The organism is Butyrivibrio sp. MB2005 (genome assembly GCF_000424285.1).
Lineage (GTDB): Bacteria > Bacillota > Clostridia > Lachnospirales > Lachnospiraceae > Butyrivibrio.
The window spans coordinates 1-115343 of sequence record NZ_AUJP01000018.1 but is presented as its reverse complement, the minus strand read 5'-3'; the positions used below and the strand labels follow the sequence as shown (position 1 = coordinate 115343).

The 115343-nt window shown below is 42.4% G+C and carries 97 protein-coding genes and 1 tRNA gene (1 of these 98 running past the window's edge); 80 read left to right on the top strand and 18 right to left on the bottom strand.

Going from position 1 to position 115343, the window contains the following annotated elements:
- Positions 1-2572 carry the 3' portion of a pyruvate:ferredoxin (flavodoxin) oxidoreductase gene (gene nifJ / locus G610_RS0111050; protein WP_026524849.1) on the top strand. 956 nt of this gene lie to the left of the window's left edge, so only the last 2572 of its 3528 coding nucleotides appear in the window; the start codon falls outside the window, past its left edge; the stop codon is at positions 2570-2572.
- Between the two features lie 103 nt (positions 2573-2675).
- On the opposite strand, the gene G610_RS0111045 is transcribed toward nifJ, so the two are convergent.
- A complete protein-coding gene (locus G610_RS0111045; RefSeq protein ID WP_026524848.1) occupies positions 2676-3422 on the bottom strand; it encodes an adaptor protein MecA in 747 nt (248 codons plus the stop codon).
- 667 nt (positions 3423-4089) lie between these two features.
- Here G610_RS0111045 and G610_RS0111040 point away from each other — a divergent pair.
- From G610_RS0111040 to G610_RS0111020, 5 genes are all read left to right on the top strand, one after another.
- Positions 4090-5859 carry a glycosyl hydrolase family 18 protein gene (locus G610_RS0111040; RefSeq protein WP_026524847.1) on the top strand — a complete coding sequence of 590 codons (1770 nt, stop codon included), beginning with the start codon at positions 4090-4092 and terminating at the stop codon, positions 5857-5859.
- A 20-nt stretch (positions 5860-5879) separates the two neighbouring features.
- Positions 5880-6938, top strand: a complete 1059-nt coding sequence (locus G610_RS0111035) for an L-threonylcarbamoyladenylate synthase (protein ID WP_026524846.1) — start codon at positions 5880-5882, stop codon at positions 6936-6938.
- Between the two features lie 67 nt (positions 6939-7005).
- On the top strand, positions 7006-7443 hold the full coding sequence (gene rpiB / locus G610_RS0111030; RefSeq protein ID WP_026524845.1) for a ribose 5-phosphate isomerase B: 438 nt from the start codon (positions 7006-7008) through the stop codon (positions 7441-7443).
- Position 7444: 1 nt separating this feature from the next.
- Positions 7445-7927, top strand: coding sequence for a deoxycytidylate deaminase (locus G610_RS0111025; protein ID WP_026524844.1), 483 nt, complete (start codon positions 7445-7447; stop codon positions 7925-7927).
- Between the two features lie 72 nt (positions 7928-7999).
- Positions 8000-9208, top strand: coding sequence for a cell wall hydrolase (locus tag G610_RS0111020; RefSeq protein ID WP_026524843.1), 1209 nt, complete (start codon positions 8000-8002; stop codon positions 9206-9208).
- Between the two features lie 2 nt (positions 9209-9210).
- Here G610_RS0111020 and G610_RS0111015 read toward each other — a convergent pair whose 3' ends face one another.
- Positions 9211-9699: a DUF402 domain-containing protein gene (locus G610_RS0111015; protein WP_026524842.1), complete on the bottom strand. Its 489-nt coding sequence runs from the start codon at positions 9697-9699 to the stop codon at positions 9211-9213.
- A 109-nt stretch (positions 9700-9808) separates the two neighbouring features.
- On the opposite strand from G610_RS0111015, the gene G610_RS0111010 reads away from it, so the two are divergent.
- Positions 9809-12367, top strand: coding sequence for a hypothetical protein (locus G610_RS0111010; RefSeq protein ID WP_026524841.1), 2559 nt, complete (start codon positions 9809-9811; stop codon positions 12365-12367).
- 113 nt (positions 12368-12480) lie between these two features.
- Here the strand turns inward: G610_RS0111010 and G610_RS0111005 are convergent, their stop codons facing one another.
- The 4 genes from G610_RS0111005 to murC form a co-directional block, all read right to left on the bottom strand.
- Positions 12481-13671, bottom strand: coding sequence for a ribose-phosphate pyrophosphokinase (locus tag G610_RS0111005; protein ID WP_026524840.1), 1191 nt, complete (start codon positions 13669-13671; stop codon positions 12481-12483).
- A gap of 12 nt (positions 13672-13683) precedes the next feature.
- Positions 13684-14658 carry an ATP-binding protein gene (locus G610_RS0111000; RefSeq protein ID WP_026524839.1) on the bottom strand — a complete coding sequence of 325 codons (975 nt, stop codon included), beginning with the start codon at positions 14656-14658 and terminating at the stop codon, positions 13684-13686.
- A 36-nt stretch (positions 14659-14694) separates the two neighbouring features.
- Positions 14695-15705 (bottom strand): DnaD domain protein, encoded by a 1011-nt coding sequence (locus G610_RS0110995; RefSeq protein WP_026524838.1) that lies wholly within the window; start codon positions 15703-15705, stop codon positions 14695-14697.
- A gap of 283 nt (positions 15706-15988) precedes the next feature.
- A complete protein-coding gene (gene murC, locus G610_RS0110990; protein ID WP_026524837.1) occupies positions 15989-17374 on the bottom strand; it encodes a UDP-N-acetylmuramate--L-alanine ligase in 1386 nt (461 codons plus the stop codon).
- Between the two features lie 186 nt (positions 17375-17560).
- On the opposite strand from murC, the gene G610_RS0110985 reads away from it, so the two are divergent.
- The 6 genes from G610_RS0110985 to G610_RS0110960 all read left to right on the top strand — a co-directional run bounded on the left by G610_RS0110985 (position 17561) and on the right by G610_RS0110960 (position 25623).
- On the top strand, positions 17561-18832 hold the full coding sequence (locus G610_RS0110985; RefSeq protein ID WP_026524836.1) for a glucose-1-phosphate adenylyltransferase: 1272 nt from the start codon (positions 17561-17563) through the stop codon (positions 18830-18832).
- Complete coding sequence (glgD, locus tag G610_RS0110980) at positions 18832-19950, top strand: glucose-1-phosphate adenylyltransferase subunit GlgD (protein ID WP_026524835.1); 1119 nt, start codon at positions 18832-18834, stop codon at positions 19948-19950. The genes G610_RS0110985 and glgD overlap by 1 nt, the downstream gene beginning before the upstream one ends.
- Before the next feature lie 26 nt (positions 19951-19976).
- Positions 19977-20294, top strand: coding sequence for a septation regulator SpoVG (gene spoVG / locus G610_RS0110975; RefSeq protein WP_026524834.1), 318 nt, complete (start codon positions 19977-19979; stop codon positions 20292-20294).
- A gap of 183 nt (positions 20295-20477) precedes the next feature.
- Positions 20478-21068 (top strand): aminoacyl-tRNA hydrolase, encoded by a 591-nt coding sequence (gene pth, locus G610_RS0110970; RefSeq protein WP_026524833.1) that lies wholly within the window; start codon positions 20478-20480, stop codon positions 21066-21068.
- Positions 21065-24634 (top strand): transcription-repair coupling factor, encoded by a 3570-nt coding sequence (gene mfd / locus G610_RS0110965; RefSeq protein WP_026524832.1) that lies wholly within the window; start codon positions 21065-21067, stop codon positions 24632-24634. Before pth ends, mfd begins: the two co-directional genes overlap by 4 nt.
- A 29-nt stretch (positions 24635-24663) precedes the next feature.
- The gene (locus G610_RS0110960; RefSeq protein WP_051197938.1) at positions 24664-25623 is read left to right on the top strand and encodes a prephenate dehydratase; all 960 of its coding nucleotides are present in this window, start codon (positions 24664-24666) and stop codon (positions 25621-25623) included.
- A gap of 101 nt (positions 25624-25724) precedes the next feature.
- Here the strand turns inward: G610_RS0110960 and G610_RS0110955 are convergent, their stop codons facing one another.
- On the bottom strand, positions 25725-26027 hold the full coding sequence (locus tag G610_RS0110955) for a hypothetical protein (protein ID WP_026524830.1): 303 nt from the start codon (positions 26025-26027) through the stop codon (positions 25725-25727).
- Positions 26028-26235: 208 nt separating this feature from the next.
- Between G610_RS0110955 and G610_RS0110950 the strand changes: the two genes are divergently transcribed.
- From G610_RS0110950 to thiI, 14 genes are all read left to right on the top strand, one after another.
- Positions 26236-27552, top strand: a complete 1317-nt coding sequence (locus G610_RS0110950; RefSeq protein WP_026524829.1) for a transglutaminase domain-containing protein — start codon at positions 26236-26238, stop codon at positions 27550-27552.
- Positions 27553-27705: 153 nt separating this feature from the next.
- Positions 27706-28542: an undecaprenyl-diphosphate phosphatase gene (locus G610_RS0110945; RefSeq protein ID WP_026524828.1), complete on the top strand. Its 837-nt coding sequence runs from the start codon at positions 27706-27708 to the stop codon at positions 28540-28542.
- A gap of 36 nt (positions 28543-28578) precedes the next feature.
- Positions 28579-29775: a pyridoxal phosphate-dependent aminotransferase gene (locus G610_RS0110940; RefSeq protein ID WP_026524827.1), complete on the top strand. Its 1197-nt coding sequence runs from the start codon at positions 28579-28581 to the stop codon at positions 29773-29775.
- A gap of 91 nt (positions 29776-29866) precedes the next feature.
- Positions 29867-30529: a DUF6465 family protein gene (locus G610_RS23325; RefSeq protein ID WP_051197937.1), complete on the top strand. Its 663-nt coding sequence runs from the start codon at positions 29867-29869 to the stop codon at positions 30527-30529.
- Between the two features lie 192 nt (positions 30530-30721).
- Positions 30722-31753: a heat-inducible transcriptional repressor HrcA gene (gene hrcA, locus G610_RS0110930; protein WP_026524826.1), complete on the top strand. Its 1032-nt coding sequence runs from the start codon at positions 30722-30724 to the stop codon at positions 31751-31753.
- A 32-nt stretch (positions 31754-31785) separates the two neighbouring features.
- Entirely contained in the window at positions 31786-32448 is a 663-nt protein-coding gene (gene grpE, locus G610_RS0110925; protein ID WP_026524825.1) for a nucleotide exchange factor GrpE, read from the top strand.
- A gap of 70 nt (positions 32449-32518) precedes the next feature.
- The gene (gene dnaK, locus G610_RS0110920; RefSeq protein ID WP_026524824.1) at positions 32519-34399 is read left to right on the top strand and encodes a molecular chaperone DnaK; all 1881 of its coding nucleotides are present in this window, start codon (positions 32519-32521) and stop codon (positions 34397-34399) included.
- A 169-nt stretch (positions 34400-34568) separates the two neighbouring features.
- Positions 34569-35750: a molecular chaperone DnaJ gene (gene dnaJ / locus G610_RS0110915; RefSeq protein WP_026524823.1), complete on the top strand. Its 1182-nt coding sequence runs from the start codon at positions 34569-34571 to the stop codon at positions 35748-35750.
- A gap of 237 nt (positions 35751-35987) precedes the next feature.
- Positions 35988-37640 carry a PD40 domain-containing protein gene (locus tag G610_RS23070; RefSeq protein WP_155831009.1) on the top strand — a complete coding sequence of 551 codons (1653 nt, stop codon included), beginning with the start codon at positions 35988-35990 and terminating at the stop codon, positions 37638-37640.
- Between the two features lie 98 nt (positions 37641-37738).
- Positions 37739-38911, top strand: coding sequence for a Gfo/Idh/MocA family protein (locus G610_RS20590; protein WP_207637773.1), 1173 nt, complete (start codon positions 37739-37741; stop codon positions 38909-38911).
- 249 nt (positions 38912-39160) lie between these two features.
- Positions 39161-40219 (top strand): 50S ribosomal protein L11 methyltransferase, encoded by a 1059-nt coding sequence (prmA, locus tag G610_RS0110900; protein ID WP_026524821.1) that lies wholly within the window; start codon positions 39161-39163, stop codon positions 40217-40219.
- 15 nt (positions 40220-40234) lie between these two features.
- A complete protein-coding gene (locus G610_RS0110895; protein ID WP_026524820.1) occupies positions 40235-41017 on the top strand; it encodes an RsmE family RNA methyltransferase in 783 nt (260 codons plus the stop codon).
- Between the two features lie 41 nt (positions 41018-41058).
- Positions 41059-42267 carry a cysteine desulfurase family protein gene (locus G610_RS0110890; RefSeq protein ID WP_026524819.1) on the top strand — a complete coding sequence of 403 codons (1209 nt, stop codon included), beginning with the start codon at positions 41059-41061 and terminating at the stop codon, positions 42265-42267.
- A gap of 93 nt (positions 42268-42360) precedes the next feature.
- Entirely contained in the window at positions 42361-43563 is a 1203-nt protein-coding gene (thiI, locus tag G610_RS0110885) for a tRNA uracil 4-sulfurtransferase ThiI (protein ID WP_026524818.1), read from the top strand.
- Positions 43564-43636: 73 nt separating this feature from the next.
- Here thiI and G610_RS0110880 read toward each other — a convergent pair whose 3' ends face one another.
- Positions 43637-43867, bottom strand: a complete 231-nt coding sequence (locus G610_RS0110880) for an HPr family phosphocarrier protein (RefSeq protein ID WP_026496052.1) — start codon at positions 43865-43867, stop codon at positions 43637-43639.
- Between the two features lie 89 nt (positions 43868-43956).
- Here G610_RS0110880 and mtaB point away from each other — a divergent pair, with 89 nt between their 5' ends.
- From mtaB to G610_RS0110820, 12 genes are all read left to right on the top strand, one after another.
- Positions 43957-45297 (top strand): tRNA (N(6)-L-threonylcarbamoyladenosine(37)-C(2))-methylthiotransferase MtaB, encoded by a 1341-nt coding sequence (gene mtaB / locus G610_RS0110875; protein WP_026524817.1) that lies wholly within the window; start codon positions 43957-43959, stop codon positions 45295-45297.
- A gap of 118 nt (positions 45298-45415) precedes the next feature.
- Positions 45416-45691, top strand: coding sequence for an IreB family regulatory phosphoprotein (locus tag G610_RS0110870; protein WP_026496050.1), 276 nt, complete (start codon positions 45416-45418; stop codon positions 45689-45691).
- On the top strand, positions 45691-46110 hold the full coding sequence (gene ruvX, locus G610_RS0110865) for a Holliday junction resolvase RuvX (RefSeq protein WP_026524816.1): 420 nt from the start codon (positions 45691-45693) through the stop codon (positions 46108-46110). Before G610_RS0110870 ends, ruvX begins: the two co-directional genes overlap by 1 nt.
- A gap of 18 nt (positions 46111-46128) precedes the next feature.
- Entirely contained in the window at positions 46129-46389 is a 261-nt protein-coding gene (locus G610_RS0110860) for a DUF1292 domain-containing protein (RefSeq protein ID WP_026524815.1), read from the top strand.
- A 27-nt stretch (positions 46390-46416) separates the two neighbouring features.
- Positions 46417-46902 (top strand): Fur family transcriptional regulator, encoded by a 486-nt coding sequence (locus tag G610_RS0110855; RefSeq protein WP_242829644.1) that lies wholly within the window; start codon positions 46417-46419, stop codon positions 46900-46902.
- Entirely contained in the window at positions 46895-48577 is a 1683-nt protein-coding gene (locus G610_RS0110850; protein ID WP_026524813.1) for a ribonuclease J, read from the top strand. Before G610_RS0110855 ends, G610_RS0110850 begins: the two co-directional genes overlap by 8 nt.
- An 11-nt stretch (positions 48578-48588) precedes the next feature.
- The gene (locus G610_RS0110845; RefSeq protein ID WP_026524812.1) at positions 48589-48987 is read left to right on the top strand and encodes an endolytic transglycosylase MltG; all 399 of its coding nucleotides are present in this window, start codon (positions 48589-48591) and stop codon (positions 48985-48987) included.
- Positions 48984-49625 (top strand): O-methyltransferase, encoded by a 642-nt coding sequence (locus G610_RS0110840; protein ID WP_026524811.1) that lies wholly within the window; start codon positions 48984-48986, stop codon positions 49623-49625. The genes G610_RS0110845 and G610_RS0110840 overlap by 4 nt, the downstream gene beginning before the upstream one ends.
- 43 nt (positions 49626-49668) lie before the next feature.
- Complete coding sequence (locus tag G610_RS0110835; RefSeq protein WP_026524810.1) at positions 49669-50916, top strand: peptidase U32 family protein; 1248 nt, start codon at positions 49669-49671, stop codon at positions 50914-50916.
- Positions 50917-50989: 73 nt separating this feature from the next.
- Positions 50990-53101, top strand: a complete 2112-nt coding sequence (locus G610_RS0110830) for a glutamine synthetase III family protein (protein WP_026524809.1) — start codon at positions 50990-50992, stop codon at positions 53099-53101.
- 195 nt (positions 53102-53296) lie between these two features.
- Positions 53297-53369: transfer RNA gene (locus G610_RS0110825), tRNA-Gln, on the top strand.
- A 40-nt stretch (positions 53370-53409) separates the two neighbouring features.
- On the top strand, positions 53410-54066 hold the full coding sequence (locus G610_RS0110820; protein ID WP_026524808.1) for a hypothetical protein: 657 nt from the start codon (positions 53410-53412) through the stop codon (positions 54064-54066).
- A gap of 102 nt (positions 54067-54168) precedes the next feature.
- Here the strand turns inward: G610_RS0110820 and G610_RS0110815 are convergent, their stop codons facing one another.
- Positions 54169-55851, bottom strand: coding sequence for an EAL domain-containing protein (locus G610_RS0110815; RefSeq protein WP_026524807.1), 1683 nt, complete (start codon positions 55849-55851; stop codon positions 54169-54171).
- A 3-nt stretch (positions 55852-55854) separates the two neighbouring features.
- Positions 55855-57003: an AI-2E family transporter gene (locus tag G610_RS20585; protein WP_196809838.1), complete on the bottom strand. Its 1149-nt coding sequence runs from the start codon at positions 57001-57003 to the stop codon at positions 55855-55857.
- A 143-nt stretch (positions 57004-57146) separates the two neighbouring features.
- On the opposite strand from G610_RS20585, the gene G610_RS0110805 reads away from it, so the two are divergent.
- Complete coding sequence (locus G610_RS0110805; RefSeq protein WP_242829643.1) at positions 57147-57584, top strand: sugar 3,4-ketoisomerase; 438 nt, start codon at positions 57147-57149, stop codon at positions 57582-57584.
- On the opposite strand, the gene G610_RS0110800 is transcribed toward G610_RS0110805, so the two are convergent.
- The gene (locus G610_RS0110800) at positions 57555-59150 is read right to left on the bottom strand and encodes a hypothetical protein (RefSeq protein ID WP_026524805.1); all 1596 of its coding nucleotides are present in this window, start codon (positions 59148-59150) and stop codon (positions 57555-57557) included. The two genes, G610_RS0110805 and G610_RS0110800, sit on opposite strands and share 30 nt — an antisense overlap.
- A 54-nt stretch (positions 59151-59204) precedes the next feature.
- Here G610_RS0110800 and G610_RS0110795 point away from each other — a divergent pair, with 54 nt between their 5' ends.
- From G610_RS0110795 to G610_RS0110785, 3 genes are read left to right on the top strand one after another with little or no spacing between them, the layout of a single operon-like run.
- Positions 59205-61010, top strand: a complete 1806-nt coding sequence (locus tag G610_RS0110795; RefSeq protein WP_026524804.1) for a DUF6020 family protein — start codon at positions 59205-59207, stop codon at positions 61008-61010.
- Between the two features lie 3 nt (positions 61011-61013).
- A complete protein-coding gene (locus tag G610_RS0110790; RefSeq protein ID WP_026524803.1) occupies positions 61014-61787 on the top strand; it encodes an acyl-[acyl-carrier-protein] thioesterase in 774 nt (257 codons plus the stop codon).
- Between the two features lie 20 nt (positions 61788-61807).
- Complete coding sequence (locus tag G610_RS0110785; protein ID WP_026524802.1) at positions 61808-62641, top strand: CvfB family protein; 834 nt, start codon at positions 61808-61810, stop codon at positions 62639-62641.
- Here the strand turns inward: G610_RS0110785 and G610_RS0110780 are convergent.
- Positions 62634-64319, bottom strand: a complete 1686-nt coding sequence (locus tag G610_RS0110780) for a hypothetical protein (RefSeq protein ID WP_026524801.1) — start codon at positions 64317-64319, stop codon at positions 62634-62636. The two genes, G610_RS0110785 and G610_RS0110780, sit on opposite strands and share 8 nt — an antisense overlap.
- Before the next feature lie 87 nt (positions 64320-64406).
- The gene (locus G610_RS0110775) at positions 64407-64598 is read right to left on the bottom strand and encodes a YjfB family protein (protein ID WP_026524800.1); all 192 of its coding nucleotides are present in this window, start codon (positions 64596-64598) and stop codon (positions 64407-64409) included.
- 224 nt (positions 64599-64822) lie between these two features.
- Here G610_RS0110775 and G610_RS0110770 point away from each other — a divergent pair, with 224 nt between their 5' ends.
- The 5 genes from G610_RS0110770 to G610_RS0110750 all read left to right on the top strand — a co-directional run bounded on the left by G610_RS0110770 (position 64823) and on the right by G610_RS0110750 (position 70133).
- Entirely contained in the window at positions 64823-65905 is a 1083-nt protein-coding gene (locus G610_RS0110770; protein ID WP_026524799.1) for a PucR family transcriptional regulator, read from the top strand.
- Positions 65906-66062: 157 nt separating this feature from the next.
- Entirely contained in the window at positions 66063-66752 is a 690-nt protein-coding gene (gene ftsE / locus G610_RS0110765; RefSeq protein WP_026524798.1) for a cell division ATP-binding protein FtsE, read from the top strand.
- Positions 66739-67635: a permease-like cell division protein FtsX gene (gene ftsX / locus G610_RS0110760; protein WP_026524797.1), complete on the top strand. Its 897-nt coding sequence runs from the start codon at positions 66739-66741 to the stop codon at positions 67633-67635. Before ftsE ends, ftsX begins: the two co-directional genes overlap by 14 nt.
- Entirely contained in the window at positions 67628-68860 is a 1233-nt protein-coding gene (locus G610_RS0110755) for a murein hydrolase activator EnvC family protein (protein WP_035797395.1), read from the top strand. Before ftsX ends, G610_RS0110755 begins: the two co-directional genes overlap by 8 nt.
- Before the next feature lie 13 nt (positions 68861-68873).
- Entirely contained in the window at positions 68874-70133 is a 1260-nt protein-coding gene (locus tag G610_RS0110750) for a S41 family peptidase (protein ID WP_026524795.1), read from the top strand.
- A gap of 115 nt (positions 70134-70248) precedes the next feature.
- On the opposite strand, the gene G610_RS0110745 is transcribed toward G610_RS0110750, so the two are convergent.
- A complete protein-coding gene (locus G610_RS0110745) occupies positions 70249-71817 on the bottom strand; it encodes a glycoside hydrolase family 43 protein (RefSeq protein ID WP_026524794.1) in 1569 nt (522 codons plus the stop codon).
- A gap of 199 nt (positions 71818-72016) precedes the next feature.
- Here G610_RS0110745 and G610_RS0110740 point away from each other — a divergent pair, with 199 nt between their 5' ends.
- From G610_RS0110740 to G610_RS0110725, 4 genes are all read left to right on the top strand, one after another.
- Positions 72017-72976, top strand: coding sequence for a hypothetical protein (locus G610_RS0110740; RefSeq protein WP_026524793.1), 960 nt, complete (start codon positions 72017-72019; stop codon positions 72974-72976).
- A gap of 34 nt (positions 72977-73010) precedes the next feature.
- Positions 73011-74795, top strand: a complete 1785-nt coding sequence (locus G610_RS0110735) for a glycoside hydrolase family 27 protein (RefSeq protein ID WP_035797393.1) — start codon at positions 73011-73013, stop codon at positions 74793-74795.
- Positions 74796-74814: 19 nt separating this feature from the next.
- Positions 74815-75426, top strand: coding sequence for a rhodanese-like domain-containing protein (locus tag G610_RS22205; RefSeq protein ID WP_051197934.1), 612 nt, complete (start codon positions 74815-74817; stop codon positions 75424-75426).
- Between the two features lie 69 nt (positions 75427-75495).
- Positions 75496-75678 carry a hypothetical protein gene (locus tag G610_RS0110725; RefSeq protein WP_026524791.1) on the top strand — a complete coding sequence of 61 codons (183 nt, stop codon included), beginning with the start codon at positions 75496-75498 and terminating at the stop codon, positions 75676-75678.
- On the opposite strand, the gene G610_RS20575 is transcribed toward G610_RS0110725, so the two are convergent.
- The gene (locus G610_RS20575; protein WP_051197933.1) at positions 75679-76452 is read right to left on the bottom strand and encodes a PHP domain-containing protein; all 774 of its coding nucleotides are present in this window, start codon (positions 76450-76452) and stop codon (positions 75679-75681) included. It abuts the gene before it with no gap.
- Positions 76453-76601: 149 nt separating this feature from the next.
- Here G610_RS20575 and G610_RS0110715 point away from each other — a divergent pair, with 149 nt between their 5' ends.
- A complete protein-coding gene (locus G610_RS0110715) occupies positions 76602-77909 on the top strand; it encodes a zinc ribbon domain-containing protein (protein WP_026524790.1) in 1308 nt (435 codons plus the stop codon).
- 19 nt (positions 77910-77928) lie between these two features.
- Complete coding sequence (locus G610_RS0110710; RefSeq protein ID WP_026524789.1) at positions 77929-79314, top strand: uracil-xanthine permease family protein; 1386 nt, start codon at positions 77929-77931, stop codon at positions 79312-79314.
- Between the two features lie 95 nt (positions 79315-79409).
- Here G610_RS0110710 and G610_RS22200 read toward each other — a convergent pair whose 3' ends face one another.
- A complete protein-coding gene (locus G610_RS22200; RefSeq protein ID WP_051197932.1) occupies positions 79410-80654 on the bottom strand; it encodes a helix-turn-helix domain-containing protein in 1245 nt (414 codons plus the stop codon).
- Positions 80655-80992: 338 nt separating this feature from the next.
- On the opposite strand from G610_RS22200, the gene G610_RS20565 reads away from it, so the two are divergent.
- The 19 genes from G610_RS20565 to G610_RS23065 all read left to right on the top strand — a co-directional run bounded on the left by G610_RS20565 (position 80993) and on the right by G610_RS23065 (position 107130).
- Positions 80993-82936 carry an ABC transporter substrate-binding protein gene (locus G610_RS20565; RefSeq protein WP_155831008.1) on the top strand — a complete coding sequence of 648 codons (1944 nt, stop codon included), beginning with the start codon at positions 80993-80995 and terminating at the stop codon, positions 82934-82936.
- A 148-nt stretch (positions 82937-83084) separates the two neighbouring features.
- A complete protein-coding gene (locus G610_RS0110695) occupies positions 83085-84089 on the top strand; it encodes an ABC transporter permease (RefSeq protein WP_026524788.1) in 1005 nt (334 codons plus the stop codon).
- A gap of 15 nt (positions 84090-84104) precedes the next feature.
- Positions 84105-85349: an ABC transporter permease gene (locus tag G610_RS0110690; protein WP_026524787.1), complete on the top strand. Its 1245-nt coding sequence runs from the start codon at positions 84105-84107 to the stop codon at positions 85347-85349.
- A gap of 73 nt (positions 85350-85422) precedes the next feature.
- Positions 85423-86466, top strand: a complete 1044-nt coding sequence (locus G610_RS0110685; protein WP_026524786.1) for an ABC transporter ATP-binding protein — start codon at positions 85423-85425, stop codon at positions 86464-86466.
- Positions 86423-87274, top strand: coding sequence for an ABC transporter ATP-binding protein (locus G610_RS20560; protein WP_051197931.1), 852 nt, complete (start codon positions 86423-86425; stop codon positions 87272-87274). Before G610_RS0110685 ends, G610_RS20560 begins: the two co-directional genes overlap by 44 nt.
- A gap of 106 nt (positions 87275-87380) precedes the next feature.
- Positions 87381-90002, top strand: a complete 2622-nt coding sequence (locus G610_RS0110675) for a beta-mannosidase (protein WP_026524785.1) — start codon at positions 87381-87383, stop codon at positions 90000-90002.
- A gap of 91 nt (positions 90003-90093) precedes the next feature.
- Positions 90094-91797, top strand: coding sequence for a sensor histidine kinase (locus G610_RS0110670; protein WP_155831007.1), 1704 nt, complete (start codon positions 90094-90096; stop codon positions 91795-91797).
- Positions 91798-91805: 8 nt separating this feature from the next.
- A complete protein-coding gene (locus G610_RS0110665) occupies positions 91806-92561 on the top strand; it encodes a response regulator transcription factor (protein ID WP_026524783.1) in 756 nt (251 codons plus the stop codon).
- Between the two features lie 137 nt (positions 92562-92698).
- Complete coding sequence (locus tag G610_RS0110660; RefSeq protein WP_026524782.1) at positions 92699-94165, top strand: extracellular solute-binding protein; 1467 nt, start codon at positions 92699-92701, stop codon at positions 94163-94165.
- A gap of 91 nt (positions 94166-94256) precedes the next feature.
- On the top strand, positions 94257-95144 hold the full coding sequence (locus G610_RS0110655) for a carbohydrate ABC transporter permease (RefSeq protein WP_026524781.1): 888 nt from the start codon (positions 94257-94259) through the stop codon (positions 95142-95144).
- A gap of 19 nt (positions 95145-95163) precedes the next feature.
- The gene (locus G610_RS0110650; RefSeq protein WP_051197930.1) at positions 95164-96006 is read left to right on the top strand and encodes a carbohydrate ABC transporter permease; all 843 of its coding nucleotides are present in this window, start codon (positions 95164-95166) and stop codon (positions 96004-96006) included.
- Positions 96007-96020: 14 nt separating this feature from the next.
- Entirely contained in the window at positions 96021-97280 is a 1260-nt protein-coding gene (locus tag G610_RS0110645) for an MGH1-like glycoside hydrolase domain-containing protein (protein ID WP_026524779.1), read from the top strand.
- Complete coding sequence (locus G610_RS0110640) at positions 97277-97954, top strand: aspartate/glutamate racemase family protein (protein WP_026524778.1); 678 nt, start codon at positions 97277-97279, stop codon at positions 97952-97954. Before G610_RS0110645 ends, G610_RS0110640 begins: the two co-directional genes overlap by 4 nt.
- On the top strand, positions 97947-98759 hold the full coding sequence (locus tag G610_RS0110635; RefSeq protein ID WP_026524777.1) for a 3-keto-5-aminohexanoate cleavage protein: 813 nt from the start codon (positions 97947-97949) through the stop codon (positions 98757-98759). The genes G610_RS0110640 and G610_RS0110635 overlap by 8 nt, the downstream gene beginning before the upstream one ends.
- 28 nt (positions 98760-98787) lie before the next feature.
- A complete protein-coding gene (locus G610_RS20555; protein WP_242829642.1) occupies positions 98788-100146 on the top strand; it encodes a four-carbon acid sugar kinase family protein in 1359 nt (452 codons plus the stop codon).
- A gap of 5 nt (positions 100147-100151) precedes the next feature.
- A complete protein-coding gene (locus tag G610_RS0110625; protein WP_026524776.1) occupies positions 100152-102131 on the top strand; it encodes a glycoside hydrolase family 127 protein in 1980 nt (659 codons plus the stop codon).
- 12 nt (positions 102132-102143) lie between these two features.
- Positions 102144-104816, top strand: a complete 2673-nt coding sequence (locus G610_RS20550) for an alpha-L-rhamnosidase (RefSeq protein ID WP_051197929.1) — start codon at positions 102144-102146, stop codon at positions 104814-104816.
- A gap of 101 nt (positions 104817-104917) precedes the next feature.
- Positions 104918-106588 (top strand): SulP family inorganic anion transporter, encoded by a 1671-nt coding sequence (locus G610_RS0110615; RefSeq protein ID WP_026524775.1) that lies wholly within the window; start codon positions 104918-104920, stop codon positions 106586-106588.
- 56 nt (positions 106589-106644) lie between these two features.
- Entirely contained in the window at positions 106645-107130 is a 486-nt protein-coding gene (locus G610_RS23065) for a zinc-ribbon domain-containing protein (RefSeq protein WP_155831006.1), read from the top strand.
- On the opposite strand, the gene G610_RS0110605 is transcribed toward G610_RS23065, so the two are convergent.
- On the bottom strand, positions 107127-107987 hold the full coding sequence (locus G610_RS0110605) for a YitT family protein (RefSeq protein WP_026524773.1): 861 nt from the start codon (positions 107985-107987) through the stop codon (positions 107127-107129). The genes G610_RS23065 and G610_RS0110605 overlap by 4 nt on opposite strands.
- 170 nt (positions 107988-108157) lie before the next feature.
- On the opposite strand from G610_RS0110605, the gene G610_RS0110600 reads away from it, so the two are divergent.
- The 7 genes from G610_RS0110600 to G610_RS23060 all read left to right on the top strand — a co-directional run bounded on the left by G610_RS0110600 (position 108158) and on the right by G610_RS23060 (position 114960).
- Complete coding sequence (locus tag G610_RS0110600) at positions 108158-108817, top strand: sugar transferase (RefSeq protein WP_026524772.1); 660 nt, start codon at positions 108158-108160, stop codon at positions 108815-108817.
- 14 nt (positions 108818-108831) lie between these two features.
- Positions 108832-109821 carry an ATP-grasp domain-containing protein gene (locus G610_RS0110595; protein ID WP_026524771.1) on the top strand — a complete coding sequence of 330 codons (990 nt, stop codon included), beginning with the start codon at positions 108832-108834 and terminating at the stop codon, positions 109819-109821.
- Positions 109818-110918, top strand: coding sequence for a glycosyltransferase family 4 protein (locus G610_RS0110590; protein ID WP_026524770.1), 1101 nt, complete (start codon positions 109818-109820; stop codon positions 110916-110918). The genes G610_RS0110595 and G610_RS0110590 overlap by 4 nt, the downstream gene beginning before the upstream one ends.
- Positions 110919-110998: 80 nt before the next feature.
- Positions 110999-112315 (top strand): nucleotide sugar dehydrogenase, encoded by a 1317-nt coding sequence (locus tag G610_RS0110585; RefSeq protein WP_026524769.1) that lies wholly within the window; start codon positions 110999-111001, stop codon positions 112313-112315.
- 46 nt (positions 112316-112361) lie between these two features.
- Positions 112362-113150, top strand: a complete 789-nt coding sequence (locus G610_RS0110580; protein ID WP_026524768.1) for a DUF2334 domain-containing protein — start codon at positions 112362-112364, stop codon at positions 113148-113150.
- Between the two features lie 2 nt (positions 113151-113152).
- Positions 113153-114421: a glycosyltransferase gene (locus tag G610_RS0110575; protein ID WP_026524767.1), complete on the top strand. Its 1269-nt coding sequence runs from the start codon at positions 113153-113155 to the stop codon at positions 114419-114421.
- Between the two features lie 191 nt (positions 114422-114612).
- A complete protein-coding gene (locus tag G610_RS23060; protein WP_026524766.1) occupies positions 114613-114960 on the top strand; it encodes a hypothetical protein in 348 nt (115 codons plus the stop codon).
- On the opposite strand, the gene tnpA is transcribed toward G610_RS23060, so the two are convergent.
- Entirely contained in the window at positions 114870-115139 is a 270-nt protein-coding gene (tnpA, locus tag G610_RS24010; RefSeq protein WP_081667376.1) for an IS200/IS605 family transposase, read from the bottom strand. The two genes, G610_RS23060 and tnpA, sit on opposite strands and share 91 nt — an antisense overlap.
- Positions 115140-115343: the final 204 nt, after the last annotated feature.

Below are 115343 nucleotides of genomic sequence, written 5' to 3'. Positions count from 1 at the left end.
AAGTGTTAAGAGAATCGCAGTTCTTGACAGAACAAAGGAGCCCGGTTCTTACCGTGAGCCTCTTGCTCTTGATGTTATTGCAGCTCTTAAGGGCACTAAGTTTGAGTCAGTTCCTGTTATGTGCGGACGTTATGGTCTTGGTTCTAAGGATACTACTCCTGAGCAGATCGTTGCTGTTTACAACAACACAGATAAGGAACAGTTCACAATCGGTATCAATGATGATGTAACACATCTTTCACTTGATGCAGGTGCTCCCCTTGTTACAACTCCCGAGGGAACAACAAACTGTAAGTTCTGGGGTCTTGGTGCTGACGGTACTGTTGGTGCTAACAAGAACTCAATCAAGATCATTGGTGATAACACAGACATGTATGCTCAGGCATACTTTGATTATGACTCTAAGAAGTCAGGCGGTGTTACAATGTCTCACCTTAGATTTGGTAAGACTCCTATCAAGTCAACTTACCTCATCAAGAAGGCTAACTTTGTAGCTTGCCACAATCCTTCATATATCCGCAAGCTCAACATGGTTCAGGAGCTTGTTGATGGAGGATCATTCCTTCTTAACTGCCCTTGGACAGTAGATCAGCTTGAGACAGAGATCCCCGGACAGGTTAAGAAGTTTATGTATGACCACAAGATCAACTTCTATATCATGAACGGTTCTAAGATCGGTGTTGAAGTAGGTATGGGTCCTACAAGAATTAACACAATCCTTCAGTCTGCATTCTTCAACATCACAAAGATCATTCCTGAAGAAGATGCGATCAAGTTCATGAAGGATGCTGCTCAGAAGACATACGGCCGTAAGGGTGAAGATGTCGTTAAGAAGAACTGGGATGCTATCGATGCCGGTGCTGATCCTAAGAACCTTATCAAGGTTGAAATTCCTGAAAGCTGGAAGGACGCTAAGGACGAAGGTCTTGAGTTCACAGAAGCTAAGGGCGATCGTAAGGACGTTGTTGATTTCGTTAACAACATTCAGTCAAAGGTTAACTCTCAGGAAGGTAACACTCTTAAGGTTTCTGACCTTCTTCCTTATGTTGACGGTTCTACACCTAGTGGATCTGCTGCATTCGAGAAGAGAGGTATTGCAGTTAACGTTCCGAAGTGGGATGCTACAAAGTGCGTAGAGTGTGGATTCTGCTCACTCGTTTGTCCTCACGCTGCAATCAGAACAGTTGCTCTTACAGATGAAGAAGTTGCAAATGCTCCTGAAGGACTTCAGACAAAGGATCTCAACGGAGTTCCCGGATACAAGTTCTCAGTTGTTATCTCTGCACTTGATTGTACAGGATGTGGCTCATGTGCTAATGTCTGCGTTGGTAACAAGGCCGGCGAGACACTTAAGATGGGTGCTATCGCTGATAATAAGGATGAGCAGAAGTACTTCGATTATGCTGTTAAGACTCCTGTTAAGACAGAAGTTGTTGAGAAGCTTAAAGAGACAACAATCAGAGGTTCACAGTTCAAGCAGCCTCTCCTTGAGTTCTCAGGCGCTTGCGCAGGTTGTGGTGAGACACCTTATGTTAAGCTTGTTACTCAGCTCTTTGGTGACAGAATGTACGTTGCTAACGCTACAGGATGTACATCAATCTGGGGTAACTCCTCACCTTCAACACCTTACACAGTAAATGCTAAGGGTCAGGGTCCTGCATGGGATAACTCACTGTTCGAGGATAATGCTGAGTTTGGTTTCGGTATGGTTCTTGCACAGAACGCTCTCCGTGATGCTATCAAGGAGAAGGTAGAAGAGATCGTTGCAGCAGGCGGTTCTGCTAAGGACGCAGCTCAGAAGTATCTCGATACATTTACAAACGGCGCAACAAACACAGCTGCTACAGAAGAGCTCGTAGCTGCACTTGCAGGCGACAGCTCAGATGCTGCTAAGTATGTTGTTAAGAATAAAGACTTTGCCGCTAAGAAGTCACAGTGGATCTTCGGTGGTGACGGATGGGCATTCGATATCGGATTCGGTGGTCTCGATCACGTACTTGCTTCCGGTAAGGATGTAAACGTTCTCGTTGTTAACACTGAGGTTTACTCAAATACAGGCGGACAGTCTTCAAAGGCTACACCTACAGGTGCTGTTGCACAGTTCGCTGCAGGCGGTAAGGAGATCAAGCAGAAGGATCTTGCTTCTATCGCAATGAGCTATGGTTATGTATATGTTGCTCAGATCGCTATGGGTGCTGATATGAACCAGACACTTAAGGCAATCGCAGAGGCAGAGGCATATCCGGGACCTTCACTCATCATCGCTTATGCTCCTTGTATCAACCAGGGTCTTAAGGCCGGCATGAACAAGGTTATGGACGAAGAGAAGAAGGCAGTTGCTACAGGTTACTGGCATATGTTCAGATTCAATCCTGCAGCAGAGAAGAAGTTCTCACTTGACAGCAAGGCTCCTACAGAGGAGTATCAGGACTTCCTTGACGGTGAGGTTAGATACCTTTCACTTAAGCTCAAGAATCCTGAGAGAGCACAGAAGCTCTATGCTAAGTCCAAGGAGAATGCTCAGGAGCGTCTTGCATACCTGAACAAGCTCGTTACTCTCTATGATAACTAATCTGACAAAAACAGATTGAGAGCAAAAAGAAGCTCCGGCGAGAAATCGCCGGAGCTTTTATAATGTCATAAATGAAATTGTTTAAATGCGATGAAGACAAGTATCAGATGCCTGCAAGCTTCTGTATAGCTTCATCCTTAATGATTATCTGATAGTGTTCATTAAAATACTGTTCGCTGATGGATGAAGATGTCTCTGGCTTACCATACTCGGAGAGAACTGTGCACAGCTTCTTAAGAGTAGTTGCAGATGCTCCGTCGGGATGGATGAGAAGGAAAAGCTTGCCATCCTTATCGCTCTTGTAAAGAGTATTGCGGACACTCACCTCTGCATTATTCATTGCTGAGAAATTCATCACATCATGCATGGATCCAAATGAGAATAAGAAGAAGGGATCTGCAGCAGCAGGTCTTCCTGCGGTTCTCATCTGATTAGGCGATCTCTTGGCAGTTCCTTCAGCAGGAGCTGAATCAGCATCTCTAAGCTTTTTAAAGAGATTCATGATATCTGTATCACCGTCCTCCTCTTCTTCAGTATATGAGCCTGAAACCTCGCTCTGAAGAGCAGGTGAGAAATTGGCGAATCTGGTATCAAGTTCTTCAGGATCTTCAACCTTTGTTATTATAAGAACGATGCACTCTGAATTTATCGGAACAGCCTCAATCATAAGAGGGATATCTTCTGCATCAAAGCCAAACTGGTAATTAGCCTGCTGCATCATATCGCGGAATAAGTCTTTTGCTTTATCTGTTCCATACGCAAGCTCGCTTATTTTGAGCTGTCTGCTTGCGAGATCATCTTTTGTAAGTGTGCATCGGATCTGATAATCATTAACGCGTTCGATTTTCATGCGATGCCCTCCCTAAATAACATAAATTATTAAGTAATTAGTAGAATATTAAAGGAAACGTTGATGTGTGTCAATAGATGTATCGGCATGTTTTAAAATTTCATATATAAGCCCAATTCTTAGAAAATAATTAAATTTTGATTAAGATGCTTGATTTTGTTATCGGCGTCGTGTATAGTACAAAACCGTGGTGCCTCTGCGACACAGTATCGGGGGAGGAGGCATGATAACTACAGATTGATTTTACAGCGTTTCACCGTATCTGGTGGAATGTCTTACAAGCTCATCCAACAATCGTTGGAGAGAAATCACCGAAATTTTTTTAATAATTCAAACACAAACTATCCGTTTTTATGGCGGAATATTAATTATTTTTATTTATTCGGTACTGCAGTGGCACCAGTTGTCAATTTAATAGAAGGTTTACAGGCGGGAATGTGTTTTGGCACAGTATTCAGACTTATGCCGGGTTTGGGAAATTATCACGTAAACTCCTTATGGAAAAGAAACCTGACCCCTTAGAAAATTCAGTCAACGCGTTATTTGCGGCAGGTCCCCACCCAAAGCGTTTTTGCGCGTAATTATGCGCCTGTAACCTCAATTAAATGGCTATTATATATTCATTTATGATATAATGTAGGGCGATTGGAAGGAGCTGGTTTTATTAATGAAAAAGAAAGTTATGCCGGTGATTATTATAATCGCCCTTATTTTAATTATTGGACTGATTTACGGAGCACAGATTGCAATTGAGAAATTTTCATATTCCAAGACTCAGGCAGATCTAAGTGAATATTATGGAATTTCAAGTGAGCAGGATGTGGCTATTATATATAACGATTCTGTTTTAGAGGATAAGGCAGTTAAAAAAGACGGTGTTTATTACCTCGATTATAATCTGGCAAAGAGCGTTCAGGGTAATAAGTTCTATTACGGCGAGGCAGATCAGACACTTTTCTATACTACTCCAAGTGCCACCTATACCACAAAAATTGGTGAGTCTTCCTGGACTTCCACAAATGGTGAGAGCGGAGATGCAGGCTATACTATTTCCTATGTGGATGGAGAAAAGCTCTACATCGCTCTTGGCTATTTAAAGGCCTTTACAGATTTGGACTATCAGGTATTTGCTTCGCCTGACAGAATAAGACTTTACGCAGGAAGCTATGAGCAGACTCTTGCTAAGGTAAAGAAAAAGACAGCTGTTCGCGTACTTGGCGGTATAAAGAGCGATGTTGTTTCTTATGTTGAAGGCGGAATGGCCGTTGTTACCAACCAGATGGATGAATGGTCTGAGATCATTACCTGGGATGCTCACAAGGGTTACGTTGAGAATAAGTATCTTGATTTTATGGGCACCGGCGAAGTTACCAAGGCTGCCATAGAGGCAGAGAATCCTGAAGGACTTGCGGAAAGCCCCATTGAGACAGCTGCAGGAAGCCTGCCTGCACCGGCTGATCTTAAAGACTATACTACTGTAAGACTTGATGGCAAGGTAAATATTGGATTCCATCCTATTGCAGGAGCTGCCGGTAATGCAACAATTGACGGAGCGATTGCGCCTACAAAATCTTTGAATGTACTTGCGCCTACATGGTTTACCATAAGTGATAACGAAGGTACAGTTGTAAGTTATGCCACAAGGGATTATGTATCTACAGCCCATGCTAACGGAATGCAGGTTTGGGGCGTTCTTGATAATTTTAATTCCGGTAACCAGATCGATACTGTGGCAATTTTGTCTCATGAAGCATCCAGAGCGAATGTGATTGCGCAGCTCATTGCTTATGCACAGGAATATGAGATTGATGGTATCAATGCGGACTTAGAGCAGATAAATGAAAGCTGCGGACCGGATTATCTGCAGTTTATGAGAGAACTTTCCGTAGCCTGCAGGCAGAACGGCCTTGTTTTCTCAATAGATGATTATGTACCTATGGATTTTAATGATCATTATGATCTTGTGGAGCAGGGCGAGATTGCCGATTACGTGGTGATCATGGGCTATGATGAGCACTACGGCGGATCTGATGAAGCCGGCTCAGTTGCTTCTATCGGCTATGTTCAGGGAGGCATCGAGAAGGCTCTTACAATGGTTCCTGCAGAAAAACTTGTAAATGCCATTCCTTTCTATACAAGAGTGTGGACTACATCAGGCGGAGAGGTTTCAAGTAAGGCTCTTCACATGGACGGTGCCACAAATATTATCAATCAGTATGGCATGGAGATGAACTGGGATGAAGAGACATGCCAGTATTACGGTGAAGTAACAGATTCAAACGGTGCACTTATTCAGCTGTGGAATGAGGAATCCCGTTCCATAGAGGTTAAGCTTAGTGTAATGCAGGCAGCAGGAATCGCCGGCGTTGCTGAGTGGGCCCTTGGTTTTGAGAATGCCGAAGTATGGGATGTAATTGCTGCTTATATGGCGCAGTGATCCTGTTAGAAAGAAGTACAATGGATACAATAGTTGAAGTAATTGACGAAGAAAATATAGATGAGGGTGCCCTTGAAGTTTTAAAAAAGGCAGGCAGTATTATTAAAGATGGCGGTCTTGTGGCTTTTCCCACAGAGACGGTTTACGGACTTGGAGGCGATGCACTTAATCCCCAGTCTTCAATGAAAATCTATGCTGCAAAGGGCAGACCTTCAGATAATCCGCTTATAGTTCATGTAGCGGATATGGAATCCATAAAAAAGATAGTAAAAGAGATTCCGGATGCGGGATATAAGCTGGCCGAGAAGTATTGGCCGGGGCCCCTTACAATGATAATGAATAAATCCGATGCGGTTCCCTATGAGACCACTGGCGGACTTGATACAGTTGCTATCAGAATGCCAAGCAATAAGATAGCAGCAGAGCTTATAAGATGCGCGGGTGGATATATTGCAGCACCAAGCGCCAATATATCAGGAAGACCCAGTCCCACGGAAGCTAAGTACTGCGTGGAGGATTTAAGCGGCAGGGTTGAGATGATAATAGACGGCGGAGCAGTGGGAATAGGACTTGAATCCACTATTATAGATCTTACCTCGGATGTGCCCATGATACTCAGACCCGGGTATATTACAAAAGAAAATCTTACTGAGCTTCTTGGAGATGTCAGTGTTGATAAGACAATCCTTGATGCCAATTCCAAGACGGCACCCAAGGCTCCGGGAATGAAATACAGACACTACGCACCAAAGGGAGACCTTACTATAGTTGAGGGCGATTCCCAGAAGGTAGCAGAGTATATAAACGGCGAGCTTAAAAAGGCTAAAGAGCAGGGATTAAAGACAGGAGTCATAGCAACCAGTGAGTCAGCTCCCCTGTATAATGCCGATATAGTAAAAATCGCCGGCAGCAGGGATGATGAAGAGGAGATAGCTCATAATCTTTTCAGTATTCTTAGGCAGTTCGATGATGAGGAAGTTAATCTGATGTTTTCAGAGAGCTTTGATGATACAGGTATCGGGCAGGCCATTATGAACAGACTTTTAAAGGCAGCAGGACACAAGGTTGTAAGAGTCTGAGCGATAAATGTAAAAGTGATGCGCAGGTTTAGATACGCCTGCCATAGCTAATAGAGGAGGATGAAAAATGATAGCACTTGGAAGTGATCACGGCGGATATGACTGCAAGCAGGTTGTAATCGCATATCTCGAGGAGAAGGGAATCGAATACAAGGATTTTGGTACCTATGATACTAATTCCTGCGATTATCCTATTTTTGGAAAAAAGGCAGCAGAGGCTGTTGCCAGTGGCGAGTGTGAAAAGGGTATCGTTATCTGTACCACCGGAATCGGCATTTCAATAGTTGCCAACAAGGTTAAGGGAATCAGATGCGCTCTTTGCAGCGAGCCTCATTCAGCAAGACTTACAAGAGAGCACAATGATGCAAATGTGCTTGCCATGGGCGGAGCACTTATAGGTCCTGATATGGTGGTTGATATCGTAGATACATTCTTAAATACACCTTTCTCAGGCCTTGAAAAGCATTCACGAAGGATATCAGAGATAACAGATATGGAGGAGTGATATGAAAAGGGAGGATTATATTTCCTGGGATGAGTATTTCATGGGAGTTGCCAAGCTTGCGGCTATGAGATCCAAGGATCCCAGCACACAGGTTGGGACCTGTATTGTCAGCGGCGACAATAAGATTTTGTCCATGGGCTACAATGGTTTTCCTGTTGGCTGTGATGATGACGATTTTCCTTGGGAGAGAGACGGAGAGGATGAGCTTTCAACCAAGTATCCTTTTGTAACTCACAGCGAATTAAACGCGATCCTTAATTACAGGGGAGGAAGCTTAGAGGGTGCTAAGCTTTATGTTTCTCTTTTCCCTTGCAATGAATGTGCCAAGGCTATTATTCAGGCAGGCATCCGCACTGTTGTATATGACAGCGACAAATACGCATCTTCAGCTGCAACAAGAGCATCTAAGAGAATGTTTGATGCAGCCGGTGTGAAATATTATCCCTACCAGAGATCCGGGAAGAATATCCATATAGAGATTTAAGTGTGAGACCATGCACGGTTGCGTCAGTTGCAGAAGTGCAGGTCGATACTATTTAGTAAAAGGGGAGACGTTGTGAAAAAGTTTCCGGTGAGAGTCTTAAGCTGTCTGCTTTTACTGGGGCTTCTTGGCGTATCTGCCAATTATTCAATAAATGTCAGAGCGACGGAGGCTACCAAAAAGGCGCTTGAGGAAGCGAAGCAGAAGCTTGAAGACACAAAAGGTCAGCTGAGTGATACCAAGGATCAGCTGGACGATAAAAAAGAAGATATCAGTAATCTTAATAAAGAAAAAAGTCAGCTGGAGAACAAGCTGGATGATCTGAACGAGCAGCTTACAGAGGTTAGTAATAACCTGACTGATCTTGAAAACAAGATTGATGATAAGGAAAATGAGATTGCCAATACCGAGGCGGAGCTTGAGGTTGCTATTGATACCAAGGACGCCCAGTATGCATCCATGAAAAAGAGAGTTCAGTTCATTTATGAGAATCAGGATGTTCTTCTTTATGATATGCTGCTTGGAAATGAGAGCTTTGGAGATTTCCTTAATCAGAAGGATCTAATTAAAGCTCTGTCTGCATATGACAGAAAAATGTTAGAGGAATATATGCAGACCTGCGAGGATATCTCGGATAAAAAGGATAAGCTCAATAACGAGAAGGCTGAGCTTGATGAATATAAAGTCCAGGTAGAAGCAGAGCAGAGCCGTGTTTCAGGACTTGTCAGTTACACAAGCGGAAATATCAAAAAGTACAAGCAGGATATTTCAACAGCTGAGGAAGAAGCTCAGTCCATAGAAAATAAAGCAAGAGAGTTTGAGGAGCTTGCAGAGTCACAAAGTGATGATGTTAAAAAGCTGGAAGCCAAGCTGGCAGAAGAAATCAGATTGTCAAAGCTGGCAAAGAGTTCCAAGTGGAGAAATATTTCTGAGGTCACATTTGCTGAGGGTGACAGATACCTTCTTGCAAATCTGATATATTGTGAGGCCGGCGCCGAGCCCTATGAGGGCAAGGTTGCAGTCGGCGCAGTTGTAATCAACAGAGTGCTCAGTTCCGTATATCCGGATACCGTGGTTGGCGTTATTTATCAGTCAAGCCAGTTTTCACCTGTGGGAAGCGGACGTCTTGCACTTGCGCTTGCAAACGGAAGCGCAACAGAGTCTTGCTATCAGGCAGCAGATGCCGCCATGAGCGGAGTCACAAACGTAGGTAACTGCGTTTATTTCAGAACTCCGATACCGGGACTTACCGGCATAAACATTGGCGGACATGTATTTTACTAAAATCAGGTATTCTGTGAAATGGCCTTGATTATGGGAGCTTCCAGGGCAGAGATGCTGTTTTCATAAATGGCATCCATAAGGTCCCCCAGAGAAGTCAGCGCTTTTTTCAAAAGGCGTTCATCGATAAGCTTTTGCTCAAAGGCTTCTGAGAGTTCATCAAGGTCCAGGATTCGGATTTTTCCATCGGGATAAATAACTACGTCTGCAAGAAGGTCAAAGGTCAGGATGGAGTTTTCCTCCGGGCCCTGCTGATAATCCACAATGTCGCAGTACCAGTACATAAGAGTGGAGTCAGCTCTGTAGAATTTGCTTATTTTATAGCCTCTTTTCAGGTAGTAGCATGAATATCCATGGGACAGATCAGAACGCGGATGGATTGCGTTCCAGGACGTGACGATAGTATTCTCGTCGCATTGCAGAATGTGATCATCCTTAAGCAGGATGCATTCGTTTGGAATAACACGTTTACGATAAAGTACTGGGTGGTCCATAATTCCCCCAATCTGCGCATTTGCGCTTTTTATTAAGAAACGGTTTTAGGTTAGAAAAATATTACCGCGATGACACGCATAAGTCAATTGATTTAGGGTGCTTATAGAAATGAAGAAAACAATAATCAAGATTTTTTATACGATTGCCGTCTTTGTGCTTTCGTTATTCATAATAGGACACTTCAGTAATAAAGAGACTGTGGACATGACCGCTCAGATGGGTGCTCCTACATTTCCCACAATTTCCTTTTTAGAAAGCGGAAAAGAGATCAATTTACTTCATGGATACTCCTCGGAGCTTGAAGTAAACCACGTAAGAGGCACAGTGCTTCCAATTGATGCCGGAAGAAACATTGCTTTTAATATGAATACCTACGGTACTTTCATTTCAGGGCTTCGCTTTGAGGTGAGACAGGTATCGGGAGATGGTCTTGTTGAGAATTCCGATATTACAAACATCACTCAGAAGGACGATATCATCACGGGATCATTCCAGCTTAAGGATCTGATTGATGCAAATCAGGAATACATGCTGGTTATGCTATGTAATGTAAATGATGAGCCGGTGCGCTATTACACGAGAATTATCTGGTCTGAAACAGGCGAAAAATATAATGTATCAGATGAGATTAAGTTTGTCACAGATTTCCACAACATGACCTTTGATAAGCAGGGTTCCACAGAGGAGCTTTCCAAGTATCTGGAATCTAACTCTGATGGAGATAACACCACCTTTAGTCATGTGACTATTCACAGCAGTTATGATCAGGTAACCTGGGGCGATCTTAATATCACATCCCATACAGAGCCGATTATTGAGGTGTCGGATATTCATTCTCAAACAGCGGTACTTAGGCTCTATTATCAGCTTATTCAGAAAACAAAAGCGGGAGAAGATAAGCTCTACAACGTCACAGAGAACTTCCGCGTAAGATATACCACAGACAGAATATACCTTCTTGGCTATGACAGGAAGATGAATTATGTATTTAACGGCGATAAGTCTGATTTTTCCGATAATGTTATAAATCTATGGATTTCAGACAGTAATCTCCCCTTTAAGGAGAGTGATGGCGGTAACGCTGTAGCTTTTGTCAGCGAGGACAGACTTTACGTCTATAACAGTACTGACAATAAGATGGCGCTGGCCTTTGGTTTTTATAATGATGAATACAATGATGAGCGCACAAGATGGCAGGCTAACAGAATCCATATCCTGAATGTGGATGAGACAGGAAATGTGCAGTTTGCAGTCTCGGGATACATGAATCGCGGCGACCACGAGGGAAAAGTGGGAATAGCGGTTTACGGATATGATTCTCAGTTGAACACCATTGAGGAGCAGGTCTTCATTCCAGTAAATTTCCATCAGGATATTTTGCAGGCTTATAACGATAAGATGCTCTATGCGGGAACAAGCGGTAATCTTTTCTTCATGCTTGAAGGAAATGTTTATATGGTTAATCTGTCCACCAGAGAGCAGAAGAAGCTTATCGAGAATATCTCAGATGACAGATATTGTATCTCTCAGTCAGGCAGCAGTATTGCATGGCAGGATGAGGACAGGAAAACAGTTAATATCATGGATCTCTCCACGCAGGCCCAGTCAGAGATCGAAGCTGAAGCGGGAGATTTCATCAGAGTTCTTGGCTTTATGGGAGAGGATCTGACCTATGGCCTTGTCCATGAATCCGATGTCCACAGCGATCAGATGGGTTCACTCATCTATGGAATGTACAAGATATGCATCGTTGACAGTGAGGGCAGTATTCTTGAGAACTATAATCCCGGCGAAGCCCTTGTTACCAATGTATCCATTGAAGATAACGTCATAAGGATAAACAGGGCAAATTGGAATCCTGAGACAGAGCTTTTTGAGAGTGTGATGGATGATCAGATAATGAGCACCATAAAAACAGAGAAGGGCAGCAATTATCTGACTGTGGCAGCGACAGAGGATTATAAGAATCTTCTTGAGATCATGCTTAAGAGCAACATGAATGTTAAGACACTGAGATCTGTTACACCGAATATGACTTTGTATGAGGGCAGCAGGGAAGTAATCGCAGCCAGCGACCGAAATATGGATGCAAGTCCTTATTACTATGTCTACAACATGGACGGAGCAATGAGCATCTGCGATAATCCTTCGGATGCCATAAATGATGCTTATAATAATCCCGGCGTAGTTGTTGATGATTATGGCAAATATGTTTGGTACAGAGGTAATCTCCTTAAAGCAAATCAGATCATGTATATTACGAATCTGGCAGAGGAGTGGGAGAATATGCCCGGGGATAATTCCACAGCAGTTTGCCTTGACCTTATTCTTCAGCACAAGGGTATAAGCGTAAATGTTCAGTCTATGCTGGATCAGGGGAAAACCACACTAGATATCTTAGGAGATAACCTGGTATCAGCCAGAATCCTTGATCTTGACGGATGTCCCATGGAGGCCATGCTTTACTATGTTAATCAGGATATTCCTGTAATGGCTACCATGAATGACGGAAGCAGTATGATGATCATAGGCTTTAACGATCTTAATACTGTGCTACTTGAGCCAACTAAGGGAGAAGTTTACAAGCTTGGAAGAAATGATACCGCCACACTTTTCCAGAATAACGGTAATCATTTCGTAACCTACATGCAGGTCCAGAACAATTGATTTATAAAGGTACTAAAAAAGAGGACCATATCACAGTTAAGTGATATGGTCCTCCGTTATTTTGTCTTTATGTTTGCCGGGAACTAAATAGCCCCGCAAATGTTTATCTGAAATTACTCAGTAAGCTCGCCTGCGTTGTATCTTGCAATAATGCTGTTGATACGCTCAACAGGATTAAGAAGATCGCTGATTGATGCATCATGGTTAAGTGTATCAATGAGGTAAGCGATGTATTTACTCATATCGCAGCTGATATACCAATCTCTTGCAAGAAGCTCAGGTGTCTGATAGATGAGGTTGGTTGTAAGTACTCTGTCGATAAGTCCTTCTTCATAAGCCTTATCGAAGATCTCAAGACCGCTGGTGAAAAGACCAAAGGTTGAGAATGCGTAGATGTGAGCTGCCTTTCTCTCTTTAAGAGCTCTTGCTACATCGATCATGCTCTCGCCTGATGAAATCATGTCATCAACAATTATAACGTCCTTACCTTCAACAGATGTTCCAAGGAACTCATGTGAAACGATGGGATTTCTTCCATCAACTACCTGTGTGTAGTCACGGCGCTTGTAGAACATTCCTACATCAAGGCCCATAACTGAAGCAAGATAGATTGCACGGCTCATACCGCCTTCATCCGGGCTTATTACCATCATGTGGTCTGAGTCGATCTGAAGTCCCTTAATATTTCTAAGAAGTGCTTTTATAAACTGATATGTTGTGCGTACAGTTTCAAATCCGTTAAGAGGGATAGCGTTCTGTACTCTGGGATCGTGAGCATCGAATGTGATGATATTATCAACACCCATGCCTACAAGCTCCTGAAGAGCGATTGCACAGTCGAGAGATTCTCTTGATGTGCGCTTGTGCTGACGGCTCTCATAAAGGAAAGGCATGATAACAGTGATACGTCTAGCCTTACCGCCTACAGCAGCAATTATTCTCTTGAGATCCTGATAATGATCATCAGGAGACATGTGGTTTTCTTTACCAAAAAGCTGATAAGTAAGTGAATGGTTACAAACATCGACCATGATATAGAGGTCGTCACCGCGAACTGACTGAAGGATTACGCCTTTCGCTTCGCCGCTTCCAAAACGCGGAACCTGAGCTTTCAACAAGTAGGAAGGACGTTCATAGCCTGTAAATGCAAGGCTGCCCTTATGCTCGTTCTCACGTTCCTCACGCCACTTTACAAGGTAATAGTCTACCTTCTCTCCAAGGGACTGACAGCCCTCAAGCGGAATGATCCCCAAAGAACCTACGGGGATGGTTTCAAGGTTGCGCTTTTCTTCTCTTCTTGGCATTAGAAGAATTCCTCACTTTCCATTCTTAAACTGCATTTTCTTTTGAATTCGAATATCGTCACCGGTAAGCTTGCACACGCGATATGAGCTTGCGATTCTGGAGAATACTCTGTCAGAATACATGGCCTTGATATCATCCAGTGAAAGGTTGGTGGTGATAATCGTGGACCTGTTTCTCAGAAGTCTTTCGTTGATGCAGCTAAAAAGCTGAGGTATAGAGTTATTGGTAATGTGCTCGGTACCCAGGTCATCAATAATAAGAAGATCTGTGTTGTACAGGTCGTCGTAGAGCGTACTAAGCTCTTCGGTTTTTTTGAAATCGAAAGAGTATGTCTGCAGAAGAGCGAATAGTGAAACCGCGCTGAAATAGAGCACGGAATGCCCTTTGTCCAGTATTTCCTTGGCTACGCAGACAGACAGGAACGATTTTCCAGTACCCACTGTACCATAAAAGAATAAATTTGGATAGGAACTTTCAAAATTCTTAATAAAATCTTTCGAAGTTCGAACTGCACCGCGGAATCTTTCCAGATCTTCTCCCCGGTAATACTCTTCAGATAAAACGCTGAAATTAGCGCTTTCTGTCATTTTCCTGATGTTGGATTGCGCATAGAGTCTTTCGATTATGCGCTGTCTGAAGCATGAGCATTTCTCCCCGTTAACATATCCTGTGTCACGGCAGATAGGGCAGTCATACTTCATATCAAGGTAATCTGCAGGATAGCCGGCTTCGGTAAGAAGCTGCTTCTTCCTGGTGGCAACATCTGCAAGCATCTCATGAAGCTTTCCCCTGCGCAGGTTTTCGCCAAGAAGCAGCCTTCTACCAAAGTCTGCACTGATACTTCCGGTGGACTGCGAAAGCACCAGATATCCGGGAACATGATCTTCGATTTCCCTGATCTTTGTGTTTAGCTCATTGCGATGATAATTTCTGCGGTTTTCATAATCATGCATTATCTCATCATACTGGATGTTTGTCAGAGCCAAAACATGTCCCTCCTCCCTAATTATCTAAGCAGATGATCAGTTATCAAGAAGCTGGCTTTCTAAGCTTTCAAGATTGTAATCATTCTGTTTAAATCTGTTGAATTTGATATTGTCGAACTTAATAGGTCCGTTATTATTAGAAGAATTCTGTCTTGCTGTTTTGCCGAATTCATCATCAAGCTTCTGAATCTCTTCAATTGTGTGTGCTCCGCTTTCGTGCCACTTGCGAAGAATTCCATCACAGTACTGCAGTCTCTTAGTCTGAGTCTGAAGTACGGTTCTGCGGCATGCCTCGGTAATTACAGTCAGTGTAAAACCATAGGTGTTCTGCCATTTATCAAAATAGTTAAGCTCCGTGCGGGTGGGAGCATTCTGCATTCCCAGCTCGCGCATGATTGAATATGCGTTTTTGTGTGCTGTGCTCTCGGCTCTTGCGCTCTCGGGAGTAGTGATCCCTTTCTCATGCCAGTTAAGAGCAACCTTTCTTACATAATCGAAATCCTTTTTGCCTGCTGATGCGCAGTGCTGAAGGAGATAGTCGATAAGATCCTCTGAGAATTCAAGCTCATCCTGAATGTAGTAGATTGTCTTGATCTCTGTAGGATTAAGAGTTCTTCCAAAGTACTGCTCGGCTACAAAGAGCATCTGCGGATTATCCTTGTGCTTTACGACCTTTTTTCTGGTCTCTTTGGGAATAACTACAGGCTCTGCCTGTGCAACTGTGTGCAGAACGGTCTTAGCTGTTTTCTTAGGAACAATATCCTGCATGTGTATACCTGAGAGCTGACCTATTCCGTCATATTCAAGAGCCATGAGCCCCTGGTTCTCCCAGAATTTAAGCGCACGAATAATGTCCTTCTCTGTATAGTTAAACTTGTCGGCAAGGTCAGAAACACTTGTAGCCTGACCTGCACACATCATTCTGAGAAGATAAAGGTAGACCTTTATCTCCGCATCATTTGCTGCCGCAAGATATTCATCAATAAAAATATTGGAAAGCTCAGTGCTGGACACACTGCTATTAGGATTAATAATTACTCGCCCCATCATCTTTTCTCATCACCCACTTACTTCAAATTTCTTTCGAAATGCATTATAGCATTGTGGATTATTTATGAAAATGGGAAAAATGACGATAAAAATGCCCGCAAACCAAGGCCAGTGGCGAATCTCCGCAAATGTGGACAATGTGGATAACGTGGATTATTTAATGCTCTGAATTAAAAGAAACCGCCGATTTTCACATGTTTTTGAATGAAAAGCCGGCGGTTTGTTATCCACACGATGATTACATTAAATTGTGTAAAAAGTAAGTGGAAAGAGTGGAAAATTATATTCCAAGCAGGTCATTGCCGATGTTTACAACATCTCCTGCCCCCATTGTTATCAACAGGTCATCCTTCGTGCAATTTTGCAAAAGAAATTTTTCGATTTCTTCAAAGGACGGAAAATAGTAGCATTCATGTCCAAGAGACTCGATTTTTTCCTTAAGGGTACGGGAGCTTATTCCAAGATTGTCGGTCTCTCGTGCTGCATATATGTCAGCAATAATAATCTTATCTGCAGGAAGGAGAGCATTTGCAAATTCATCCATAAGAGCCTTGGTCCTTGTAAAGGTGTGGGGCTGGAATACGCACCACAGAGTCTTATGGGGATAATTCTTAGCTGCGCTTAAGGTAGCGGCAATCTCTGTGGGATGGTGCGCATAGTCATCAATAATTGTAAGACCATCCACTGTACCCTTGTATTCAAAGCGTCTGTCCGTGCCTGTGAAGGAATTAAGACCTGCTGCGATATGAGAATCTTCTATATCAAAGCAGTCAGCGGCAGCAGCGGATGCAAGAGCGTTGCCTATGTTGTGTCTTCCGGGAACCTTCAGTGTAACATCAAAGCCTTCGCCGTTCTTTCTATTTAAATGGAAAGAAGCATTTCCAAAGTCGTCATAACTGATATCGGTAGGATAGTAATCGCAGCTGTCTGAAAATCCGTAGGTTGTGATATTGCAGGTAAGACCTTCTGTTAGTTCATCAAGCTTTGGAATCTCGCCGTTTACAACCAGGGTTCCGCCGGCCGGAATAAGTGCTGCGAATTTGTGGAAGGAATTGCGGATATCATCAAGGTCCTTAAAGAAATCAAGGTGATCGGCATCTACATTTAATATAATTCCTACACCCGGGAAAAAGCTAAGGAAGCTGTTGGTGTATTCGCAGGCTTCCGTTACAAAATATTTGGAGGAACCGATTCTGACATTTCCTCCTATATCCTTAAGATTACCGCCGATGGTAATTGTGGGATCAAGAGATGCTTCAAGCATGATCTTGCTGACCATGGCTGTAGTTGTGGTCTTACCATGAGTTCCCGCAACTGCTACAGGCAGGTGATAATGAGTCATTATCTGTCCAAGGAGCTCAGCTCTTGTGAGCATAGGGATTCCCATCTCTTTTGCAAGAGCAAATTCAGGGTTGTCCGGATGGATGGCAGCGGTGTAAACAACAAGGTCAATCTGACCTGCGGCTTTGATGTTTTCAGCGCTCTGAGGAGTGAAAACTTTGATTCCAAGATCCATAAGACCCTTTACGGTATCGGATTCCGATCTGTCGGAACCGCAAACCTTAAATCCTCTGTCCAAAAGAATTCTTGCAAGGCCGCTCATAGAAACGCCGCCAATGCCGATAAAATACACGTTTATTGGGTTTTCATAATTTATTTTATACATATTTCTTCCTTTTATTAATCGAATAACGCTTATTTTTTGGTTTAATAAAGTATAATCCTAAGGAAATGGGATGTCAAAAGCTCATATATGTGTTATACTTTTTTTAGAATTTTAATCATTTTTTCCCGATTAAAATTAGTTTTAATTAACATTACATAATTTTATATTTAACATCGAGGTCTTAACATGATAAAAAAAGAGATGATAGCTATGCTGCTCGCAGGGGGTCAGGGCAGCAGACTTGGGGTTTTGACAGCTAACATGGCAAAGCCGGCAGTTTCGTTTGGCGGTAAATACCGTATCATTGACTTCCCGTTAAGTAATTGTATCAATTCGGGTGTAGATACAGTAGGTGTTCTGACTCAGTACAGACCGCTGCGTCTTAATTCTCACATAGGAATTGGTATTCCGTGGGATCTCGACCGTAACATCGGTGGAGTATCCATTCTTCCTCCCTATGAGAAAAGTGCAAATAGTGAATGGTATACCGGAACGGCTAATGCCATTTTCCAGAACCTTGAGTACATGGAGAACTATCATCCTGACTATGTACTTATTCTTTCCGGCGACCATATTTACAAGATGGATTACGAGACCATGCTGGATTTCCACAAGGCAAACGGTGCTGACGTAACTATCGCTGTAATGCCTGTGCCCATTGAGGAGGCCAGCAGATTCGGTATCATGATCACCGATGAAGACAGGAAGATTGTAGACTTTGAGGAGAAACCCGAGAAGCCTCGTTCCAATCTTGCATCCATGGGTATCTATATCTTTTCATGGGAGTCTCTTAAGGAAGCTCTTATCACCAATCAGGATCAGCCGGGTCTTGACTTTGGTAAGCATATAATCCCTTATTGCAAGGAAAAAGGACAGTCACTCTATGCTTATGAGTTTGACGGTTATTGGAAGGATGTAGGAACTCTTACTTCCTATTGGGAAGCAAACATGGAGCTTATCGACATCGTTCCTGAGTTCAATCTCTATGAAGAGTATTGGAAAATATATACAAGTAATGATGTTCAGCCTCCGCAGTATCTTGGACCTGACAGCTCTACATCCAGATGTATCATCGGAGAGGGCGCTGAGATTTACGGTGAGGTTCACAACTCTGTAATCGGCCGTGGCGTTAAGATCGGTAAGGGCACTGTTGTAAGCCATTCGATCATTATGAACGGAACTGAGATCGGAGAGAACTGTAACATCGAGAAGGCTGTGATTGCCGAGAATGTCAAGGTTGGCAACAAGGTTAAGCTTGGCGACGGCGATGAGGCTGAGAATGAGACCAAGCCCGGAATTTACAGGGACGGAATCGTAACTATCGGAGAGAAATCTGTGGTTCCTTCTGGAGTAACAGTTGGTAAGAACACAATGATCTCCGGCGTAACTACCGAAAAAGATTATCCGGATGGATGTCTTGCAAGTGGAAGAACATTAGATAAGGCAGGTGATAGGTAGTGAGAGCGATTGGAATTATTCTTGCAGGTGGCGGAAGCAACCGCATGCGCGAACTTTCAAAAAACAGAGCAGTGTGTGCTATGCCCGTTGCCGGATTTTACAGAAGTATAGATTTTGCACTTAGCAATATGACCAACTCCCACATTCAGACTGTGGCTGTTTTCACACAGTATAATGCGGGAAGTCTTAACACACATCTCTCATCATCCAAGTGGTGGGATTTTGGTCGTAAGCAGGGTGGCCTTTATGTTTTCACACCTGCAGCTAAGGCCAGCGGCAATCTCTGGTACAGAGGAACCGCAGATGCAATTGCACAGAACATCAGCTTCTTAAAGAGCTGTCACGAGCCTTATGTAGTTATTACATCCGGTGACTGTGTATATAAGATGGATTACAACAAGCTGCTTGAGTATCACATTGATAAGCAGGCAGATATCACAGTTGTATGTAAGGACATCGCAGCTGATATCGATGTTGAGAGATTCGGTACTCTTCGTATGAACGAGGAGAGCAGGATCGAAGAGTTCGAGGAGAAGCCCGTTGTGGCCCGCTCCAACACTGTTTCCTGCGGCGTATATGTAATAAGACGCAGACAGCTCATAGAGCTCATCGAGAAAGCGCAGACCGAAGAGAGATTTGATTTCGTAAGAGATATTCTTGTGAGATACAAGGATATGAAGAGAATCTACGGATACAAGATCAAATCCTACTGGAACAACATCGCTTCCGTTGAAGATTATTACCGCACCAACATGGATTTCTTAAAGCCTGAAGTTCGTAACTTCTTCTTTAACGAATATCCCGGTGTTTACACCAAGGTCGTAGATCTGCCGCCTGCAAAATATAATGTAGGTGTTAAGGTTTCAAACAGCCTTGTATCCAGCGGATGTATCGTAAACGGAACAGTTGAGGATTCAGTGGTCTTCAAGGGAGCATTCATAGGGAATAACTGTTATATCAAGAATTCTATTATTCTCAATGATGTTTACATCGGAGACAACACACACATTGAAAATTGTATAGTAGAGAGCCACGGAACTATCCAGGCAAACTCATATTATAAAGGCGAAGGCGACATAAAGATTGTTGTAGAAAACAACGAACGCTATGTAATTTGACATCAATGAAAAGGGGGTTCATTTAGATGAATATTACAGATGTAAGAGTAAGAAAAGTAGCGAAACAGGGTAAGATGCGTGCTATTGTATCGATAACACTGGACAATGAATTTGTTATCCATGATATCAAGGTTATCGAAGGTGATAAGGGTCTCTTTATTGCCATGCCAAGCAAAAAATCAGCTGACGGCGAGTATCGTGACATAGCGCATCCTATCAATTCAGACACCAGGAAGCATATCCAGGACGTAGTCCTTAAGGCATATGATGAGGCATCTGATGAGGTGATAGATTCAAGACCTGAAGATCCTGAACCTGTTACCGGTGTGGGAAGTGTATTCTAAAACAACAATTCTATGCTATTATGGGGAGTGACAATAGTCATTCCCCATTTTAATTTCTTCGAAATTAAAATGTGCTCCGCAGGATGCGCAGCTCGCGGAGATGAAGTTTATTGCTTCGCAATACCGCTCGCGCGCGAAGATTTCGCAAGCGAAATCTTATTTTAGTTCTTTTTAGAGGTATATATGTTTTTAATTGCAGGATTGGGTAATCCCGAGAAAAAATATAACGGAACAAGACACAATGTAGGCTTTGGAGTGATAGATTATCTCTCCGAAAAATATGATATAGATCTTACAGAGATGAAATTTAAAGGCATGTACGGCAAGGGCAGGATTGGCAATGAAAAAGTTATTTTGCTTAAGCCCCTTACATACATGAACCTCAGCGGCGAGTCCATAAGACCCGTGGCGGATTATTTTAAGATAGATACAAAGACAGAGCTTATTGTTTTATCTGATGATGTTGAGCTTGATCCCGGAATAATAAGGGTTCGCCCCGGTGGAAGCGCCGGCGGCCACAACGGTCTTAAGAATATCATCGCGCAGCTTGGACACAGTGATTTTGCAAGAGTCAGAGTGGGCGTAGGAAAAAGACCAAGACAGATAGACATGGTGGACTGGGTTCTTGGACATTTTGATGATGAAGATACAGTCTATGTAAAGGAAGCAATCGAACACGCTGCAGATGCGGTCAGTGTCATTATGGAACAGGACGTTAATGCAGCCATGAATAAGTGGAACGGCGTAAAGCCTGACAGAGAAGAGGTTAAATGAGAGCAATCGAAGCCCCGCTTAGCGAGATGGAGGAATTTCAGAAACTTAATAAATATCTGGAAAAGCCTTTTGCGTGCGCGGAAGTAGCCGGGTGCGTAGATTCGCAAAAGCTCCATCTGATAAACGGATTAAGTAAGGATTTTAAATACAGAATCATCGTCACCTATAGTGACATCAGGGCCAAGGAGATATTTGAAGACTATAAGTTCTACGACAGGAATGTGACGGTCTATCCTGCAAAGGATCTGATCTTTTATCAGGCTGACATTCACTCAAAGGAGATAGTGAAGGAGAGAATAAGAGCCCTCAGGAGACTTATTGAGGGAAGACCTGTTACGGTGGTCACCACATTCTCGTCTCTTATGACACCCCAGATTCCAATTGATGTAATAAAAGAAAATGTAATAAGCATAGATAAAAGAAAGCCTGTAAATGAGAGGGAGCTTGCAAAGGAGCTTGTTCGCATCGGCTATTCCAAGGTCTATCAGGTAAGTGCCCCGGGCGAGTTTTCAGTGCGCGGGGATATTATTGATGTCTTTGACTTAACAGAGGAGAATCCCTACAGAATCGAGCTCTGGGGTGATGATGTCGAGAATATCAGAAGCTTCGACATTATGTCTCAGAGATCCATTGATAAGCTGGAGTCCATCGAGATTTATCCCGCAACAGAGATAATCCTTACAGATGATGAGCTTAGAAGCGGCCTTAAGAAGATTGAAAAAGAAACCAAGGATGTTTACGAGGCACTTAGAGCAGAGTTTAAGACAGAGGCAGCTCACCGCATAAAGACTTCCTTTGAGGAGTTAAAAGAGCAGCTCCTGGAGCTTGAGCTTGAGGTAAACCTTGAGAGCTATATCAGATATTTTTATGATGATACGGTTACATTGCAGGAACTTTTCCCTGCTGGAAAAACCTGCATTTTCATAGATGAGCCGCTGCACGTACTTGAGCATGCAAATGCCGTGCAGGAAGAATTCAGAGAGAGCATGGTTCACAGAGCTGAGAACGGCTATGCGCTCCCTGGACAGATGGGACTTTTGTATTCCACAGAGGAGTGCATAGCAAGAATGCGAAGCGTAAGACGTGTGTCTGTGGCATCTCTTGCTGCGCCTAAGGAACTTAATAAGTTTGAGCCTGAGCAGACCTTTGAGCTTCATGCAAGGAGCATTGCACCCTACAATAACAGCTTTGAAGCCCTTGTTCATGACCTTAAGGGCTTTATAAAAAATGGCTACAAGGTACTTATTTTGTCAGGTTCAAGGACCAGAGCAAAGCGCCTTGTGGATGACCTGCGAGATAATCAGATCACCTCTTTTTACAGTGAAAATCCCATGAGGGAGCTGGAAAAGGGCGAGATCATGACCTATTATGGCAGGATTCTTAAGGGCTTTGAGTACACGGACATTAAGTTTGCTGTTATTTCAGAGAGTGATATTTTTTCTGAGAGAAAAAAGAAAAAGAGAAGAAAAGCAAAGTACAGCGGCGAGAAGATATCAGGATTCTCTGAGCTTAACGTGGGCGATTACGTGGTCCACGAGTATCACGGCCTTGGAATCTATCAGGGTATAGAGAAAATCGAGACCGACAAGGTTGTAAGGGATTACATTAAGATAAGCTATGCAGATGGTGGTAATCTCTACGTTCTTGCGACAGGTCTTAATGTAATTCAAAAATATGCCAGCGGTGATGCGGGAGCTGAGGGAAAGGGCAGAAAGCCCAAGCTCAATAAGCTTGGAACAGGAGATTGGAAGCGCACCAAGAATAAGGTAAAGGCAGCAGTTGAAGAGGTTGCTGAAGACCTTGTTGAGCTTTATGCCAAGAGACAAAACAGCAGCGGTTTTAGGTTTGGTGAGGATACAGTCTGGCAGCAGGAGTTTGAGGAAGCATTTCCTTTTGATGAGACTGAGGATCAGCTTGGAGCAATCGCCGATACCAAAAATGATATGCAGTCCGACAGGATTATGGACAGACTCATCTGCGGCGATGTAGGCTTTGGTAAAACAGAGATTGCCATAAGAGCAGCCTTTAAGGCGGTGCAGGATGGCAAGCAGGTTGCGGTTCTTGTGCCCACAACTATTCTGGCCCAGCAGCATTACAATACTTTTTCAGAGAGAATGAAGGACTTCCCTGTAAGGGTTGACATGATGTCCAGATTCAGGACGTCCGCTGAGCAGAAGAAGACCGTTGAGGACCTCAGGAAGGGACTTGTGGATATCGTAATCGGAACCCACAGGCTTTTATCCAAGGATGTGACCTATAAGGACCTTGGCCTATTGATAGTGGATGAGGAGCAGCGCTTTGGTGTAACCCACAAGGAGAAGATTAAAAAGCTCCGAGAAAATATCGATGTACTGACGCTTTCAGCAACGCCTATTCCAAGAACTCTCCACATGTCTCTTGTGGGTATCAGGGATATGAGCGTACTTGAAGAGGCGCCCCAGGACAGACGTCCCATACAGACCTTTGTCTGTGAGTACAATGACGAGATGGTAAGAGAGGCTATCTCGAGAGAGATTTCAAGAGGCGGACAGGTTTACTATGTTTATAACAGGGTAAATGATATTGCAGATGTGGCAGCCAGAGTGCAGAAGCTGGTTCCTGAAGTAAATGTATCATTTGCTCATGGCCAGATGAAGGAATCAGAGCTTGAGAGGATTATGTATGATTTCATAGACGGCGATATAGATGTGCTTGTGTCTACCACGATCATTGAGACGGGACTTGATATTTCAAATGCCAACACCATGATCATCCATGATGCGGATCAGATGGGACTTTCTCAGCTCTATCAGCTGAGGGGACGAGTTGGACGTTCTGACAGAACAGCCTATGCATTCCTTATGTACAAGAGAAATAAGCTGTTAAAAGAGGTGGCTGAAAAGAGACTTTCAGCTATCAGAGAATTCACGGATCTTGGCTCCGGCTTTAAGATTGCCATGCGTGACCTTGAGATCAGAGGTGCAGGTAACCTTCTTGGAAAAAGCCAGTCGGGACACATGGCTTCAGTTGGATATGACCTTTACTGCAAGATGCTTGGAGAAGCCGTAAGGCGAAAGAAGGGTGAAACGAAGGATGCGAATCTCGAAGAGTTCACCACCAGCGTTGATATAGATGTGGATGCATTTATTCCAAGTGATTATATTGTAAACGAAGAGCAAAAGCTTGAGATTTATAAGAGAATCGCCGGTATAGAGAATGAAGGCGACAGGGATGATATGAGGGATGAGCTAAGAGACAGATTCGGAGATATCCCTGAGTCTGTGGACAATCTTATCAGAATATCCCTTGTTCGCGAGAAGGCGCACAGCTTGTACGTCCTTGAGCTTAAGGGCGGAAACGGCGAAGTGACCATAAAGCTAAACAACAATGCAAGGCTTAACGCTGCGGCAATACCTGAATTCATCTCATCCTTTAAGGGCAATATGGATTTCAGGGCAGCATCCTATCCATTATTTATCTATAAATACATAAAGGATTCTCTCACGGACAAAGCTGAGAGGAAACTTCTTTTGGATGTTGAGAGTATAATAGAAAAAATGGAAATGCTTGCAGATAAGGAACAGTAACGGTAGACAAGGTTTTGGACGGGAGTATTATGGCAGACGAGATTCAGATAATAAACGAAAAATATATTGGTCAGCTAAGAGACCGTGTTGACAGAAAGCTTGGGGAAAATAACGGTGCCTGCGAGCCCCTTGATCTGGCTTTAAGAAGAGAGCGAAAGCCCATAGAGAATCCAAGGGTGGTATATCAGGGCGAGCCCGGGGCCTACAGCGAAATGGCAGCCATCGATTTTTTCGGAAAAGATGTAAAAAGCGAAGGGCTTGTTCATTTTGAGGATACTTTCAGACAGCTTCAGGATGGAAGCGCTGACTATGCGGTTCTTCCAATTGAGAATTCATCAACAGGCGCCATTCGTCAGGTTTATGACCTTCTTGCTCAGTATGAATGCTATATGGTAGGCGAGACTACGGTTAAGGTAAGGCACAATCTTATGGTGCTGCCCGATGCGGACATATCTGATATTAAAACTGTCTTTTCCCATGAGCAGGGACTTTTCCAGTGTGAGCAGTTCCTTAATTATCATCCCGAGTGGGAGAGAGTTCCCCAGGCCGATACCGCAGGCTCAGCCAGAATGGTTGCAGAGCTTAAGGATAAGAGTAAGGCTGCCATCTGTTCATCAAGAGCTGCCGAGATCTATGGCCTTAAGATAATCGAGAAGGAGATAAACACCAATACCAACAACACCACCAGGTTCGTGGTTGTCTCCAAAAAGCTTGAGCTTAGAGAGGGAAGAGATAAGATCTGCATAAGCTTTAAGACGGCCCATAAAGCCGGTGCTCTCCATGAAGCCCTTACGGTGTTTAGAATTTACGGCCTAAACCTTGTAAGGCTTGAATCAAGACCAATCCCTGAGCACAACTGGGAGTATATGTTCTTTGCGGAATTCACGGGAGACCTTACGGGACCTGATATGAAAACTGTGGTGTGGGCATTGATGTGTACCGTAAACGACATAAGAATATTTGGAAATTTCAAATCCAATCTTGATTGATCATAGCAAAATTAAAACTGCCAAAGTGACCTGATGCAGGGAACTTTGGCAGATATTTTTATCTGTTTATTTAGTGTGAAACCTATGGATTTACGTAGCCTTTACGGACGTCGTATCTCGCACTTTTGGTTTGCGCCATGGCGTATCTCATTTTTGCGGCATCTGAATACTTCGCCCTTTACAAGCTCTATTATCTGACCGCCATCCTCTGCCAGGGCCTTTATCACCTGTGAATAGAAATCCTTATAATCCTCTTCTGTCATGGAAATGACAAAATCATGATGCTGATGATCTGTAGAGATAACGCAGGATTTATACATATTGTCATAGTGGATGCCGTAGAATTTACAGATCTCATCCTGAAGGACATTGTTTGCATTAATACAGTGCATTGCGATATACATTTGCCACCTCCATAAGAAAAATTTAATAACCCTTGTAATTATTATAATGTCTGAAAAATCAAATATAAAGTGCTAATTTTATAATAATTTTATGTATATGAGTGTTTTTTCATAATTGGAATCCGGCGCCGATGCTATAATTTAATTGGGGACAAGTGTCCTCTATTTTTAACGGATTAAAAATACAAATTACAGGGAAGTAATGAATATGGCTAAGAAAAAAGATAAGGAAGTTACCGAAGAGGTAAAGGAAAAAAAGAAAAAGAAAAAGGTGAAAAAGGTCGACATCGCCCAGAATTTCTTGTATTGCATTCTGGGACTGATGCTTGGTCTTTTTGCGCTTATGGGGATGTGCATTGCAAGTCCTGAGTTCAGTAACATGATAGTGGACCTTGCAACCTCGGTGAAAAATGCTCCGGAGCCAGAGATCATCGTAAAGGTTGAAGAACCTGAAGGCGAAGAGGGCGAAGGGGAAGAAGGCGAAAAGCTTGCATCCGCAGAAGGTGAAGGGGCTGATTCTGAGGAAGGCAGCGGCGTAACCGTAGAGACGGCAGAGGAGAATGAGGTTAAGAGTACAGAGGCAGCAGCATCTCCTCAGGAAATTAAGCCCATTGTCACAATAACTGATCCAAGCCAGGTGGTTATATCAGATGAGACATCAAGCGAAGAGGCTTCCGAGCCTATAGTTGTTCCCACGGAATTTACAGGGAAAAGTGATTATGTAGACCTTGAACCTGACATTGTGGATATTGATTCCAAGGAGCAGGCTGAGCAGATAACAAGGCAGACAGGCTATGGTAACACAGGAGATGGCCTAAGCTTCGATGCGGCTTTTTATCCCTATTACAATATGCTGGATGAGAAATCAAAAGCTCTCTACAGGCAGGTATATGCCAACGCCATGGACTTAAATGCAGCCTTTAAGCCTGTGGAGCAGATGGGAATGCTGGATATTGAGAATGTAATATCAAGTGTTGCATACGATCATCCGGAGCTTTTCTGGCTGGATACCACTTTTTATACAGAATACGATTTTAGCGGAACAGCCATAAAATTGGAGCTTACTTTCTATGAAAGACTTGGAGATATCCAGAGTGCAAGACTTGAATTTGACGCAGCAGCGGAGGTTGTTGTGGCAGCAGCTGCTACACTTCCCACAACTATAGAAAAAGAGGCCTTTGTTCACAATTATCTGGCGGATAAGCTGACCTACAAGCATAACTCTCTTGATCAGAGCGCCTACAGCGGAATCGTTGATAACTACACTGTTTGTGCAGGCTATGCGAAATCCTTCCAGTACTTGATGCAAAGGCTTGGGGTTCCCACATATCTCTGTGTGGGAAGAGGAGCAAATGAGCTTCATGCATGGAACGTGATTAATCTTGACGGAGCATATTACAACGTGGACTGCACCTGGGATGATCAGGATCCTGTTATCTATGATTTCTTCAATGTAAATGATGATGATAACTACTACCACACCCGCATGTTCCAGTCGGTGAATCTGCCGCGGTGCATAAATTAAAGGGGCAAATATCTGAATTAAAGAAGGAAAGGTTAAATTTATAATGACAGGGCATCGGTTTATTAGCTTAAATTGATGCCTTGTTTTTTGTTTTAAAATAAAATATGCTACTATTATTTAGAAAATTTTGAAGTAATATGAGGAGGCATGGTAATGCTGAATTTAATCAAAGCAGTTTTGTTTGGTATTGTTGAGGGAATTACGGAGTGGCTTCCTGTCAGCTCCACAGGTCATATGATCCTTCTTGATGAAATAGTCAGGATGGATGTAACCCCTGAGTTCTGGGAGATGTTCCTGGTTGTCATCCAGCTTGGAGCCATAATGGCGGTAGTGATTCTTTTCTGGAATCAGATATTTCCTTTTGATTTTTCAAAGAAAGCAAGAGAAGAGCACAGGGTTATGCGTAAGGATATATGGATACTTTGGGGCAAGATTCTTATCGCCTGCGTACCTGCTGCTGTAGTGGGAGTTCTCTTTGATGATGTATTTGATGCTCTTTTCTATAACGGCCCCTGCGTTGCTATAGCGCTTATCGTTTTCGGTATCGGTTTTATCATTATTGAGAATAAGAACAAAAACAAGGAACCAAAGATTGATTCCCTTGAAAAAATTGATATTAAGACAGCGCTTCTTATCGGAATATTCCAGCTGATTGCTGCAATTTTCCCTGGAACCTCAAGGTCCGGTTCAACAATCCTTGGAGGATTGTTGATTGGCGTATCAAGAACTGTTGCCGCTGAGTTCACATTTTTCCTGGCAATCCCTGTAATGTTCGGTGCAAGTCTTCTTAAGCTCCTTAAGTTCGGCCTTGCTTTTTCTGGATCAGAGCTTGCGATTTTGCTGGTTGGAACCGTTGTGGCATTTGTTGTTTCCATACTTATCATAAAGTTCCTTCTTGGATACATCAGAAAGCACGACTTTAAGATATTTGGCTGGTACAGAATTGCTTTAGGACTTCTTGTTCTTGTGATTTTTGTGGCATTCAGGTAATTGCGGGAGTTGAAAAAAGACTAAAGGGGAAAGCTTATGAGCACACAGTTGTCTTCAAGAATGAAGAATATCAGCGCATCGGCTACGACGGCGCTTTTTGCAAGGGTTGATGATATGAAGAGAAGCGGTATCGATGTGATATCGCTAAATGTCGGTGAGCCGGATTTTCCTACGCCTGAAAATATAAAGGCTGCGGGAATAAAGGCTATCGAGGATGATTTTACGAAATACACCAACGCTAGGGGCATTGCCCCCTTAAGGGAAGCCATCCTTAAGAAGGTAAAAGAGGATAACGGTGCTGAGTACACCATGGATGAAGTCACTGTCACCACCGGGGCAAAGCAGTCCCTTTCTGCGGCTATTATGGCCGTTGTGGGCGATGGGGACGAAGTTATTATCCCCATTCCCTGTTATGTGAGCTATCCGGACATTGTTAAGCTTGCAGGCGGCACTCCTGTTTTTGTAAAGAGGAATGAGGACTTTTCTCTTGATCTTGATGCAATTGCCGGAGCTGTTACTTCTAATACTAAAGCAATCATTATCTGCAGTCCGGATAATCCCACCGGTGCTGTCTACAGCGAGGAGTCTCTTCGAAAGCTCGCTGATATCGCTATGAAAAATGACATATTCATTGTATCTGATGAGATATATGAAAAGATTATCTTCAGCGGGAATAAGCATTTTTCATTATCTTCCATCCCTGAAATCAAGGACAGGGTAATTCTCGTTAATGGTTTTTCCAAGACTTATTCAATGACAGGTTGGCGCCTTGGCTATCTGTGCGCAAGGAAGGATGTTATTTCTACCGCGGTAAAAGTGCAGAGTCAGACCACAACCACGCCGCCAAGCATTTCTCAGATAGCGGCTGTTGAAGCCCTGACAGGCCCACAGGACTCCGTAAGCGAGATGGTAGCAGAGTTTGAAAAGAGAAAAGACTTTGTGGTAAAGGGACTCAATGAGATCCCCGGCGTTAAGTGTCACGACATTCAGGGAGCATTCTATGCTTTCTTTGATCTCAGGTCATACATTGGCGCTACTACAGAAGATGGGAAGGTCATTGAAAACGACAGCATGCTTTGCGAATATCTTCTTGAAAAAAGTCATGTGGCGATCATGCCCGGAAGTGCTTATTTTGCCCCTGGTTATGCGAGAATTTCATTTGCATCATCCATGGATGTGCTAAAAAAGGCGCTTGAAAGAATTAAATTGGGCTTAAATGCGCTTAAATGTTGACTTTTTGTCGTAATTGTACTAAACTCAAAAACGTAATATAAAATTTGCTAAAGCGCACAATTCTTTGTGCCCCAAGGAAAGAGAGGGAGATATGGCGGACGACAAGTTGAGAGAAGCAGCTTTAAAGCCGATTGCGACTATCAAAAAACCGGTAATTGCTGCAGAAAAGAAGGAAGAAGTTAAGCCTGCAGAGGCAGCAAAGACTGAGGAGAAGAAGGAAGCACCCAAGAAGGCAGCTACTAAGAAGACAGAGGCTAAGAAGCCTGCTGCAAAGAAAGCGCCTGCTAAGAAGACTGCGACAACCAAGACTGCTGCCGCAAAGAAGGAAGAGCCTAAGAAGACTGAGGAGAAGAAGCCCGCAGCTAAGAAGGCACCTGCTAAGAAGACAGAGACTAAGGCTGCTGCAAAGCCTGCAGCTAAGAAAGCACCTGCAAAGAAGGCTGAGACCAAGGCTGCTGCAAAGCCTGCAGCTAAGAAGGCACCTGCAAAGAAGGCAGCTGCTAAGCCCGCAGCAAAGAAAGCACCTGCAAAGAAGGCTGAGACAAAGAGTGCTGTTAAGTCTACAATCGTTCTTCAGTTTGCAGATAAGGAATTTACATACTCAACTCTTGCTGACAATGCAAAGAATGTTTATGTATACGATATGGGTGGAAAAGAGGCTGACATCAAGACTCTTGATATCTATGTAAAGCCTGAGGAGACAAAAGCTTACTTCGTAATTAACGGAACGGTTAACGGCGAGTTCAATCTTTAATCTTTCAGAATATAATGATCAGACAGTAAATCTCCGGTGAGAATCTCACCGGAGATTTTTTTGCCTTATTCAAGGAACTTCCTAATTTATCTTTTTATATTGACAGCTGAAATTTATAGTGGTAACTTAAGTTACAGAAGATGTTAGCACTCGATTCGAATGAGTGCTAACACCTAGAAAAGGGGTGAGAGCATGCAATTAGATGAAAGAAAAAAGAAAATACTTCATGCAGTTGTACGCAATTACCTTGAAACAGGTGAGCCTGTAGGCAGCAGGACCATTTCTAAGTACACAGATCTGAACCTGAGCTCAGCCACTATCAGAAATGAGATGGCAGATCTAGAGGAGATGGGACTTATCATACAGCCCCACACATCCGCAGGACGTATTCCTTCAGATCAGGGTTATCGCGTGTACGTAGATGAGATGCTTGCCGAGAAGGAAGAGAAGCTTGAGAACATGAAGGAGATGCTTCTTGATAAAGAAGAGAAGCTTGAGAAGCTCCTTAAGCAGGTGGCTAAGACACTGGCTGTTGATACCAACTATGCATCGATGATCTCAGCTCCCATGATCAAGAGGAATAAGCTGAAATTCGCACAGCTTTCCAGAGTTGACGAGGAACACCTTCTTACCACTATCGTAATAGAGGGAAATGTCATCAAGAATCGTATGGTGGACATAGAACAGGAGCTTTCAGAGGCTGATCTTTTGAAGCTTAATATCCTGCTTAACACCAGACTTGCGGGACTTTCCGTGGAGGATATCAATCTTGGTCTTATAGCTGCCATGAAGCAGGAGGCCGGAATCCACGGCGATATCATTGGTAAGATAATAGATGCAGCCGCAGAGGCCATCACAGAGGATGAAGACCTTCAGATTTATACAAGCGGCGCCAACAATATTTTCAGATATCCCGAGCTTGCTGATAAAGAGAGAGCAAGCGACCTCATTACTACATTCGAAGAGAAGAGCGATCTTACAAGTCTCGTAGAGAACACACTGCAGAGCAGTACAGAAGAGACAGGCATTCAGGTTTACATTGGTAATGAGTCACCAGTTCAGTCCATGAAGGACTGCAGCGTAGTTACAGCTACCTACGATTTAGGTGAGGGAATGCGAGGAACCGTCGGAATCATCGGTCCCAAGCGAATGGATTATGACAAAGTTGTCGGAGCACTTAAGAATATGATGAGAGCTCTGGATGATTTATATAAGAAAGAATAGTACAGGTAACAAATTAAGAAGGAGTATCGGTTTTGAGTAAGGAAGTAAAAAAGGAAACAGCTGAAAAGACTTCTAAGACTGCGAAGGAGCTTCAGCAGGAAGTAGCTGAGAAGGCTAAGCAGGTAGCTGATGCAGCTAACAAGGTTGCGGAGGCAGCTGAGGCAGAGAGCGCAGAGGCAGAAGCAGACAATACAGAAGAAGCAGCAGAAGGTGCTGAGGGCGAGAAGAAGAGCCTCTTTGGTAAGAAGGAGAAGAAGAACCCCTTCAAGGAGAAATTCGAAGAAATGCAGGATAAGTACATGCGCCAGCTTGCAGAGTTCGAGAATTTCCGTAAGAGAACAGATAAAGAGAAGGCGCAGATGTTTGACCAGGGAGCATCCAATGTACTTGAGAAGATACTTCCTGTTATAGATAACTTCGAAAGAGGACTTGCTGCAGTCCCTGAAGAAGAAAAGGGTTCCGCTTTTGCAGACGGAATGAACATGATATACAAGCAGCTCATGAAGCAGATCGAGGATCTTGGTGTAACACCTATCGAGGCTGTAGGAAAGGAATTTGATCCTAATTTCCACAACGCAGTAATGCAGGTTGACAGCGAAGAGGTTGAGGAAGGATTCGTAGCACAGGAGCTTCAGAAGGGTTATATGTACCACGACACAGTGCTTAGACACAGCATGGTTGCCGTTGCTAAATAAATGTTGAAGGATTTTTAATCCTAATCAAAGAGTAAATTATTTTTTTCTATTTTTCATGGAGGTAATTAAGATGAGTAAGATCATAGGTATCGATTTAGGAACAACTAACAGCTGCGTAGCTGTTATGGAAGGTGGTAAGCCCACCGTTATCGCAAACGCAGAGGGTGCAAGAACAACACCTTCAATCGTAGCTTTCACAAAGAATGGCGAGCGTCTCGTAGGTGAGCCCGCTAAGCGTCAGGCAGTTACAAATGCTGAGAACACAATCGCTTCTATCAAGAGAGATATGGGTACAGACAATGGTCGTACAATCGATGGTAAGAAGTATTCACCTCAGCAGATTTCAGCTATGATTCTTCAGAAGCTGAAGGCAGACGCAGAACAGTATCTCGGCGAAACAGTATCAGAAGCAGTAATCACAGTTCCTGCTTATTTCAATGACGCACAGCGTCAGGCAACCAAGGATGCAGGTAAGATTGCAGGCCTTGAAGTAAAGCGTATCATCAACGAGCCTACAGCAGCAGCTCTTGCTTACGGTCTTGATAACGAAAAAGAGCAGAAGATCATGGTTTATGACCTTGGTGGTGGTACATTCGATGTATCAATCATTGAGATCGGTGATGGTGTCATCGAAGTTCTTTCAACAAACGGTGATACACACCTTGGTGGTGATGACTTCGACCAGAAGATCATCGACTGGATGGTTTCAGAGTTCAAGGCTAAAGAGGGCGTAGATCTCTCTGGCGATAAGATGGCTATGCAGAGACTTAAGGAAGCAGCTGAGAAGGCAAAGAAGGAGCTTTCTTCTTCAACAACAACCAACATCAACCTTCCTTTCATCACAGCTACAGCAGAAGGCCCTAAGCACTTTGATATGGACCTTACAAGAGCTAAGTTCGAGGAGCTTATCCACGACCTCGTAGAGAGAAGTGCTATTCCTGTACAGAACGCTATGAAGGATGCAGGTCTTAACTACTCAGACCTCGGCAAGGTTCTCCTTGTTGGTGGTTCAACACGTGTTCCTTGCGTAGTAGAGAAGGTTAAGCAGCTCACAGGTCATGAGCCTTCAAAGAACCTCAACCCCGATGAGTGCGTAGCTATCGGTGCAGGTATCCAGGGTGGTAAGCTTGCAGGTGATGAGGGTGCAGGCGATATCCTTCTTCTTGACGTAACACCTCTTTCACTTTCAATCGAGACAATGGGTGGTGTTGCTACAAGACTTATCGAGCGTAACACAACTATTCCTACAAAGAAGAGTCAGGTATTCTCAACAGCAGCTGATAACCAGACAGCCGTTGACATCAACGTTCTTCAGGGTGAGAGACAGTTCGCTAAAGACAACAAGTCACTTGGACAGTTCCGTCTTGATGGAATCCCTCCGGCAATGAGAGGTGTTCCTCAGATCGAGGTTACATTCGATATCGATGCAAACGGTATTGTTAACGTATCTGCTAAGGATCTTGGAACAGGTAAGGAGCAGCACATCACAATCACAGCCGGTTCTAACATGTCTGATGAGGACATCGATAAGGCTATCAAGGAAGCTGCTGAGTACGAGGCACAGGATAAGAAGCGTAAGGAAGGCATCGATGCCAGAAACGACGCTGACTCATTCGTATTCCAGACAGAGAAGGCTCTTAACGAGGTTGGTGACAAGATCGACGCTTCTCAGAAGCAGACTGTAGAGGATGATCTTAAGGCTCTTAAGGATACTCTTGAGCAGACTAAGGATCGCGAGCTTACAGACAGTGAGATCGATACATTGAAGAGCCAGAAAGAGAAGCTCATGACAGATGCTCAGGCACTCTTTGCTAAGGTTTATGAGAATGCACAGGGAGCAGCAGGTGCTGCAGGTGCAGGCCCTGACATGTCAGGCATGGGCGGTGCAGCTCAGAGCACAGACAATGGCAGTGCTGATGACGTAGTTGACGGTGACTACAGAGAAGTATAATCACTTAGCTACCATTTAATAAAAGTTTAATAATATATAGATTGCTAATGCCCAATACATAATGTACTATGGATTGGGCTTTTAGTAATCACATGGCTTGGCTCATTCAAGACCGGTAAATTACCGGATAATTCCAGGCATAACTTTATTATAGATTTAGGAGAGACACATGGCAGAACAGAAACGCGATTATTACGAGGTCCTTGGCGTAAGCAAGGGTGCAAGTGATGATGAGATTAAAAAAGCATACCGCGTACTTGCAAAGAAGTATCACCCTGATATGAATCCAGGTGATGCTACAGCTGCTGATAAGTTCAAGGAAGCATCCGAGGCTTATGCGGTTCTTAGTGATCCTGAGAAGAGACGTCAGTATGATCAGTTCGGTCATGCGGCATTTGAAGGCGGAGCCGGTGGATATGGCGGATTCGACTTTGGCGGCGCAGACTTTGGCGATATCTTTGGTGACATCTTTGGTGATTTCTTCGGCGGTGGCAGAAGAAGCCAGGGTGCAAGAAGTGGTCCTGCCAAGGGTGCTAATATCAGAGCCAGCGTTCGCATTACTTTTGAAGAGGCAGTATTTGGCTGTGAGAAGGAGCTTGATCTTAGACTCAAGGATCCCTGCCCTACATGTAAAGGAACAGGCGCTAAGCCCGGCACAACAGCACAGATGTGTCCTAAGTGCGGCGGTAAGGGCCAGGTTGTATTTACACAGCAGTCCTTCTTTGGCACAGTAAGGAATGTTCAGACATGTCCTGACTGCGGCGGAAGCGGTAAGGTTATTAAAGATAAGTGTTCAGATTGCGGTGGAACAGGTTATGTTTCAAGCAACAAGAGAATACAGGTTACAATTCCTGCAGGTATAGATAACGGACAGAGCGTTCGTATCCGTGAAAAGGGTGAGCCCGGAAGAAACGGAGGACCCAGAGGAGATCTGCTTGTTGAGGTTATTGTTGCAGATCATCCTATTTTCCAGAGACAGGATTATGATATTTATTCAACAGTTCCTATGTCTTATGCAATTGCAGCTCTTGGCGGAACAGTAGCTATTGATACTGTTGATGGCAAGGTGCTCTATGATGTTAAGGCAGGAACTCAGACAGATACCCGTGTAAGACTTCGCGGCAAGGGTGTTCCTACCCTCAGAAACAAGGACATCCGTGGTGACCACTATGTTACTCTGGTTGTTCAGGTTCCTGACAAGCTTTCTAAGGAAGCAAAGGAACTTCTTAAGCAGTTCGATGAGAAGACAGGAGACAGTCTTCATGCAGCCGATACCATCTCAGGAGCTTCCGATGGTGATAACGATAACGGCGGCAAGAAAAAGGGTGGATTCTTCGGTAAGAAGAAATAATTCCCCTTTGCTTATATGACTAATTATCTGCCCATCTGCGGTTAAGGCCTCAGATGGGTATTTTTATGGAAAACTCCACAGGGCGTTCTAAATGTCTTAGTAAGCGACAGTAAAAATTAGTTGTGCTAAAATTATTAGAGGTAAATTTTTTAATAATTTATCTGTCAGGTGTCAAATAAATGGACATATTATATTTCTTTCGAATACTGTTGTCTTTTTTTCTGATTGGAGGTCAGCATGAGATTTTCCGCTATGTTATTTGGGGTATTCAGTAAAAAGGGATGCAGTGAGGATACTGTACAACAGATATCCGGTGCCGGTTTCAAATTGGCAGAGCCCTGTGTTTCTGTTGAGGCTATTGAGGGATTTGATAATGTGATCATTCCCATGGAGAGATATGGTGAGCTGTCGGCACTTTTTGATAAGTATGGCATAGGCGTTTATTCATGCCATCTTTTTTCATCAGACATCATGGCCGACATGGATAAGATAGTCTCCTTTGGTAAAAAATACGGAATAAAGCAGTATGTTGTAAAGAGCCCGAAGGAGCTTACTAAAGAGGCCTTACAGGCTGCTGCTTTTGAATACAGAGCTCTGGCAGAGAGGCTTGAGGAGATAGGGTGCGAGCTTCTTATACATAACGAAGATGATGACATAAAAACAAAGATAAATGGCTTAAGTGCCTATGAGTATTTGCTTGAGATATGCCTTGGTAAAGTTTATGCCCAGGTGGATGCAGGCTGGGCGATGCATGCAGGTGAGAATCCCGTTTCTCTTCTTTGGAGGAATAAGGAACTTGTAAAGTCGGTACACTATAAGGATTTTAAGAAGGATAGTGCCGGCGGTCTTAAGGAAGTAAGGATTGGCAACGGCGAGCTTGATATAGTTTCCGTTTTCCAGTTTGCAAGGGCTAATGGACTTATTCAGATTGCCGATCAGGACAGCTCTGACGGGGATATCATGGATGACCTTAAGCATTTTAGAGAGAGCTTTTCATATCTGTCCCAGTGCAGGGATGATTCTGTGAGCTACCTAAATATCCTTGATACTGTGACAGGAAAAGTTAAGGTGCTGCATAAATTCGATAAGGTGATAGAAGCGCCTAACTGGGTTAAAAGCACAGACACTCTGATTTTTAATTCTGAAGGAAAAATATGGAGCTACAAAATTGATTCCGGGGAGACTAAAGAGATTCCAAGCGGAGAGTGCGATAACTGTAATAATGACCATGTGCTGTCTCCCGATGAAAAATATATTGCGGTAAGCCACGGGGCAAAGGGAGAGGGCTTTACATCCAGGATATATATCCTTCCTATTGAGGGAGGCGAGCCAAGACTCATAACTCCAAATACTCCCAGCTTTTTGCATGGATGGAGTCCTGATGGAAAAGAGCTTGCCTACTGTGCATTCAGAATGCAGGAAGATGGCATACAGGTTGATATTCATACAATTGAGATACCTGAAGAGGGAGATGATGCTCCTGCGGAAAAGAGAATTACCATGGGCGGCTTTAATGATGGTCCTGAGTATTCTCCCGATGGAAAGCATATTTGGATGAACTCCACAAGGTCAGGGCTTATGCAGGTTTGGAGAATGAACCGGGATGGAAGCGACCTGACTCAGATGACGGATAATGAGAGAAATAACTGGTTCCCTCATGTGTCCCCGGATGGAGAGAGGGTAATTTACCTTTCCTACGCAAAGGATGAGCTTGATCCTAATGAGCATCTTCCAAACATGAACGTGGAGCTCTGGCTCATGGACTATGATGGGAATAATAAGAAGAAACTGCTGTCATTCTTTGGAGGACAGGGGTCAATAAATGTTAATTCCTGGTCAGAGGATAGCAGATATGTTGCTTTTGTAAGTTATGAGCTGATGCATCAGTGATTTGTGATAGGCGGAGCTTGGTGCTATTATTGAAAACCATGGCAGAACTTTAAATGATAAGGCAGAACTTTAGCTGATAAGGGGGAAGCATGAGCGAAATGAGAAAATTGAAAACAGCAGTTGTGGGATGCGGAATGATAAGCGATATCTATATCAGGAACCTGGCACAGCTTTTTAGTGTCACGGATCTTGTGGCAATCGCGAACAGAACTTTGGACAAGGCCAAAGAGAAGGCAGCGTTTTTCGGAGTTCCAAAAGCCATGACCATAGATGAAGTGGCTGATGATCCCGAGATAGAGCTTGTAGTTGTGCTTACTCCTGCTCCTGCCCACTATGATATAATCAAAAAGATGCTCCTTAAGGGGAAGCATGTTTATACAGAGAAAATGTTCACCACAGATGTGGATCAGGCAAGGGAACTGGTAGAGCTGGCAGAGCAGAAGAATCTTCTCATCGGCGTAGCTCCTGATACTATTCTTGGAGCAGGGACCCAGACTGCAAGGCTTGCACTTGAGAGAGGGATGATAGGCGACGTAACAGGCGGCGTTGTTTCCATTAACAGGAATCAGAATCTTAACTCTGAGCTCTTTAGATTTTTACAGGAAGATGGCGGAGCACTTCCGTACGATGTAGGCATCTATTATGTGGCGACCCTCGTAACTCTTCTTGGACCTGTTAAGGAGATAAGGGCATTTACAAGTCCTGCACCGGTTCACGAGAGGGAATTTCTTTTTACAGATGAAAAGAAGGATAGTTGGCAGATTCCCGGCAGCAATGTGGTGTCTGCGGCTCTTAAATTCGAAAGCGGAGCCCTGGTAAGTCTCCATGTAAATGGAAATACCATAAACAATGAGCAGAATCTGATAATGCTCTTTGGCACGAATGGCATAATGAAGGTGGGGAATCCCGATACCTTTAACGGCACGACAGAGATCCTGCTGGCAGAGAACGACTGGGTAACACTTCCCTTTACCCATGGATATAATGGCAAAAACAAAGTTTCAGAGCCAATGCCCTTTGACCACTACGGAAGCAGAGGCGTCGGCGTAGCAGAGCTTGCCTACTCAATTCTCGCAGGCAGAAGTAACAGATGCAGCAAAGAGTACGGCCTCCACTGCATGGAAGTCCTAAAGGGCATCGATATAGCAGCAGAAACCGGCACCACCTACGAGGTAGAATCAACCTTTGAAATGACCACCTTAACCCCCGGATACTATTCCACAGTATTTGGCGGTTTCGGCAGAGGCGACGCCGAACGCTCTTTGGTTTAATTTATTTAGATTACCAAAAAATTCACCTTACGAGAGCATTGCTGCCTCTATATAATCGAGTAACAAACAATTTATATTATATATTTATCACATACCAGCCTTGGAACATGAATGTTTCACGAAGCTGCGTTTGAGCGCGTCGGTACTTAGGTGCCATATTATGGCGCCTTAGTACCGCTACGCGCGAGATCGAGCGAGAGCGTCAGCTGAGAGGAATATTCATGTGTTAAAGGCGGACGGGAGAAAACTATGAAATGGATGAGGTTTAGAATAAGGACTAATGAGGAGTCGGAGGATATCATTGTTAGCAGCATGATGGATATCGGTCTTGAGGGTGCCCAGATTGAAGATAATGCGCCACTTACTGCTGCGGATAAAGAGCAGATGTTTACTGATGATCTCCAGGATGCTGATGATGAAGAGACCGGAGTTGACAGCAGTGCTGTTGTAGCTCCCGGTGAAGACGGCGTTGCCTACCTCAACTTCTTTGTGGAAGTAAGCGATGAGAATATCCTCACACTTCATGAGTATGATGAAAAAGGAAATGAGGTTGAAGTTTTCAGAACCCCGGATGAAATGAAAGCCAACATCAAGGAAGTTCTTGATGAGCTAAGAGAGTTCTCCGACATAGGAGATGGCACAATATCTGTTGATATAACAGAGGATGTGGACTGGATAAATAATTGGAAGCAGTATTTCCATAAGTTTTTTGTGGATGATGTTCTTGTAATTCCTTCCTGGGAGGAGCCCAGCGAGAAGGATAAGGAAAAAGCCAATATCACCCTTCATATCGATCCCGGTACTGCTTTTGGAACCGGTATGCACGAGACCACACAGCTTTGCATAAGAGCACTTAGAAAATATGTTAAGGGCGGCGAAGAGATTCTTGATATAGGAACAGGAAGCGGAGTGCTTTCAATTCTGGCTCTTAAGTTCGGCGCAGGACATGCTGTGGGAACAGACCTTGACCCCTGCTCTGAGCCTGCGGTTGCAGATAATAAGAAGCAGAATGATATAGAGGATAAGAATTTTGACCTGATTATAGGCAATATCATAGACGATAAGAAGGTTCAGGACGAAGTTGGCTATAGTAAGTATGACATCGTTGTTGCCAATATTCTGCCCTATGTACTGGTTCCTCTTACTCCTATTGTTCCGGGACTCCTTAAGGATGGCGGAATTTACATCACTTCAGGAATTATCGAGGCAAAAGAGGAGGTTATTGTGAAGGCTCACAAGGACGCAGGCCTTGAGATACTTGAAGTGACAAGACAGGGAGAATGGGTATCAGTAATCTCCAAAAAGTAATGGAAGGAAATAGAAATGTACCATTTTTTTGCTGACAGTGCTCAGTTTATAGATGATGGAAAGAAAATAATCATAGATGGTGATGATTTCAATCACATGGTGAACGTCCTTAGAATGAAGGTGGGCGAAGAGTTTTCCGTAAGCATCAGGGATGAAGATGGAATTCCCGGAGCTGATGATGAGTTTTCAGGAAGAAAAGAATATAGATTTGGAATAGAATCCGTCGAGGATTCACAGCTTATAGGCGAGCTGCGTTTCGTAAAAGAAAACGGCGCAGAGCTTCCTTCAAAGATCTATCTTTTCCAGGGGCTTCCCAAGGGAGATAAGATGGAGCTTATCATTCAGAAGGCAGTTGAGCTTGGAGCTTATCAGATAATCCCTGTTTCCATGAAAAGATGTGTTGTGAAGCTTGATGAAAAAAGAGCAGCATCTAAGGTAAAAAGATGGAACGCCATTTCAGAGGCTGCGGCAAAGCAGAGTAAGCGCGGAGTTATTCCGGAGGTTACGATGCCGATGTCATATAAGGAAGCCGTAAAATACGCAGAGCAGCTTGATGTAAAGCTTTTACCCTATGAGATGGCTGAGGGTATGGATTATACCAGGAAGGTCATTGAGAGTATTAAGCCCGGGGAGAGTGTTGGAATATTTGTGGGCCCTGAGGGCGGCTTTGCGGATGAAGAGGTGGTCTTTGCCGGTGAAAACGGATTTAAGACAATCACTATGGGTAAGCGAATCCTCAGAACTGAAACTGCGGGCTTTACAATGCTGGCGTGGTTAATGTATACTTTTGAAGTTTGAATTGTAATTGATTGCCAACCGGCATTAGTAAGGAAACGGTAATGGAAATTTATTTAGATAATTCCGCAACCACCAGGGTTTATGGAGAAGTAGCCGAACTTGTTGTTAAGACAATGACAGAGGATTACGGTAATCCATCAAGCATGCATCACATGGGTGTTGTGGCAGAGAATTATACAAAGCAGGCAGCTGAGCAGATTGCAAAGACTCTTAAAGTAAATGCCAGGGATATTCTTTTTACATCCGGCGGAACAGAGTCAGATAATACCGCGATAATCGGCGGCGCCATGGCAAAGCACAGACTTGGCAAGCACCTTATAACAACAGCGGTTGAACATCCTGCGGTTTTAAATACAATGAAATATCTTGAGGAACAGGGCTTTGAAGTTACTTACCTCGGTGTTGGAGAAGACGGCAGAATTGACCTTGCAGAGCTTGAAAGTGCCATCAGAGAAGATACCATCCTTGTGTCCATAATGGCAGTTAATAACGAAATTGGTGCAAGACAGCCCATTGAAGAGGCTGCCCAGATAATCCACAAGAAAAATCCGGATATTCTTTTCCATGTGGACGCAGTTCAGGGCTATGGTAAGTACCGTTTTAACCTTAAACAGGCCGGAATCGATATGATGTCTGTCAGCGGACACAAGATTCACGGACCTAAGGGCGTAGGCTTTTTGTATATAAGATCAGGAGTAAGACTCGTTCCCATTAGCTACGGCGGAGGGCAGCAGGCAGGACTTCGTTCAGGCACGCTGAATGTCCCCGGAATAGCAGGACTTGGCCTTGCGTCAGAGATGATATACAAGGATTTTGATGAAAAGTCAGAGAAACTTTATTCTCTTAAGAAGAGACTGATTAAGGGACTTACAGAAAAGCTTCCGGATATCAGAATAAACGGACTTTTTGCTGAAGATAAGAATTTTTCAGAACTTTTTGATGAAGAGCTTGATGCTGCAATAAAGCAGACCGCTCCTCATATAGTAAGTGTATCTGTTAAGGGCGTAAGGGCTGAGGTTCTGCTTCATGCTCTGGAGGATAAGGAGATTTATGTATCTGCAGGAAGTGCATGTTCATCAAATCATCCAAGCGTATCTGCTACACTGAAGGCAGTAAGTCTCCCCAAGGAACTTCTCGACAGCACAGTAAGACTTAGTATGTCCGAGTTTACAACGCAGCAGGAGATTGATGATACTATAGAAGCTTTTGCTCAGATTGTTCCTATGCTGAGACAGTTCGCAAGAAGATGAGTTTAGAAACTTACAGGTTAACGTTAGTAGTTTTAATGTATTCCTGAGAACACAGGACTGCATTGTGGTATGTATTTTAGGAAGGAAGAAATTATGCAGTACCATGCATTTGTAATTAAGTATGCAGAGATAGGTATCAAGGGTAAGAACAGATATCTCTTCGAGGAAGCTCTTGTTAAGCAGATGGAGAGAGTCCTTGAAAAATGTGAGGGCGATTTTAGTATATTCAGAGTTTCAGGAAGAATATATTTAAATGCATCAGGCTTTGATTTTGATGAGACCGTGTCAGCTCTTCAGACAGTATTTGGAATAACAGGTATCTGCCCCGCAGTTTGCATTGAGAGAGACGGAGATAACAAGCTTCCTGATATAAACGGCCTTTCACAGGAGGTCATCAAATTCATAGATGGCGTTTATCCTGACAAGAACAAGACCTTCAAGATAAAGTGCAGACGTGTTGATAAGACATATCCCCTTGATTCAATGGAGGCAGCAGCTGAGATCGGTGCTCAGGTTCTCGATGCTTATCCTGAGATGAGGGTTGATGTCAGAAATCCTGATATCCTTATAAGTGTTGAGATTCGTGAGAAGGTAAATATCTTTTCAGAGATCATCCCCGGTCCCGGCGGAATGCCCATCGGTACCAGCGGAAAAGCTATGCTCCTTCTTTCAGGCGGAATCGATTCTCCTGTTGCAGGCTATATGATAGCTAAAAGAGGTGTTGAGATTGAAGCAGTATATTTCAATGCTCCGCCCTATACAAGTGAGAGAGCAAAGCAGAAGGTTGTTGACCTTGCGAAGGTAATTGCAAAATACACAGGTAAGGTAAGACTTCACGTAATCAACTTTACTGATATTCAGATGTATATCTATAAAGAGTGTCCTCATGATGAGCTTACTATCATCATGCGCAGATATATGATGAGAATTGCAGACATGATCGCTGCTCAGAATAAGTGCATCGGACTTATTACAGGGGAGAGCATCGGCCAGGTAGCATCTCAGACCATGGAGTCACTTATGGCCACCAACGAGGTTGTCCAGGATATGCCGGTATATCGCCCTGTCATCGCCTTCGACAAGCAGGACATCGTAGACATCTCCCTTAAGATCGGTGCATATGAGACATCAATCCTTCCTTACGAGGACTGCTGCACAATATTCGTGGCAAAGCACCCTGTAACCAAGCCTCGTCTTGAAGTTATCAGAGCACATGAAAAACGTCTTGTTGAAAAGATAGATGAATTAGTTCAGACAGCTCTTGATACAGATGAGATCATAGAGTTAGAAGTTTAAAACATTACACTAAAAAAACCTGTGACGTAAGTCACAGGTTTCAGTAGTTTTCTAAATAATTGATCTGATTAGATCAGATCATGTACGGCTTTAAGATTGCCAGTACTTCATCGGCGCCATCTTCAGCATGGATGTTAAGGTCGATCGGCTTTGAAAGATCGAGTGAGAAAATACCCATGATGGATTTTGCGTCAATTACGTATCTACCGGATACAAGGTCAAAATCATAATCAAACTTTGTAATATCATTTACAAAAGACTTAACCTTATCGATAGAGTTTAAAGAAATTTTTACGGTTTTCATTGCGCAAATACCTCCTTCTTTTCCTTAATAGTAAACGGAAGGACGTTAAAAGTCAATGATAGAAACGTCAAAAATAATGGAGGTTCAATATGAAAAGTGTCGCACTGCATAGCCTCGGATGCAAAGTAAATAGGTACGAGACCGATGTGATGGGACAAAAGTTACAAGAAAACGGATATAAGATTGTAGCATTTGATGAACTGGCCGATATTTATATTATAAATACCTGTTCCGTAACCCAGATAGCAGATCATAAAAGCAGACAGATGCTTCATAAGGCTAAAAGAAAGAATCCGGGCAGTGTGGTTGTTGCCTGCGGATGCTACGTGGAAACCGACAAGGATAGGATAAAAGAGGATGAATCCATCGATATCATTGTCGGAAATAACAAGAAGGCTGATATTGTAAGTGTTCTTGATGAATATTTTAAAGAGAAGGAAGAAGCTGCGGCAAGTGAGCTCCCCGGAAGAATTTGCATGACAGATATCAACGATCCTTCTCAGAGATATGAGAATATGGAGCTTACAAGGATGCCCGGACACACAAGGGCTTACATCAAAATCCAGGACGGCTGCAATCAGTTCTGCTCTTATTGCATAATCCCTTATGCAAGAGGAAGGATCCGTAGCAGACAGGAAGCGGATATTCTCAATGAGGTTGAGCTTCTTGCTAAGGATGGCTGTAAAGAAATTGTTCTTACAGGTATCCATATCAGTTCCTATGGTCTTGACAGGGGGGAGAGCGAGCTTTTACAGCTACTTACAAAGCTTAATGATATAGAAGGAATTGAGAGAATTCGATTAAGCTCTCTTGAACCAAGGATCATCACTCAGGAGTCTGCACAGAAAATGGCTTCATTGTCCAAGGTTTGTCCTCATTTCCACTTATCACTCCAGAGCGGAAGTAACGATACCTTAAAGAGGATGAACAGACATTATTCTGCGGAGGAATACGCAGAAGGTGTAAGACAGCTAAGGCTTGCCTACGATAAGCCTGCCATAACAACAGATGTAATCGTTGGTTTCCCGGGAGAAACCAAGGAGACCTTTGAAGAGAGTAGAGCATTTGTGGAGAATATCAATTTCTATGAGATGCATGTTTTCAAGTATTCAGCAAGAAAAGGCACTGTTGCAGCAAAGATGGAGGATCAGCTTACAGACAGAGAAAAAACTGAGAGAAGTAACGTTCTTTTGACCATGACAAAGGAGCAGTCAAAGAGCTATCGTCAGAACTTCATCGGTATGATAGAGAAGATCCTTTGGGAAGACATTGAAGAGATAAAAGGCCGTAAATACCTTATCGGCTTTACTTCAAGATATGTACGCGTTGCCATACCTGAGCAGGTGGCAGCAGATAAAAATATTAAGAGCGGAGATATCACAGAGGGAACGATAAAAGAATTCCTTTCTGACGATACATTGCTTATTTAATATTTATGGGTTAATATTAACTTAACTATGTAATATGCGATAAGTGTTTTTGTGACACGGGCTTTAAATGTACTGAGAGTACATTTGGATATAAAAAAGAAAAAAGAGGAAAAGGTGAATGGCAGATCAGAATTTAGGTAACACACAATTTTTCAAGGTTGATGTAGAGCCGGAGACTGGTGTCAAAAAGGTACTTTCAATAGTATATGAGGCACTTCTTGAGAAGGGTTACAATCCGGTAAATCAGATTGTTGGTTACATCATGTCAGGTGATCCTACTTACATCACCAGCCACATGGGTGCCAGAAGTCTGATCATGAAGGTAGAACGTGATGAGCTCGTAGAAGAGATGCTCACAGAGTATATTAAGAACAACAACTGGTCCAGAAAATAATGCGAATAATGGGTTTGGATTACGGCTCCAAGACCGTGGGAGTCGCTATCAGCGATGAGCTGCTTTTAACGGCTCAGGCCAAGGAGATTATCCGTAGAAAAGAAGAGAATAAGCTTCGTAAGACGCTGGCGCGTATAGAAGAACTGATCCAGGAGTATGATGTCGAGACGATAGTGCTTGGACTTCCACTGAACATGGATCAGTCTGAATCAGTGCGCTCAGGATTGTCTGAAGAATTTAGGGAGAAGCTTGAGAGAAGAACATCTCTTCCCGTTATTATGTGGGACGAACGACTTACGACGGTGGAAGCAGACACCATAATGGATGAAGTCGGCATAAAGAAAGCCGATCGCAAGGAGTACGTCGACATGATAGCCGCACAGATCATATTGCAGGATTATCTGGACAACAGAGGCTAGAAAGAGGCAAAACAAAATATGGAAAAAATTACATTTCGTCCGGAGGGTGAGGAACCCGTGGACTTTTTCGTGTTGGAACAGACCATGATAGGGGCAAAATCCTATATTTTGGTTACGGACGTAGAAGATGGTGATGGTGAAGCTCTGATTTTAAGAGATGATTCCGAAAAAGGTGATGAGGAAGCGAACTACACCATAGTTGAAGATGATAAGGAACTGGAAGCAGTTGCGGTTGTTTTCAGAAAGCTTTTGGAAGAGGACGATATCGGCCTTGATTAATTCTTATTATAAATCCGGGGGTGGATTTTGAAGAATAATAAGACACAAAGAGAGATACTTACATCCGAAGAATTTAAAGCTTTATTAAAAAAGCGCGGTCTTAAGGTGACTACGCAGCGTCTTGCTGTGCTTGAAACACTGGGAATCAATCCCGATGCACACCTTACCGTGGAAGAAATTTATGATTTGGTAAAAAAGTCGAATCCTGAGATAGGACTTGCGACTATTTATAGAACAGTTCAGGTATTGAAAGAGCTTCAGCTTATCGATCGGGTTAACTTTGATGATGGAGTAGAACGCTATGAGTTGGTACATCTGTCAAAGGATGGCAGTCAGAAGCACCACCATCATCATTTAATTTGTGTAAACTGTGGAAGAGTATTTGAATTCGAGGAAGACATGATGGAGAACCTCGAACTCAAGATATCGAAGAAAACAGGTTTTAAAGTTATCGATCATGAGGTGAAACTCTACGGTTATTGTAAAGAATGTGGAGGAAAACCGATTGAATAAAAAGAAAACGAATATTGATGCTTCAGGACTTCAGGTGATACCCCTTGGAGGATTGGAGCAGATTGGAATGAACATTACTGCCTTCCGTTACGAGGACAGTATTATTGTGGTGGACTGCGGTCTGTCATTCCCTGACGACGACATGCTGGGAATAGATCTTGTAATCCCGGATATTACCTATCTGAAGAATAATGCGGATAAGGTTAAGGGATTTGTCATAACCCACGGACATGAGGACCATATAGGTGCACTTCCTTATGTTCTGAAGGAGCTTAATGTTCCGATTTATGCAACCAGACTTACCATGGGCATAATTGAGCACAAGCTTGAGGAGCACGGCCTTGTCAAGAAGGTAAGACGTAAGGTTGTAAAATTCGGACAGTCTATCAATCTTGGTGATTTCAGAGTAGAGTTTATCAGAACAAACCACTCAATCGTAGATGCTGCGGCACTTGCGATCTATTCTCCTGCGGGAATAGTTGTGCACACAGGAGACTTCAAGGTTGATTACACACCGGTTTACGGAGATCCCATTGATCTTCAGAGATTTGGTGAGATAGGTAAAAAGGGCGTGCTGGCTCTTATGTGTGATTCCACCAACGCAGAGCGTCCCGGCTTCACCGCTTCCGAGAGGACTGTTGGAAAAACATTTGATACTTTATTCGAAGAGCATGCTAATTCAAGAATAATAGTTGCTACCTTTGCATCTAACGTAGACAGAGTGCAGCAGATCATCAATACGGCCTACAAGTTCGGAAGAAAAGTTGCGGTAGAAGGCCGAAGTATGGTAAATATAATAGATATTGCCCAGAAGCTTGAGTGTATACAGATCCCTGAGAATACTCTTGTGGATGTGGAACAGCTTAAGAGTTATCCGGACAACAAGACTGTTATCATAACAACCGGTAGCCAGGGAGAAAGTATGGCTGCTCTTAGTCGTATGGCCAGCGGTCAGCATAAGAAGATCAGCATAAGACCCGGTGATACCATTATCTTTTCATCACACCCGATACCGGGTAATGAAAAGGCGGTAACGAATGTTATCAACGATCTGCTGGTTAAGGGAGCAGATGTTATTTTCCAGGATGTTCACGTATCAGGACATGCCTGCCAGGAGGATATCAAGCTCATCCATACACTGGTAAGACCTAAGTACTTTATTCCTGTGCATGGAGAGTACAAGCACCTCATTGCTCAGAAAAATATTGCCATGGGCCTTGGAATGGATAAGGATAATATCTTTATTATCAGATCCGGTGACGTACTTGAGCTCAAGGAAGACAGTGCCAAGGTTACAGGTAAGGTGCCTGTAGGTGCTATTCTGGTTGACGGTCTTGGCGTAGGCGATGTTGGTAATGTGGTTCTTAGAGACAGACAGAGACTAGCTGAAGACGGTATTGTCATCGTCGTATTTGGCATTGATAAGGAAAATGCTCAGCTTGTTTCAGGCCCCAGCATTGTTTCAAGAGGCTTTGTATATGTAAGAGAATCGGATCAGCTGATCGATTATGCAACTGATCTTGTCCTTGATGAGGTGACAGAGGCTCTCGATAGTGGTATAACTGATTGGAACAAGTTAAAGAATATTGTTAAGGATGTCCTTTCGGATTTCATCTGGAAGAAGACAAAGAGAAGACCCATGATTCTTCCTATTATCATGGATTATAATTTCTAAAGGATTTTATTATGAGTGCAAGAAGCGTAGGACTTGGTTTACTTGATACCATCTTTAAGGGATTGCTCATTGTAGTAGCCATAATGATGATATCAAAATATGCAAAGGTAGCGTATGATTACGGATACCATATTTATAATCAGTCACCTGCATCTGAGTATGATACCAGAACGGTTACCGTCTCAGTTACAGAGTCGATGTCTGTTATGGATATTGCAGAACTCCTTGAAAACAGAGGGATAGTTGATGATAAATATCTTTTCTGGCTTCAGGAGAGATTCTCTGAGTATCACGGAATGATCGCAGCCGGTACTTATGAGCTCAGTCCTTCGCAGAAGGCCGACGAGATCATAGGCGTTATGAGTGCCAAGACGATCGAGGAAAAAGAGGCGGAGGCAGCTAATAAGTGATTAGCGAAGAAAGAATACGTACCTTTATCAATTCTCTTGATAGAGGTAATGCTCCATTTTTGGATGAATTGGAAAAAGAGGCTCTGGGGGGAAATGTTCCGATTATTAGGAAAGACTCACAGGGCCTTATGAAATTTTTAATGGCAATGACGAGACCTTCGAATATTTTGGAAGTCGGATGTGCCGTTGGATTTTCAGCACTTCTGATGGCAGAGTATACAGATCCTGATACTAGGATCACTACCATCGAGAAATTCGAAAAAAGGATTCCTGTTGCCAGGAGCAATTTTGAAAAATATGACAAGGATAAAAAGATAACTCTTCTTGAGGGAGACGCAGCAGATATTCTTGCGGATTTGTCGGATTCCTATGATTTTATTTTTATGGATGCCGCAAAAGGGCAGTACCTGACCTTTTTACCGGATTGTAAGAGACTTCTTAAAAAGGGAGGACTTCTGGTGTCGGATAATGTACTTCAGGACGGCGATGTTATGGAATCAAGATTTGCCGTAACCAGAAGAAACCGCACTATACATGAGAGAATGCGGGATTATCTGTATGCTATTAAGCATGACCCTGAGCTTGAGAGTGTAATTTTATATATTGGTGATGGCATGGCGCTGTCATATAAGTTGTAATTTATAAAGTGAAAGATGCCGTATTTTCGGCAAGAGGAAAGTAATGAGCAGAGAAAAAAAGAAACCGGAACTTCTGATACCCGCAAGCAGCCTTGAAGTACTTAAGACTGCGGTAATTTTTGGAGCGGATGCAGTTTATATAGGAGGAAATTCCTTTGGACTTAGGGCAAAGGCAAAGAACTTCAGTCATGATGATATGGCAGAGGGTATTAAATTTGCCCATGAGCATGGCGTTCATGTCCATGTAACAGCCAATATCCTTGCCCACAATGATGATCTTAAGGGAGCAGAGGAATACTTCCATGAGCTTAAAGAGCTTGGCCCGGATGCGCTTATTATTGCAGATCCCGGCATGTTCATGATGGCAAGAAGAATCTGTCCTGAGATTGATATTCATGTTTCAACTCAGGCCAATAATACGAATTACGAGACATATAAGTTCTGGGCAGATCTTGGAGCTAAGAGAGTAGTTGCTGCAAGAGAGCTTTCACTTAAAGAGATTGCGCAGATAAGGGACAATATTCCCGATGATCTTGAAATAGAGAGTTTTATTCACGGAGCTATGTGTATTAGCTATTCAGGAAGATGTCTTTTGTCTAATTATTTCACCGGCAGGGATGCCAACCACGGCGAGTGCACTCATCCCTGCAGATGGAAGTATGCGGTTGTTGAGGAGACAAGACCCGGCGAATATCTTCCCGTATATGAGAATGAGAGAGGTTCCTTTATTTTCAATTCAAAGGATCTGTGCATGATAGAGCATATTCCGGAGCTGGTTGAAGCTGGTGTTGACAGCTGTAAGATAGAGGGCCGCATGAAAACAGCACTTTATGTGGCTACAGTTGCAAGAACTTACAGAAAAGCCATCGATGACTATTTTGAGTCAGAGGAAAAATACAGACAGAACATGCCATGGTATCTTGATGAGATTTCAAGATGTACCTACAGGCAGTTCACCACAGGCTTCTATTTTGGTAAGCCCTCTGATGAAGCTCAGATCTACGATGCCAATACCTATGTAAATGAGTACACATATCTTGGTATCGTGGGAGAGGTCGACGACAGAGGCCTTGCAAGAATAGAGCAGAGAAATAAATTCTCCGTTGGAGATACAATTGAGATCATGAAGCCCGATGGCCGTGATATAGAGACCAAGGTACTTGGAATAATAAATGAAAATGGTGAGGAAGTTGAGAGCTGCCCTCATCCCAAGGAAGTTCTGTATATAAAGCTCGATCAGGAAACCGAGAAGTATGATATTTTAAGAGTACATACCGCATCTGATAATTGAGTATTTTATTCTTTTAGTGTACAATCATTTGCGATATTGTAATTTCAAATCATAAATAGAAAACGAGGTAGGCATGAACGAGCAGGTCAAGGTAGAAGAGTTATTCGGAAAAAATGTATTCACTTTGGAAAAGATGCGTCAGAGACTTCCAAAGAGTGTTTACAAAGAAGTGATTGATGTTATGGAGAATGGCGGAGACCTTTCTCTTGCATCAGCGGATGTAGTTGCTAACGCTATGAAAAACTGGGCAATGGAGAACGGTGCTACACACTATACACACTGGTTCCAGCCCCTGACAGGCATCACAGCTGAGAAACACGATGCATTTATTACCAGTGCCCGCGGCGACGGACACATGATGACATCTTTCTCCGGAAAGGAGCTCATTAAGGGTGAGCCTGATGCTTCTTCTTTCCCTTCCGGCGGACTTCGTGCCACTTTTGAAGCCAGAGGCTATACAGCATGGGATATCACATCTCCCGCATTCCTTAAGGAGAGCGGAGCAGGTGTTACACTGTGCATTCCCACAGCATTCTGCTCATACAATGGAGAGGCTCTTGATAAAAAGACTCCTCTCCTGCGATCTATGGAGGCTGTTAATAAGCAGGCTCTTCGAATTGTTCATCTCTTTGGAAATACAGCAGCAAAAAAAGTAAATGTATCAGTTGGTCCCGAGCAGGAGTACTTCCTTGTAGACTGGAAGAAGAGCCTGCAGCGCCCTGATCTTATCTTTACAGGCAGAACTCTTTTTGGAGCTCAGCCGCCTAAGGGTCAGGAGATGGAGGATCACTATTTCGGTGTTATCAGAGAGCGTGTCGGTGAGTTCATGAAGGACTTAAATGACGAGCTCTGGAAGCTTGGTGTTCCCGGCAAGACTCAGCACAATGAGGTTGCTCCCGGACAGCATGAGCTTGCACCTATTTATGAGACAGCAAATATCGCTGTAGATCATAACCAGATCATCATGGAGACCATGAAGAGAGTGGCAGAGCATCACAACATGAGATGCCTTCTTCACGAAAAACCCTTCGCAGGAGTTAACGGTTCAGGTAAGCATGACAACTGGTCTCTTTGCACAGATAATGGTGTAAACCTTCTTGACCCCGGCGATACACCCAATGAAAATATTCAGTTCCTTTTCGTACTTGCATGTATCGTTAAGGCGGTAGATACACACGCAGACATTCTCAGACAGAGTGCTGCTGATGTTGGAAACGATCACAGACTTGGTGCTGATGAGGCACCTCCGGCAATCATCTCAATGTTCCTTGGTGAGCAGCTTGAGGACGTGGTTCAGCAGCTTATTGAGACAGGTGAAGCAAGACGTTCTAAGCGCGGCGGAAAGCTTAAGACCGGTGTTTCAACACTTCCTGAATTTGAGAAGGATGCTACAGACAGAAACCGTACATCACCCTTTGCATTTACAGGTAATAAGTTCGAGTTCCGTATGGTTGGTTCCTCGGATTCAATGGCAAGCTCAAATACAGCCCTTAACACAATTGTTGCCGAGGCTTTCTGTGAGGCAGCAGACAGACTTGATAAGGCTGATGATTTTGACATGGAAGTACATGATATCATCAAGGAATATCTTACAGATCACCAGAGAGTAATCTTTAACGGTGACGGATATTCAGATGAGTGGAAGGCAGAAGCTGCAAGGAGAAAGCTTCCCAACATTCCTTCAACAATCGAGGCAGCAGAGGTTCTTACAACCAAGAAGGCAGTTGATCTCTATAAGAAGTTTGGCGTATTTAATAAGACCGAGCTTGAAGCAAGAAAAGAGATCATCTTTGAGACCTATGCAAAGACCATTAATATAGAAGCTCTCACCATGATAGATATGGCTAGTAAGCAGATCATTCCTGCTGTAATGAAGTATGCAGGAACTCTTGCAATCAACATAAATGCAATCGCTGCTGCAGGTTGTGATGCATCTGTTGAGAAGGCAGAGCTTAAGGAGATTTCAGATAACTTAAAGGCTATGAAGAAGGCTCTTGATCAGCTTAAGAAGGATGAGGAGAAGGCAAGAACCATCTCTGATACCAGAAAGAGAGCATACTACTGCAAGGATAAGGTAATGCCTGCAATGGTGGCATTAAGAGATCCTGCAGATAAGCTTGAGATGCTTGTTGATAAGAAGGACTGGCCCTTCCCTACATACGCTGATTTACTTTTTGAAGGCTGAGAGCACTTGGCGAAGTATTGTTGAGCCTAGTGCGAACGTGTTCCGGCGAGCGACAGCGAGAGCGGAACTTCCCTGTTAAATTAACCTGCGAAGTGCTGATTTAAGGCGCTTCGCGGAAACTAAAAAATTTTTATAAATTTATGAAAAAAGTGCTTGCATTTTTTTTATAACTTACGTATAATCAATTCTTGTCGGTGGGCTATCGCCAAGCGGTAAGGCAACGGACTCTGACTCCGTCATTTCGTAGGTTCGAATCCTACTAGCCCAGTTCAAACCTCAGAATTTGATTCTGAGGTTTTTTTACTAAAATGGCAAAGAACGCGAGGTGCGTTGTGAAGTCTCTTATGAAGGATTTTGCGTTCCCGGTTTTGTGGGAGCTATTATTTATAGTGATGTGCATTATGCGCCCGATAAAGACGCTTTATTTGTTCTTTGTATTTTATCTCGTTCTTCTTGTTTATTATCACGAGAGCTTTTCAATAAAAGAATTTTCCGCTAATTTCAAAAATATCAAAAAGTTTTGGATTCCTGTTGCCATAACCTTTGCTGCAATGCTGGCTTTATACTGGGTTAAGACCAATGTTATCCAGAGAAATATAATTATGCTGGATGGAACCTTCAGTATTACATGGGAGAACAGCTATTTAGGCGAGCTCCTCTATGCCATCACTATTATGTTCCTTGGTCCCATTGCCAGTGAGATATACTACAGGAAGGCAGTCATGAGGTTCGATACCATTGGCTCCACAATGATTAGCTTTGTGATCGGACTTTTGCTCTGCGGCTTTGGAAGTGCATATCTTCCTCTTGGAGTTGCTGAAGCAGTGATGCTGGCGTTGCCCCTTGCTCTTTGTTATTTCGTAACGAGGAATGTATATGTATCCATGGCAGCGAATATTCTGTTTATGATGTATCAGCACATTCCAAATATTGTTTATGACGTAGCGAGAATTTCGCTTAGATGATGATGGTTATAGAAATGTAAAACCCTGTCTGCAAGGACAGGGTTTAAATTGTTTATGGGCAATCCACCGGGGTTATCTTTTTAGTATAGAAACCGGCAGCATTTAGAAATTTGATTCAAATTCTGATATGGGCATGGGCCTTGCAAGATAGTACCCCTGGAATCTGTCACAGCCAAGGGACTTAAGGTATTCAAATTGCTGCTCAGTCTCAATTCCTTCCGCAACTACATTCATTCCAAGGCTCTTGCAGAGCTTAAGAGATGATTCCAGGATCATCTTGCTGCGGGGATCCGATTCGCTTCCTGCGATGAAGGTGCGGTCGAATTTTACATATTCCGCATGGACATCCTTAAGCATATTAAGAGATACATTTCCTATACCAAAGTTGTCAATTGCAACTCTGAAGCCCTCTGCACGGAATGCATCTATAAGCTCGAACTGTTTCTCAGTGTCGTTCATAAGATCAACTTCAGAGAACTCAAGAACAAGTCTGTTTGGATCTATCCTATAGTTGTTTACAAGCTCCTTAAGGGCCTTTAGAGCATCCATGTAGAAAAATACCTTAGGCGTTACGTTAACACCCATTATAATGTTATATTTTGAGGTATTTTGCCATGCGCTCAGTTGTCGCATAACAAGCTCCCAGTTTTTGTAATCCAGCTGAGCGATGTGCTCTGTTTTTTCAAGGATACCTATATATTTTTCAGAAGGGACTACGGTTCCGTTTGGCTTTATCCATCTAGTCAGGGCTTCCACGCCGGTTACAGCCTTGTCAGAGTTAAAGAGGGGCTGAACATAGATGGTGAACTGTCCGTCTGAAAGGTTATTTTCAAAGGTGCTAAGGAATTCCTCTTCGTCTTCACTTTGCTTAAGAAGCTTATTGGTGTAGAAGGTGAGGATATTTTCTCTCTGGTCATGAAGGGACTGAAGTGCCAGGTCAGCCCTTTCTATCATGGTGGTTACAGGTATTTCCGGATCATCTATTCTGTAAACGCCAAGGTGGAAATAGAGATGATAATTCTCGCTGTCTACAAGCTTGCCTATTTCCTCTACGGCATCGATGAAAGTTCCTTCATCAAATCTGTTTTCGGGCATACATAATACGAAATGATCAGCCTGAATTCTTCCGTATACCGTGTCGGAACCGCAGCGCTTTCTAAGCATATCTGCGATGGCAATGAGGACTTCGTTCCCTCGCTGTCTTCCGTATCTCTTATTCAGAACTCGGAAATGTCTGATGTCTCCTGTGATTAGCAGTCTATCCACGTCGGGATCGTCCACCAGAAGCTTTCTGATGGCACGGCAGATTCCATCCAGGTTAAAAAGCCTTGTCAGAGGGTCATGGGTTACTACATAGTCAGTATCAGTCATGCCCTGAGATAGCTGTATGCCCTCGGAATTAAGGATTGGAACGATAGCTTCTCCCGGCTGAGGGAGGTTCTGAGTATCAACACTTATAAGCTCCAATACGCATGAAAAGCTGTTGTCATCGGGTAAAAGGAGCTTTATGGGAATGGACTGGATGAGATGCCGCCTGTTTTCATAGATCTCTTCCTTGCTCTGTCTGTTAGAACTAAGGCATGCCCTGTAGCTGCTGCAATTCGAGCATCTTGAAGTAGCATTCCACACAGAATGACATTCTTTTCCGTAGTGGACGCCGCCTGATGCGTCAACAGTAATCTCGCGGCATTCAATGGGATCAACAAGGCGGACGGTATCATACATTCGCTTCATTGTGTCCATCATCTGACCGAGATCTTTATAGGTGTACTCATCTACTCGCATAGATTATTCCTCATCTTCGGGAGACTGCTTTGATTGTGCTGCAGCTTCCCTTTTTTCAATCCAGTTAGTATATACAACGTTAAAAATAGCAGCAAACGGAATTGCCAGCATGATGCCTGCAACGCCGAACATTCTTCCTCCAACAACCAAAGTTACCAGGATCCAAATGGCAGGAACGTTTAAGGATCCTCCGAAAAGCTTGGGCTTAATGATATATCCGTCCACAGTCTGAAGCACTATCGTAAAGATAAGGAACAACAGAGCGTGGAATGGATTAACCAGTACAAGGATAAATGCGCCGATAACTGCACCAAGGATGGGACCAAAGGTGGGGGCCAGGTTGGTAATTCCTACAACCACTGAAATAAGCACTGAGTAGGACATACCTGTTATCAGCATAAAGAACCAGTTAATTATTCCTACGATAATTCCATCAAGAAGATCATAGACGATGTACTGCAGCAGGATGTTGTTACACTTATCAAGGAATGCTTCCATGCTCTTGAAGGCAGGAGCAGGAACAAACTGCTTTAAGAGTCTTCTGCATCCAAACTGGAGCTTTTCCTTGCCCATAAGGAAATATATAGCAAGGATGAAGCCAAGTACCACGTTGACAACATTTCTTCCTATTCCGGCAGAAACATTGATGACCTGCTCAATGGCCTGCGGCAGTTTCTGTGCAAACTGTGCCAGGAAAGTGTTGATCTTGGATGTGATACCGGAAATATCCAGATGGAAGCTTCCTGCCTTTATACTCAGTGTATTGAGCAGTGATTCAAGGGAACCGGCATAGCCGTCCAGGTTGGATATAAAGGTTGAAATACTGTCAATGAGCTGAGGTATCAGCGCTATCATCAAAAGCACAATCACAAGTATTATTGTCGCTATGGCAAGCACTACGGATAATATGCGCTTGGCATCAGCGTTTTTGATACCCTTTAGCAGTTTTTTCTCAAAAAGGTCCACAAGGGGATGCATGATATATGCGATGATAAGACCTGTTATTACAGGTGAAAAATATCTGCCAAGAACTCCCAGTGCTCCAAGGAATACGTTCAGGTGAGAGAGCACAAGATATAAAACTACCGCAGAGCAGGTAGCGATTGTGTAAGGAAACCAATTTCTGTTAAACCAATCTTTGTTAAATTTCATAATGTCTGTATGTGCATAAAATTTGCACATTTCCCCAATCTATAGTATTTTATCGTTATACTAATTCTAGTCTTTAAGGGAATTCGAATCAATTAAAAAAGTATTAAGATTCGTCAAATTTTAAACGGATAGGAGTTAAGAAAATGATCAATCATATGGATCGCGTAAAAATGATAGAGTTCCAGGACAGGGGCGATGAGCGCGGACAGCTTATAGTAGTTGAGGGTGCACAGGACATCCCTTTTGATATCAAAAGAACATTCTACATCTATGGAAGTGATGCAACTGTTGTAAGAGGAAAGCATGCAAACAGAAGGACAGAGTTCGTCCTTATTAATGTTGCAGGTTCCAGTAAGGTTAAGGTTTTGGATGGTGCTGGAAATGAGACGATTTTCTGTCTGAACAGACCTAACACAGGAATTTATCTCCCCAACATGGTTTGGAAGGAGATGTATGATTTTAGCCCGGATTCGGTGCTTTTAGTACTTGCCAGTGAGCATTATGATGCTGCTGAGTACATCAGGGACTATGATGAATATGTAAAAGAGATATCATCTTTTTCTAATGAATCTGCCAATTGAGAAGATAAGAACACAGATGATACCTGCAAAAAAGCCACAGGTAATGACGCTCCGTATATATTCCATATGCGGGGCTGTTTTTTTGAAAATATACATGGTGGGGTCACTGCTGTGATAACCCTCTACAATGTCGCCCTTTGCTAAGGCTGCATCCACATCAGCCTGAGTCATCTCGATATTTTTGTGATTAAAGTAAGGATCAGCGATCTCGGTGTTTGTGTAAAGCACTTTAGGCTCTGTGGTTGACACATAATAAATGCCTGATGCCAGGATAAATGAAACTGCAAAAAGCAGGGCAAACTTTAAAAAGTTGCAGCTGATATGAGCTATTGTTTTTACGAAGGCCTTATGGAGCTTAAAGTCGGCAATATCCGGAACGACGATCTCTTTTTCTCCAAGAGGGAGAAGGATAATCTCTTTTCTAAGAAGCTCCGGGAAGTCCTCTGCTTTTTTCGAAAGGGTATCGTAGAGCCATGCACCGATGAAAACAAAAGTGAGATTCTTGTAGCTTAAGTTAAAAAGGAACGGATCACTCATGCCAATAAAGCAGAAGGTTATCATAATGGCGAGCTCCGGCTTTTTGTTGTTTTTAACAATGTATTTTATCCAAACAAGATAGATAGAGCATATCAGGATAAAGGATACGATTCCAAGCTGCAGGAAAAGGTATAAGAAGGAATTATCCAGCATATACCAGCTTGTGGGAGTCTCACCAAAATATGAACCAAAGGGTGTGATCTTTTCATTGGTCAGGAAATAAAGCGCATATTCGTAGCGCTTGTGAAGAAGCTTATTCATGAATTCGAAGGCATCTCCTGTTGCAAGAAGAGGTCCTGCGATTGAAAAGATTACTGTGGCAGGGAAAAGCATGAGGATAAGAGCATTTTCAAGCTTTGAACGCTCTTTTCTCGCATGGAGATAAAGGTTTGCCACAAGATATATTGAAATAGAAATAAGTCCCGTAAGACTTACGGTGTATACATAGATAAAGCAGCTAAGGAGCATTGCAATAAGAGATGCCCTTACCAGCTTTGAAAAACTCTCTGCTTTATATAAATAGAAAAAGAGCATTATGAGTATCAGAAGTGTGGTGTGGGTTGTATTGGGATAGGGATAGCCCAGTGAATGTCTCATAATATAGCCAAAACCGCTTCTGTTATTCATGTGATTAAGCTCTTGAATAAGGCCTGTCATTGAGAGAACATAAAGTACAAAGTAAGAAATGCCAAGGATATAGAGGCCAAGGCGCATTACTTTTTTCTCATTTATACCCTTCATGCCCAGCATCATGGTAAAGTATATAAGAAGACCTTTCTCGCCGGAACATGCGTAGGTAATTGAGCCTGCCCCGAGAAAGCATATTATGATAAGGCATTCTGCCAGTGTGTGTCTTGTGGAAATGATTTTGATGCCAAACATGGCGGCACCTGCCAAAAGAAGCACATTGTAGATAGTCTGTCCGTCATAGAAGCCTATAGCACGAGCGCCAAAGAGAATCAGGAAGTAAATATAATAAAAGAGCTCGAAAGCTTTTATTTTGTTGTTTGCGTTTATAGATTCTCCCATGCGGTTGCAGGTTTCCTTTCAACAGCCAAATTATATAAAAGGATTATAGCATATATGTACGGTTTAATGATTAATGAATTAAAGAATGTGCTTGTAGCCTTCATTTGTACCTGGGGACTACAGCTTCTTACAGGTATTACCGTAAGGAATCCGCTGACCCTTTTGTATTTCGCGCTTTTCTGGATCCTTGGAAGATGTAAGAAAAATGAGAAATATGATGATAAAAAAGGGAAAATGGCGGATATTCTCTGGGGAGCAGCTTCAATTATTTTATCAGGCTCAGTGACTTTTTTTATAGGAAGAAAAGCTGTGCTTGGATTCGACAGCGGATTATTCAGGCTTGTTGGAATTCTGATTATTTTCGCCGGAATGTTTTTGGTATTTGTAAGGCTTAAAGATTTGCCTTCTTTAATAAAAAATATTTTTTCCAAGGATTATTCATTCCTGGCTGTAAAAGGCATGATGCAGGAAGAGAAGAGTAGGAAAGAACTGCCCTTTAGCGATTTGAAAGTTTTGGGCATCAGCGCTGTAATCTGCTTTTTATGTTACCTGCCTTATTTTTTATATGAGTACCCGGGAATTATGACGGCAGATTCTCTTGTTCAGTACGAGCAGATAATTGGAGTAACACCCTGGTCCAACCACCATCCTGTGGCTCATACCCTTGTGATTTCATTCTTCTATAAGCTTGGATTGGCAGTAACGGGAGATATAAATAAAGCCATAAGCTTCTATACCGTAGCGCAGATGATATTTATGTCTCTTTGCTGCGGAGCGGTGGTGCTTCGTGTAAAAAGAATAGTTGGAGGAATCGTAGCACCTGTCCTTTCTCTTATATTCTTTGCGCTTGTGCCATTTAATGCGGTATTTGCAGTGACTTTATGGAAGGATGTTCCATTTGCGGGGATTGTGATGCTGACGGGCTGCCTTCTAGTCGATATGGCGCAGAAGGACAGGGGAGTGTGGAGCGACCTCATAATGCTGTTTGTACTGCTTGTGCTTCTTTCATTATTCAGGTCAAACGGATGGTATGCATTTTTACTGTGCATTCCCTTTATGTTGTATTTTTATAGAGATAACCTGATTAAGATTGCAGTTATGGTAGCGGCATCAGTCCTTGCAGTTATCATAATAAAAGGACCTGTCATGACTAGCGCAGGCGTGATTCAGCCTGATTTTACAGAATCCCTGTCACTCCCTCTTCAGCAGGTGGCAAGAGTTCTTGTTAATGACAGAGCATTAAGTGATGAGGACATGGAGCTTATCACGGATGTTATAGATACCACCTATATTCATGAGCTTTACGCACCTGATTTTGCGGACAATATAAAGGAGCTCGTAAGAGCGGGACATCCTGAAGTTATCGAGAATAATAAAGGTACCTATCTTGGGCTGTGGCTTACGCTTTTTGCAAAATATCCTGCTGATTATATAAAGGCATGGTTTGACCTTGTGGGCGGATATGTGTATACTGATTTTCCCTATGATGTTGGAAATGTGGATGGAATAATGGCAAATGATCACGGCCTTGTTCCTACTCCGCTTATTGGCGGAAAAGCCGTAATTAAGGGAAAAGAGATACTGATAAAGCTTGGAAGCTTTGTACCGATTTACGGAATGCTGTGGTGCGCCGGTGCATATACCTGGCTTGTGATTTTTGCATTGATAGCTGTACTTAAAAATGGCAGGAATAAGAAGCTAGCCGTAATCATGATACTTCAGGCGGCCATGATTGCCACACTTCTTGTCGCGGCACCTGTCATTGACTTTAGATATGAGTATGCAGTTGTAATGCTAATGCCTCTTACGGTTTCGATATGTGTTATCATAAAGAGTGAAAAAACAGCTAAGGAGTACTGAGTAATGTATTCATTCGACTCAAGGATCAGATACAGTGAATGCGATATAAACGGATTTCTGACTATAGAGGGACTAATCGATTATTTTCAGGATTGCTCGACCTTTCAGACCCAGGAAGGACCTGCAACCATGGAAGCGATGGAGAAGCTTGGCATTGCCTGGGTTATTAACAGCTGGCAGGTGAATGTGAAAAGGCTTCCTAAGCTTGGAGAGAGTGTTACCGTAGGTACTGTTCCCTATGAGCTTAAGGCGTTTATGGGTCTTAGAAATTTTTTCATGAAAACTAAGGACGGAGAAGAGCTGGCAATAGCTAACTCCGTGTGGTCTCTCATAAACCTTGAGAAGGGCACTCCCTACAGAATAAATGATGATATAATTAAAACCTATCCATTGGATGAAAAGCTTCCAATGGAGTATGCCCCGAGGAAAATTGCAGAGCCTGAGGATGGCAGACGATTTTCTGTAAAAGAAAAGAAGGTGGGGCTTCATCATCTTGATACAAATCACCATGTAAATAACGGTCAGTACATAAGAATTGCGCTTGCGGCTATCGAGGAGTTTTCAGGAAAAGAGAATTTTGATTCTCTTAGGACCCTTGCGAAAAACAGACAGGATTTCATGGTGAGAGCTGAGTACAGGCAGCAGGCTCACTTAGGGGATGTGATTCATCCTGAGATAGTAATAGGTGCCGGAGAAGACAGTCTTACAGGCTGCGTTGTCTTACTGAATGATGATGGCGGTAAGCCCTATTCAATAGTGGAACTTAAACAGTTGTAATATTTTAAAGGAGTTATAAAGTGCTTAGAATTGGAGAAAAGCAGGAACTTGAGATAATTAAAAAAGTAGATTTTGGTGTGTATCTTGCAGAGAAACAGGGAGATGAGGACAAGGTTCTTCTTCCTAAAAAGCAGGTGCCACAGGATGCAGAGATAGGTGATGTGCTGTCTGTTTTCCTTTATAAGGATTCTGATGACAGACTTATAGCAACCACAAGAATTCCTAAGCTTATGCTTGGCGATGTTGCCATGCTTAAGGTTAAGGATGTTGGTAAGATCGGTGCCTTCATGGATTGGGGACTTGAAAAGGACGTACTTTTGCCCTTCAGAGAGCAGACAAGAAAGGTAAAGAGCGGCGAAGAGGTTCTGTGTGCTCTTTATGTGGATAAGTCAGGACGCCTTGCTGTTACCATGAACGTATATGAGTTCCTTAGAACTGACAGCCCTTATCATAAGGATGACAGAGTGACAGGAACAGTGTACGAGACCAGTAACAATTTTGGGGCTTTCGTAGCTGTTGATAATATTTTCTCCGGGCTTATTCCCAAGAAGGAGCTTTACGGGGATATCAGAATCGGCGACCAGATCACTGCCAGAATCACCGAGATCAGAGAGGATGGAAAGATTACCCTCAGTATCAGAGAAAAGGCATATCTTCAGATTGATTCAGACGCAGAAAAGATCCTTGCCAGAATGGAAGAGGAAGGCGGAAGACTGCCCTTCACAGATAAGGCTGATCCTGAAAAGATCAGAACTGAAATGGGAATGAGTAAAAACGAGTTCAAACGCGCCATTGGACATCTCTTAAAAGAGGGCAAAATAAAGATAGGAGAATCCGATATCACTCTTATCTGATGTCGGCTTCAAGCTCACGCTGCATTGCTTCTGTATAGGAAGCATTGTCAGAAGTCAGGTTTTTTCCGATGGTTCCTGAATAAATAAGATAAAAGAATAGAAGCGGTAAAACCAGCCTGAGGAATATCCTCAGGCGATTTTTTTTGAAAAGCTCCTTAGAATCAAAGAGCAGCTTATGATAACCTATGGCTGCCATAGGCAGCATCAGCACAAAGTAAGGAAGCGTATACTGTGATTTTGCTTCCCACATGATATGGAAAAGAAATCCGCCTATAATGGTAATAGCAAGGATTTCAAAGCAGTTACCGGTGTTTTTGTTTTTGAACACCAAAAACAAAAGGCATCCAAGCAGTATAAAGAATTGCAGCCAATTTAGAAATCCTATCTGCAAAAAGTAATTGTTATAGGTAAGAAGCTTGCGGACAGGGTTATTCTCATAACGGATTTCCTGAAGAGGTCGTATGATCCAAAGGGCCTCATAGCTTGGATCGTTCCACTCGGAAGAGAGCTTTCTTGAAAAGAACTCCAGGCAGTCGTATGGATTTTCGCTAAAATATTCGAGTCTTTCTTTTATGGCATCTGTTGCCATTTTTTTGTTTATATCAGGGTTGTAGCCGCTCTGTTCATAGCTGTCCGTATTAAAGCCGTTGTACCACCCCTCGGCAAGGTCGCTGTCCTGAAGTCCCATGGCTATCCAGGAGTAAGTGGATGCACCTTTTCCCACATCGATGCCTGTCATCTGACGAACTATCAATGAAGGAACCTTTGCCTGAATCAGAAATGCCACAACAAAAAGAGCAGGAAGCGCCAGCAGAATAGCCTTTTTATTTCTGATGGCTGCCATAATAATGTAGATGAAAATGGCGATGAAAAAGATCAGGTAATTGGACTTAAGCAGCATAGCTGCCAGAATGGACAGCGCTGATAAGATGCAGTTTTTTATGAATTTATCTTTTCCAAATTTAAGCGCATGGTAGATTGCACTAACCGACAGGGCAAGGCCCGGGATTGTACCGTAGACGAAGGTGCAGTAGATATGAAGAGGATAAAACAGTATGCCAAAAAGCAGCACCATAAGCTGAGGTGTAGCATTCTCTTCATAAATAAAACCTGTAATATCAGACAGGCGCTTATAAAAAAGAACAAGGAAAAGAGCATTCATTATCTGGAATGCAAGGAAATTTCCAAAGCCGAAAATGCTAAAGAAGACATAGCTAAAGAGCATAAGCCCCATCTGATTGGGATAGGTGTGGATATATCCGCCCTCCATGAAAAAGGAGTAGTTTTTTGAGCGAAGACCGTAAGCAGCCAGCTGAACAAAGGCCTGATCCGATACAGGAGAAAGTCTTGAAAAGTACACAAACAGAGCTGACATTAAAAAGATAATAGCCAGCATGATATTTTTTACTTTGGACAAATTCTTTTTATTTTTTTCTTTTAAAAGATCCTGAAAAAAAGAGAATCTGCCAAGAAATACCATGATTGCAAGGATAACCCCGGTGAAGATTACATGGATAAACACATTGTCTTTCATAAAATATGTTTTCTCATTGCTGTCCACAAGACAGGTCACCGTCGCTGAAATATATACAAAAAAAGCGAGAATGATCAGGGAAAGAAAAGAAATTATTATATTAAATGTTTTAGATATGAAGCCTTCATGGTTGATGTTTTCCATAGTTAATAGACATCTCCGTTAACTGCGAATTTGTCTATATAATAACATAAGTCACCGCAAAATGCGGTGACTTATTGCTGCCATGGCTTAGACTCTCAGATCAATATTAGCTCCTATATCCGGGTTCACGGATAATTCCATTGCAGAAGTGTCTATCATTTCGGCGACGGCGGTACCGACATCCGAAAGGGAATCGAGGCTGTTTTTGAGCATTGCTGCGCCAAAATCAGTCTGGACTTTGCTTAAAGATAAAGCCATGGATAATTCGGGTATGTCCATATAGCCACCTCCTTTACTGCTTAAGTGGATACATCCATGTATTTTCGGCTATACATGGCCCTCATAAAAAGAAAGCTAATATCCTAATTTGTATATCGATTAATGGCCTTTAGAAGTTTATTGGGAAAAATCCACAAAAAATAACTAGTTTTTTGTGGATTTTTATGCAATTATCGAGTAGAATATAATCAACTATAATTATGTAATATGCATAGGAGAGCATTATGATTTCAAATCAGATCCTTCAAAACACAATAGATGGATTGAAAGGCATAGCACACGTGGATCTGTGCGTCCTTGATGTCGACGGGGGAGAGGTGGCTGCCACAAGACCTGACTTAAGTCTTGTTGCGGATTCAGTTAGGGATTTTGTGAGATCACCTGCAGACTCTCAGGAGGTTCAGGGACATCAATATTTTAAAATATATGACGAGCAGCAGCTGGAGTATATTCTCGTGGCTGCAGGCAGCGGTGAGAGCACCTATATGATAGGCAAAATGATCGCTTATCAGATTCAGGGTCTTCTTGTTGCCTACAAGGAGCGTTTTGATAAGGATAATTTCATCAAAAACCTGCTCCTTGATAACCTGCTTTTGGTGGATATTTACAGTAGGGCAAAAAAACTTCACATTCCTTCCGATGCAAAGCGTGTTACAATGATAATTGCTGCCGAGAAGGTTAGGGAGAATAATGTCCTTGAAATGGTGCGTTCATACGGCGCAGGCAACGGCGGTGACTTCGTAACAGAAGTAGACGAGGACAATGTTACCGTTGTTAAGGATGTAACTGAGTACAAGTCAGCCGAGGAGATATCAGCATCAGCACAGCAGCTTCAGGAGCACCTTGAGAGCGCAGGTATTAAGAATGTTCATATCGCAATAGGAACAGTAGTTGGCGAGATCAAGGAAGTGAGCCGCTCCTACAAGGAAGCCAAGATGGCCCTGGATGTTGGAAGAATCTTCTTTGAGGAAAAGGGCGTAATCAGCTATGGTGAGCTCGGAATCGGAAGACTTATTTATCAACTTCCCATTCCTCTTTGCAAGATGTTCATAAAAGAGATATTCGGCGGCAAGAATCCCGATGGATTCGATCAGGAGACTTTGTCCACAATCGACAAGTTCTTCGAGAACAACCTGAATGTATCAGAGACATCAAGACAGTTATTCATTCACAGAAATACACTTGTCTACAGGCTTGATAAGCTCCAGAAGAGCACAGGCTTAGACCTTCGTGTCTTCGACGACGCCATCACATTCAAGATCGCTTTAATGGTGGTACGTTACATGAAATACATGGAGCGATACTAGAGCGGGAGCTCGAAGAGCGTAGCAATCCGTAGTATCGCTACTACGTAGCGGGACGCAATTTTAAATAATAGCACTAAAGTAAATCAGTTTTAGCAAGGAAAAAGGTATGGAAAAAGTTAGAAGAAAGAGAGTAGCGCGTCCTGTCGGGGAGGACGACATTATCACGCTTGAAAACGTGACGAAGTCCTATTCCACGGGCGCTCCGGCACTTAATGGGGTCACCCTTCATATCAAGAAGGGTGAATTTGTTTTTATAGTAGGAGACAGCGGTTCCGGTAAATCCACCCTGATCAAGCTCCTGCTTCGTGAGCTTGTTCCTTCAGACGGTAAGATCACCGTTATGGGACAGGATCTTGGCAGAATGCGACACAGAAACATTCCCAAATTCCGCAGAAAGCTTGGAATCGTATTCCAGGATTTCCGACTTTTGATGGACAGAAATGTTTATGAGAACGTTGCATTTGCTCAGAGAATCATTCAGAAATCCTCAAGAGAAATCAGGAAAAATGTTCCGTCAGTGCTGGCTACAGTTGGCCTTGCCGGAAAATATAAGAGTAAGATTAAGGCCCTTTCAGGTGGTGAGCAGCAAAGAGTTGCCATTGCAAGAGCTATGGTCAACAAGCCTGAAATCCTGCTTGCAGATGAGCCTACAGGTAACCTTGATCCCAACAATTCTTGGGATATCATGAAGCTCATGGAGCAGATAAATGCAAATGGTACTACAGTCATTATCGTTACACATAACAGAGAGATTGTTAATGCCATGCATAAGAGAGTTATTACTATGAAAAAAGGCGTCGTGATTTACGACGAAGAAGAGGGTGAGTATCACGATGAGGATGAGTAGTTTTTTCTATACACTGGGACAGGGCTTTAAGAATCTTGGCCGCAACAGATGGTACACTCTGGCATCTATTGCAACAATAAGTGCATGTCTGTTCCTGTTTGGTATTTTTTATTCACTGGTTTCAAATTTTCAACACGTTGTTAAGACTGCTGAGGAAGGCGTATCCGTAACTGTTTTCTTTAATGAGGGCACAAGCGAGGAAGTAATGCTTGCGGCAAAATCTCTTATTGAAAAGAGACCTGAAGTCAGCAAGGTAGTATATATTTCCGCTGAGGAAGCCTGGGAAAGTTTTAAGACAGATTACCTTGGGGAATACGCAGATGGCTTTACCGAGAATCCTCTTGAGGATATGGGTAACCTTCAGATTTACCTCAGTGATGTTTCCATGCAGCCCGCTCTTGTAACTTATCTTGAATCAATCAATGATATCAGGACAGTTAACAGATCAGAGGTTACGGCATCAATGCTGAGCGGTATCAACAGCCTTGTTGCTTATGTATCAATGGGTATTATAGGAATCCTTCTTCTGGTTTCCATCTTCCTTATCAGCAATACAGTTACAATCGGTATCGCTGTAAGAAGACAGGAGATCGAGATAATGAAGTACATCGGAGCTACGGACTTTTTTGTTCGTGCACCCTTCGTTATCGAGGGTATCCTTATTGGACTGTTTGGTTCCGTTATACCCCTTGTGATCATTTATGTGATCTATAACAAAGCGTCATTTTATCTGGCAGAGAGATTTTCAATGCTCAATTCAATCCTGGATATCCTGCCGGTTAATACTATATTTGAAGCTCTTTTGCCTATTTCAATTTTAATAGGTGTTGGAATCGGATTTATGGGAAGTGTGACGACAGTTAGGAAGCATTTGCATGTATGATTACCGATTGAGGAAAAACAGCAAAAGAATATTGTCGGTTTTACTCGTTTTTGCAATGCTTATGCTATGTGGGGGTAACTCGGCTATATCTTCATACGCTGCTGTTACAAAAGAGAGTATCAAGCAAAAAGAAAATCAGATAACAAACGCCAAAAAAGAGCGCGAGAGCATGAAAAGCTCTCTGACAGATCTCCAGACGGTTAAAAAGAATCTGGAGGCTGAAAAATCTGATCTTAAAAAGTACATCACTGAGCTTGATGCGAACCTTACGCAGATTCAGAACAACATTGATGAACTGCAGGGTAAGATCGAAGAAAAAGAGCAGAAGATAGAAGAGACAGAGGCAGAGCTTGAAGAAGCTATTGAGACCCAAAACACCCAGTACGAAGAAATGAAGGACAGAATTCGTTTCATGTATGAAAAGGGTGAGACCATGTACTTTGAGCTCCTTGCGGAGTCTGAATCCTTTGGCGATATGCTTAATAAAGCCGACTACATAGAAAAGCTCTCTGCCTACGACAGGCAAAAGCTTGAGGAGTACATAGCGCACACAGAACTTGTGGAAATGACAAAGACAGCTCTGGAGGAAGAGAAGGAGACTCTCGACCAGGCCAAGGCTGACCAGCTCATAGAGGAGGATAATATGAAAAACCTCCTTGCCCAGAAAAACAGTGAAGTCAGCAAAGTATCTGCAAACATTGCGGATAAAGAAGCTGCCATCAAGGAATACGAGGCGCAGATTGCAGAAGAGAACGCCACCATCGCTGCTCTTGAAAAAGCAGTTGAAGCCGATAAAGCAGAGCTTGCAGCGCAGAATGCGAGAAAATATGACGGCGGAGTGTTTACATTTCCATGTCCTTCATATACCAGAATATCTGACGATTACGGTATGAGAATGCATCCTACCCTGGGAATTCAGAAGATGCACAACGGTATAGATCTCGCGGCAGCCAGCGGTTCAGCAATTCTTGCAGCTTATGACGGCAAGGTCGTTGCTGCTGCATACAATTCAACCATGGGTAACTATATAATGATAGACCATGGAAGCGGACTTTATACGATATATATGCATGCTTCTTCCCTTAGCGTATCAACAGGTGCAGAGGTAAAGAAGGGACAGAAGATTGCGGCAGTCGGTTCCACAGGAAGATCCACAGGACCGCATCTGCATTTTGGTGTTAGATCAGGGGGTAATTACGTTAGTCCCTGGAACTATTTGAAGTAAGGAAGTTAGAACAATGGAATCAGGATCAAGCAGAAAAACTCCGTATCTCATTGGGTTTGTCATAGGCGTTTTAGTATGCATGATGATAGCAATGGGATTTATCAACTATCTCGGCATAAAGAAGATTTTAAGCAAAACAGCTGCAGCAGACAGTGCAGCTACAGCTACTTCTGAAAGCCACGAGTTTTCCGGTGACACAGCCATAGATGAGTCTACACTGCAGAAGATAAAGATAGTTGAAGAAGCTATAAATGAGAATTACTACAAGACAGATATAGACAGGGATGCAGAAGCGGTTTCAATTTACAAAGGAATTGTTTCTTCTCTGGGAGATCCTTATTCGGAATATTACACCGAGGAAGAGTACCAGGACCTCATGTCTGATACCAAGGGAATTTATTACGGTATCGGAGCCTATGTCAGCATGGATAAGGAAACCAATCTTCCACGTATTACAGCAACAATACCTGATTCTCCTGCAGAGAAGGTTGGACTTCTTGGTAACGATATCATTTATAAGGTAGATGGAAATCTCACTCAGGGCCTTACCCTTTCAGAGGTTGTAGGACTTATAAGAGGTGAGATCGGAACAACAGTTAAGGTAACTGTTTTCAGAGAGTCAGTGGGCGATTACATTGATTATGATGTTGTCCGCGACAAGGTGGAATCGCAGACAGTAAATGCATCCATGATGGATGATGAGATTGGATATATCGGCATCACGGAGTTTGATTCTGTTACAACCAATCAGTTCATAAATGGTCTGCAGGAGCTGAAGGATAAGAACATGAAGGGGCTTATCATAGATCTTCGTTCAAATCCCGGCGGAAGCCTTAGCGCTGTATGCGAGATAGCAGAACAGCTCCTTCCTGAAGGCGTAATTGTTTACACTGTAGATAGGGATGGAAACAGAGAGGATTACACCTGCGATGGGGCCAATGAAATTGATGTTCCAATGGTAGTTCTTGTTAATGGATATTCCGCCAGTGCTTCCGAAATCCTTTCAGGAGCAATCAAGGATTATAAAAAGGGAACAATCGTAGGTGAGACAACCTATGGAAAAGGTGTCGTTCAGAGAATATTCCCCTTTGAGGATGGAACGGCAGTAAAACTCACTATCAGCAATTACTACACTCCTAACGGCAATAACATTAACGGAATCGGAATTGAGCCTGATGTGGAGATTAAGCTGGATACAGAAGCCCTCTCCAAGGATGGATCTGATAACCAGGTAGATAAGGCAAAAGAGATTCTGAGAGAAAAGATGAAGTAATTGATTTGTATTACAGAAAAATAAAAGTACGTAGCGGCTAGAAATCATCAGTCGTCACGTACTTTTTTATTTTCATAAAAATTCTCCGCAAGATGCGAAATGCTATTTATCCCTTTCAGTCTTTTGCACTTATCTTAAAATCAGAAAAGTCTGCGTAGCCGCCGCATGCCTTGGTGCTGTATGCAAAGAGACCAAATCTTGCGCCTATGAAAAGATCAAGCTTGAAGTAGAGGTTGTGTTTTCCATCAACGTCCACATAGCCAGTTCCTGCATCATAGGAGTATGTGCAAAAATCAGGGGCATCATTAAAGTCTGTGGTCACTTTGAGTCTTACAGAGGTTACACCATCCGGAAGCTCGCAGATAGTTGTGATTTTCGGATCTCTTTCATAGAAATCCTTATCACCGCCGACGGAATCGTTGTCTGCATCAGCTTCAATCTTTACAAGAGAAAGCTTGCCATTTGCTTTACTAAGAGCTATAGCGCCGTAGTGTGCATTGTAAGCGCTGATTCCGGCATAGTCGCCATCATTCAAGGCTTTGCCATCTACTGTTATCTCACCGCTGCAAACTGTCTCAACACATCTATGAGTAAGAGTGTTTCTTGCTTTAAGAAGGTTTGATGTAACAGCGCCTGTTTTAATTCTAAGGGCATTCACACCACTGTTCTTAACAAGGCAGATGTTTTCTTCATCTATGTTGTGAGATACCTGCCACCATTTCTTTTTATCAAGAAGTTCTGACAAACTACCCTCATCAAAAGATTCATCATCAAAGAAGTGACCGCGGCCCCACTCATTGAGGGGCGTTTCATCATCAGATGGCATCTGTGGAACAACACCTGAAGTAGCAGGAACAGGATAGCCTTCATCATCATATTTCATGGGGAAGATCATGGGAAGTCTTCCAACAGCGCCTCTGTCCTGGAACATGAACATATAAAGATTCCCTTCAGGGTCGTCAACCACGCCGCCCTGAGCCACCTGAAGAGCCTTTCTCTTATATCCCATGGGATCGTTTATTATGGTCTTTCCGACGAATTCTCCCTCAAGAGTATCACTGATAAAGCAACATTCAGTCTTTCTGCCATCCTCTTCCTTGGGCATATGGCAGGTGAAAAGGTAATACTTTCCGTTTAGCTTATATAAATGCGATCCCTCAAAACCAAGGGGCTGACCAGGCTCGTCCTGAATAAGGATTCTCTGAAGACCGCCTTCTTTCGGACCCCAGGTATTTCTGTCAAGCTCAGTGATCCTTACTATTGTGTTACCGTGAACGATGTAGACCTTTCCGTCATCATCAAAAAACAGGGATGAGTCATAGAAAAATCCATCCATTTCCTGCATTTTCCATGGGCCTTTTGCATCAGTTGCAGTAAAGAGCAGTGAGTTTGGACGCTCGTTGCAGGCAAAAACCAGGTAAAAGGTGCCATTGTCATATCTAAGTGACGGAGCCCACATTCCTCTTGCGTAGGCATGCTTTCCGTTTTTTAATTCATACTCGTCGTCATCCCCAAGAGTATCAAAAACATGTGCTGCTATATCCCAGTGTACCAGGTCCTTGGACTCAAGGATGTCTCCTCCCGGCATAAGGAACATGGTGGTGCTGGCCATATAGTAGGTGTCACCCACACGAATCACATCAGGATCCGGAAAATCTGCGGGTATTATTGGATTTTTTACCATAACCTTCCTCCTCAAAATGAATTAGCTTTCGCATAGTTTCCTTCCCAAAAGGCATTTTCTATTTAGGAAAGAGCAACATTCGATTATCATTCTACATCGTTTTGATTTATAATGAAATCTGGTTTGTTATGAAGACAGAATAATCAAGATTTCTGCTCGTAATGATCAAGGTTTTAGTTTTATTTTTTGGAGGTTACTTATGGAAGAAGTACGTTTTCATTTGCCGGGACTGAGATATAATTTCCCTCTCAACATGTTCTGGCTCAGCCTTCAGGAGCAGCATCCTGAGTATTTTAGGGACGGTATTAAGATTGTTTCGTTTTTTGGATCATTCCCCTTTTCTCTATGGAATGGCGGAAGACTTGTAAGTAATGATCAGTGCGACGCAGCATTTGTAAAAAACGTTATAAAGACTATAAATTCAAAGGGTATTCCCGTTCGTTATACCTTCACCAATCCTCTTATCAGGGAGGAGGATTTGGATGATCCTTTCTGCAACTTCTGTCTTAAGGCAGCAGATAACGGAATGAACGAGGTTCTTGTTTATTCTCCCATACTTGAGGAGTATATCAGAGATAAATATCCATCATTCAAGATTGATTCCACAACCTGTAAAGAGATCAAGGACGTGGATGAACTGAATGCAGAGCTTGAGAAGGATTACCGCTACGTTGTCCTTGACTACAACATGAACAATAAGTGGGATGTTCTTGAAAAGATAAATCACAAGGAGAAGCTTGAGGTTCTTATAAATGCCCTCTGCATACCGGATTGTAAGAGAAGGGGCGATCACTATAAGAATATCGCTCTCAACCAGCAGATTATTATGGACAATATGAAGCTTCCCAAGGAAAAGCAAAAGCACATTATTCCATGGAAGTGCGAATATGGGGACAACAACTGCATTCATACAATTCAGGGATATTCAACCTATGTATCTCCTGAGATGATCTATGAAAAATATCTGCCTATGGGCATTAACAACTTCAAGATTGAGGGCAGAACTGCCAGCATCTTCTCATTGGTTGAGACCTACTGCCACTACATGATTAAGCCTGAGTATCAGGGACAGGTAAGAATACTGCTGCTTAAAAATCTTGAGGCAGCAAAGGTAATTTCTGTAAATAAGCCCCGCCCTGCAGTATTTAAGGCAGAGTAACCGTTAACAAATATTACTTGCATTGGAGACTTGTATGAAAAACAGTAGTTTAACAGGACCGGACAGAATTCCTGAAGATCACAGATACGACAGATTTGATGATGGACAGGTGCTTTATGGTAAAAAGCAGGGAAGGCTTCCTGCCATGGGTTGGAACAGCTGGAATGCCTTTGGCAGCGGCAATACTGAGGCGCTTACCAAAGCAATGGCTGACAAGATAAAGGAGCTTTCTTTAGACGAGCTTGGCTATAAATATCTTGTGCTTGATGATGGCTGTTACAAAGACGAGAGAGTTTACGGCAGACTTTCAAATGACGAGGAAAAGTTCCCCGGCGGTTTTAAGGCACTTGCGGATTATATCCACGGAAAAGATCTTAAGTTTGGTATGTACAACGACATTGGAACTAATCTCTGCGCCGGAGCTGCAGTTGGTACCTGCGGCCATGAAAAAGAGGATGCAGAGTCCTATGTGAGCTGGAATGTAGATTTTCTTAAGGTGGATAACTGTTATTATCTGTGGGATAATGCTACATTTTCAAAAGAGGAAAATGCAAAATACGTTTATGCGCCGGCTATAACAAAGGTATCACTATGCGGCGATAGCTTTGAGGCGGGACATAATCTTGCCACATCCGGAAATGGAATAAAAACAGAGAAAATAGAGGATGAGACATTTTTTACCTTTATCGGTACTTTTGATGGAACAGGCCCTGCCCAGACTCCTGTTGGTGCTGAGAGCGGAGAGCTTTTCTTTGATGTGGATGTGCCATCTGACGGAGAATATGAGCTTACTCTTCGCCATGTAAACGGAGCAAAGATCGGTATCGGTTCCTGGCTTCAGATAGCAACAGGCGAGGGAACAGGCAGCAGGATATTGTTTGATGATTTCATCGGCGATATAGATTCCGAAAAGGTTCAGGAGACTACAGTGAAAATAAGCCTTTCAAAGGGCAAAAACAGAGTCAGACTTATGAACCACAGAAGACAGGAGAATACTCTGTATTCTTATGCAAGACTTAAGGAAGGCCTTTATGAAGCTGCTCCTGACAACGAGATGATCTATTCTCTTTGTGAATGGGGTAAGACACAGCCGCAAAACTGGGCAAAAAAGGTTGGAGATTCCTGGAGAATCCTTAACGACATTACCTTTAATGTGGGAAGTGACGGTAATCCCGGTAAGGCAGCATGGACCAGTGACTACACAACCGGCGTTACAAGTCAGTACAACAAATGCGTCATCATGGATGAATTTGCAGGCCTTGATAAGGGATGGAACGATCCTGATATGATGGTCATTGGTATGGACGGCTTGAATCTTGTTCAGAACCGCACACATATGGTAATGTGGTGTATGATGAATTCACCTCTTATGCTTGGCCTGGACCTTAGAAGGGTAAATAAGGGAGATGAGCTTTATAACATAATTGCCAACAAAAAGCTCATAGCACTTAATCAGGACAGCCTTGGAATTCAGGCAAAGAGAGTGTTCTGCAGTCTTTTAAAAGAAGATGCAGATAAGGAATATGTTACAAACAACGACAGAGTTGATATTCTTGCTAAGCCATTAAGCGATGGAAGCATAGCACTTTCCTTTATCAACTTAAGTGATGAGACAAAGGATGCTTACAGTATCACTAAAGAAGAAATAGTAAAGGCCCTTAAGGATAAGCTGTGTGGGGATAGCTTTGAAAAGGCGGGCAAATATACAATCGAAGATCTTTGGACAGGAGAAGTCAAAGATCAGGATAATGAGGTATTTAAGGTAGACAGAATAGAAGCTTTTGATAATGTAACTATAAAGGTGATTCCTGAAGGGTGATCGCCGGGGGGATTTAAAGGTGAATGAAGGGGAAAATATAATTTTTGCAAGGGATAGGCAAATTACAAAAAAACAGGCAGCAAAAATAGCTCATGAATATGTAACCGGGGTATTGGAAGAAAATGATATTGAGGATATTCTCGGCGCCGCTATTTTGAAGGATCTTTATGATTGTAATACCTGCGCATACCATGTGGCGCAGATGTTTCTTAAGGGCATAATTCCTCCGGATTCAGACAGGGAATTTGGTATGGACAGAGTCCTTAATGAGGAGGAACTTGAAGAAATAGAGAACAGGATTTTCAATGTGAGACTGAGAAGGATTCCTAAGACCATCGAGGATGTGCGCCTTGCTGTTGATCTTCCAAGGAAGCTGACAAAGGAACAGACCAAAGGCTTTCTCAATGACGGTAGGATCATCGATGTCCGTGGAACAGAACAATTTGAAGTCCAACACATAGAAGGGGCTGAGAACATCCCACTGTCAAAGATCATAATCAATCCGTTTATAATAGGCGGAGATAAATATCAGAAAATTTTATTTGTATGTAAGACAGGAATGAAATCCACCATGGCTGCGGAGTATGCCAGAATAGCAGGATACAAAAAAGTATACGTCTCCAATATTTAATACATTTTTTAGAATATATCAGATAAAATAATACTAGAGTTAACTTTTGTATTAGAAAGGAGATATCAAATGAGCAGATTATCAGAAGTTACAGCACTTTATCAACAGCGCACAAAAGAGGTTGAAAACAGACTTGCCAATTCTCCCGATGATTCAAAGGTAGAAGCATTTATGCAGATTATGGTTGGTACTCTCAATGATATCTCGCAGACGCTGGCTATTATTGCAGATGAAAATGCAAAAAATAAATAATTACTCATTATGAGTTATAACTTCAAGAGTAGGTCCCTGGCTGATTTCAGTCAGGGATTTTTCTGTATCAACAGGTAAAAAGCCTGTATCTGTATGTGTGACATCCTTCCAGAATACGGGAGTTCCGTCACCTGCCAGGAAGGCTTTAACGTATTCCTCAATACTGTTTATCTTGTAGGGAAAACTCATTCCGCCCATATCATCCATGGGGAAATGAATATCTGAGCCGGATGCCATCCTAAAGTTATTCTTAATGGCATAGTCGTAGGCGAGGGCATTCATATAATCTTCATTTCCTGCGTTAAATACTTCTGCGCCGTCACCGATTGTGGGAGAGATATGGATTGCAGACAGATAGCCCCGCTCTCTGTAGGGGTGAGCCTGCAGCATGATTCCGCCTGCCTCATGTACAAGATCATAGAGCCCTCTTCTGGATATTTCCATGATCTCCGGATGGTCCTTCAGCCACTTTTTATCTACGCCGTATATCATGAATTCATCGCCCTGGAAATTGAATTCGATTCCGAACATTACTGTGAAGTCGTGACCTTTGGCTGCTTCGAGAGCATGCTCATAGCCGCTGCAATATATATCAACTCTTTCCTCCCAGGGAAGATCCTTTGGTACGCAGCTGTTTCCTGTAAAGAAGTGATCTGTAACGATCATTCCGCTGTAGCCAAGATTCATCATGTGATCGATGTAATCTTTTGCGGGAGTTCTTGAGCAGGCACTGGCTTCTATAGTATGTAAATGAGTTTCGTAAATATATTTCATTTTACCCTCTTATTTTTATTAAAATGCTGTTATAATTTATAAGGTTATTATCCAATAATAACATGACTTCATTTATTTGTATCAGAATAAATGAACCGAGGGGGATCGGTTACAAAAATAGTTTTACAAGGTTTCAAAGAGGAGAAGTAATGGTTAAGTGTGAAAAATGTGGCGCTGTGGGGCGCGAGGGGCAGAAATTCTGCTCTAGTTGTGGTGCTCCGCTTGCTCAGAAGGCAGTTGGGGAGACACCGGTGATGACGGCTTATGCAGAGCCTGAGGATCACAGTTTTATTCAGGGATTTACTCCGCCGCAGCAGAAATTCGAGGTTGGCACCAACGCAAACGGTTCTGTCAAGGAACTGGAGAAGCTGCTTATTTCGGCAAATGGCGGTGATTATGTAAGTTATCTAAATAAGGGAAGCTGGTCTAACTGGAACATTTTCGCCAAAATGGGCTGGGGACTTCTGTGGGTTTTCCTCTTTCCAATAATGACAATATTTTATCTTTCAACTTCATATAAGTTTAACAGGAACAGGCTTAAGGCCAATGAGCTGCGCTGCGCAAATATTATAGAGAACTATGTCTTTGCCAGTGATCAGAATACCACATTGGAGGCGCTTTATTATATAAAGGGGCAGGTTGATCAGCTTGAAAATATCAGCAGGAATTCCTACATGGCATTCTGGGTATCTCTTTGGAGAAACAAGGCTATGCAGCTTTACCAGAGATCAGTTGCCAATCACGGTGTGAATCCTGCAGTTAAGGATATCTATGACGAGATAGACAATCAGACACAGTATCTTCTGGATTCCGCTAAAAAGAAATACTGGGTTAAGTTTGTGGTCCTGGCTGTGGCAGCTCTTTTACTTACAACAGGAACTGTTGCTTATAAGAAATATGCAGACTATAAGGCTCAGCAGTATTACAAGACTTTCATCTATAACGAGGATGAGGAAGAGCTTTCAATGGATGCGGTAAATGAGACCAATACCGTTGTTCCTTCCGAGTTCAGCATGAGAAATATAGTTGGCAACTGTTTTGATATTTCCGATAAGAACATTGAGATGAAGCTTCTTAAAGAAGATAATCTGGTACAGCTTGATTTTGAGCTTGTCTGCAAGAAGGATTTCAAGCCTGAGCTCCAGGCCCTTATTGAGGAAAAGGGAGTAACAGGTACTGTAGACGACTACTATTACGGTAATTTTGTTTTCAATGGCAATATGAGAGCAAATATTTCCAACTATGGCGGAATGGATTCTGCCGCAGGTTCAAGCGCTCTTGAGAAAATGCTTGCTGCTAAGGAGGGAGATGTTATTCCCATCAGACTTTACTGCGAGTACAGCACATATTCAAAATACTCCATCGATGAGGTTGCAAGCTTCATGAGAACAGATACACTTATGATGAATATGGAGCTCACATTCTTTGAAGGTGAAGAATTTATAGATATAAAATAAATTATTTAGGAGGAGAAAAATGGGAGAAAAGAGACAGGCTATTACGGATGCGCGTTCCTTGGGAATGCCTAAAATGATGATTTTGGGATTGCAGCACATGTTTGCGATGTTTGGAGCAACGATACTGGTGCCGATCCTGGTCAACAATTACTTTGGAGGTCAGGGCCTCTCAGTACAGGTTACATTGTTTTTTGCAGGTGTAGGAACACTTCTGTTCCATCTGTTTGCTAAGTTTAAGGTACCGGCTTTCCTTGGTTCATCCTTTGCATTCCTTGGCGGTTTTGCAACGGTTGCTGAGCTTAAATCCGGCAAATTCGCTGACATGACTTATGCTGAAAAGCTTCCTTATGCATGCGGCGGTATTGTTGTTGCAGGTCTTTTATATCTGGTACTTGCAGTATTTATCAGAATCGTAGGTGTTAAGAAGGTTATGAGATTCCTTCCTCCTGTAGTAACAGGACCTATCATCATCTGTATCGGACTTTCACTGGCACCCTCAGCTGTAAGCAATGCTTCAGCTAACTGGTTCCTTGCAATAGTTGCACTCCTTGTAGTAGTTTTCTTCAATATATGGGGAAAAGGTATGTTTAAGATCATACCTATCCTGATGGGTGTAGTTATTTCTTATGTAGTTGCTGTTGTTATGCAGCTGGCAGGCTTCACCAATGCAGATGGTAGTGCGATCCTCAATTTCCAGCCCATCGCTGAGGCAAGCTGGGTAGGACTTCCTCCTTTCCTTATCGCTAAGTTTGATATCACAGCTATCCTTGTAATGGCTCCCATCGCTATCGCAACAATGATGGAGCACGTAGGTGACATTTCAGCTATCTCGGCTACAACAGGCAATAACTTCATCGAAGATCCCGGTCTTCACAGAACTCTCTTTGGTGATGGTCTTGCAACAGCTGTAGCAGGTCTTTTCGGAGGCCCCGCTAATACAACCTATGGTGAGAATACAGGCGTACTTGAGCTTTCAAAGGTATATGATCCTTCAGTAGTTCGTCTCGCAGCTGTTTATGCTATCGTGGTAAGTTTCATTCCCAAGATTGCAGATGTCATCGGAACAATGCCTACAGCTATTATCGGTGGTATAAGCTTTGTATTATACGGAATGATCTCAGCTATCGGTGTCAGAAACGTAGTTGAAAACAAGGTTGATTTTACAAAGTCACGTAACCTAATCGTTGCTGCAGTAATCCTTGTTTCAGGACTTGGCTTCTCAAACGGCATCACATTCATGGTTGGAAATACATCCATTACACTTACATCACTGGCTATAGCAGCTATCCTTGGAATCCTGTTCAATGCAGTTCTTCCCGGAAATGATTACAACTTTGGTGTTAACCACCAGGGTGATATCAACAGAGGTGTAAGCTTCAACAATAAGATCGAAGACGAGAAATAATTCTTCGGAAAAAGAAAAATAAGAAACAATAAGAAAAGGGACATTGCTTTGGATGATATTCATCACTGCGATGTCCCTTATTTTGATCGGATATTTTATTTTTCTGCCTCGGATAATTTAAAGGCTTGCTCTCTGTATTCCTTGGGAGTAAAGCCTGTTTTTTTCTTGAAGACAAGATTGAAATAACTCTGTGAGCTGAAATTCAGGGAGTTACTTATCTCAAGGTAGGACATACTCGAACTTGTAAGCAGATGCTTGGCTTCGTTAACTCTGATATCCTGCATAAAGTCTGTAATAGATGAACCTGTTTCCTTGTTGAAAAGAGCGGACAGATATTTTGCGGATATATGAAGCTCCTTTGCCAGCTCCTCAAGAGATATCTTGTCGGGGAGCCTTTCTATGATACGCTGTATACATTTGTTGGTCATAGGTGAGTAGTTGCTGCTTGTATAATGATGGATATCGTGGGTGCCTTTTGCGAAATCTATGGCAGCCTTCTGCAAAATGTCTACCATTTTCTCATAGGTCTTTACATTTTTTAGCATATCGATATATTTCTGGAATCTTGAATGGCTTATCCTGCTGTCGTTGCCGCTTTCCGTGGAAGCCATTTTTGCAATTGTCAAAAGCTCTACACATCTTACCGCGCACTCTGTCGGAGAAGTTTTATTGGTAAAAAGGGTGCACATAGCATTCTCGTCTTTGAAAAAGCCATAGAGCTGATAGGTGCTTCCGTTGATTATGTAGAAACGGAACAGGTCTTCAAGCCTGCAGATTTCGTTGTACTCAGACAAATCATCTCTGTCATAGCTCTGCTCAGTGGGAATATTTACAATAACGTTATTTACAGGCTCCTCAGATGATCCTTCTGATACAGGGAATGATGGAGCTGTGGTCTCATAAACCTCTTCCATTATAGTCGTGATGGAAAGTTTAAAATCTTCTTCACTTATCACAGGTATGGAATGTGAGAGGACTCTCTTTTGCTCAGCGAACAAATTCTGATTAAAAGAAAGCTCTTTCCATATATTCTCAGTGGGTTTGATCTTGAGCACGGGACCAACAATAACAGTATTTGATTGGTGTTTTCCTACATCAAAAGAAAACAGGAAATACATTTCGTGTGGATTATCGAAGTTGAGATAATAGCCCTCGATGGAGTGAGCGAGTCTGAAGGAACGAACCTGTGACTGAACAGACTCCAAAATGTTCAGAATAGCAGACGTCGTAAAGTTGGTATAAATGATCTCATAGTTCTGACCAAATACCCAAACCGGAATCTTCTTATCTTTATAAAAATTATCTAAACGATATCTTAGAATTTGAATGTTTGTCTGCATATCTGACCCTCTTACGATTTTGATATATTAATCGTTTTCGAAAGCAAACTTAATCGATTTAGACACATCAAATTAATATTAACGACACAAAAAGTTTACAATAATTTGCAATTAATTGCAATTCGTTATTAAAAATTGCCATAGCAAAAATGCGGCTCTAGGGGTATTTAAACAAATGAAACCGATTTCAAAAGGTAAAATTATACAAAATGCACAAATGAGGATATTTTTTTATAGATGTGGAATTATTGATATAAAAGATTATTAACAAAATATTAAAATTCTATCAACTAAGGTGAGTCTATGACTCGGAAAAATTAAAAAAAGGGAGGTAAGTTATGAAGAAAAACTTACAGAAGGTTATGTCACTTCTGTGTGTATCCGCTCTTACAATGTCCATGATGGTTGGATGTGGCGGATCAACATCCGGTGACACAACTACAACTGAGGCTCCTGCAGCAACAGAGGAGGCTTCAACAGAGGCACCTGCTGAAGAGACAGCAGAAGAGACAACTGAAGAACCAACTGAGGAGACTACAGAAGAGGCAACTGAGGAAGAGGCTGCAGAAGAAGACACAGCTTCATCAGATGCTGATGCAACACCCAGAAACGAGACTCTGTATGAAGCAGGTCAGCAGTGGGGCACAATCAATGACTGGAACCCTATGTCTGCAAACTCTAACAACGGTCTTGCATTGTCTGCCAACGAGCAGGCTCGTGAACTTGTTTACGAGACACTGTTCATGTTCAACTCACTTGATGGTAAGCTTTATCCTCTGCTTGGTTCAGAGTACAGCTGGAATGATGACCAGACCGAGCTTACTGTTACACTTAACCCCGATGCTAAGTGGAGCGATGGAACTCAGTTCACAGCTGAGGACGTAGCTTACACATTCGATACACATGTTAAGTATCAGTCATCAACAGGTGCTGATTTCTCAACATATATCGATTCTATCGAAGCAGTTGATGACACTACAGTTGTTATCAAGGCTAAGACAGATGACAACTTCAACCCTCTTAAGGTTAGCTCTTTCCTTAACAGCGTATACATGATGCAGAAAGCTTATCTGCAGACTGTAGAAGAGAGAAACGGTGAAGATGCTGATGCTGTTAAGCAGGATACAATGGAAGATCTTGTACACACAGGCCCTTATGGTCCGTACCTTTCTAACGATCAGAAGGCAGTTATCATCAGAGACGACAACTACTGGGGACAGGCTGATTCAATGTGGGGCAAGCTTCCTGTTCCGAAGTACATCGCTCATACAATTTATAAGGACAACGCTGCTGGACAGGTTGCTCTTTCACAGGGCGAAGTTGACGTATGTCAGCAGTTCATCACAGACGTTCAGAACCTCTGGCTTGAAGATGGACTTCCGATTTCTACATGGCTTGACGATGCTCCTTATGGCGCTTGCGAAGCTATCCCTTCAATGTTCTTCAACACAGAGAGACCTGGTCTTGACAAGAAGGAAGTTCGTCGTGCTATAGCAATGGCAGTTGACTATGATCAGATCATCGCATCAGCTATGTCTGGTCAGTCACCTACTTTCGCTGAGTATCCCAGATCAGTTGTAGGTCCTACAGATGGTGAGAGAAAGTACGTTGACTTTGATGCTATCGCAGACCTTCAGTGGGATAACGCAGATGTTGACGGCGCTAACAAGCTCCTTGACGATGCTGGCATCGTTGATACAGATGGCGACGGAATCCGTGAAGTTGATGGAACAAACCTTTCCTTCAAGGCTGAGTGTCCTACAGGTTGGTCAGACTGGAACGCATCTATGGAGATCGTTGCAGCAGCTGGTCAGAATATCGGTATCGACATCCAAACATACTTCCCTGAAGCATCTTCTTACTACGACGATATGACAACATGTAACTTCGATATCTGCATGTGGTCAGCTCCCGGCGCAGGTATGATGAACCCTTATTCAAAGGGTATGTTCTACTTCTCAGAAGAGTATGCTAAGCTTCCTTCTAACTGGAGTGGTAACTTTGGTCACTACATGAACGACGACGCAGAGAAGATCCTTAAGGCTATCCCTACAGAGACAGACGAGTCTAAGCTTGTTGAGTACTACACAGAGCTTTCCAAGATTCTTCTTGATGAGTGCCCTGCAGTAGCTCTTATGTATCGTCCTTCACTGTTCTACGCTGTAAACGAGTCAGTATGGACCAACTATCCTGCAGCTGATGACGGAAGAAACATTCCTCCGACAGACTGCACAGACGGTTATGGTATTGCAGCACTTTACGACCTTGAGCTCGTTGAGTGATAAAAACTGAAAAAGTAATTAGTTAAATCAGGGCTGCCGTTAGGGCAAAAACTCTTACGGCAGCCCTTATTATCAGAAAATTCAGTCAAAAATCGGTAAAAATGGTAAAAAATAACCGGCGTATGATAGCAGAAGGGAGGTTTTTCAATTGAAAGGGTATAAAAAATACTACGGTCAGAAACTTTTCTGGTATTTTCTGACACTTATCTTTGCCGTAATCCTCAACTTTATTCTGCCGCGCCTGATGCCCGGAAATCCTGTTTCCGCTCTCGCATCAAAGGCAGTAAGTGGTATGACGGATTCCACGGCTATCCAGAAAGTTATTAATGATTACGCTACTAGATTCGGTATCAACGAACCTATGTACAAACAGTTTTTCATGTGGCTTGGAAATGCACTTAAGGGTGACTTCGGTGTATCCTTCAGCCAGTATCCGAGACCTGTTTCCGATATTATTGCAAAGGCAGTATGGTGGACAGTATGTCTGCAGCTTCCCGCAATTATCGTAGGATGGATCCTCGGAAATATTCTTGGTGCTATTGCCGCTTATATCAAGGGTGTCTTCGATAAGGCTATCCTTCCTTTATTCCTTTTCATCGGTAATGTTCCTGCATTCGGAATGGCAACAGTACTTCTTTTCCTGTTTGCGATTAAGTTAAGAATTGCACCTTCTTCAGGTGGTTATGGATATGATCTTATTCCTTCCGCAAGCTGGACATTTATAAAATCGATTATCGCGCACTACCAGCTGCCTTTCTGGTCAATCGTTCTTATTACAATCGGTGGTCAGGCAATCGGTATGCGTTCAATGTCTATATATGAATTAAATGCAGATTATGTTAAGTATTCAAGATTCCTTGGTATCAAGGACAGAAAGATCGTAGGTTATGTGTTCAGAAACGCAATGCTTCCTCAGATCACAGGTCTTGCTCTTTCACTTGGAACAATGATGGGTGGTGCTCTTGTTGCTGAGATGGTATTCTCCTATCCAGGACTTGGTATGACACTTCTTACAGCTGTAAACGGCCAGGATTATCCTCTGCTTTCAGCTTGTACACTTATTATTACAATCATGGTACTTGTAGCTAACCTTGCGGTCGAGCTCCTCTATGGTGTAATCGATCCTCGAGTTAAGGCTAATCAGATGGATTAAGAAAGGGGGATTTAAATGAAAAACACATTAAAGCAAGTTTTCCATTCAGGTAAATTCCTCTTTGGATTCTGCATATTTGTACTGATTATAGCAACATGTATTATTTATCCTATTTTTGTAACAGCTGATCCTTTGCAGATGATCGGTCAGGGTAACTTCTTTAAGCCCGGAACCTATGTATCAATAGAAGAGTCAACTCTTAGTAAGAGTTATACATTGCAGCTTCCCAAAGAGTTTTCCAAGCTTGAAGCTGTGCTTGATATCGATACAAGATCTGAAATCCAGCAGTTCCTCATCAAGCAGGCAGGCGTTGCTGAATCAGAAATCGATGTTACTGATGCAGAGTCTTTGGTAAATTTGTGGAAAGCTAATTACGATCCCGATACAAAGTATAAGGGACTTACAACAGCTAAGAGAAAAGCTCTTAAGAGACTTAACAACGAGATCAACGCAGCTCTTAAGGATTCAGGCGTTATCATCGCAGAAAAAGACGAAGAAGGCGGACTTTCTCAGAGTAAAGTCATTAAGGATACAGACTATGTAAATATCAATGATGTAACTAAAAAGACATTTATTCTCGGAACAGATAACTTTGGTCGTGACGTTTTGACAGAGCTTGTAGCTGCTACAAAATCTTCACTTAAGATCGGTCTTCTTGCAGGAACTATTGCAACAGCTATAGGACTTCTCCTTGGTCTTCTTGCAGGATATATGGGCGGCCTTGCAGATAACATCATTATCTTCATTACCAACCTGTTTACAGTTATTCCTTCATTCGTAATCCTTATTCTTATTTCCTACTCAGTAGGTGATAACGCAAGAGGTATTGCGATGGTAGGTATCATCATCGGTATAACATCATGGCCTTGGACCACACGTTCCGTTCGTTCACAGGTTATATCTCTTAGAAACAGAGATCACGTTAACTTAAGTAAGCTGTCAGGACACAGCATGTTCCGTATCATTTTCACGGACATTCTTCCTTACATCGCTTCTTATGTAGTAATGGCATTTATCCTCCAGATTTCTTCAGGAATCCTTGCAGAGGCACAGCTTTCTATGATCGGACTTGGACCTGCAACTACAAAAACCGCAACACTGGGACTTATGATGCAGTGGGCTATGACCTACTCAGCACACCTTAATGGTTCATGGTGGGCATACTTCCCGGTAGTAATCCTGATCGCACTTATTTCATTCTCACTGAACCTTATGAATACAGGTTTGGATCAGGTATTCAACCCGCAGCTTCGTGAATGATGTTAAGACGTAACTATGGAAATGTGATCGGCCGGATGGCTGACACTAAGAACAGTAAAGGAAAAGGTTAAGTATGGGAAAAGTAATGCTTGAGGTTAAAGACCTCAAAACAAAATATGTAACCAGATTCCATGAGGACGTGTATGCGGTTGATGGTGTTTCCCTGAAAGTAGAAGAAGGAAAATCACTGGGTATTGCCGGAGAATCCGGATGCGGTAAGTCAACACTCGCACTTTCCCTTATGGGTTACTATTTCGCACCGCTTCATTATATTAGCGGCGATATTATAGTAGATGGTCAGACAATTTCAAATATGAAGCCCGATGATGTACGCCGTAAAATCCTCGGTAACGAGATCGCATACATCCCTCAGGCAGCTATGAATGCTCTGAACCCTACACAGAAGATCATCCGTTTCATCGAGGACGTTATCCACGCTCATGGAATCAAGATGACAAAGAAAGAGATTTATGACATGGCAAGAGAGCGATTCGCTGAGCTTGGACTTCCGGAAGAGGTTCTTGAGAAGCACGCTGTTGAGCTTTCAGGTGGTATGAAACAGCGTACCGTAATCGCTATTTCTACTATCCTTTCACCTAAGGTACTTATTGCGGACGAGCCTTCATCAGCTCTTGACGTTACATCTCAGAAGATGGTTATCCGTATGATGAGACAGCTCATGGAAAAGGGTTACATCAAGTCCATGATCTTCATCACGCATGAGCTTCCGCTTCTGTATAACGTTACTGATGATATCGCAGTAATGTACGCAGGACAGTTCGTAGAAGTCGGAACTGCAAAAGAAATGGTATTTGATCCGGTTCATCCTTATGCAAAAGGACTTATGGGATCCATCATCGTTCCTGAGGAAGGAATGAAGGCACACGAGCTCACCGCTCTTCGCGGCACACCTCCGAACCTGAAGAACCCGCCTAAGGGATGCAGATTTGCACCCAGATGTCCTTATGCAGTACCCACATGTACAGCAATGGCACCGGATGAGAAGGAATTTGAGAACGGCAGATGTTATCGCTGCCTGATGTCAGTAAGAAAACTTAGGGAGGTATATGCAAATGGCAACGAATCAAAACCAGAGCCCGAAACAGAATTCGACTGAATCCAAGCCTTGCCTCTCAGGTAGAGGACTTACCAAGGTTTTCGGCGTTGGTAAGGTACAGACTGTGGCAGTTGATCATGTTGACTTTGATTTCAACGAAGGTGAGATCATTTCAATAGTTGGTGAGTCAGGAAGTGGTAAGACAACTCTTTCCAAGATGCTTCTCGGACTTATCAGCACAACAGAAGGAACAATTGAGTATCAGGGCAAGCCCCGTGATATCAGCACAAATGCGAAGAAAAAAGAGTATTGGAAGAACATTCAGCCAATATTCCAGGATCCTTTCTCTTCATATAATATCTTCTACAAGATAGATGCAGTTCTTGATGACTGTCTCAACATGAGAGGCTTCAAGAATCTTCCTGAAGAGCAGAAGGTTCAGATGAAGACAGAGGCCTGCAGCTTCGTTAACCTGAAGTATGCAGAGCTTACCAATAAGTATCCTTTCGAGCTGTCAGGTGGTCAGATGCAGCGTCTTATGATCGCTCGTATCTTCCTTCTTAAGCCGAAGATCCTTATGGCTGACGAGCCTACATCAATGATCGATGCGTGCTCAAGAGCAACAATCCTCGATATGCTTCTTAAGCTCCGCGACGAGATCAACATGACAATCATCTTCATCACACACGATATCGGACTTGCTTATTACATTTCCGATAAGGTTTACATCATGGAGCATGGTAAGTTTGTTGAGTCAGGTTCAGCTGAGGATGTTATCATCAATCCTCAGGCTGCATATACAAAGAGACTTATCAGCGACGTTCCCAAGATCTATGAAAAATGGGATCTTGATACTGTTGCTAATTAAACGCTTCTATGTGAAAATTAATGCCGGGTGGATGCTTAATGCTTCTACCCGGCTTTTGTAAAGAGCGAAAATTATCTATGATTGGAATTTCTAGTGAGGTACTGACATGAACAAAATGGAACTTAACAAAAACTGGAAAATGCACAAAGTGGGCGATGGCGACATGATAAATGCCGTAGTGCCCGGAACTGTTTACACTGACCTTCTAAGAGAAGGTAAAATGGATGATCCTTTTTTCAAGGATAACGAAGACAAAGCGTTAAAGCTCATGGATGAAGACTATGAGTATATCTGTAATTTCGCAAAGCCTGCGGATGCAGATTCATCTGATGTTGTAATGCTCCACTGCGACGGTCTTGATACCATTGCGGACTTATATTTGAACGGAACGCTTCTTGGTAATGTCAATAACATGCACAGAACCTGGGAGTTTGACATAAAAGATATTCTTAAGGATGAAAATGAGCTTAAGGTTTATTTCCATTCTCCCACAAAATTCATTGCAGAGGCCTATGAGAAGGCTCCTACAAAGGGTACAGATGATGCAATGCCCGGCTTTGTTCATATCAGAAAAGCGCACTGCATGTTTGGATGGGACTGGGGCGCACACCTTCCCGATGCCGGAATATTCAGACCAATCTCTGTCATTTGCTTTAACAAGGCGAGATTTGAATCTGTTTTGATCAGTCAGAATCATGACAATGTGAAGATTGATGATGCAGGCAATGAAAGCGGAAGCGTTGTTTTGGAGCTAAAGCCGTCCATAAGAGATCTGTCTGTAGATAAAAATGATCTGAAATTTGACGTTGAAATCACATCTCCTGATGGTGAAGTGATAAACTGCGAAAATATCTCTTCTGAGCATATGGAGATAAGCGATGCTATATTCAACTATGCAAAGAGCGGTGCCCAGACACCTACAAATGCAGTAGATAGTCTTTGGGAGGATGTTAAGGGTACAGAAGTTAAGATTGATAATCCTAAGCTTTGGTGGCCCAATGGCCACGGCAGGCAGCCTCTTTATACAGTTAAGGTAACCCTCAAAGATGATGCAGGAAATACGCTTGATGTATGGGAGAGAAAAATCGGTCTTAGAACCTGCACGGTAAGCACTCAGAAAGATAAATGGGGCAATGAATTCTGCTTTGTTGTAAATGGCGTAAAGGTCTTTGCAATGGGTGCAGACTATATCCCTGAGGATCATCTTCTTGGAAGAGTTACCCCTGAAGTTACAAGAAAGCTCCTTGAAAAAGCGGTATTTGCTAACCACAACTCCATAAGAGTATGGGGCGGCGGATACTATCCCGATGACTGGTTCTTTGATATTTGTGACGAGCTTGGACTTCTTGTTTGGGAAGACTTCATGTTTGCCTGCGGTGTATATGATCTTACTCCTGAATTTGAGGCAAACATCAAGGCAGAGTTCAAGGATAACCTCTTAAGACTTCGCCACCACGCATCCCTTGGACTTATGTGCGGTAATAACGAGATGGAGATGTTCGTTGATTATGGCGTATGGGTTACAAAGAAGACAGAGAAGCGCGATTATACAATAATGTTCGAATATATCATCCCTAATATGATGAAGGAGTATGCTCCTGATGTTTACTACTGGCCTGCTTCACCTTCTTCAGGCGGATGTTTTGATGAACCCAATGATGAGAACAGAGGAGATGTTCACTATTGGGAAGTATGGCATGGTAACCAGCCCTTCTCAGCATACAGACAGTTCTATTTCAGATTCCTCTCAGAGTTTGGATTCCAGTCCTTCCCTGCAGAGAAAACTGTTGAGAGCTTTACTGATGATCCTGAAGATAAGAATGTTTTCTCCTATATTATGGAGAAGCACCAGAGAAACGGCGCTGCAAACGGTAAGATAATGAACTACATGCAGCAGACCTACCGCTATCCCAGTGATTTTGCGACCGTTATCTACGCATCTCAGATGCTTCAGGCAGATGCCATAAGATATGGTGTTGAGCACTTTAGAAGAAACCGCGGACGCTGCATGGGCGCTGTAGTATGGCAGCTAAATGACTGCTGGCCCGTTGCTTCCTGGGCAAGTATCGACTACTGCGGAAGACTTAAGGCTCTCCACTATGCAGAGAAGAGATTCTTTGCACCTATCCTTGTTTCCTGTCAGGAAGAGGGCGAGATGACCAATCCTCAGCAGCTTAACTGGCTTCCCAGAGATATTAAGCAGGAGGCGGTATTCAGCGTTGCCAACGAGACAAGACAGGATATAGATGCAAAGGTTCGCTGGGCTTTAAGAGATGCTTCAGGCAAAATCCTTAAAGAAGGCGTGGCTGAATTTGATTCTGAGAGAGAAGAGAATGCCGGCAGTACAGGAAGTAACGGTACTATTCATGTACCTGCTCTTTCAAGCGCATGGACAAAGAAAGTGGATTTTGCAGATGCTGACAGGTTCAGTCAGTATGTAAGCTACGAAGTAGAGGTTGATGGCAAGGTTGTTTCATCAGGAACCGTTATCTTCACAATGCCCAAGTATTTTAAGTATCAGAATCCTAACCTTTCTGCTACAGTTCATGACGGTAAGATAACCGTTAAAGCAGATAGCTATGCAAGAGGTGTTGAGATTCTTAACGACAATGAAGACCTTATTCTTTCAGATAACTACTTTGATATGAATGCAGGCGAAGTGACAGTTGATATTATTTCAGGTGATGCTTCGAATTTAAGACTTAAGAGCGTATACGACATTAGATGATCATAAGGGTAAATAGGTGAGTTTCATATTAAAGAAAATTGGATTTTTCAGACTTTCCATTCAGCGCCAAATTTTTTTGGCGCTTGTTTGGTTGTCGCTATTAACAGCTCTCATACTTGGAATAGTAGTCTATAGCGTATCCAGAAAGACAATAGAAGATCAATATTACAAGGCCTATGAGAACTCATTGGGAGTTGCCAGTGAAGTAATAAAACTAAGCCTTAGATCTGATGTAGAGCAGGCAAGATCTCTTCTTACAGAAAATGCTTTTATTGTGAGCCTGAAGGAGGGAAATGAAGAAACCAGAACTTTTTCCGCATCAAGGAACAAAATAATCCAGGAATTTTTACAGGACATTATTTCTTCGAATAATGAAATCAGAGACATACTTGTAGTAAATGCCTATGGAAATATTTCCTTTGTCTCGCAGAATGATGATAATCTGAGAAAAGTTCAAAAATATTATTACGAAGAAGAAATCCTGTCAGAATCATTTATCGAAGATGCCTCAGAGGCAAAGGGAAAAGAGGTTTTTTACCCCGGCAATGTGATATTTGATGATGAGAATGAGACCTTTTCACTGGTTAAGGAAATAATAGATCCTGTTAATTACAAGCATATCGGATTTCTTATCATGAATATAAGAAAAGAAAATGCTCTTTCAGGTGCTTTTGGCAGAATGGATGAAGCTTATGGAACCGACTATGAGATGATTGTGGCAAAAGACAGGCAAAATGAGAACTCCTATGAGCTTGTTTATGCGACAGCAGATATTTCCAAAGAGCAGTTTATGGAGGTAACTGCTGCTTATTATTCTGAAGCGGAAAATCCCGATTATCTTTTTGAGGGCAGGCATAATAACCTAAGTGACTGGGACATAATAAATGTTATAAGTAAAGCGGAGCTTGGTAACCACAGTAAATATATTGCCATGGTTGATATCGTGATAGGCGCTATTCTGATTGCGATAGCGTTACCTATTTCATATATGATATCCGGATATATTACAAGACCGTTATACCTTTTGGAGGAAAATATACAGAGCCTTGGAGAGGGAAATTACCATGTCGATACTGAATTTGATGACTCTGAGCCGGGACGCATAGGACAGAAATTCAAGGATGTTGTAAATAATAATCTTGAGCTTGAGAAAAAACTTATTCAGACGGAACTAAAGGAAAGAGAAGCTGAGCTTTTGTTGATGCAGACTCAGATAAATCCTCATTATCTGTATAACACTCTTGATACCCTCTACATGATGGCAATCATTAAAAATGAGGATGAAATAGCGGAATTTGTCCAGGCTCTTTCAGAGAATTTCAGGCTGACCTTAAACAAGGGCAACAAGTTAATAATGGTTGAAGATGAAGTCAGAAGAATACAGGCCTATATGAAAATCCAAAGCTATCGTTTCAGAGGCAAGTACAGCCTTGAAATAAACATGGGAGCAGACATACTGCGAGAGCGGATTCTTACATTTATATTGCAGCCCCTGGTAGAAAACGCAGTTTTCCATGGCCTTGAGACCCAGGCTGATAAAGGTACAGTTACCGTTTCAGGAGAACTTGGAAGTGATGACATGACTTTTATTGTAGAAGATGACGGCGTAGGAATAGAGGATATGACTGTGCTTGAAAGTGGTTACGGCGTCAGAAATATCAGAGAGAGAATAAAGCTTTTTTACGGTGAAGAGTATATGCCGGTGTTTGAAAATACCGGACATGGAACAAGAGTTACCATCACGGTTCCGCGTATTACAACGGCCAAGATGATGGAAGAAAACTTTGGCAAGTAGGTGAATGCATGAAAAGACTGGTCATAATAGATGATGAGATCCTGGTAATAGAAGGCATAAAAGCAATTCTGAAAAGAATTGATGCAGAGGCTGAGGTTGTAGGATCTGCCCATGATGGAATGCAGGCTCTTAGAGTAATAAGAAATCTCATGCCCGATATAGTGATCACGGACATCAGAATCCCTTACATGGATGGGCTGTCTCTTATAGAGCAGTGCAGGGAATTTTGCCCTGAGACAGCCTTTATAGTTATCAGTGGATATCAGGAATTTGAATATGCCAGGAAAGCTATTCGTCTTGGCGTAATTGACTATATAACAAAACCTGTAACCATAGATAAACTTTCCGATACATTAAAGCGGGTTGAAGAAAGGCTTCTAAAGGGAACAGAAAATGATACAGATGAGGAAGATGTAAAAAAGCCTGACAGTGGACATAAGGCCATTGACGAGATTATTGCCTACGTTGATAAAAACTACAATAAGGATATCGGACTTACGGAGTTATCCGAGCTTGTAGGGATGAACCCTGCATACCTCAGTGTCCTTTTTAAGGATACAGTTGGAAAAACCTATATTAAGTATCTGACAGGGATAAGGATGGAAAAGGCCTGCGAGCTTCTTAAGGAAGATAATAAGGTGTCCGTTGTAGCTTCCATGGTAGGCGTCAGTGATGTTCATTACTTCAGTGAGATTTTTAAAAAATATACAGGAAAATCTCCTAGAGAGTATAAGGAATATGTTAATAAAAACCAAAATAATTAAAAGAATCTAAAAAAAACCAACATAATATATAAAAATTCACCTATTTCCGTAAATGAATATGCTATATCCTACTAAATGTAACCGGTTCGTAGCAATACGAATCCAAAACTATAATAATTTTCTTTACGGAGGGATTTATGAAAAAGAAGGTTTTGGCAATTCTAATGAGTTCGACAATGATTCTCGGAACACTTGCAGGTTGTGGTGGCGGCGCTGAAAGTACTGAGGCACCTGCAGAAACAGCTACAGAAGAAGCTTCTGAAGAAACTACTGAAGTTGCAGCTGCTGAGACTTCTGAAGAAACTACTGAAGAAGCAGCAGAAGAGACACAGGAGACCGAAGCAGCTGAGGAGACAGCAGCTACAGGTGATTTTTCCGGAGAGGATCCGCAGCTTGAGAAAGATTTCCATATTCTTTCAATCTGGGCTGAGGATAATGATAACGGCGTACTTATCAACAATATCTGTAAAGCATATCAGGAAGTTAATCCCAATTTCACATATGAATATGAACTTGTATCATCAGATGACCTTAGACAGAAGGTAGCAACACTTGTTGCGTCAAATGACCTTCCGGATATGTTTGTCTATGAATCAGGAAAGCCGATCGTAGATCTTATTGAGGCTGATCAGATTGTAGATATCGGAGCAATGCTTGAAGAAATAGGATCAACAGATTTTGTTACTCCGTCAGCTACATCTCTTCTTGAGACACTGTCAGGAACAGACACAATCTACGACCTTCCTTTAGGACTTAATGTAGAAGGCTTCTGGTACAACAAAGCTCTGTTCGAGCAGGCTGGCATCACTGAGGCACCTGCAACATGGGATGAGTTTGAAGAAGATCTGGCAAAGCTTAAGGATGCAGGCATACAGCCCCTTTCCTGCGGCGCTGCTGATAAGTGGGGAGCTACACGTCTTATAAACGCATATACAGTAAGAAGTCTTGGAGCTGATGCTCTTAAGAATGCAGCAGAAGGCAAGACATCCTATACAGATGAAGGATACGTTGCAGCAGCTGCTAAGGTTCAGGAGTGGGCAGACAAGGGCTACTTCGGAGAAGGCGTAAACACAGTAGATATGAATACTGCAGGTTCAATGCTTATGACCGGCAAATCAGCAATTTTCTATAACGGCTCATGGTTTGCATCAAACCTTAATGATGAATCTGCAAATGCAGCAGGCGAGGATGGCATTGGATTCTTCAATATTCCTGTTGTTGATGAGTCAGTATCCGCAATCGATTCCTACTCAATGAACTGTGGTAATATCCTCTGCCTCAGCAAAGCTAAGGAAGACGAAGCAACAAAGTGGTTTGTTAAGTATTTTGTAGAGCATATCGGTGACGAAGCAATGACAACACAGGGCTCTATCAAGGGATACACATACAGCACACAGGCTTCTGATATGACGGCTTATACAAAGCTTGTACTGGATGAGATCGGCAAGGCTCAGAGTGCATTTACATGGTATGAAGCTACTATGAATTCTGAGATTTCAGATGCAGCTCAGAGCAATGTTCAGATGCTTCTCTCCGGCGAGATGACTCCTGAAGATTATATGCAGTCAATTCAGGATGCAGCAGATATGTCAGCTCTGGAGTAAGCTGATCAATAAGTTTTACGAAGCAAATCTATACGAGCGGGCGGTGTCTGTTTATCGCCCGCTCGATTTATGAAAAGGAAAAGGCCTGGTTATGAAAAAAGTACTCGGTAATAAGGGAGCTATAGGTTTATTTGTTATACCGGCACTTATACTTTACTCAATTATTGTGATTCTGCCGGTTTTGTGGTCATTTTATTATTCTTTCTTTTCCGGATCCCCCGGACTTAAATGGGAGTTTTCCGGAACCAAAAACTATATTCAAATACTATCCGACAAGAACTTTCGCAATTCGCTGATTGTGAATTTAAAATATATAGGAATTGTAATGATCGGGCAGGTAGGAGGCGGACTTCTTATGGCTTTAATGTTCCGTTTCTGGCTGAGGAGATTCAAAAACATAGTGAGAACCATAGTGTTCTTTCCGGTTGTCCTTCCTACTGTTGCTGTTGGTCAGCTTTTTGCCAAGATATATGAAATACAGCCAAGCTACGGACTTCTCAATTCAATTTTGAATGCCGTAGGACTTTCAGCACTGGTACAGCCCTGGATAGGACAGGCATCTACAGCACTTGGAGCACTGGAAGTGATGGATATTTGGACGGGCATAGGCTTTCATTCGATCATTCTCTACGGTGCCCTTCTTGATATACCTGATGATGTAATAGAAGCAGGCAGAATAGATGGCTGCAATGGCTTTAATCTTTTCAGACATATACTGGCGCCGCTTTTAAGACCAATGATTATAACCTGTATGGTATTTAGCTTCTCAGGAACAGTTAAGCTCTTTGAGTCAGCACTTGCCCTTACAAATGGTGGACCCGGTAATGCTACCAGATCACTTTCGATGTATATGTACTCTGTGGCATTTACCTACAATAAGGTGGGATATGGTTCCGTTATAGCTATTTTCATTTTCCTTCTTTGTATCACCGGATCCAAAATCATTAACTTGTTTGATAAAAAAGAAAGCTATTATTAAAGTTTATGGGGTGTGAGCAATGACAGATAAAACAAAACAAATCATAAGCAATGTGCTGATAAAGCTTGTGATAATTATCATATGCCTGGTTGATATTTATCCTATATTCTGGATGATCACCGCATCGCTTAAAGAGCAGTACGAATGGTCTGCATTTCCTGCATTTGCACTGCCGCATGGATTATATTTTCAAAACTATATAGATGCCTGGACAAGAGGACACATGTCAACATTCTTTAGAAACTCTCTTGTGTACACGCTGCTATCTCTTATCTTTATTGTTTTCTTTTCAGTAACTGTTGGATTTGCTGTTACCAAGATGCAGTGGAGATATAAAAAGCTGGTTGCTGATTATTTTCAGCTGGGAATAATGGTGCCTGTTGCTACAGCGCTTATCCCGCTCTTCCAGATTTACAACAGAGCAGGACTGTATAACAAGGCAGGCTCACTGGTTATATCCTATGTGGCCTTTGGACTTTCCCTGTCTATTTATCTGGTAACAGGATATTTAAGGTCCTTTCCTGATGAGATCATGGAAGCTGCAGTAATTGATGGCTGCGGAATCTATAAACTTATGTACTATGTCGTTTTGCCGCTTATGAAAAATGCCGTTGTCACAGTATTGGTACTTCAGTTCTTCTTTAAGTGGAATGACCTCTTGTTTTCAATGACATTTGTATCAAGCACCAATCTGAAAACAGTGCAGACAGGTCTTATGTATTTCTCAGATGAGTTTGGCTCAAAGAACTGGGGCGCGATATTTGCTTCTGTATCTATGAGTATTCTGCCCATGCTGATTCTGTATACGGTACTTAACAAGACCATAATTGAAGGTATGACGGCAGGAGCGGTGAAAGGATAAGGACAGAAACGCAGATGGAGAAATCGAAACTCCTTTTGGAGTATTTGGAAAACAATATAGATTCAGTAATGAAAGAACCGGTTGGGTTCATACGATTTCCCTTCACTGATCCCGGATCTGTATATGACGGAAACGTTTGGGACTGGGATACATATTGGTGTACCTATTCACTTTTGCCTTTAAGAAAAATTCTCAGAGGCGGAGATTTATCGGAGAAAATAATAAGGCATGTAAAGGGAAATGTCCTAAACTTTTTTGACTGGCAGTTGGAAGATGGTTACATTCCGATGATGATAGAAAATGGAGAATGGGATGAACCTTATCTGAACATTCAACATAAAAACGGCTATCTTATGAACATGCATAAGCCGTTTTTATGCCAGCAGATCAGTCTGATAAGCCGGGAAATCGGAGATTACGGATGGATACTCGATAAGCTTTCTTCCATCGATAAATACTTCGAATGCTATTACAAGAATTATTATAACGACAAAGTAGGTCTTTTCGTGTGGCGTGATGATATCATGATCGGCATGGATAATGACCCTGCTTCTTTTGGAAGACCAAAGTCATCTACAGCCAATATTTTTTTGAACAGCTTCATGGTAATGGAACTTGATTGCGCAGCAGAAATATTTAAGACCGCAGGGTATACCGCAAAGGAAGAGCTTTATCTGGAGAGAAAAGCCGGGCTTGAAAAGGCCATTCATGAAGAATGCTTCGATAAAAGAGATGGTTTTTTCTATTCAGTCGATGTGGATGTCTGCACAAGACAATATGACTGGTTTCATAAGGGACTTGGAGTGTTTTGGAAAAGTCTTCCCATAAGAATAGCAGTCTGGTCCGGTTTTTTGCCGATGCTTTCAAAAACTGCCACAAAGGAAGAAGCTTTGGAACTAAGGCGTCACTATCATGACGAGCAGGCCTTTACCAGTGACTATGGAATATGCACTCTTGGTAAAAATGAAAAGATGTTCAATCTTGAGGCGACAAATAATCCTTCAAACTGGCTTGGGCCCATATGGCTTGTGGCGAATTATTGCATCTTTAAAGGCATGCTGAATTATGGATTCTATGAAGAAGCGCAGGATATGTGCGAAAAGAGCATGAACCTTCTTTATGAGGATCTGAAAGAAAACGGATGCATGCATGAATACTATGATCCGTTTACCGGAAAGCCTGTTATGAACGGCGGTTTCATTAACTGGAATATTCTGGCGCTAAATATGGTGTCGGAGCTGCAAAACGCAAAAAAGGAAAGGGAGATGTTATGAAAATCGGAGTTGTTTATACAAGTACTACACCTGAACTGATTGAAGATGTAAACCGTGAAATAAAAAGTGTCCTTGGTGATGATATTGAAATATATACACAGGAGGATGGAAGCATACTGGCCGATGTAAGGCAGGCAGGATTTGTTACGACGGCTCCTGCTGCAAGACTTATCAAGATGTTCATGAATGCTGCAGAGCAGGGATGTGATGCGGTATTAAATGTATGCTCATCTGTTGGAGAAGTGGCTGATAGTGTTCAGATTACAGCAAAATACCTGGGAGTGCCTATTGTCAGAATTGATGAAGATATGTGCCTTGATGCAGTAAAGAAAGGCAAACGTATAGGTGTTATGGCAACACTTAAAACCACCCTTGATCCCACCTGCAATACAGTAAGGAGAATGGCAAGAGAATGCGGAAAAGAGGTTTCCATAACTGAGTGCCTGGTGGACAATGCTTTTGGCCTTGATAAGGAGCAGTTCAGAAAGAGAATGAGCGCATCTGCAGCGACTATTGCAGGGGACGTGGATGTGATAGTCCTGGCCCAGGGAAGCATGGCATATTGTGAAAAGTTCCTTGCAGACAAATTTGGAGTAACTGTCCTTTCAAGCCCTGCATATGGAGTCAGAGCACTGAAAAATGCCCTTATCAGAAAAGGAGTTATAAATGAGTAAAGTCATCTTGTCCGTTGCACCTGTAAGCGCAGCGCCTCATGAAATAATACCGGAAGAAATCGCGAAGGATGTTTATGAGTGTTATCAAAACGGTGCATCAATGGTGCATCTGCATGTAAGGGATAAAAATGGTGCACTGACATCTGATCTTTCACTTCTTGAGGAGACTGTTTCAAAGATCAGAGAAATGTGTGACATCATAGTTGAGATATCTACAGGCGGAGTATCAGATCTTACAATCAAAGAGAGATGCGCACCTTGCTATGCTGATTTTACTGAGGCTGTAAGCCTTAATGTGGGCTCTGTGAATCTTGGGAAAGCCGTTTATCAAAATCCTATAGAGGATGTCAGATATTGTGTTAAAGAGCTGACAGCTAATAAGAAGTTTCCTGAAACAGAGCTTTTTGAACTTGGTATGGTAAATACTCTTGCCGGTCTTGTAGAGGAGTTTGATTTTCCAAGACCTCTTTTACTGGCTCTTGTGTTTGGTCATGAGGGAGAGCTTCCTGCAACTAAAAGTGCTCTTGATCACATGTCGGGTTATGTGAGGGAAATTTTTCCTTATGGTGATGAACTTATATGGGGATATACCCAGGCAGGCAGAAGAGACTGGGAGATGATGAGATATGCTCTTATGAAGGGGGCAGGATCTTTAAGGATTGGTTTCGAGGACTCGGCTTATCTTGATGTTGATAGAATAGTAGAGACCAATGCACCTATTGTAAAACGGGCAGCTGATCTTGTAAGAGAGTGTAACAGAGAGGTTGCAAGCGTAAAAGAGGCAAGACAAATGCTGGGGCTTTGACTTTCCTTTATGTGCCGGAGTTTAGTGTATGAAAAATGTAGATATTAAAAAAATAAAATGGGTGGTTCTTGATGATGATCCAACAGGGATACAGACAGTTCACGATGTGGCTGTCTATACAGATTGGAATAAGGACACTTTGGAAAATGCTCTAAAAGAAGATGGGAGGCTCTTTTACATACTTACAAATTCAAGGGGACTGACTGCTTCAAAAACAAAAGCGCTTCACATGGAGCTTATGAGCAATCTTATAGTTGCCTCTAAAGAAACGGGGATATCATTTTTTGTTATAAGTAGAAGTGATTCCACTCTTAGAGGGCATTTTCCTCTGGAGACGGATATAATCCGGGAATGTTTATATGATGGGCTTGGGATGCAGACTGATGGTCTGATCCTTGCTCCTTTTTTTTATGCGGGAGGAAGAATAACAAAAGATAATATTCACTATGTGAAATATGGTGATGAGCTGGTCCCTGCAGGAGAAACTGAGTTTGCAAAGGATGAGACCTTTGGATACAGGTCATCGAACCTGACAGAATATGTCGAAGAAAAGACAGAGGGAAGATGGAAGGCCAAGGACGTTATAGTTATAAGTCTTGATGATATTAAGAAGAACGACATTGATGGAATGGTAAAAAAGCTTGTTTCTGCAAAGGACGGAGTACCAATAATTGTAAATGCAGAGATACCGGATGACCTTATTGTGTTCTGCGAAGCTTTGTATAAAGCTATTGAGAGTGGCAAAAAATTTCTGTATAGAACGGCAGCAGACTTTGTAAAAGCAGTTTGCGGTATTTCTGATATCCCTCTTTTATCTGCTGATGATATGGGGGTTAAAAGCAAAAGAGGCGGAGTGATAATGATCGGGTCACATACTAAAAAGACAACGTCTCAGCTTGAAAGATTAAAAGAAATAAAGAATTTGGAATTTATAGAGTATGACTCGGACAAGGTGCTTACAGATGAGCTTTCTGAGGAGACAAAAAGGGTTTCGAAAATAGTTTCCTCTTTTATAGAAGAAGGAATTACTGCAGTAGTTTTTACAAAAAGGAAAGTGCTTACATTGGAAAATGATTCAAAAGAGGATGCGCTTATAAGGTCGGCAAAGATATCAGAGGCATTCACAGATGTTGTATCAAAACTGACCGCTACACCATCATATATAGTTGGAAAAGGCGGGATAACCTCAAGTGATATAGGAACCAGGGCTCTTAAAGTTAAGAGGGCACTGGCACTGGGGCAGATTCAGCCCGGCGTCCCGGTATGGAAGACCGATGAAAACAGCAGGTTCCCCGGTATTCCCTATGTAATTTTCCCCGGCAACGTCGGAGATGAAGATACTTTGCTAAAGGCTGTAAAAATCCTTCAGAATGGAGAAAGGAATTAACAAATATGCTTACTGATACCAGAAAGAGTAAATATGCTAAGGCCGTTCCCCTTCCTGCAAAAGATATTACTTTTACAGAAGGCTTTTGGAAGGATGTAAGAGATGTAGTGTTTTCAAATACAGTACCTCAGCTTGAGCATATGTTTAAAGCACCGGAGATAAGTCACGTTCTTGAGAATTTCAGAATATGTGCAAAAGAAGTACAGGGGGATTTTGACGGTACCGTATTTGGCGATGGTGATTTCTATAAGTGGATGGAATCAGCTGTGTATAAGGCTGTTACCTGCAAAGACGAGGAATTACTCGAAAGGCTTGATGAATATATAGACCTTATTGGCAGAGCCCAGCAGGATGATGGATACATTTCAACAAAGCAGATAATCGGTGAGATGAATAACACAGGCGCAGGGAGAATGGGTGACATCAACGACTTTGAGGTTTACAACTTTGGGCATCTCATGACATCTGCTGCACTGCATTTTAGACTTACAGGAAAAAAGAACTTTGTAAATAGCGCATCAAAAGCCGCAGATTACCTTGATAAAATGTACAGTGATGCTGAGGAAAAGGGAGAAGTTCAGACAGCAGTATGCCCTTCCCACTATATGGGACTTATTGAGCTTTACAGAGCAACAGAGGATAAAAGATATTTGGAGTTGGCAAAAAAGGCAGTCAGGCTGAGGGATTCAGTTAAAAACGGAATGGATGATAATCAGGACAGACTCCCCCTTAAAAAGCACAGAAAAATAATAGGACATGCCGTAAGAGCAAATTATTTATATGCAGGAGTTGCGGATCTATATCTTGAAGAAGGTGATGAAGAGTATCTTGAGGTTTTAAAAAGTGTGTGGAATGACCTTTTGTCACACAAAATATATGTGACAGGAGGGTGCGGGGCACTTTATAACGGTGCATCTCCTTATGGTAATTTCTTTGATCATCAGCTGATCCATCAGGCCTATGGCTATGATTATCAGCTGCCAAATATAACTGCCTACAATGAGACCTGCGCAAATATCGGGCTTGTAATGTGGGCATACAGGATGTTTTTGATCGATCCCAAGGCAGAATATTTTGATGTGATTGAAAGGGTTATGCTGAATACAAACCTGGCATCCATAAGCCTTGATGGACTTAAGTATTTTTATGAAAACATGCTTGAGAGAACAAAGAATCTGGGATTTGAGCTTGTATGGCCTCTTCACAGGACAAATTACATAACAAGCTATTGCTGTCCGCCAAATCTTGCAAGAAATCTTGCTCAGAGCAGCGAATATATTTTTGCCATATCAGGTAATAAGATTTACACAGGACTTTATGCTGCAGCCAGGGCTCATATTGTTCTTGATAGCGGACTTGACGCTGTTCTTACCACAAAGACTAAATACCCCTATGACGGCAATGTTTGTTTTTCCTTTGAGGATCTGAAACAAAGCGGAGAAGCAGAGCTTAATCTGAGAATTCCCGAATGGCTTAAAAGCGGAAGAATTATAGTTAACTGCAAAGGTAACAGGGATGTGAGGGAACTTTCTTATAAAGATGCCTGCAGTTACCATGCACTTAATATAGAAGATCCTGCAAACACTACGGTGGAGCTTATCTTTGATCTTCCCGTCAAGTATATAGCAGGACATGACAGGATAGAGGAGTGCCGATCAAGAGTGTGCATAGAGAGAGGTCCTCTTGTTTATTGCATGGAGAAAGAAGATGCAAATGGAGTAGAGCTAAAGGATATATATCTTCCCGAGAATAAGGACAATTTTAAGACGGAATATGAAGAGATATTATCACGGAATATCCTTGTTATCTCAGGAAAAGTGTATCAGGCAAAAGCAGATAATAATGATAGCAGCGCTCTTTACAGAGAATTTGAAAAGCAGGAATTTAGTGAGATAAATGCTAAGTTTGTTCCATATTTTGCATGGGATAACAGAGAAGCGGATGAAGAAATGCGGCTCTGGTTTCCTGTATACTTTGGAGCATGACAGGAGGGGAAAATGATTATTACGGATTTAAAATGCAATTATCAAAAATGTCCTATTGGTATAGAGCTTGATAAGGTGACATTTTCCTGGAAGTATGAGAACGTCTCGGGAGACTGTATCTCAGAAGTACAGTTTATTCTCTCGGATGATGAAAGCTTTAAAAATATACTTCATAGTGAAGCAGGGCAGGATGTAATTGGAGTATCTTACGTGCCTGCTTATAAGTTTGAGCCTGAAAAGACATATTACTGGAAGGTGCGCACTGTAGATGACAGCGGTGAAAAAGCGGAAAGTGATGTTCAGTTCTTTGAAGGCGGACGAAAGGGAAGCCTTCAGGGTAAGTGGATAAGTCCTTCTTTTTCAAGAGAAATTCATCCTGTTATGAGAAAAAGCTTTTCTGTTACCCGGGAAGAATTGTCAAAAATGGAAAAGGCAAGACTGTATATCTGCGGACTTGGGCTTTACGAGGTATATGTAAATGGCAATAAGGTTATGGATGATTATCTGACACCTTATTGCAGTGACTATAGGTACTGGATTCAGTATCAGACCTACGATATTGGAAATATGCTGGAGTCAGGAGAAAACACCATAAGTGTTATGCTTGGAAATGGCTGGTACAAGGGGCGCTTTGGTTACCTTGCACATGGTCAGCTAAGAGAGTACTACGGCGATGAGTTCAAATTAATAGCAGATGTCGTTTTGACGTTGGATGATAATGAAAAGATTATTTGCACGGATGAATCCTGGCAGTGCCTTCAGGCTCCGGTTTTGTCATCAGGAATTTACGATGGAGAAACATATGATGACAGAAAAGCAGTTGCATTAGAAAATCCTGATAATAGGGATATTTCAAAAGTAAGGATTACAGATGCTCCCAAGGGTAAGCTTTCTCCTATGGTCGGGGTGCCGGTAAAGGCCCACGAGAGAATTAAGAATCCTGAACTTATTAAAACTAAAAGAGATGAATATGTTCTTGATTTTGGGCAGGAAATAACAGGCTGGACTGAATTTGACGTCTTTATTCCGAACGAGAATGAAGTAACTCTTGAATATGGAGAAGTTTTACAGGATGGATGCTTTTACAGGGACAACTTAAGGACTGCTGATGCAAAATACACATTTATAAGTTCCGGAAGGAAAACAAGGGCAAGAGCTCATTTTACCTTCTTTGGCTTTAGATATGTGAAGGTTGTCGGACTTAGCAAAGAGGAAATTGAGAGTGCCGATTTTGAGGCAGTTTCACTGTATTCGGATATTAGTGAGACCGGTCATATAGTGACCGGAAATGAAAAAATAAACAGACTTATAGAAAACACAAAATGGAGTCAGAAGGACAACTTTGTTGATATTCCAACCGACTGTCCGCAGAGAGATGAGAGATGCGGTTGGACAGGAGATGCACAGATTTTTTCAGGTGCTGCCTCCTATCACATGGAGACACCTTCATTTTTCAGGAAATATCTAAGGGACATGAGATATGAGCAGATTGAAAAGGATGGCGCCGTACCCTATGTTGTTCCGGATATTCTGACTGTCGGAAGAGAAAAGATGGCACAGCCACCCTTTGATCTTACAGAGGATATGTGGGGAGAGGCAGGAGCCAGTGTATGGGGAGATGCTGCGGTAATTATTCCCTGGAAAATGTATCTGCATTATGGGAATAAGGCATGGCTTCAGGAACAGTATGAAAACATGAAGCTATGGACAGACTTCATTATACGGATGGAGGAAGAACACTGTGGTGGAAGGCGCCTTTGGGACTGCGGATTTCACTTTGGAGACTGGCTGTCACTTGATGTTGAAGGCGATGTGACGGGAATGGATAACCGTGAAGGCGGCACAGATAAATATTATGTGGCATCCATATATTACATGGTATCCTTAGAGACTACATCGAAGGCAGCAGGTATTCTTGGATTTGATAAGGACAAAGATTATTACCACAAAAGAAGTCTCGAGGTCAGAGACGCTGTGAGAAATAAGTATATTACGTCACCGGGAACCTTATCTATAAAAACTCAGACAGCCTATGCCATAGCGATCCATTTCGGCCTGTTTAATGAGGATGAGATGGAAAAAGCCGGAGATAACTTGCTTGAAATATTAAAGCTTTGGAATCACCATCTTGCAACAGGCTTTGTCGGAACTACTTTTTTGTGCAGCGCATTAACAAAAGTCGGTTTGACCAAAGACGCATATACGCTTCTTTTAAATGAAGATTATCCAAGCTGGTTATATGAAGTAAATCTTGGAGCCACAACTATCTGGGAGAGATGGAATTCCCTTCTTCCTGATGGAAAGATAAGCGGAACAGGAATGAACAGCCTGAATCATTATGCCTATGGTGCAATTGTAGAGTGGATTTATGAGGCAGTATGTGGCATCAGGGTGGATGAAAATAATATTGCGGGAGTGAGTATGGTAATAGCTCCGCACATAGATGAGAGGCTTGGAAGCGCTAAAGCAACAGTGGATACTGCCATTGGAAAATATTCATCAGGATGGTCAATAAACGGATCTGAAGCTACTTATGAGTTTTCCGTACCGTTTGGAGGCAAAGCAGAGTTTAGAATAGACAGAATGCTTTCTGATATGACTCTTAACGGACAAAAAATAACGGAAGAAGAGCTTCTTTTAAGACGTTTTGAAAAAGGAGAGTATACAATAAAGGGAAAAATTTGAGAATAAAAAAGAATTATGTCATAAAAAAACTTGCACTGCGGGGATAAAAGCATTAGCATATTTGTGGTTTAATTTTAGTTGTTTTAGTAAGTGAGGATATTATGAAGAAAGAAAAACTAAAACCGATGCTTTTTTCGGTAATCAAGAAGTACTCCGCAAAGCAGTTTACGACTGATGTAATCTCCGGAATAATTGTAGCCATAATTGCACTGCCGCTTTCAATAGCGCTTGCTTTAGCATCAGGCGTTGGTCCTGAAGAAGGTCTCTACACAGCAATTGTTGCAGGCTTTATCATCTCCTTCCTTGGAGGAAGCCGTGTTCAGATAGCAGGTCCTACAGCAGCCTTTGCTACCATCGTAGCGGGAATTGTTGCTAAGAACGGCATGGACGGCCTAATGATGGCTACCATAATTGCAGGTATCATCCTTATTCTGATGGGACTGTTCAAGCTTGGAAGCCTTATCAAATTTATTCCTTATACAATTACAACAGGTTTTACTGCAGGTATCGCAGTTACAATCCTTATCGGACAGATAAAGGATTTCCTTGGACTTACATATCCCAAGGGAACAGTTACGATCGAGACAGTTGAGAAGGTTGAAGCTATTGCTGCCAACATCGGAACAATCAATTTCCAGGCTGTTATCGTCGGAGTGGTTTGTCTTCTTATCCTTGTTATATGGCCTAAGTTTTTTAAGAAGATTCCTGCATCTTTAATAGCAGTTATCGTAGGAATCCTTATGGTAAAGGTTGTAGGTCTTAAGGTAAATACAATCGGCGACCTTTATCAGATAAACGGAGGACTTCCCAAGTTCCATGCACCTAACTTTTCATGGAGCCTTGTAAGAGCATCCTTCTCAAACGGATTTACAATAGCTATCCTTGCCGCAATCGAATCTCTTCTTTCTGCGGTAGTAGCAGACGGTATGATCGGTTCAAAGCACAGATCCAATATGGAGCTTATCGCACAGGGTGCAGGTAATATCGGATCAGTTCTTTTTGGTGGTATCCCTGCAACAGGCGCTATAGCAAGAACTGCTGCAAATATCAAAAACGGCGGTAGAACTCCTGTAGCAGGTATGGTTCATTCAGTTGTACTTTTACTGGTACTTGTGGTACTTATGCCTTATGCAGCACTTATTCCCATGCCTACGATCGCAGCTATTCTTTTCCAGGTTGCATATAATATGTGCCAGTGGAGACCTTTCATGAAGCTCTGCAAGACAGCACCTAAGAGCGACATCATCGTTCTTGTAATGACATTTGTACTTACAGTAGTATTTGACCTTGTTGTTGCTATCGAAGTTGGTATGATCGCAGCCTGCCTCCTTTTCATGAAGAGAATGAGCGAGGAGTCATCTGTTCGCGGATGGACTTATGTTGATCCCGATATTGATCCCGAGAATGACCCTGATGCAATTGAACTTAGAGTGATCCCTAAGCATGTACGTGTATATGAGATCAGCGGTCCCATGTTCTTTGGTGATGCTGATGCTCTTGCAAATATCACAACCAAGGACTTCACAAAGTGCCTTGTTATCAGAATGAGAAGCGTTCCTGCTCTTGATGCCACAGCCATGAGAGCTCTTGAGATGTTGCACGAAGACTGCAAGAAGAAGGGCGTGCGCCTTATATTCTCACATGTCAATGAGCAGCCCATGAGAACCATGGAGAAGGACGGCTTTATAGATAGAGTTGGAAAAGAGAATTTCTGTCCTCATATTGATGATGCATTAGAGCTTGCAGCAAAAGTGAATGCAGACTTTACATGAATATAGAAATATCTGTATAATTTTATGAGAAAAGTTTTGTAGAGGAGGACCTGGAAATGAAGATTTGTTCAAAATGTAATGCCAATGTTGAAGACCATATGGCCTTTTGCCCTAATTGCGGTGCACCTGTTGAAACCGCTACAGTACCTGTAAGCGAGGGAGAAGCAGCTTCAACTGTTAACCCTGCTGAGCCTGACCCTCAGCCTCAGTATCAGCAGCCTTTGTACCAGCAGCCTGTTTATCAGCCCCAGTATCAGCAGCCTATGTATGGCCCTCAGGGCGGAGCTCCTTACGGATACATGCCTGTGAATAATGAGCCTGTTTCACTTGGTGACTGGCTTCTTACATTCCTTATCACATGCATCCCGCTTGTAGGCTTCATCATGCTTATTGTTTGGGCTGTAAGCGACGGTACCAAGGAGAGCAAGAAGAACTGGGCAAGAGCCAGGCTTATCTGGATGGTAATCGTTTATGTTCTTTCATTCATTTTTGTAATGATGTTTGGAGCAGCATTCCTTGGAATGATCGGATCATTATATTAATCTCTGGGTCTTAAATAGAAATTACCACGAACCTCATCCGTGCGAATAGAGTTGATAAAGGCGTTTTCGTCTATCTTCTTTATCGCGGGGATGAGTTTTCTTGTATCTGAGGCACTTACTACGGAATAAACGATCATTTTGTTCTGGTGCTCGAAAGAACCTTCGCCGTGCATAAGAGTAGCACCGTGATTGGCAACCCTGTATATAAGATCGCATACTTCAGCCGGTTTATCCGTGATGATGAAAAGAGTCTGCTGCTGATAAACTCTGTAGAGAATATGCAGAACCTGAGTTGTAACATACTGGAATATCATGGAATAGAGGGCTTTTTCCCAACCAAAGTAGATACCTGCGATAAGAAGGATCACGGTATTTATACCAAGGATAAAGGGGAATGAATCCACGCCTTTTTTCTGTGACAGATAGATTGAGATAAAATCTGTTCCGCCGCTGGTGGCATCCACCGAGAGGCACATGCAGATAGCTACTGCGTTTATAATACCGCCGAAAACAGCGATAAGAAGCGGGTCGTATGTGATAGCATGGGCAGGAATTATATCTACAAAAAAGCCGTTTGCCAGCACCATGATCATTGAGAAAATGGTAAATCTTTTTCCTATGTAGCGAAATCCCAGATAGATGGGGAAAATGTTCAGGATGATATTAACAGGCGAATATGGAATACTTATGCCGGTATATTTCAGTACAATTCGCTGAACCACGATGGTAAGACCCTGTGCTCCGCCCGGGAACAGACCTCCTGCATTGATAAAAGACTGGATGTTCACAGACATAAGGAAAGCTGCTGCAAGAACAACGATTAGACGAATAGAATCCTTTTTTAAGGTTGCCTTCATATAAAAATCCCCTAACAAAATATATTAATAATAAGAACATTTTTTTGATGTGTTTTGTTATATAATCACAGTATAATGCACAAAAAAGGCAATAACAACAAAGAGATTGATTTATAATATCTACTGTGATAACTTTGTTGTGCAAATAATGAAAACGGGGGACACCGTTGATGTCAAACAATGATAATAAAATTAAGCATGGATTATATGGAAGCTTTTTCAAAAGACTTTTAGATATCATAATATCCCTGCTTGTACTTATATGTTTTTCATGGCTTTATCTGATACTTATAATCCTTGTGAGGGTTAAGCTTGGAAGCCCTGTGATTTTCAAGCAGCCCCGTCCCGGTAAGGATGAGAAGGTCTTTAATCTCTATAAGTTCAGAACCATGACAGATGAAAGAGATGAAAACGGAGAGCTTCTTCCCGATGAAGTAAGACTTACGAATTTTGGTAAGAAGCTTCGAAGCACCAGCCTTGATGAGCTTCCTGAGTTTTTCAATATCCTGAAGGGAGACATGAGCTTTGTGGGACCAAGACCCCTTCTTGTTAAATATCTTCCTCTTTATAATGAAGAGCAGCATCACAGACATGATGTGAGGCCGGGACTTACAGGATGGGCTCAGGTTAATGGACGAAACCTCATCAGCTGGGAAGATAAATTTGAAAAAGATGTTTATTATGTAAGAAACCTATCCTTCGCACTTGATGTGAAGATAATATTTATGACTGTAAAGGTAGTGCTTGATCACAGCGATGTAAATAGCGCAACGGACGCTACCATGGAGGCCTTCAAAGGGACTCCTTCCAATAAAGAAAGTGATCAGTAAGGAGTATTAGAACTATGAATATATTGTTTTGCAGTGTTGGAAGAAGATGTGAGCTTTTAAAGGATTTTAGGAAGACTCTTGGGGATAAGGTAAGACTTGTTGTAACAGATAACAGCCCCTATGCGCCGGCTCTTGCTTTTGCAGATGCCAGCTATCAGGTTCCGCTCATCACAGATCCCACTTACATCGGAATAATTCTTGATATCTGTAAAAAGGAAAAAATAAATGCAGTTACCACACTTATTGATCCTGAGATCTCAATACTTGCAGACAACCGTGCGAAGTTTGAAGAGATAGGCGTAGAGGTTCTTGCTCCCTATAAGGAGACGGCAGACCTTTGCTTTGATAAATATGAGATGTTTAAGTACCTCAGTGAAAAGGGGATCAACACAGTAAAGACATACGGAAGCTTTGCTGAGTTCCATGAAGATTATAAAAAGAATGCCATCTCACTTCCTGTATTTGTAAAGCCAAGAACCGGCAGCGGAAGCGTTGGAGCAAGAAGAGTAGATACAATAGAACTTCTTGAAGAGGTAACGGCTACCGATCCTTCACTTATCATTCAGGAGCTTATGACAGGAAAAGACATGGATGCTGATGTCTATGTTGATACTATTACCAATGAAGTAATTGCGATTTTTTCAAAGAAAAAGATATCCACCACCATAGGCGGTGCCAACAAGACAATATCCTTTAAGGATGAAGCACTTTTTGATTTCGTAAAGGAAGCACTTAAGGTATTCAGATTCAACGGACCGCTTGATATGGATCTCTTTTACCAGGATGGCAAATATTACCTCTCAGAGATTAATCCCAGATTTGGCGGTGCATACCTTCATGCATACGGCGCAGGCGTAGATTTCCCTGCCTTCATATATAAGAATGTCCATGACAAGGAGAAAAATGAGCCTGTTATCGGACAGTATGAAGAAGATGTGGTCATGATGATGTATGACAGCGTAGTTATTGACAGCCTTGCAAACTTAAAGGGCAGAATGCAATGAAAATTCTTATTTTGACTAATTATGCCAATGGCCTTTATCTTTTCAGGCGGGAGCTTTTAGAATCATTTATGGCAGATGGACATGAAGTTATAGTGTCGGTTCCTCCGGATGAAAATGTGGCTAAGCTCAAAAATCTTGGCGTAAGTATAGTAGAGACAGCCTTTAACAGACATGGGATGAATCCTGCCAAGGATTTTGCCCTTATGATGGCGTATAAGAAGCTTATTAGGGAGATAAAACCGGGATTTGTTCTGACCTATACCATAAAGCCCAATCTCTATGGAGGAATGGCTGCAAGACTTACCCGCACTCCTTATATCTGCAACATTACAGGCCTTGGAATGGCTATTGAAAACGGCGGAATTATGAGTAAAGCCCTTATCGCTTTTTATAAAACCGCTACAGCTGGCGCAAGAAAAGTATTTTTCCAGAATGAGCGCAATAAGAAGTTTATGCAGGACAGAGGCGTTGCAAAGAAAAATGCGGGACTTCTTCCGGGATCCGGTGTGAATCTGACCGCCCATCCTTTTCATGAGTATTCATCTGAAGCTGAGGGTGTTCATTTTCTTGCTGTCATCAGAATCATGAGAGATAAAGGAATAGCCGAGTACCTTGAAGCTGCAAGGAACATTACCTCTGAATATAAAAACGTCTATTTTGATCTTGTGGGCGAGTATGAAGAGGATGAGAGAGAAGTTTATGAGCCTCTTATCAAGGAGATGGAGGATAAGGGGATTATCATTTATCATGGCCATCTTGATAACGTAGAGCCGGTTATGGCAGAGAGCCATGTAATCGTTCATCCTTCTTATCACGAAGGAATGTCCAACGTGCTACTTGAGGCAGCAGCCTGCGGAAGACCTATTTTATGTTCAGATATTCATGGCTGTATAGAAGCAATTGAGCCTGATATAAGCGGCTTCACCTTTGAGATAAAAAATACAAAATCCCTTGAAGACGCCATAAGAAAAATGCTTTCACTGTCAGAAGAAGACAGAGCCAAAATGGGAAAGCTTGGCAGAGAGCATATAGAGAAGCACTTTGACAGACAGCTTGTTATAGATGCGTATAAAAAGGAGCTTGAATCTGCTAAGTAATTTGACATGCATAGTATAATAGATAGGTAATATTCTATCTTACAGCCATGTGAGATAAGAAAATTTGACGAGGTATAAAAATGAGTTTATATGAGAGACTCCTTTCAGGAGAGGAGAAACTGTCACTTGTAGGACTTGGTTATGTAGGAATGCCCATCGCTGTGGCATTTGCCAAGAAGATCAAGGTAGTTGGATATGACTTCAATGCAGAGAAGGTTGCCCTTTATAAAAAGGGAATCGATCCTACAAGAGAAGTCGGAGATGCTGCAATTAAGGAGACAGCAGTAGATTTTACAGCTGATCCCGAAAAGCTTAGAGAATGTAAATTCCATGTTGTAGCTGTTCCCACACCTGTTAACGAGGACCACACACCTGATCTTACCCCTGTTGAGAGCGCCAGCAGAACACTTGGTAAGTATCTCACAAAGGGTTCTATTGTAGTATATGAGTCAACAGTTTATCCCGGTGTTACTGAGGATGTATGTGTGCCGATCCTTGAGAAGGAGTCAGGTCTTAAATGCGGCGTAGACTTCAAGGTTGGATATTCACCTGAGCGTATCAATCCCGGTGATAAGGTTCACAGGCTTGAGACCATCACCAAGATCGTTTCCGGTATGGATAAGGAAACTCTTGAGGAAGTTGCAAACGTATATAAGCTTGTTGCTCTTGCAGGTGTACATGAAGCTGAGAGCATCAAGGTTGCTGAGGCTGCTAAGGTTATTGAGAACAGCCAGCGTGATATCAACATCGCTTTCATGAACGAGCTTTCAATGATCTTCCACAAGATGGATATAGATACCAAGAGCGTGCTTGAGGCAGCAGGAACCAAGTGGAATTTCCTGAACTTTAAGCCCGGACTGGTAGGCGGTCACTGTATCGGCGTTGATCCCTACTACCTTACATATAAGGCAGAGTCCCTTGGTTATCACAGTCAGATCATTCTTTCAGGACGTCGTATCAACGATGACATGGGTAAGTACATTGCAGAGTCCTGCGTTAAGAAGCTGATCGCTGGTGACGTTCCTGTTAAGGGAGCAAGAGTCGGTATTCTTGGATTCACATTCAAGGAGAACTGTCCTGACACCAGAAATACCAAGGTTATCGATATCTATAACGAGCTTAAGGAATATGGTATCGATCCTATAGTAGTTGATCCTACAGCTGACAGTGATGAAGCTAACAGACTTTATGGAATCGCTTTTGATACAATGGATGACATCCACGATATGGATGCAGTGATCGTAGCTGTAGCCCATGAGGAGTTCCTTGGAATCACTACAGAGGATATTAAAAAGTGGTATGCACCTTCTCGAGGAAAGAGAGTTTTCCTTGATGTAAAGGGAATCTATAATAAGAATGAGTTCGACGAAGCAGAGTTTGCTTACTGGAGACTTTAATTAAATGGGGGAATGCCGCCACCTTAAAAAGTGGCGGCGTTGTTGTATGAAGATATTAATTCGAATGGATGATATCGCGCCGGGTATGGATATGGGCAAATTCAGAAGATTTAAGAGACTTCTGGATGAGTACAATATCAGACCTCTTATAGGCGTGGTACCTGATAACAGGGATCCGAAGCTTATGGTGGAAGCTGATGAACCTGAATCAAAGCAAAAAAAGGGGACAGATGAAGAGGCAGACAGTGAGGAGAATCCATACTTCTGGAGAATGGTGAGGGACCTTCAGTCAGAGGGATGGATCATAGCGATGCACGGTCTTCATCATGTATACACCACTAAAAAGGGTGGAATGCTGCCACTTAATAAACAGTCTGAATTTGCGGGGATCCCTTATGAGAAACAGCTGGAGATGGTCACCGAGGGCAAGAAGATTCTTGAAAGCCACGGTATAGCCACGGATTTTTTCATGGCACCAAGTCACAGCTACGACAAAAATACCATAACTGCTCTTGTAGAGAAGGGCTTTAGAAGGGTGACAGATGGTTTTGGAAGGGATGCCTACAGACGTTTTGATATGACCTTCTATCCTATTTCATATAGGAAGGACAGTACTCTGACAGACAATCATGAAGGCTACACCACGTTTGTCGTTCATACAAATACCCTTACCAATGAAGATTTTAATTATTTTTCCAAAGTCTTTGAGACGGGAAAGGTTGTCAGCTGGAATGAATGGCTTATGACCGACCCTGTGGAAGCAGGTGAATTTCAGGGGATAAAAGAGTATCTCCTTGCCAGGATTAAATACATTTTAGTGCACAAGAGGTGGTAATAATGGCGGAGCCTATTCGAATATTACATGTTTTTGGTACACTGGGCCTTGGCGGTGCCGAGAGCCGAATAATGGATTTATACAGACATATAGACAGGGAAAAGGTTCAGTTTGACTTTCTTGTTCACGCTGCAGCTGAGCCCACAGGCAAAAAGTGCCCTACATCCGATGAACTTATGCTTGTAAGGAAGCCAGACTATTTTGATGCAGCAGTAAGGAAGCTGGGTGGCAATATATACTGCATTCCAAGATATCACGGAACCAATCTCAGGGATTATAAGAATGCTATCCGTATGTTTTTTATGCAGCATAGAGGCGAGTGGAAAATGGTTCAGGGTCATATGACAAGTACTGCGGCCATATATCTTCCTATCGCCAAGACCTGTGGCATCGGAACTACGATAGCCCATGCTAGAAGCGCGGGAGTTGACCCGGGAATCAAGGGAATAGTTACTAAGATTATCCGTCATCCTTTGAGTAATACAGAGACCTGTGACCTTAGGTTTTCATGTACAGAGAATGCTGCAAGGGCTGTGTTTGGAGATACACTTACTGACGGCGGCCTTGTAAGGATCATTCCCAATGCCATAGACTTAAGGCGATTCGTCTATAATTCTGAAGCCAGGGAGAGAATAAGGAAAGAGCTGGGGCTTTCCAATGCCATAGTGATTGGACATGTGGGTCGTTTTCACTATGCCAAGAACCATGAGTATCTGATAAAGGTATTTGCTGAGTTTTTGCGAATCCTTGATCATGACGAGGTTAACTCCTTCAGCATGCTGCACGGTATGAGAATAAGACTTCTGATGTTGGGAGAAGGCGAGCTGATGGATACTATGAAGCAGCTATGTCACGACCTTAAGATTTCGGATAAGGTAATCTTTGCAGGCAATAAGAGTAATGCCAATGAATATTATCAGGCAATGGACTATTTTCTTTTCCCTTCTCGTTACGAGGGACTTCCCGGCACAGTAGTAGAAGCACAGGCAGCAGGACTTCAATGTCTTGTATCAGATTCCATAACGCCGGAGGTTGATATCACCCCTCTTGTAAGCAGGATGAGTATAGAGGAAGCACCTGCAACATGGGCCAGAAAAATTTTAAATGATTTGATGCTGAGCGGAATAAATGATGATGAATATGGTATTCCCATCGGAGACAGGCAGGCTTCATCAAGTCCAATCATATCACAGATAGCTGCAGCGGGCTTTGATGTTAAGACCCAGGCAGAGATGATGTTGAAATTCTATTTAACAGGAAAATTTTCATAAAGAATATATGGAAGCATGTCACTGTAAATCAGTGATGTGCTTCTTTTTTTGCTGCGAGCGAAAGCGAGGGAAGAACATCCTTAGTTAACCGGTGTGTAGACATTTGTTGGACAGCAGGTGTTAGAATGAAGGTGTTTAATTTTTGAATAAGTTAGTGTGTTATTTGTGTTTTTTTATAGGGGGAAACAGTAATGCCAAAGAAATCTTTGAAAAATGACAAAAACGGAATAAGTCTGTTTAATTACACCATTGCTGTAAGATCTGACTATTTTAGAAGACTGAGATACGTGGATATTTTCAGTGAGGGAAATCAGGTTCCCAAAATGCCCGATGACCTTGAGATAGCAATTGATTATATAGCAATGACAGATGAAGAGCTTAAGGCAGAATATGATAAGCTTCTTGCTGATAATCCGAGCCTTTGGGAATACTCTTCAGGAGTGGATGATCAACCAAAAGGGGCGATGTCCCTTCCAAGACATATAAGAAATACCGGAGACAAAGATGTCCTCACAGAGTATTTAAGCATGTGTATATGATCCTCATCTGTCTCAGCAGAAAGCATATCGCAGTCCATCCTTCCACACAGATAAGCCGCATGATTTTTCATGAAATCCCCCATCTCATTGGTTATCACCTTTTTCCTGAACTTAGTGACAAAAATGATATGATAGGTAAGCAGGTAAACTGAATGTGAACCTCTTCTGTAGTTATCCATAAAAACTCCTTCTAAAAAGAACAAATGTTTTGATTACTCTTGGAAATTATGCTATAATACTAATATAATCTTTTGGAAAGGAAATCTCAACTGTGTATAGGACAAGGCAGTACAGAATAGCTAAAAACAACACACTATACAGTTACTGCCAGGATATTTGCAGGGCATCTGCAGTTCTTTACAACAGGGCGAATTTCATCATCC

Excerpts from the sequence above, each read along its gene's own strand:
- G610_RS0111005 (WP_026524840.1), bottom strand. The coding sequence starts at position 13,671 with ATGCCAAGAAGAGAAGAAAAGCGCAACCTTGAAACCATCCCCGTAGGT.
- G610_RS0110580 (WP_026524768.1), top strand. The coding sequence starts at position 112,362 with ATGAAGATATTAATTCGAATGGATGATATCGCGCCGGGTATGGATATG.
- G610_RS20550 (WP_051197929.1), top strand. The coding sequence starts at position 102,144 with ATGATTATTACGGATTTAAAATGCAATTATCAAAAATGTCCTATTGGT.
- G610_RS0110950 (WP_026524829.1), top strand. The coding sequence starts at position 26,236 with ATGGCTAAGAAAAAAGATAAGGAAGTTACCGAAGAGGTAAAGGAAAAA.
- G610_RS0110795 (WP_026524804.1), top strand. The coding sequence starts at position 59,205 with ATGTACGGTTTAATGATTAATGAATTAAAGAATGTGCTTGTAGCCTTC.
- G610_RS0110725 (WP_026524791.1), top strand. The coding sequence starts at position 75,496 with ATGAGCAGATTATCAGAAGTTACAGCACTTTATCAACAGCGCACAAAA.
- G610_RS0111040 (WP_026524847.1), top strand. The coding sequence starts at position 4,090 with ATGAAAAAGAAAGTTATGCCGGTGATTATTATAATCGCCCTTATTTTA.
- tnpA (WP_081667376.1), bottom strand. The coding sequence starts at position 115,139 with ATGGATAACTACAGAAGAGGTTCACATTCAGTTTACCTGCTTACCTAT.
- dnaK (WP_026524824.1), top strand. The coding sequence starts at position 32,519 with ATGAGTAAGATCATAGGTATCGATTTAGGAACAACTAACAGCTGCGTA.
- G610_RS23070 (WP_155831009.1), top strand. The coding sequence starts at position 35,988 with ATGAGATTTTCCGCTATGTTATTTGGGGTATTCAGTAAAAAGGGATGC.
- G610_RS20555 (WP_242829642.1), top strand. The coding sequence starts at position 98,788 with ATGAAAAATGTAGATATTAAAAAAATAAAATGGGTGGTTCTTGATGAT.
- G610_RS0110985 (WP_026524836.1), top strand. The coding sequence starts at position 17,561 with ATGATAAAAAAAGAGATGATAGCTATGCTGCTCGCAGGGGGTCAGGGC.
- G610_RS0110820 (WP_026524808.1), top strand. The coding sequence starts at position 53,410 with ATGGCAAAGAACGCGAGGTGCGTTGTGAAGTCTCTTATGAAGGATTTT.
- ftsX (WP_026524797.1), top strand. The coding sequence starts at position 66,739 with ATGAGGATGAGTAGTTTTTTCTATACACTGGGACAGGGCTTTAAGAAT.
- G610_RS0110645 (WP_026524779.1), top strand. The coding sequence starts at position 96,021 with ATGGAGAAATCGAAACTCCTTTTGGAGTATTTGGAAAACAATATAGAT.
- G610_RS0111045 (WP_026524848.1), bottom strand. The coding sequence starts at position 3,422 with ATGAAAATCGAACGCGTTAATGATTATCAGATCCGATGCACACTTACA.
- G610_RS0110650 (WP_051197930.1), top strand. The coding sequence starts at position 95,164 with ATGACAGATAAAACAAAACAAATCATAAGCAATGTGCTGATAAAGCTT.
- hrcA (WP_026524826.1), top strand. The coding sequence starts at position 30,722 with ATGCAATTAGATGAAAGAAAAAAGAAAATACTTCATGCAGTTGTACGC.
- G610_RS0110685 (WP_026524786.1), top strand. The coding sequence starts at position 85,423 with ATGGGAAAAGTAATGCTTGAGGTTAAAGACCTCAAAACAAAATATGTA.
- G610_RS0110715 (WP_026524790.1), top strand. The coding sequence starts at position 76,602 with ATGGTTAAGTGTGAAAAATGTGGCGCTGTGGGGCGCGAGGGGCAGAAA.
- G610_RS0110710 (WP_026524789.1), top strand. The coding sequence starts at position 77,929 with ATGGGAGAAAAGAGACAGGCTATTACGGATGCGCGTTCCTTGGGAATG.
- G610_RS23325 (WP_051197937.1), top strand. The coding sequence starts at position 29,867 with ATGGCGGACGACAAGTTGAGAGAAGCAGCTTTAAAGCCGATTGCGACT.
- G610_RS0110775 (WP_026524800.1), bottom strand. The coding sequence starts at position 64,598 with ATGGACATACCCGAATTATCCATGGCTTTATCTTTAAGCAAAGTCCAG.
- G610_RS0111015 (WP_026524842.1), bottom strand. The coding sequence starts at position 9,699 with ATGGACCACCCAGTACTTTATCGTAAACGTGTTATTCCAAACGAATGC.
- G610_RS0110800 (WP_026524805.1), bottom strand. The coding sequence starts at position 59,150 with ATGGGAGAATCTATAAACGCAAACAACAAAATAAAAGCTTTCGAGCTC.
- dnaJ (WP_026524823.1), top strand. The coding sequence starts at position 34,569 with ATGGCAGAACAGAAACGCGATTATTACGAGGTCCTTGGCGTAAGCAAG.
- G610_RS0110940 (WP_026524827.1), top strand. The coding sequence starts at position 28,579 with ATGAGCACACAGTTGTCTTCAAGAATGAAGAATATCAGCGCATCGGCT.
- G610_RS0110595 (WP_026524771.1), top strand. The coding sequence starts at position 108,832 with ATGAATATATTGTTTTGCAGTGTTGGAAGAAGATGTGAGCTTTTAAAG.
- G610_RS0110675 (WP_026524785.1), top strand. The coding sequence starts at position 87,381 with ATGAACAAAATGGAACTTAACAAAAACTGGAAAATGCACAAAGTGGGC.
- mtaB (WP_026524817.1), top strand. The coding sequence starts at position 43,957 with ATGAAAAGTGTCGCACTGCATAGCCTCGGATGCAAAGTAAATAGGTAC.
- G610_RS0110805 (WP_242829643.1), top strand. The coding sequence starts at position 57,147 with ATGATCAATCATATGGATCGCGTAAAAATGATAGAGTTCCAGGACAGG.
- G610_RS20565 (WP_155831008.1), top strand. The coding sequence starts at position 80,993 with ATGAAGAAAAACTTACAGAAGGTTATGTCACTTCTGTGTGTATCCGCT.
- G610_RS0110790 (WP_026524803.1), top strand. The coding sequence starts at position 61,014 with ATGTATTCATTCGACTCAAGGATCAGATACAGTGAATGCGATATAAAC.
- G610_RS20560 (WP_051197931.1), top strand. The coding sequence starts at position 86,423 with ATGGCAACGAATCAAAACCAGAGCCCGAAACAGAATTCGACTGAATCC.
- G610_RS23065 (WP_155831006.1), top strand. The coding sequence starts at position 106,645 with ATGAAGATTTGTTCAAAATGTAATGCCAATGTTGAAGACCATATGGCC.
- G610_RS0111010 (WP_026524841.1), top strand. The coding sequence starts at position 9,809 with ATGAAGAAAACAATAATCAAGATTTTTTATACGATTGCCGTCTTTGTG.
- G610_RS0110845 (WP_026524812.1), top strand. The coding sequence starts at position 48,589 with ATGAGTGCAAGAAGCGTAGGACTTGGTTTACTTGATACCATCTTTAAG.
- G610_RS0110890 (WP_026524819.1), top strand. The coding sequence starts at position 41,059 with ATGGAAATTTATTTAGATAATTCCGCAACCACCAGGGTTTATGGAGAA.
- G610_RS20575 (WP_051197933.1), bottom strand. The coding sequence starts at position 76,452 with ATGAAATATATTTACGAAACTCATTTACATACTATAGAAGCCAGTGCC.
- G610_RS0110660 (WP_026524782.1), top strand. The coding sequence starts at position 92,699 with ATGAAAAAGAAGGTTTTGGCAATTCTAATGAGTTCGACAATGATTCTC.
- G610_RS0110745 (WP_026524794.1), bottom strand. The coding sequence starts at position 71,817 with ATGGTAAAAAATCCAATAATACCCGCAGATTTTCCGGATCCTGATGTG.
- G610_RS0110690 (WP_026524787.1), top strand. The coding sequence starts at position 84,105 with ATGAAAAACACATTAAAGCAAGTTTTCCATTCAGGTAAATTCCTCTTT.
- G610_RS0110735 (WP_035797393.1), top strand. The coding sequence starts at position 73,011 with ATGAAAAACAGTAGTTTAACAGGACCGGACAGAATTCCTGAAGATCAC.
- G610_RS0110605 (WP_026524773.1), bottom strand. The coding sequence starts at position 107,987 with ATGAAGGCAACCTTAAAAAAGGATTCTATTCGTCTAATCGTTGTTCTT.
- G610_RS22200 (WP_051197932.1), bottom strand. The coding sequence starts at position 80,654 with ATGCAGACAAACATTCAAATTCTAAGATATCGTTTAGATAATTTTTAT.
- mfd (WP_026524832.1), top strand. The coding sequence starts at position 21,065 with ATGAGAGCAATCGAAGCCCCGCTTAGCGAGATGGAGGAATTTCAGAAA.
- G610_RS0110665 (WP_026524783.1), top strand. The coding sequence starts at position 91,806 with ATGAAAAGACTGGTCATAATAGATGATGAGATCCTGGTAATAGAAGGC.
- G610_RS0110590 (WP_026524770.1), top strand. The coding sequence starts at position 109,818 with ATGAAAATTCTTATTTTGACTAATTATGCCAATGGCCTTTATCTTTTC.
- G610_RS0110655 (WP_026524781.1), top strand. The coding sequence starts at position 94,257 with ATGAAAAAAGTACTCGGTAATAAGGGAGCTATAGGTTTATTTGTTATA.
- G610_RS0110770 (WP_026524799.1), top strand. The coding sequence starts at position 64,823 with ATGATTTCAAATCAGATCCTTCAAAACACAATAGATGGATTGAAAGGC.
- ruvX (WP_026524816.1), top strand. The coding sequence starts at position 45,691 with ATGCGAATAATGGGTTTGGATTACGGCTCCAAGACCGTGGGAGTCGCT.
- G610_RS0110835 (WP_026524810.1), top strand. The coding sequence starts at position 49,669 with ATGAGCAGAGAAAAAAAGAAACCGGAACTTCTGATACCCGCAAGCAGC.
- G610_RS0110600 (WP_026524772.1), top strand. The coding sequence starts at position 108,158 with ATGTCAAACAATGATAATAAAATTAAGCATGGATTATATGGAAGCTTT.
- G610_RS0110615 (WP_026524775.1), top strand. The coding sequence starts at position 104,918 with ATGAAGAAAGAAAAACTAAAACCGATGCTTTTTTCGGTAATCAAGAAG.
- G610_RS0110585 (WP_026524769.1), top strand. The coding sequence starts at position 110,999 with ATGAGTTTATATGAGAGACTCCTTTCAGGAGAGGAGAAACTGTCACTT.
- G610_RS23060 (WP_026524766.1), top strand. The coding sequence starts at position 114,613 with ATGCCAAAGAAATCTTTGAAAAATGACAAAAACGGAATAAGTCTGTTT.
- G610_RS0110945 (WP_026524828.1), top strand. The coding sequence starts at position 27,706 with ATGCTGAATTTAATCAAAGCAGTTTTGTTTGGTATTGTTGAGGGAATT.
- rpiB (WP_026524845.1), top strand. The coding sequence starts at position 7,006 with ATGATAGCACTTGGAAGTGATCACGGCGGATATGACTGCAAGCAGGTT.
- G610_RS0110780 (WP_026524801.1), bottom strand. The coding sequence starts at position 64,319 with ATGGAAAACATCAACCATGAAGGCTTCATATCTAAAACATTTAATATA.
- G610_RS20585 (WP_196809838.1), bottom strand. The coding sequence starts at position 57,003 with ATGAAATTTAACAAAGATTGGTTTAACAGAAATTGGTTTCCTTACACA.
- spoVG (WP_026524834.1), top strand. The coding sequence starts at position 19,977 with ATGAATATTACAGATGTAAGAGTAAGAAAAGTAGCGAAACAGGGTAAG.
- G610_RS0110830 (WP_026524809.1), top strand. The coding sequence starts at position 50,990 with ATGAACGAGCAGGTCAAGGTAGAAGAGTTATTCGGAAAAAATGTATTC.
- G610_RS0110955 (WP_026524830.1), bottom strand. The coding sequence starts at position 26,027 with ATGTATATCGCAATGCACTGTATTAATGCAAACAATGTCCTTCAGGAT.
- G610_RS0110815 (WP_026524807.1), bottom strand. The coding sequence starts at position 55,851 with ATGCGAGTAGATGAGTACACCTATAAAGATCTCGGTCAGATGATGGAC.
- G610_RS0110575 (WP_026524767.1), top strand. The coding sequence starts at position 113,153 with ATGGCGGAGCCTATTCGAATATTACATGTTTTTGGTACACTGGGCCTT.
- G610_RS0111025 (WP_026524844.1), top strand. The coding sequence starts at position 7,445 with ATGAAAAGGGAGGATTATATTTCCTGGGATGAGTATTTCATGGGAGTT.
- G610_RS0110635 (WP_026524777.1), top strand. The coding sequence starts at position 97,947 with ATGAGTAAAGTCATCTTGTCCGTTGCACCTGTAAGCGCAGCGCCTCAT.
- G610_RS0110870 (WP_026496050.1), top strand. The coding sequence starts at position 45,416 with ATGGCAGATCAGAATTTAGGTAACACACAATTTTTCAAGGTTGATGTA.
- G610_RS0110880 (WP_026496052.1), bottom strand. The coding sequence starts at position 43,867 with ATGAAAACCGTAAAAATTTCTTTAAACTCTATCGATAAGGTTAAGTCT.
- G610_RS0110640 (WP_026524778.1), top strand. The coding sequence starts at position 97,277 with ATGAAAATCGGAGTTGTTTATACAAGTACTACACCTGAACTGATTGAA.
- G610_RS0110625 (WP_026524776.1), top strand. The coding sequence starts at position 100,152 with ATGCTTACTGATACCAGAAAGAGTAAATATGCTAAGGCCGTTCCCCTT.
- G610_RS0110740 (WP_026524793.1), top strand. The coding sequence starts at position 72,017 with ATGGAAGAAGTACGTTTTCATTTGCCGGGACTGAGATATAATTTCCCT.
- pth (WP_026524833.1), top strand. The coding sequence starts at position 20,478 with ATGTTTTTAATTGCAGGATTGGGTAATCCCGAGAAAAAATATAACGGA.
- G610_RS0110860 (WP_026524815.1), top strand. The coding sequence starts at position 46,129 with ATGGAAAAAATTACATTTCGTCCGGAGGGTGAGGAACCCGTGGACTTT.
- G610_RS0110960 (WP_051197938.1), top strand. The coding sequence starts at position 24,664 with ATGGCAGACGAGATTCAGATAATAAACGAAAAATATATTGGTCAGCTA.
- G610_RS0110755 (WP_035797395.1), top strand. The coding sequence starts at position 67,628 with ATGTATGATTACCGATTGAGGAAAAACAGCAAAAGAATATTGTCGGTT.
- G610_RS0110895 (WP_026524820.1), top strand. The coding sequence starts at position 40,235 with ATGTACCATTTTTTTGCTGACAGTGCTCAGTTTATAGATGATGGAAAG.
- G610_RS0110995 (WP_026524838.1), bottom strand. The coding sequence starts at position 15,705 with ATGGGGCGAGTAATTATTAATCCTAATAGCAGTGTGTCCAGCACTGAG.
- G610_RS0111035 (WP_026524846.1), top strand. The coding sequence starts at position 5,880 with ATGGATACAATAGTTGAAGTAATTGACGAAGAAAATATAGATGAGGGT.
- thiI (WP_026524818.1), top strand. The coding sequence starts at position 42,361 with ATGCAGTACCATGCATTTGTAATTAAGTATGCAGAGATAGGTATCAAG.
- G610_RS20590 (WP_207637773.1), top strand. The coding sequence starts at position 37,739 with ATGAGAAAATTGAAAACAGCAGTTGTGGGATGCGGAATGATAAGCGAT.
- G610_RS0110750 (WP_026524795.1), top strand. The coding sequence starts at position 68,874 with ATGGAATCAGGATCAAGCAGAAAAACTCCGTATCTCATTGGGTTTGTC.
- prmA (WP_026524821.1), top strand. The coding sequence starts at position 39,161 with ATGAAATGGATGAGGTTTAGAATAAGGACTAATGAGGAGTCGGAGGAT.
- murC (WP_026524837.1), bottom strand. The coding sequence starts at position 17,374 with ATGTATAAAATAAATTATGAAAACCCAATAAACGTGTATTTTATCGGC.